General features: G+C 59.8%; 107 protein-coding genes and 1 pseudogene. 55 read left to right on the top strand and 53 right to left on the bottom strand.

The features are described from left to right. From MOV76_RS05245 to glpK, 5 genes are all read right to left on the bottom strand, one after another. Positions 1-568 (bottom strand): LLM class flavin-dependent oxidoreductase (locus MOV76_RS05245; protein ID WP_247263950.1); only part of this gene is annotated, 568 nt, incomplete at its 3' end. A 255-nt stretch (positions 569-823) separates the two neighbouring features. After that, a complete protein-coding gene (locus MOV76_RS05250) occupies positions 824-1,291 on the bottom strand; it encodes an SRPBCC family protein (protein WP_018243126.1) in 468 nt (155 codons plus the stop codon). A gap of 100 nt (positions 1,292-1,391) precedes the next feature. After that, complete coding sequence (locus MOV76_RS05255; protein WP_047618689.1) at positions 1,392-2,651, bottom strand: RNA polymerase sigma factor; 1,260 nt, start codon at positions 2,649-2,651, stop codon at positions 1,392-1,394. Continuing rightward, positions 2,648-3,022: a YciI family protein gene (locus MOV76_RS05260; RefSeq protein ID WP_018446745.1), complete on the bottom strand. Its 375-nt coding sequence runs from the start codon at positions 3,020-3,022 to the stop codon at positions 2,648-2,650. Before MOV76_RS05260 ends, MOV76_RS05255 begins: the two co-directional genes overlap by 4 nt. Positions 3,023-3,194: 172 nt before the next feature. After that, positions 3,195-4,688: a glycerol kinase GlpK gene (glpK, locus tag MOV76_RS05265; protein WP_247263951.1), complete on the bottom strand. Its 1,494-nt coding sequence runs from the start codon at positions 4,686-4,688 to the stop codon at positions 3,195-3,197. A gap of 158 nt (positions 4,689-4,846) precedes the next feature. Between glpK and MOV76_RS05270 the strand changes: the two genes are divergently transcribed. The 4 genes from MOV76_RS05270 (at position 4,847) to xdhC (ending at position 10,440) form a co-directional block, all read left to right on the top strand. After that, positions 4,847-5,623, top strand: a complete 777-nt coding sequence (locus MOV76_RS05270) for a 3-hydroxybutyrate dehydrogenase (RefSeq protein WP_018243130.1) — start codon at positions 4,847-4,849, stop codon at positions 5,621-5,623. Positions 5,624-5,651: 28 nt separating this feature from the next. Beyond that, entirely contained in the window at positions 5,652-7,118 is a 1,467-nt protein-coding gene (gene xdhA, locus MOV76_RS05275; protein ID WP_113542387.1) for a xanthine dehydrogenase small subunit, read from the top strand. A gap of 103 nt (positions 7,119-7,221) precedes the next feature. Then, positions 7,222-9,561 carry a xanthine dehydrogenase molybdopterin binding subunit gene (gene xdhB / locus MOV76_RS05280; protein ID WP_247263952.1) on the top strand — a complete coding sequence of 780 codons (2,340 nt, stop codon included), beginning with the start codon at positions 7,222-7,224 and terminating at the stop codon, positions 9,559-9,561. 63 nt (positions 9,562-9,624) lie between these two features. Continuing rightward, entirely contained in the window at positions 9,625-10,440 is an 816-nt protein-coding gene (xdhC, locus tag MOV76_RS05285) for a xanthine dehydrogenase accessory protein XdhC (protein WP_247263953.1), read from the top strand. Here xdhC and MOV76_RS05290 read toward each other — a convergent pair. Further along, positions 10,416-10,607 (bottom strand): hypothetical protein, encoded by a 192-nt coding sequence (locus tag MOV76_RS05290; RefSeq protein ID WP_047618702.1) that lies wholly within the window; start codon positions 10,605-10,607, stop codon positions 10,416-10,418. The two genes, xdhC and MOV76_RS05290, sit on opposite strands and share 25 nt — an antisense overlap. A gap of 101 nt (positions 10,608-10,708) precedes the next feature. Between MOV76_RS05290 and gcvA the strand changes: the two genes are divergently transcribed. Further along, positions 10,709-11,605 (top strand): transcriptional regulator GcvA, encoded by an 897-nt coding sequence (gene gcvA, locus MOV76_RS05295; protein WP_112904474.1) that lies wholly within the window; start codon positions 10,709-10,711, stop codon positions 11,603-11,605. Positions 11,606-11,693: 88 nt separating this feature from the next. On the opposite strand, the gene MOV76_RS05300 is transcribed toward gcvA, so the two are convergent. Both MOV76_RS05300 and MOV76_RS05305 read right to left on the bottom strand, forming a co-directional pair. Beyond that, on the bottom strand, positions 11,694-12,026 hold the full coding sequence (locus MOV76_RS05300) for a hypothetical protein (RefSeq protein ID WP_018243137.1): 333 nt from the start codon (positions 12,024-12,026) through the stop codon (positions 11,694-11,696). A 164-nt stretch (positions 12,027-12,190) separates the two neighbouring features. Next, a complete protein-coding gene (locus MOV76_RS05305) occupies positions 12,191-12,349 on the bottom strand; it encodes a hypothetical protein (protein ID WP_247263954.1) in 159 nt (52 codons plus the stop codon). Positions 12,350-12,392: 43 nt separating this feature from the next. On the opposite strand from MOV76_RS05305, the gene puuD reads away from it, so the two are divergent. The 4 genes from puuD to MOV76_RS05325 all read left to right on the top strand — a co-directional run bounded on the left by puuD (position 12,393) and on the right by MOV76_RS05325 (position 17,478). Next, entirely contained in the window at positions 12,393-13,631 is a 1,239-nt protein-coding gene (gene puuD / locus MOV76_RS05310) for a urate hydroxylase PuuD (protein ID WP_247263955.1), read from the top strand. Beyond that, entirely contained in the window at positions 13,628-14,938 is a 1,311-nt protein-coding gene (gene guaD, locus MOV76_RS05315) for a guanine deaminase (RefSeq protein ID WP_247263956.1), read from the top strand. Before puuD ends, guaD begins: the two co-directional genes overlap by 4 nt. A 121-nt stretch (positions 14,939-15,059) precedes the next feature. Beyond that, positions 15,060-16,202, top strand: a complete 1,143-nt coding sequence (locus MOV76_RS05320) for an alpha-hydroxy acid oxidase (protein ID WP_247263957.1) — start codon at positions 15,060-15,062, stop codon at positions 16,200-16,202. Positions 16,203-16,614: 412 nt separating this feature from the next. Continuing rightward, positions 16,615-17,478: a hypothetical protein gene (locus MOV76_RS05325; protein ID WP_247263958.1), complete on the top strand. Its 864-nt coding sequence runs from the start codon at positions 16,615-16,617 to the stop codon at positions 17,476-17,478. Here MOV76_RS05325 and MOV76_RS05330 read toward each other — a convergent pair. Continuing rightward, complete coding sequence (locus tag MOV76_RS05330) at positions 17,475-18,899, bottom strand: hypothetical protein (protein WP_247263959.1); 1,425 nt, start codon at positions 18,897-18,899, stop codon at positions 17,475-17,477. The two genes, MOV76_RS05325 and MOV76_RS05330, sit on opposite strands and share 4 nt — an antisense overlap. A 433-nt stretch (positions 18,900-19,332) precedes the next feature. Here MOV76_RS05330 and MOV76_RS05335 point away from each other — a divergent pair, with 433 nt between their 5' ends. Continuing rightward, positions 19,333-20,028, top strand: a complete 696-nt coding sequence (locus MOV76_RS05335) for a hypothetical protein (protein ID WP_247263960.1) — start codon at positions 19,333-19,335, stop codon at positions 20,026-20,028. Between the two features lie 83 nt (positions 20,029-20,111). Here MOV76_RS05335 and MOV76_RS05340 read toward each other — a convergent pair whose 3' ends face one another. The 8 genes from MOV76_RS05340 to MOV76_RS05375 form a co-directional block, all read right to left on the bottom strand. Continuing rightward, positions 20,112-20,633 carry a DUF6998 domain-containing protein gene (locus MOV76_RS05340; protein ID WP_247263961.1) on the bottom strand — a complete coding sequence of 174 codons (522 nt, stop codon included), beginning with the start codon at positions 20,631-20,633 and terminating at the stop codon, positions 20,112-20,114. Next, a complete protein-coding gene (locus MOV76_RS05345) occupies positions 20,633-21,700 on the bottom strand; it encodes a DUF4062 domain-containing protein (RefSeq protein ID WP_247263962.1) in 1,068 nt (355 codons plus the stop codon). The genes MOV76_RS05340 and MOV76_RS05345 overlap by 1 nt, the downstream gene beginning before the upstream one ends. Before the next feature lie 128 nt (positions 21,701-21,828). Continuing rightward, complete coding sequence (locus tag MOV76_RS05350) at positions 21,829-22,098, bottom strand: hypothetical protein (RefSeq protein ID WP_247263963.1); 270 nt, start codon at positions 22,096-22,098, stop codon at positions 21,829-21,831. Positions 22,099-22,209: 111 nt separating this feature from the next. Continuing rightward, on the bottom strand, positions 22,210-23,301 hold the full coding sequence (locus MOV76_RS05355) for a hypothetical protein (RefSeq protein ID WP_247263964.1): 1,092 nt from the start codon (positions 23,299-23,301) through the stop codon (positions 22,210-22,212). A gap of 204 nt (positions 23,302-23,505) precedes the next feature. Then, the gene (locus MOV76_RS05360; protein ID WP_247263965.1) at positions 23,506-25,425 is read right to left on the bottom strand and encodes a hypothetical protein; all 1,920 of its coding nucleotides are present in this window, start codon (positions 25,423-25,425) and stop codon (positions 23,506-23,508) included. A 10-nt stretch (positions 25,426-25,435) separates the two neighbouring features. Next, complete coding sequence (locus MOV76_RS05365) at positions 25,436-26,998, bottom strand: hypothetical protein (RefSeq protein WP_247263966.1); 1,563 nt, start codon at positions 26,996-26,998, stop codon at positions 25,436-25,438. 400 nt (positions 26,999-27,398) lie between these two features. Then, positions 27,399-28,061 carry a hypothetical protein gene (locus MOV76_RS05370; protein WP_247263967.1) on the bottom strand — a complete coding sequence of 221 codons (663 nt, stop codon included), beginning with the start codon at positions 28,059-28,061 and terminating at the stop codon, positions 27,399-27,401. Between the two features lie 312 nt (positions 28,062-28,373). Beyond that, positions 28,374-29,234 carry a lysozyme inhibitor LprI family protein gene (locus MOV76_RS05375; protein WP_247263968.1) on the bottom strand — a complete coding sequence of 287 codons (861 nt, stop codon included), beginning with the start codon at positions 29,232-29,234 and terminating at the stop codon, positions 28,374-28,376. Positions 29,235-29,540: 306 nt separating this feature from the next. Between MOV76_RS05375 and MOV76_RS05380 the strand changes: the two genes are divergently transcribed. Continuing rightward, on the top strand, positions 29,541-30,071 hold the full coding sequence (locus tag MOV76_RS05380) for a hypothetical protein (protein WP_247263969.1): 531 nt from the start codon (positions 29,541-29,543) through the stop codon (positions 30,069-30,071). On the opposite strand, the gene MOV76_RS05385 is transcribed toward MOV76_RS05380, so the two are convergent. Further along, the gene (locus MOV76_RS05385) at positions 30,037-30,399 is read right to left on the bottom strand and encodes a hypothetical protein (protein WP_247263970.1); all 363 of its coding nucleotides are present in this window, start codon (positions 30,397-30,399) and stop codon (positions 30,037-30,039) included. The two genes, MOV76_RS05380 and MOV76_RS05385, sit on opposite strands and share 35 nt — an antisense overlap. A gap of 541 nt (positions 30,400-30,940) precedes the next feature. Between MOV76_RS05385 and MOV76_RS05390 the strand changes: the two genes are divergently transcribed. The 3 genes from MOV76_RS05390 (at position 30,941) to MOV76_RS05400 (ending at position 37,387) form a co-directional block, all read left to right on the top strand. After that, complete coding sequence (locus MOV76_RS05390) at positions 30,941-33,850, top strand: trypsin-like peptidase domain-containing protein (RefSeq protein WP_247263971.1); 2,910 nt, start codon at positions 30,941-30,943, stop codon at positions 33,848-33,850. Between the two features lie 306 nt (positions 33,851-34,156). Continuing rightward, positions 34,157-35,233 (top strand): hypothetical protein, encoded by a 1,077-nt coding sequence (locus tag MOV76_RS05395; protein ID WP_247263972.1) that lies wholly within the window; start codon positions 34,157-34,159, stop codon positions 35,231-35,233. 321 nt (positions 35,234-35,554) lie between these two features. Continuing rightward, entirely contained in the window at positions 35,555-37,387 is a 1,833-nt protein-coding gene (locus MOV76_RS05400) for a DNA cytosine methyltransferase (protein WP_247263973.1), read from the top strand. On the opposite strand, the gene MOV76_RS05405 is transcribed toward MOV76_RS05400, so the two are convergent. From MOV76_RS05405 to MOV76_RS05425, 5 genes are all read right to left on the bottom strand, one after another. Further along, complete coding sequence (locus MOV76_RS05405) at positions 37,313-38,161, bottom strand: adenylate/guanylate cyclase domain-containing protein (RefSeq protein WP_247263974.1); 849 nt, start codon at positions 38,159-38,161, stop codon at positions 37,313-37,315. The genes MOV76_RS05400 and MOV76_RS05405 overlap by 75 nt on opposite strands. A 257-nt stretch (positions 38,162-38,418) precedes the next feature. Further along, positions 38,419-38,901, bottom strand: coding sequence for a DUF302 domain-containing protein (locus MOV76_RS05410; protein WP_130751322.1), 483 nt, complete (start codon positions 38,899-38,901; stop codon positions 38,419-38,421). 99 nt (positions 38,902-39,000) lie between these two features. Further along, positions 39,001-40,215, bottom strand: coding sequence for an MFS transporter (locus tag MOV76_RS05415; protein WP_247263975.1), 1,215 nt, complete (start codon positions 40,213-40,215; stop codon positions 39,001-39,003). Positions 40,216-40,302: 87 nt separating this feature from the next. After that, positions 40,303-40,794 (bottom strand): cupin domain-containing protein, encoded by a 492-nt coding sequence (locus MOV76_RS05420; RefSeq protein WP_247263976.1) that lies wholly within the window; start codon positions 40,792-40,794, stop codon positions 40,303-40,305. A 193-nt stretch (positions 40,795-40,987) separates the two neighbouring features. After that, positions 40,988-41,884 (bottom strand): LysR family transcriptional regulator, encoded by an 897-nt coding sequence (locus MOV76_RS05425; RefSeq protein ID WP_130751478.1) that lies wholly within the window; start codon positions 41,882-41,884, stop codon positions 40,988-40,990. Positions 41,885-42,062: 178 nt separating this feature from the next. On the opposite strand from MOV76_RS05425, the gene MOV76_RS05430 reads away from it, so the two are divergent. From MOV76_RS05430 to MOV76_RS05470, 9 genes are all read left to right on the top strand, one after another. Then, the gene (locus tag MOV76_RS05430; protein WP_020048749.1) at positions 42,063-42,893 is read left to right on the top strand and encodes a 3-hydroxybutyrate dehydrogenase; all 831 of its coding nucleotides are present in this window, start codon (positions 42,063-42,065) and stop codon (positions 42,891-42,893) included. A 35-nt stretch (positions 42,894-42,928) separates the two neighbouring features. After that, positions 42,929-44,008: a patatin-like phospholipase family protein gene (locus MOV76_RS05435; RefSeq protein WP_247263977.1), complete on the top strand. Its 1,080-nt coding sequence runs from the start codon at positions 42,929-42,931 to the stop codon at positions 44,006-44,008. A gap of 242 nt (positions 44,009-44,250) precedes the next feature. Further along, entirely contained in the window at positions 44,251-44,520 is a 270-nt protein-coding gene (locus tag MOV76_RS05440) for a DUF2282 domain-containing protein (RefSeq protein WP_163875367.1), read from the top strand. A gap of 41 nt (positions 44,521-44,561) precedes the next feature. After that, complete coding sequence (locus tag MOV76_RS05445) at positions 44,562-45,587, top strand: DUF692 domain-containing protein (RefSeq protein ID WP_247263978.1); 1,026 nt, start codon at positions 44,562-44,564, stop codon at positions 45,585-45,587. Continuing rightward, complete coding sequence (locus MOV76_RS05450) at positions 45,577-46,362, top strand: putative DNA-binding domain-containing protein (RefSeq protein ID WP_247263979.1); 786 nt, start codon at positions 45,577-45,579, stop codon at positions 46,360-46,362. Before MOV76_RS05445 ends, MOV76_RS05450 begins: the two co-directional genes overlap by 11 nt. A 14-nt stretch (positions 46,363-46,376) precedes the next feature. Beyond that, on the top strand, positions 46,377-46,850 hold the full coding sequence (locus MOV76_RS05455; protein ID WP_247263980.1) for a DoxX family protein: 474 nt from the start codon (positions 46,377-46,379) through the stop codon (positions 46,848-46,850). A 3-nt stretch (positions 46,851-46,853) separates the two neighbouring features. Continuing rightward, the gene (locus MOV76_RS05460) at positions 46,854-48,170 is read left to right on the top strand and encodes an NAD(P)/FAD-dependent oxidoreductase (RefSeq protein WP_247263981.1); all 1,317 of its coding nucleotides are present in this window, start codon (positions 46,854-46,856) and stop codon (positions 48,168-48,170) included. Further along, positions 48,160-50,022 (top strand): adenylate/guanylate cyclase domain-containing protein, encoded by a 1,863-nt coding sequence (locus MOV76_RS05465; protein WP_247263982.1) that lies wholly within the window; start codon positions 48,160-48,162, stop codon positions 50,020-50,022. Before MOV76_RS05460 ends, MOV76_RS05465 begins: the two co-directional genes overlap by 11 nt. A gap of 13 nt (positions 50,023-50,035) precedes the next feature. Next, positions 50,036-50,410 (top strand): DUF3307 domain-containing protein, encoded by a 375-nt coding sequence (locus MOV76_RS05470; RefSeq protein ID WP_130751339.1) that lies wholly within the window; start codon positions 50,036-50,038, stop codon positions 50,408-50,410. A 189-nt stretch (positions 50,411-50,599) separates the two neighbouring features. Here the strand turns inward: MOV76_RS05470 and MOV76_RS05475 are convergent, their stop codons facing one another. Beyond that, positions 50,600-51,883, bottom strand: coding sequence for a trypsin-like peptidase domain-containing protein (locus tag MOV76_RS05475; RefSeq protein WP_247263983.1), 1,284 nt, complete (start codon positions 51,881-51,883; stop codon positions 50,600-50,602). A gap of 470 nt (positions 51,884-52,353) precedes the next feature. Continuing rightward, the gene (locus tag MOV76_RS05480) at positions 52,354-52,572 is read right to left on the bottom strand and encodes a dehydrogenase (RefSeq protein ID WP_247263984.1); all 219 of its coding nucleotides are present in this window, start codon (positions 52,570-52,572) and stop codon (positions 52,354-52,356) included. A 334-nt stretch (positions 52,573-52,906) separates the two neighbouring features. On the opposite strand from MOV76_RS05480, the gene MOV76_RS05485 reads away from it, so the two are divergent. Together MOV76_RS05485 and MOV76_RS05490 are read left to right on the top strand one after the other, a co-directional pair. Further along, positions 52,907-53,530, top strand: coding sequence for a hypothetical protein (locus MOV76_RS05485; protein WP_130751345.1), 624 nt, complete (start codon positions 52,907-52,909; stop codon positions 53,528-53,530). A gap of 410 nt (positions 53,531-53,940) precedes the next feature. Next, positions 53,941-54,939, top strand: coding sequence for a hypothetical protein (locus MOV76_RS05490; RefSeq protein ID WP_247263985.1), 999 nt, complete (start codon positions 53,941-53,943; stop codon positions 54,937-54,939). A gap of 126 nt (positions 54,940-55,065) precedes the next feature. Here MOV76_RS05490 and MOV76_RS05495 read toward each other — a convergent pair whose 3' ends face one another. After that, complete coding sequence (locus tag MOV76_RS05495) at positions 55,066-56,835, bottom strand: vanadium-dependent haloperoxidase (RefSeq protein ID WP_247263986.1); 1,770 nt, start codon at positions 56,833-56,835, stop codon at positions 55,066-55,068. Between the two features lie 662 nt (positions 56,836-57,497). Here MOV76_RS05495 and MOV76_RS05500 point away from each other — a divergent pair. Genes MOV76_RS05500 through MOV76_RS05510 form a run of 3 tightly spaced genes read left to right on the top strand, consistent with a single transcriptional unit; the run spans position 57,498 to position 59,034 of the window. Beyond that, entirely contained in the window at positions 57,498-58,106 is a 609-nt protein-coding gene (locus MOV76_RS05500; protein WP_164590706.1) for a TetR/AcrR family transcriptional regulator, read from the top strand. Positions 58,107-58,118: 12 nt separating this feature from the next. Then, on the top strand, positions 58,119-58,406 hold the full coding sequence (locus tag MOV76_RS05505) for a YciI family protein (protein WP_130751355.1): 288 nt from the start codon (positions 58,119-58,121) through the stop codon (positions 58,404-58,406). Between the two features lie 4 nt (positions 58,407-58,410). Continuing rightward, positions 58,411-59,034, top strand: coding sequence for a DNA-3-methyladenine glycosylase I (locus MOV76_RS05510; RefSeq protein WP_130751357.1), 624 nt, complete (start codon positions 58,411-58,413; stop codon positions 59,032-59,034). Here the strand turns inward: MOV76_RS05510 and MOV76_RS05515 are convergent. After that, positions 59,031-59,567: a peroxiredoxin-like family protein gene (locus tag MOV76_RS05515; protein ID WP_130751359.1), complete on the bottom strand. Its 537-nt coding sequence runs from the start codon at positions 59,565-59,567 to the stop codon at positions 59,031-59,033. The genes MOV76_RS05510 and MOV76_RS05515 overlap by 4 nt on opposite strands. 47 nt (positions 59,568-59,614) lie before the next feature. Here MOV76_RS05515 and MOV76_RS05520 point away from each other — a divergent pair, with 47 nt between their 5' ends. Further along, positions 59,615-60,415: an AraC family transcriptional regulator gene (locus tag MOV76_RS05520; RefSeq protein WP_245494219.1), complete on the top strand. Its 801-nt coding sequence runs from the start codon at positions 59,615-59,617 to the stop codon at positions 60,413-60,415. 207 nt (positions 60,416-60,622) lie between these two features. On the opposite strand, the gene MOV76_RS05525 is transcribed toward MOV76_RS05520, so the two are convergent. Genes MOV76_RS05525 through MOV76_RS05540 form a run of 4 tightly spaced genes read right to left on the bottom strand, consistent with a single transcriptional unit; the run spans position 60,623 to position 63,208 of the window. Then, positions 60,623-61,144, bottom strand: a complete 522-nt coding sequence (locus MOV76_RS05525) for a DoxX family protein (protein WP_247263987.1) — start codon at positions 61,142-61,144, stop codon at positions 60,623-60,625. Beyond that, complete coding sequence (locus tag MOV76_RS05530) at positions 61,144-61,944, bottom strand: DUF2063 domain-containing protein (protein ID WP_247263988.1); 801 nt, start codon at positions 61,942-61,944, stop codon at positions 61,144-61,146. Before MOV76_RS05530 ends, MOV76_RS05525 begins: the two co-directional genes overlap by 1 nt. After that, positions 61,931-62,857 (bottom strand): DUF692 domain-containing protein, encoded by a 927-nt coding sequence (locus MOV76_RS05535; RefSeq protein WP_247263989.1) that lies wholly within the window; start codon positions 62,855-62,857, stop codon positions 61,931-61,933. Before MOV76_RS05535 ends, MOV76_RS05530 begins: the two co-directional genes overlap by 14 nt. Positions 62,858-62,902: 45 nt before the next feature. Then, on the bottom strand, positions 62,903-63,208 hold the full coding sequence (locus MOV76_RS05540) for a DUF2282 domain-containing protein (RefSeq protein WP_132572902.1): 306 nt from the start codon (positions 63,206-63,208) through the stop codon (positions 62,903-62,905). Between the two features lie 503 nt (positions 63,209-63,711). On the opposite strand from MOV76_RS05540, the gene MOV76_RS05545 reads away from it, so the two are divergent. From MOV76_RS05545 to MOV76_RS05555, 3 genes are all read left to right on the top strand, one after another. After that, positions 63,712-65,598 (top strand): potassium transporter Kup, encoded by a 1,887-nt coding sequence (locus MOV76_RS05545; RefSeq protein ID WP_408987982.1) that lies wholly within the window; start codon positions 63,712-63,714, stop codon positions 65,596-65,598. Positions 65,599-65,941: 343 nt separating this feature from the next. After that, a complete protein-coding gene (locus tag MOV76_RS05550; protein ID WP_247263991.1) occupies positions 65,942-67,183 on the top strand; it encodes a glycosyltransferase in 1,242 nt (413 codons plus the stop codon). A gap of 206 nt (positions 67,184-67,389) precedes the next feature. Next, the gene (locus MOV76_RS05555) at positions 67,390-67,923 is read left to right on the top strand and encodes a DUF2062 domain-containing protein (RefSeq protein WP_247263992.1); all 534 of its coding nucleotides are present in this window, start codon (positions 67,390-67,392) and stop codon (positions 67,921-67,923) included. Positions 67,924-68,003: 80 nt separating this feature from the next. Here the strand turns inward: MOV76_RS05555 and nhaA are convergent, their stop codons facing one another. Continuing rightward, a complete protein-coding gene (nhaA, locus tag MOV76_RS05560) occupies positions 68,004-69,194 on the bottom strand; it encodes a Na+/H+ antiporter NhaA (RefSeq protein ID WP_247263993.1) in 1,191 nt (396 codons plus the stop codon). 664 nt (positions 69,195-69,858) lie between these two features. On the opposite strand from nhaA, the gene MOV76_RS05565 reads away from it, so the two are divergent. The 5 genes from MOV76_RS05565 to MOV76_RS05585 all read left to right on the top strand — a co-directional run bounded on the left by MOV76_RS05565 (position 69,859) and on the right by MOV76_RS05585 (position 73,495). After that, on the top strand, positions 69,859-71,202 hold the full coding sequence (locus MOV76_RS05565; protein WP_113546392.1) for a chloride channel protein: 1,344 nt from the start codon (positions 69,859-69,861) through the stop codon (positions 71,200-71,202). Positions 71,203-71,361: 159 nt separating this feature from the next. Further along, positions 71,362-71,739 carry a GFA family protein gene (locus MOV76_RS05570; protein WP_130758670.1) on the top strand — a complete coding sequence of 126 codons (378 nt, stop codon included), beginning with the start codon at positions 71,362-71,364 and terminating at the stop codon, positions 71,737-71,739. A gap of 131 nt (positions 71,740-71,870) precedes the next feature. After that, entirely contained in the window at positions 71,871-72,119 is a 249-nt protein-coding gene (locus MOV76_RS05575) for a hypothetical protein (RefSeq protein ID WP_247263994.1), read from the top strand. A 517-nt stretch (positions 72,120-72,636) separates the two neighbouring features. Further along, entirely contained in the window at positions 72,637-72,990 is a 354-nt protein-coding gene (locus tag MOV76_RS05580) for a MarR family winged helix-turn-helix transcriptional regulator (RefSeq protein ID WP_245372628.1), read from the top strand. Between the two features lie 88 nt (positions 72,991-73,078). Beyond that, positions 73,079-73,495: a hypothetical protein gene (locus MOV76_RS05585; RefSeq protein WP_247263995.1), complete on the top strand. Its 417-nt coding sequence runs from the start codon at positions 73,079-73,081 to the stop codon at positions 73,493-73,495. Positions 73,496-73,567: 72 nt separating this feature from the next. Here MOV76_RS05585 and MOV76_RS05590 read toward each other — a convergent pair whose 3' ends face one another. Then, a complete protein-coding gene (locus MOV76_RS05590; protein WP_247263996.1) occupies positions 73,568-73,879 on the bottom strand; it encodes a hypothetical protein in 312 nt (103 codons plus the stop codon). Between the two features lie 21 nt (positions 73,880-73,900). Beyond that, complete coding sequence (locus tag MOV76_RS05595) at positions 73,901-74,302, bottom strand: response regulator (protein WP_113546431.1); 402 nt, start codon at positions 74,300-74,302, stop codon at positions 73,901-73,903. 91 nt (positions 74,303-74,393) lie between these two features. Here MOV76_RS05595 and MOV76_RS39820 point away from each other — a divergent pair, with 91 nt between their 5' ends. From MOV76_RS39820 to MOV76_RS05605, 3 genes are all read left to right on the top strand, one after another. Continuing rightward, positions 74,394-74,522 (top strand): hypothetical protein, encoded by a 129-nt coding sequence (locus tag MOV76_RS39820; RefSeq protein WP_258719721.1) that lies wholly within the window; start codon positions 74,394-74,396, stop codon positions 74,520-74,522. A 237-nt stretch (positions 74,523-74,759) separates the two neighbouring features. Next, positions 74,760-74,987, top strand: coding sequence for a hypothetical protein (locus MOV76_RS05600; protein WP_247263997.1), 228 nt, complete (start codon positions 74,760-74,762; stop codon positions 74,985-74,987). Positions 74,988-75,005: 18 nt separating this feature from the next. Next, a complete protein-coding gene (locus MOV76_RS05605; protein WP_245494217.1) occupies positions 75,006-75,356 on the top strand; it encodes a hypothetical protein in 351 nt (116 codons plus the stop codon). Between the two features lie 9 nt (positions 75,357-75,365). On the opposite strand, the gene MOV76_RS05610 is transcribed toward MOV76_RS05605, so the two are convergent. Both MOV76_RS05610 and MOV76_RS05615 read right to left on the bottom strand, forming a co-directional pair. Next, on the bottom strand, positions 75,366-75,854 hold the full coding sequence (locus tag MOV76_RS05610) for an invasion associated locus B family protein (RefSeq protein WP_130751381.1): 489 nt from the start codon (positions 75,852-75,854) through the stop codon (positions 75,366-75,368). Positions 75,855-75,899: 45 nt separating this feature from the next. After that, the gene (locus MOV76_RS05615) at positions 75,900-76,163 is read right to left on the bottom strand and encodes a hypothetical protein (RefSeq protein WP_247263998.1); all 264 of its coding nucleotides are present in this window, start codon (positions 76,161-76,163) and stop codon (positions 75,900-75,902) included. An 86-nt stretch (positions 76,164-76,249) separates the two neighbouring features. On the opposite strand from MOV76_RS05615, the pseudogene MOV76_RS05620 reads away from it, so the two are divergent. After that, a pseudogene (locus tag MOV76_RS05620) lies at positions 76,250-76,472 on the top strand (hypothetical protein); the annotation flags it as partial. Positions 76,473-76,490: 18 nt separating this feature from the next. Here MOV76_RS05620 and MOV76_RS05625 read toward each other — a convergent pair. The 4 genes from MOV76_RS05625 to MOV76_RS05640 form a co-directional block, all read right to left on the bottom strand. Further along, positions 76,491-78,359, bottom strand: coding sequence for an AAA family ATPase (locus MOV76_RS05625; protein WP_247263999.1), 1,869 nt, complete (start codon positions 78,357-78,359; stop codon positions 76,491-76,493). Between the two features lie 9 nt (positions 78,360-78,368). Further along, positions 78,369-78,974, bottom strand: a complete 606-nt coding sequence (locus tag MOV76_RS05630; RefSeq protein WP_247264000.1) for a hypothetical protein — start codon at positions 78,972-78,974, stop codon at positions 78,369-78,371. Between the two features lie 296 nt (positions 78,975-79,270). After that, positions 79,271-79,654: a hypothetical protein gene (locus tag MOV76_RS05635; protein WP_247264001.1), complete on the bottom strand. Its 384-nt coding sequence runs from the start codon at positions 79,652-79,654 to the stop codon at positions 79,271-79,273. Positions 79,655-79,966: 312 nt separating this feature from the next. Next, entirely contained in the window at positions 79,967-80,161 is a 195-nt protein-coding gene (locus tag MOV76_RS05640) for a hypothetical protein (RefSeq protein ID WP_130751389.1), read from the bottom strand. Positions 80,162-80,280: 119 nt separating this feature from the next. On the opposite strand from MOV76_RS05640, the gene MOV76_RS05645 reads away from it, so the two are divergent. From MOV76_RS05645 to MOV76_RS05685, 9 genes are all read left to right on the top strand, one after another. Beyond that, positions 80,281-80,820 carry a hypothetical protein gene (locus MOV76_RS05645; protein ID WP_247264002.1) on the top strand — a complete coding sequence of 180 codons (540 nt, stop codon included), beginning with the start codon at positions 80,281-80,283 and terminating at the stop codon, positions 80,818-80,820. A gap of 879 nt (positions 80,821-81,699) precedes the next feature. Further along, positions 81,700-82,089, top strand: coding sequence for a hypothetical protein (locus tag MOV76_RS05650; protein ID WP_130751393.1), 390 nt, complete (start codon positions 81,700-81,702; stop codon positions 82,087-82,089). Positions 82,090-82,121: 32 nt separating this feature from the next. Continuing rightward, complete coding sequence (locus MOV76_RS05655) at positions 82,122-82,448, top strand: hypothetical protein (RefSeq protein ID WP_130751395.1); 327 nt, start codon at positions 82,122-82,124, stop codon at positions 82,446-82,448. A 65-nt stretch (positions 82,449-82,513) separates the two neighbouring features. Further along, positions 82,514-83,194: a hypothetical protein gene (locus MOV76_RS05660; RefSeq protein WP_247264003.1), complete on the top strand. Its 681-nt coding sequence runs from the start codon at positions 82,514-82,516 to the stop codon at positions 83,192-83,194. Positions 83,195-83,361: 167 nt separating this feature from the next. Continuing rightward, positions 83,362-84,126, top strand: a complete 765-nt coding sequence (locus tag MOV76_RS05665; protein WP_130751399.1) for a hypothetical protein — start codon at positions 83,362-83,364, stop codon at positions 84,124-84,126. 17 nt (positions 84,127-84,143) lie between these two features. Then, positions 84,144-86,366 carry a DDE-type integrase/transposase/recombinase gene (locus MOV76_RS05670; RefSeq protein ID WP_130751401.1) on the top strand — a complete coding sequence of 741 codons (2,223 nt, stop codon included), beginning with the start codon at positions 84,144-84,146 and terminating at the stop codon, positions 86,364-86,366. A gap of 69 nt (positions 86,367-86,435) precedes the next feature. After that, on the top strand, positions 86,436-86,630 hold the full coding sequence (locus MOV76_RS05675; protein ID WP_130751403.1) for a hypothetical protein: 195 nt from the start codon (positions 86,436-86,438) through the stop codon (positions 86,628-86,630). 55 nt (positions 86,631-86,685) lie between these two features. Then, entirely contained in the window at positions 86,686-87,867 is a 1,182-nt protein-coding gene (locus MOV76_RS05680) for an ATP-binding protein (protein WP_247264004.1), read from the top strand. A 2-nt stretch (positions 87,868-87,869) separates the two neighbouring features. After that, complete coding sequence (locus MOV76_RS05685; protein ID WP_247264005.1) at positions 87,870-89,717, top strand: TniQ family protein; 1,848 nt, start codon at positions 87,870-87,872, stop codon at positions 89,715-89,717. A 440-nt stretch (positions 89,718-90,157) separates the two neighbouring features. Here the strand turns inward: MOV76_RS05685 and MOV76_RS05690 are convergent, their stop codons facing one another. The 3 genes from MOV76_RS05690 to MOV76_RS05700 are packed head-to-tail and all read right to left on the bottom strand — an operon-like array spanning position 90,158 to position 93,717. Then, positions 90,158-90,598: a hypothetical protein gene (locus tag MOV76_RS05690; RefSeq protein WP_247264006.1), complete on the bottom strand. Its 441-nt coding sequence runs from the start codon at positions 90,596-90,598 to the stop codon at positions 90,158-90,160. After that, positions 90,595-91,923: a phosphatase PAP2/dual specificity phosphatase family protein gene (locus MOV76_RS05695; RefSeq protein ID WP_247264007.1), complete on the bottom strand. Its 1,329-nt coding sequence runs from the start codon at positions 91,921-91,923 to the stop codon at positions 90,595-90,597. Before MOV76_RS05695 ends, MOV76_RS05690 begins: the two co-directional genes overlap by 4 nt. A gap of 9 nt (positions 91,924-91,932) precedes the next feature. Beyond that, complete coding sequence (locus tag MOV76_RS05700; protein ID WP_247264008.1) at positions 91,933-93,717, bottom strand: bifunctional alpha/beta hydrolase/class I SAM-dependent methyltransferase; 1,785 nt, start codon at positions 93,715-93,717, stop codon at positions 91,933-91,935. Between the two features lie 202 nt (positions 93,718-93,919). Between MOV76_RS05700 and MOV76_RS05705 the strand changes: the two genes are divergently transcribed. From MOV76_RS05705 to MOV76_RS05720, 4 genes are all read left to right on the top strand, one after another. Next, a complete protein-coding gene (locus MOV76_RS05705; RefSeq protein ID WP_130717489.1) occupies positions 93,920-94,531 on the top strand; it encodes a CDP-alcohol phosphatidyltransferase family protein in 612 nt (203 codons plus the stop codon). Between the two features lie 235 nt (positions 94,532-94,766). After that, a complete protein-coding gene (locus MOV76_RS05710) occupies positions 94,767-95,924 on the top strand; it encodes a PspA/IM30 family protein (protein WP_193443378.1) in 1,158 nt (385 codons plus the stop codon). 5 nt (positions 95,925-95,929) lie between these two features. Continuing rightward, complete coding sequence (locus tag MOV76_RS05715) at positions 95,930-96,577, top strand: OB-fold-containig protein (RefSeq protein WP_018446761.1); 648 nt, start codon at positions 95,930-95,932, stop codon at positions 96,575-96,577. Continuing rightward, the gene (locus tag MOV76_RS05720) at positions 96,574-98,328 is read left to right on the top strand and encodes a flotillin family protein (RefSeq protein WP_018243149.1); all 1,755 of its coding nucleotides are present in this window, start codon (positions 96,574-96,576) and stop codon (positions 98,326-98,328) included. Before MOV76_RS05715 ends, MOV76_RS05720 begins: the two co-directional genes overlap by 4 nt. A gap of 135 nt (positions 98,329-98,463) precedes the next feature. Here the strand turns inward: MOV76_RS05720 and MOV76_RS05725 are convergent, their stop codons facing one another. The 8 genes from MOV76_RS05725 to MOV76_RS05760 all read right to left on the bottom strand — a co-directional run bounded on the left by MOV76_RS05725 (position 98,464) and on the right by MOV76_RS05760 (position 103,964). Then, complete coding sequence (locus tag MOV76_RS05725; protein ID WP_247264009.1) at positions 98,464-99,204, bottom strand: metallophosphoesterase; 741 nt, start codon at positions 99,202-99,204, stop codon at positions 98,464-98,466. A 3-nt stretch (positions 99,205-99,207) separates the two neighbouring features. Beyond that, positions 99,208-99,564, bottom strand: a complete 357-nt coding sequence (gene uraH / locus MOV76_RS05730; RefSeq protein WP_047618723.1) for a hydroxyisourate hydrolase — start codon at positions 99,562-99,564, stop codon at positions 99,208-99,210. Beyond that, positions 99,561-100,061, bottom strand: coding sequence for an ureidoglycolate lyase (locus tag MOV76_RS05735; RefSeq protein WP_032980743.1), 501 nt, complete (start codon positions 100,059-100,061; stop codon positions 99,561-99,563). Before MOV76_RS05735 ends, uraH begins: the two co-directional genes overlap by 4 nt. A gap of 4 nt (positions 100,062-100,065) precedes the next feature. Further along, positions 100,066-100,428, bottom strand: a complete 363-nt coding sequence (locus MOV76_RS05740) for a DUF86 domain-containing protein (RefSeq protein WP_065276690.1) — start codon at positions 100,426-100,428, stop codon at positions 100,066-100,068. Next, a complete protein-coding gene (uraD, locus tag MOV76_RS05745; RefSeq protein WP_065276689.1) occupies positions 100,425-100,925 on the bottom strand; it encodes a 2-oxo-4-hydroxy-4-carboxy-5-ureidoimidazoline decarboxylase in 501 nt (166 codons plus the stop codon). Before uraD ends, MOV76_RS05740 begins: the two co-directional genes overlap by 4 nt. Further along, entirely contained in the window at positions 100,925-101,848 is a 924-nt protein-coding gene (gene puuE, locus MOV76_RS05750; protein WP_018446766.1) for an allantoinase PuuE, read from the bottom strand. Before puuE ends, uraD begins: the two co-directional genes overlap by 1 nt. 115 nt (positions 101,849-101,963) lie before the next feature. Beyond that, positions 101,964-102,671: a DUF1045 domain-containing protein gene (locus tag MOV76_RS05755; RefSeq protein ID WP_247264010.1), complete on the bottom strand. Its 708-nt coding sequence runs from the start codon at positions 102,669-102,671 to the stop codon at positions 101,964-101,966. A gap of 114 nt (positions 102,672-102,785) precedes the next feature. Then, positions 102,786-103,964 (bottom strand): FAD-binding oxidoreductase, encoded by a 1,179-nt coding sequence (locus MOV76_RS05760; RefSeq protein ID WP_115157190.1) that lies wholly within the window; start codon positions 103,962-103,964, stop codon positions 102,786-102,788. On the opposite strand from MOV76_RS05760, the gene mnmD reads away from it, so the two are divergent. Beyond that, complete coding sequence (mnmD, locus tag MOV76_RS05765) at positions 103,963-104,706, top strand: tRNA (5-methylaminomethyl-2-thiouridine)(34)-methyltransferase MnmD (protein ID WP_247264011.1); 744 nt, start codon at positions 103,963-103,965, stop codon at positions 104,704-104,706. The genes MOV76_RS05760 and mnmD overlap by 2 nt on opposite strands. On the opposite strand, the gene MOV76_RS05770 is transcribed toward mnmD, so the two are convergent. Both MOV76_RS05770 and MOV76_RS05775 read right to left on the bottom strand, forming a co-directional pair. Then, on the bottom strand, positions 104,700-108,083 hold the full coding sequence (locus tag MOV76_RS05770) for a response regulator (protein ID WP_247264012.1): 3,384 nt from the start codon (positions 108,081-108,083) through the stop codon (positions 104,700-104,702). The genes mnmD and MOV76_RS05770 overlap by 7 nt on opposite strands. 109 nt (positions 108,084-108,192) lie before the next feature. Beyond that, the gene (locus MOV76_RS05775) at positions 108,193-108,402 is read right to left on the bottom strand and encodes a hypothetical protein (RefSeq protein WP_183619292.1); all 210 of its coding nucleotides are present in this window, start codon (positions 108,400-108,402) and stop codon (positions 108,193-108,195) included. Between the last annotated feature and the right edge of the window lie 118 nt (positions 108,403-108,520).

Raw genomic sequence — 108,520 nt, forward strand, 5'->3', positions numbered from 1 at the left:
CAGCGCGCGCCACCGACTGCGGCGTGCCGCCGACGGCAACCCAGAGCGGCAACGGATCCTGCAGCGGCCTGGGATAGACGCCGCGCCCGTTGATCGGCGCGCGAAGCTCACCCTTCCATTCCACAACCTCGCTGTCGCGCAGCGCCAGCAGCAGATCAAGCTTCTCCTCGAAAAGCTGGTCGTAGTCTTCGAGATTGTAGCCGAATAGCGGGAAGGACTCGATGAAGGAGCCGCGCCCCGCCATGATCTCGGCCCGGCCGTTGGAAATCAGGTCGAGCGTCGAAAACTGCTGGAAAACGCGCACCGGGTCATCGGAGGAGAGCACGGTGACCGCACTGGTCAGCCGGATGTTCCTCGTTTTGACCGCCGCCGCGGCCAAGACGACTGCTGGAGCGGATGCGGCATAGTCCGGCCGGTGATGTTCGCCGAGCCCGAAGACGTCGAGCCCCACTTGGTCGGCAAGTTCGATTTCCTCGATCAGATGCTTCAGCCGCTCCGCCCCTTCCGCGCCCTTGCTGCGGGAGGGGTTGGGATTGACGTCGGCGAATGTGTAAAGCCCCAGTTCCATCATCGGCATCCTGTTGAATTCTCGGCTGAGATAAGGATGCCGGGGATAGAGCGCAAATACAAATTCTGGAACGGAATGTTCGAGAATTTCGATGGGCGGCGTGATGTCTTCGGCGATCTGGAAGTCCGATCGACGACCAATTCGAATCTGAATTCAACGACTTCGAAGCGCCGGCGGAATCATCTTTCGAACCGTCTCAAACCTTGCTTGAAGCGTCAGGACGACGCGGTCTCGCCGCGCAGCCTCGCCTCCCGCTTACATCTTCGCCAGCAACTCCGCCAACTGGTCCGCTGCCTTGCCCCATCCTTCGTGGAATCCCATCTTCTCGTGCGCTTCCTTGTCCTCGGCGCGCCAGTGCAGCGCCTTGGCCGTATATTTCGTCCGGCCGTTGCCGAGATCTTCGAGCAGGATGACGCCCGTGAAGAAAGGTTTCTCGGACGGCACCCAGGCGCTTGTATAGGCATCGGTGAAGACGATCTTCTCGTTCTCGATGATCTCGAGATAGACGCCGCGGTTTGGGTACTGATTGCCCTCGGGGTCATGCATGACGACCACACTCGAACCGCCGGGGCGGACGTCGAGCGTCGCTTCCGCCACCCCCCAGGGACGCGGCACGAACCACTGCTTCAGCAGATCAGGATTAGTCCATGCCTTGTAGATCTTCTCGCGTGGCGCGTCGAATTCGCGAACGAGGACGAGTTCATGTTGCGTGCTGGCGGTCATATCGACATCTCTCCATTTGAATGAAACCTGTTTCCTATCAGGTTGTTACAAGGACGTGTCGACGTTCGCCGTTCCGACAGCGCGCAGTTCTTTTCGCATTTTATTTTGCGACCGGATGCGTAGCCTCTTCCTGCATCTTGTCGATCTGTCGGCGGATATGGGCTGCCTCAGCCGCCGAATGGGCAAGTGCAATGGCCCGGTCGAAGGCTTCGCGCGCCTGACTGGTCAAGCCAAGCTGCTTCAGCAGCCCGCCCCGTAAGCCGTGATAGTAGAAATAGCCGCCAAGTTTTTCGCCAAGCGGATCGATGAGGTCGAGCGCATCCTGCGCACCCTGGAGCTTGGAGACGACGACGGCCCGGTTGAGCGTTATGACAGGCGACGGCTGGAGACGCTCCAGCGCGCGATAAAGCAGATCGATCTCCACCCAGTCGGTATCCCCAGCGCGTTTTGCGCGGGAGTGAACAGCAGCGATGGCCGCCTGAATCTGATAAGGGGCAGGCTGACGATGGCGCAGCGCCTTGTCGAGCAGCGCTAAGGCCTCATTGATGAAGGGCTGGTTCCACAGCGACCGGTCCTGATCTTCGAGCAGGACGATCTCGTCCCCGGCGTTGAAGCGTGCCGGCCGGCGCGAGATCTGCAGAAGCATGAGCGCAAGCAGCCCCATCAGCTCCGGTTCGGATGGGAAGATATGCAGCATCAATCGCGCCAGCCGGATCGCTTCGTCGCTGAAGGCAGCCGCCTCATGCCTGGGATCGGCCTGGCTGTAGCCCTCGTTGAAGATCAGGTAGATCATCGTGCTGACGATCGAGAGCCGTTCGGCCCTCTCCTGCGGGCTCGGCGTTTCGAAAGGCACGCCGGCCTTGGCGACGCGCGCCTTGGCCCGGGTGATGCGCTGTTCCATGGCGCTCTCGGAAACCAGGAAGGCACGCGCGATCTGCGGCACCGAAAGACCGGATACGATGCGCAACGCCAGCGCGATCTGCTGGGTCGCCGGTAGATCGGGATGGCAGCAGATGAACAACAGCCGCAGAATATCGTCGCGATAATTGGAATCGTCCAGCCGCTCGACGATATCGCTTTCGGCATCCTCGGTATCGGAGATGACGTCCTCATCCGGCAGAGCCTGGATCTTCGCCCGCTTGCGCACCGCATCGATACCGCTGTTTCGACCGACGAAGATGAGCCAGGCTGTGGGATCGCGCGGTGGCCCTTTCTCCGGCCATGTTCGAATCGCCCTCAGACACGCTTCCTGAAACGCCTCTTCCGCGGTATCGAGATTGCGGAAATAGCGCAGCAGCGCGCCGAGCGCCTTCGGGCGGGCCGATGCAAGCGCGAGGTCGATCCAGGCAATGTCTGTCATGATGAAGCATCTCCGGGCCTGAAGACGTAGAAAGGCCGAATTTCGTAAGAGGTGGAACCTGGATTGACGGATGAAAGCTGCTTCGAGAAGGTGATCGCCTCGTCGAGCGTTTCAAAGTCGACGACGTAGAAGCCGAGAAGCGCCTCTTTCGTTTCCGCAAAAGGTCCGTCAATGACCAAGGGCTCGTCCTTGCCCTTGCGCACGGTGGTCGCGGCCGTCGTCGGCATCAGCCGGCCGACGGGGCCGAGTTTGCCGGATGCGGCAAGCGGCTCCTGCACGGCGTAGAGCTTCTCCATGACGGCAGCTTCTTCCTCCTTGGTCCAGGCGAAGACGGTTTCCTCATGGGCGTAACAAAGGATTGCATAAAGCATCGCTCACTCCTCTTTTTGAATGACGAAGGAGTAACCGCTTACCCGACAGGCCGCATCAAAAAATTATTGACCGGAAATTCGTGATCTTCCGGAGCACGGACGGCGTCATAGCTGAAGAAATGGCTGGCATCTCCCGGGACGAGCGGCGCTACATGAGGGCGCTGATCGCGCCTCAGCCCTCGCTCAGCGTCCGCTTGACCGCATTCTTCCAACCCTTGAGCTTCGCCGCCCGCACCTTCTCGTCCATGTCTGGCTCGAACCGCCGATCCCGTTTCCAGGTCGCCGAAAAACCGTCCCTGTCCGGCCACACCCCTGCCAGGCTGCCGGCGAGCCAGGCAGCCCCCAGCGCCGTCGTCTCCAGGATCATCGGGCGATCGACCGGCGCATCGAGCAGATCGGCAAGGCGCTGCATCGTCCAGTCGGAGGCGACCATGCCGCCGTCGACGCGCAACACTGTGTCCTCAGTGCCGTTCTTCCAGTCTTTCTGCATGGCGTCGAGCAGATCGCGGGTCTGATAGCAGACGGCCTCCAGCGCCGCTCGGGAGAGTTCCGCCGGGCCGCTGTTGCGCGTCAGCCCGAAGATCGCGCCCCGCGCCTTGGCATCCCAATGCGGCGCGCCGAGACCGGTGAAGGCGGGCACCAGATAGACCTCTTGCGTCGGATCGGCCCTTTCGGCAAGCGCGTTGGTCTCCGCCGCGCTGCCGATGATGCCGAGCCCGTCCCGCAGCCATTGCACGGCGGCGCCGGCGATGAAGATCGAACCCTCCAGCGCATAGGTCGTCTCGCCGTTCAGGCGATAGGCGATGGTGGTCAGCAGCCGATTTTTGGAGCGCACCATGTCGGCGCCGGTGTTAAGCAGCGCGAAACAGCCAGTGCCATAAGTCGATTTCATCATGCCCGGCGCAAAACACGCCTGGCCGATGGTCGCCGCCTGCTGGTCGCCGGCCACGCCGAGGATGGGGATAGCAGCACCGAAGATATCAGGATCGACGGTGCCGAAATCCGCGGCGCAATCCTTGACCTCCGGCAGCATCGCGGCGGGGACCCTCAGAATATCGAGCAGATCCTCGTCCCACGCGTTTTCGGCAATATTGTACATCAGCGTGCGCGAGGCATTGGTGGCATCGGTGACGAAGCTCTTGCCACCCGTCAGCCGCCAGATCAGGAAGGTGTCGATCGTGCCGAAGCAGAGATCGCCCCTGGCAGCGCGCGCCCGCGCGCCCTTGACGTTTGCAAGCATCCAGGAAAGTTTGGTGCCGGAAAAATAGGGATCGAGGATCAAGCCGGTCTTCTTCGTGAACAGCCGCTCGAGATCCTGCCTTTTCAGATTGTCGCAATAGCTTGCCGTGCGCCGGTCCTGCCAGACGATGGCATTCTGGATCGGCCGACCCGTCTCGCGTTCCCAGACGACCACCGTCTCGCGCTGGTTGGTGATGCCGAGTGCTGCAAGATCCCTAGCCTCGATCCCGGCATCGCGCAGCGCCATGTGGACGGTGGAGACGACCGAATCCCAGATTTCCTCGGGATCGTGCTCGACCCAGCCGGAGCGCGGGTAGATCTGGGTAAATTCCTTCTGGCCCTTGCCGGCGACATGCATGTCGCCATCGAAGACGATCGCCCGCGTCGACGTCGTTCCCTGATCGATCGCCAGAACATATCCGCTCATGAAAACCCTCCCTCAGCATGTCAATTGTCGAAGCAAATCAATAGGACACGGATGGGGGCGAGAAAAGCGAATAAAGCGGAATTGCCAGCCCGCCGGCTTTGGGCATAACCTCGCAGCTAAGCGCTGCACCGCAGCATCGCCATTTCAGGGAGAACAGCATGAGCAGAACAGTCGTCGTCACCGGTTCCACCAGCGGCATCGGTCTTGCGATCGCCACTGCCTTCGCAGAAACGGGCGACAACATCGTCATCAACGGTTTTGGAAAGGCTGATGAAATCAAGGCGATCGTCGAACGGCTTGAATCATTATCCAAAGGCCGGGCGCTCTATCATCCGGCCGACATGACCAAGCCCGCCGAGATCGCCGACCTGATCGAAACGGCGGCCAAGACCTTCGGCGGCGTCGATGTCCTGGTCAACAATGCCGGCATCCAGCATGTCGAGAAGGTCGAGGATTTCCCGATCGAGAAATGGGATCAGATCATCGCGATCAATCTGTCGAGTTCCTTTCATACCATGCGCGCCGCGATCCCGCTGATGAAAGCGAAGAAGTACGGCCGGATCATCAACATCGCCTCGGCCCACGGGCTCGTCGCCTCCCCTTTCAAATCCGCCTATGTCGCGGCAAAACATGGTATATTAGGCCTGACGAAGACGGCAGCGCTGGAGCTCGCCGAATTCGGCGTGACCGTGAACGCCATCTGCCCCGGCTACGTGCTGACGCCGCTCGTGGAGAAGCAGATACCGGATACCGCCAAGGCCCGCGGCATGACCGAGGAACAGGTGAAGAGCGAGGTCATACTCAAGGCGCAGCCGACGCATGAATTCGTCAAGGCCGAAGAAATCGGCGCACTGTCGCTCTATCTCGCCAGCGATGCCGCCCGGCAGGTGACGGGAACGCACATCTCGATTGACGGTGGCTGGACGGCGGCTTAACCATTTGGAAAACAACAACAGGAACATCATGAACGACAGCATCCGCTTCATCCTGAATGGCGAGGACGTTACGCTTACCGATGTCAGGCCAACCGAGACGCTTCTCGATTTTCTGCGGTTGAAGCGACAACTGACGGGCACCAAGGAAGGATGCGCGGAAGGCGATTGCGGCGCCTGCACCGTGCTCGTCGGCCGGCTGGCCGACGGCAAGCTCGCCTATGAATCCGTCAATGCCTGCATTCGTTTCATGGGTTCGCTGCATGCCAGCCATGTGGTGACCGTCGAGCATCTGGCCGGCAAGAACGGCGCGCTGCATCCCGTCCAGCAGGCATTGGTCGATTGTCATGGCTCGCAATGCGGCTTCTGTACCCCGGGCTTCGTCATGTCGCTTTACGGTCTCTGGCTCGCCAAGGAAAAGCCGAGCCGCCAGGAAATCGAAAAGGCGCTACAAGGCAATCTCTGTCGCTGCACGGGCTACGAGCCGATCGTCAAGGCCGCCGAGCAGGTGAGCCTGGTGCGGCCGAGTACGCTCTTCGACCCGCTGGAACGGACGCGCTCGGAAATCGTCGCGCGGCTTTGGGCAATGCAGGCGAGCGGCACGATCAGGATTGGGAATGGCGAAGACCGGCTGATCGTGCCGGCTTCTGTCCAGGCGCTGGCCGAGGTCCTTTCACAGGAGCCCGACGCGATTATCGTCGCCGGCGCGACCGATGTCGGCCTCTGGGTGACGAAGCAGATGCGCAGGCTGAGCCCGGTCGTCTTCATCAATCACCTCAGCGAATTGCAGTCGGTTACGGAAGGCGAGGACGGCGTCACCATCGGCGCCGGCGTCAGCTACACCAGGGCCTTCGAGGCGATCTCCAAGAAAATCCCGGCGCTCGGGCGGCTGATCGATCGCATCGGTGGCGAGCAGGTGCGCAACATGGGCACGATCGGCGGCAACATCGCCAACGGCTCGCCGATTGGCGATAGCCCGCCGCCGCTGATCGCGCTCGGCGCGACGCTGACGTTGCGGTCCCTGCAAGGCCAGCGCAGAATGCCGCTCGAGGATTTCTTCATCGCCTATGGCAAGCAGGACCGGAAGCCCGGCGAATTCGTCGAGAGCGTCTTCGTGCCCTACCCCGCAGCAATGAGCCGCTTTGCCGCCTACAAGATCACCAAGCGCCGCGACGAGGACATCACTGCCGTGCTCGGCGCCTTCCTGCTGACGCTCGACGATGCCGAGATGATCACCGATATTCGCATCGCCTTCGGCGGCATGGCGGCGACGCCGAAACGCGCCCGCACGGTGGAGGCCGAGTTGATTGGCAAACCATGGACGGAAGTGACGATCGAGGCAGCCCGCCCCGCATTCGACGCCGATTACCAGCCGCTGACCGACTGGCGCGCGACGGCGGAATACCGCCAGCTGACGGCGAAGAACCTGTTGACGCGGTTCTATCTTGAGACCGTCGGCGCGCCGGCCGAACTGAAGCGGTTCGAGGAGGTGGCGTGATGGAAAAATCGATCTTCAGCCTGATCTCCAAGACCTGGTGGCAAGCTTCGATGGGAACGGTCGCGGTCGCCTCCCCTCACTCCCTTCGCGGAGGGAGGCGCTAATGGACAAGTCCACCTTCGAAGACCGCAAGGCCATCATCGCAGGCCCGATGCACGGCTCGCAGCGACATGATTCAGCGCATAAACATGTGACCGGAACCGCCGATTATATCGACGATATTCCGGAACCCGCAGGTCTACTGCACGGCGCCCTCGGCCTCTCTGACCGGGCACATGCCGAAATCGCCGCTATCGATCTCTCCGCGGTCGCCGCCTATCCCGGCGTCGTCTGGGTCTTCACCGGCAAAGACGTGCCCGGCGTCAACGACGTCAGCTCCAACGGCAGCCATGACGAGCCGCTCCTGGCCGAAACTTTAGTTCAGTTCCACGGCCAGCCGATCTTTGCCGTCATCGCCGAGACGCGTGATGCCGCCCGCTGCGCCGCGCGGCTGGCAAAGATCGACTATCGCGACCTGCCGCATTGGAGCGATATCGACGGGGCGCTCGCCAATGGCAGCCCGCTCGTCATCACCCCGATGACGCTGCGGCGCGGCGAGCCGGATACGGAAATGACGAATGCCGCCATGCGTGTGAAAGGTCAGATGCGCATCGGCGGACAGGAGCATTTCTACCTCGAAGGCCATATCGCCGTGGCGATCCCCGGCGAGGACGACGAGGTCACCGTCTGGTCCTCGACGCAGCATCCAAGCGAGATCCAGCACATCGTCGGCCATGTGCTCGATATTCCCTCCAACGCCGTGACCGTCAACGTGCGCCGCATGGGCGGCGGCTTCGGCGGCAAGGAGACGCAGGGCAATCAGTTCGCAGCACTTGCGGCGATTGCCGCCAAGAAGCTCGGCCGCGCGATCAAATTCCGCCCGGACCGCGACGAGGATATGAGCGCTACCGGCAAGCGCCACGATTTCCTCGTCGATTACGAGCTCGGCTTCGATGCCGAAGGACGCATCCACGCGGTCGACGCGACCTATGCGGCACGCTGCGGCTTCTCCTCCGACCTCTCAGGGCCGGTAACCGACCGTGCCCTCTTCCATGCCGATTCCAGCTATTTCTACCCGCATGTGCATCTGACGTCGAAGCCGCTGAAGACGCACACCGTCTCCAACACCGCCTTCCGCGGCTTCGGCGGGCCGCAGGGCATGCTCGGGGCCGAACGCTTCATCGAGGAAATCGCCTATGCCGTCGGCAAGGACCCGCTTGATGTCCGCAAGCTGAATTTCTACGGCCAGCCGGGCTCCGGGCGCACGCTCACCCCCTACCATCAGGAGGTCGAGGACAATATCATCCCCCGCATCGTCGAGGAGCTGGAGGAAACGGCCGAATACCAGGCACGGCGCAACGCCATCATCGCCTTCAACCGCGACAGCCGCTATATAAGGAAGGGCATCGCACTAACGCCGGTTAAGTTCGGCATCTCCTTCACCATGACTGCCTTCAACCAGGCCGGCGCCCTTGTCCACATTTACCAGGACGGCTCGATCCACCTGAACCATGGCGGCACCGAAATGGGCCAGGGCCTCTATACCAAGGTGGCGCAGGTGCTCGCTGACAGCTTCCAGGTCGATATCGACAGGGTAAAAATTACCGCGACGACGACGGCCAAGGTGCCGAACACCTCGGCCACTGCCGCCTCCTCCGGCTCGGACTTGAACGGCATGGCCGCCTATGACGCTGCCCGCCAGATCAAGGAACGGCTGGTCGCCTTCGCCGCCGAGAAATGGGATGTTAGGCCCGCCGACGTGGTCTTCCTGCCGAACCGCGTGCGCGTCGGCGAGATCGAGATCCCCTTCCCCGATTTCATCAAGCAGGCCTATTTCGCCCGCGTCCAGCTTTCCGCCGCCGGCTTCTACAAGACGCCGAAGATTCACTGGGACCGCAAGGCCGGCCGCGGCACGCCCTTCTATTATTTCGCCTACGGCGCCTCCTGCACCGAGGTTTCGATCGACACGCTGACGGGCGAATATCTGATTGACCGCACCGACATCCTCCACGATGTCGGCCGCTCGTTGAATCCGGCGATCGACATGGGCCAGGTCGAAGGCGCCTTCGTCCAAGGCCTGGGCTGGCTGACGACGGAAGAACTCTGGTGGGACGACAAGGGCCGGCTGCGCACCCATGCCCCCTCGACCTACAAGATCCCGCTCGCTTCCGACCGTCCGCAGATCTTCAACGTGCGCCTCGCCGAATGGTCCGAGAACACTGAGGCCACCATCGGCCGCTCCAAGGCCGTCGGCGAACCACCCTTGATGCTGGCGATCTCGGTGCTGGAAGCGCTGTCGATGGCGGTAGCAAGTGTCGCGGATTATCGGGTCTGCCCGAGGCTCGACGCGCCGGCGACACCGGAGCGGGTGCTGATGGCGGTCGAGCGGATGAAGCGGGTGTAGGAAAATGCGCGCGCGTCAGGCTCGTTTGCTGGCCTCGGCGGCGAACCCATCGGTCAGCCACCCATGACAGACATCCGCCGCTTCCTCGCCGCCCACCCGGACTGCATCCTCATCGACATCACCGGCACACAAGGCTCCACCCCGCGTGAGGCCGGTACCTTCATGCTGGCATCGCACACCGCGTTATGGGGCACGATCGGCGGCGGGCAGTTCGAGTTCATGGCGATCGCGAATGCGCGGGACATGTTGGCGGGAACCGGCGGGATGGCGGAGATGGATATCCCGCTCGGGCCTGACATCGGCCAGTGCTGTGGCGGACGCACGCAATTGCGGTTTCGCCGGGTGACAAAGGCGGTTGCTGAAGAAATCGAAGCCAGGCTAACCAGTGAGATCGAGTGTCTGCCGGAGGTCTATCTCTTCGGTGCCGGCCATGTCGGCCGGGCGCTGGCTGCGGCCTTGGCGCCGCTGCCGCTGTCGGTGACGGTCGTCGAAACGCGGCAGGAAGAGCTCGCCAACCTGCCGGCAGAGACGAAGACGCGGCTCGTGCCGATGCCCGAAGCACTGGTCAGGGATATTCCGGCCGGCGGCGTGGTCGTCATCCTGACGCACGACCACGCGCTGGATTTCCTCATCGCCCGCGAGGCGCTGGAAAAGACCGACCTCGCCTATACCGGCATGATCGGCTCGGCGACCAAACGCGCCACCTTTGCAAGCTGGCTTTCCCGCGAAGGTGGCGGAGAGCGCGGCTGGATGGAGCGGCTGACGCTGCCGATCGGCGGCTCGGCGGTCAGGGACAAGCGCCCTGAGGTGATCGCCGCCATGACCGCCGCCGAAATCCTGACGGCGCTCGCGGCCTACCGCATGCGCTCGTCCTCGTAATAGGGATCGCGTCCGTCGAGAAAACCGAGATCGCGCTTGACGCGATCCGGCACCGTGTCGAGATCGAGGCTGGGCATGCGCCAGATCCGCGCCAGCCGACCGCCGATGCGCCGGAAAATTCCGATGGTCTGCTGCGGCGGGCTCTGTTCGATAGCATAGCAATCCATGACATCACCTCGATGGCTTGATGGTATGAGTTGCAGTTTGACGGTAAAAATGCTGCAATTCCAATCGAACGACCGTCTGCCTGCATCAAGAGAACTTATCCATGAAACTCTCCAAACAATTCCCGCTGAATGCGCTGCGCGTCTTCGAGGCCGCTGCACGGCTCGGAAGTTTCACCAAGGCGGGCGACGAGCTCGGCATGACGCAGACGGCCGTCAGCTACCAGATCAAGCTGCTGGAGGAGAATGTCGGCGAGCCGCTCTTCCTGCGCCGTCCTCGCCAGATCGCACTGACGGAGACCGGCGAGCGGCTGGCGCCGAAGGTAACCGAAGCCTTTGCCTTGCTGCACGACGCGATGGCGACGGCGCGCGACAGCGTCGAAGGCACGCTCGCCATCAGTTCGACCCATACCTTCGCCTCGAAATGGCTGGCGCCGCGCCTCGGCTCCTTCCACTTGAAACATCCGGCGATCGCGGTGCGCTTTCAGGCGAGCTCTGATATCATCGACTTCGCCCGCGAGCAGATCGATGTCGGCATCCGCTGGGGCGACGGCAACTGGCCGGGGCTGACGCTGCACCGGCTGATGGGCCTGGAGTTCACCCCGATGCTGAGCCCAAAGCTGGCGGAGACGGCAGGCGGCATCAGCGAGCCGCGCGATCTCCTGAAGTTCGATCTCTTTGACGCCGGCGACGTCTGGTGGAAACAATGGTTCGAGGCAGCCGGCGTCACCGAGACGGATCTCGATCGGCGCCCGCGCAACCAGCTTGGCTCCCAGGCGGTGGAAGCCGATGCGGCGATCGCCGGCCATGGCGTCGCCATTCTCCATCCGGCCTTCTATGCGGCCGAGATCGCGCTCGGCCGGCTCTACCAGCCCTTCGAACTGACCCGTAGCGACGGCAAGGCCTACTGGCTCGTCTACCCCGAAAACCGTCGCAACGTGCCCAAGATCAAGGCCTTCCGCAACTGGATCCTTGAGGAGATGAAGGCAGCCGGAAATTGATGCATGCCGCCTGAAACTGTACAGCGGTTTTCGGACCACGACATACCGGACCCGGTTGGTGAGCCGGGTCCGGTGCTGTGGTCCGCCTTCAATATCCCATTTCCGGCGCATAGAAACAGCGCGGCGTATCCTCGTTCGGGAACAGACAGAGATGATAGTCGTTATCGCCGGATTGCATTGCCTTCGTCATTGGCAGCAGGAAGACATGAGCATGCGTCACCAGCCGGTGGTCTCCCGGCATCAGCGTCACACGATATCCGCCTGGCGTCACCGCCACGCTTTTCGAAGGGATCATCTGGCAATCGCCATTATGACTGTCGCCGTTGCAACAATAGGGGTCATAACTCCACCCCGAAGGTGCGTCGTGAGCCGTCGCCAACGACGCATACGCAATCATCACACACGTCAGAATACTGCGCATGGGCATCTTCTCCGTCGATGAATGCGCCGCCGATGATCTAACGGTTCTTATTTTATTCCGGCGGCCTGCAAAAATAACTGTAATCGAGTCGTCGCAGTTCCAGATCTGCTGAATTAGCAGATTCAGTATAAGGCTGAGATAATGCACAGCCTTCTCGGCAGCTTTTAGGCACGCGACAGCAGATCGGCGATCCGACCGCGATCGGCAGCTTCGGCAAAACCGCTGAAGATCTCGACGAACGCGGTGATCATTCCATTGCTCCTTTGGCCGCGCCGGTCGTTGCGCGTGTGCAGTTCTTCAATCTCCTCTTCCCTCCCCGCCAAAATTTCCGCAATGTCACGAGTCGGAGGAAGATAGGGGAACTCGATGTATGAATATGCCATAGCATGGGAATGGCTCGCCTTAGCGGCGCGCTGGTTCCATGTCATTACCGCGATCGCCTGGATCGGATCGTCCTTTTATTTTATCGCGCTCGATCTCGGACTGGTGAAACGCCCGCATCTGCCACCCGGCGCTTATGGCGAGGAATGGCAGGTTCATGGCGGCGGCTTCTACCATATCCAGAAATATCTGGTGGCGCCCGCCCAGATGCCGGAGCATCTGACCTGGTTTAAATACGAAAGCTATTTCACCTGGATTTCCGGCTTCCTGATGCTCTGCATCGTCTATTATGGCGGCGCCGACCTCTTCCTCATCGACCGGCATGTGCTCGATATCAGCCAGCCCGTCGCCATCCTGATCTCGCTGGCGTCGCTTGCCTTCGGCTGGATCGTCTACGACCTGCTCTGCAAATCCCCGCTTGGGCGGAATACCTGGGGACTGATGGCGGTGCTCTATGTCGTGCTCGTCTTCATGGCCTGGGGCTATACGCAGCTTTTCACCGGCCGCGCCGCCTTCCTGCATCTCGGCGCCTTCACCGCCACGATCATGTCGGCCAACGTCTTCATGATCATCATTCCGAACCAGAAGATCGTTGTCGCCGACCTTATCGCCGGGCGCACGCCCGACCCGAAATACGGGCAGGTCGCCAAGCAGCGTTCGCTGCATAACAACTACCTGACGCTGCCCGTCATCTTCTTCATGCTGTCGAACCATTATCCACTGGCCTTCGGAACGCAGTTCAACTGGTTGATCGCCGCCCTGGTCTTCCTGATGGGCGTCACCATCCGTCACTGGTTCAACACCACGCATGCCAGAAAGGGCCGGCCGACCTGGACGTGGATCGTCACCGTCATCCTCTTCATCCTGATCATGTGGCTTTCAACCGCGCCGAAGCTGCTGACGGGCGAGACGGATGCGGCCGCGGTCGCGCCCGCCTTCCAGCAATTCGCCGGCGATCCGCATTTCCCCGCCGTCAAGCAGCTGGTCTCGACGCGCTGTTCCATGTGCCACGCGGCCGAGCCCGTCTATGAGGGCATCGTGCGGCCGCCGAAGGGCGTGCTGCTCGAAAATGACGCGGAAATCGCCGCCCATGCCCGCGAAATCTATATACAGGCGGGCCGCAGCCATGCCATGCCGCCCGGCAACATCACCGACATCACGCCGGATGAACGCAAGCTGCTCGTCGCCTGGTTCGAGAGCGCAGTCGAAGGCAAGACACAATGACGACGACACTCCTGCGCGGCCGCCTGCTTTCCTTCCATCGCGCGCCGCTAAGCCTTACCGACAGCCAAAGCTATCTCTACGAGGAGGATGGCGGCCTGCTGATCGAGAATGGGCTGATCGCAGCAGTCGGCCCCTATGCCGACATCAAGGCAAAAACAGGCGAGGACATGGTCGAGATCGACCACCGCCCGCATCTGATCATGCCCGGCTTCATCGACATGCACCTGCATTTTCCGCAAATGCAGGTGATCGCCTCCTATGCGGCCGACCTGCTCGAGTGGCTGAACACCTACACCTTTCCCGAGGAATGCCGTTTCGTCGAAAGTGCGCATGCTGAAAGGATCGCCACGCATTTCTATGACGAGTTGATCCGCCACGGCACGACGACGGCGGTCGCCTATTGCTCCGTGCACAAGACCTCGGCCGACGCCTTCTTTGCCGAGGCGCTGAGGCGCAATATGCGCATGGTCGGCGGCAAGGTGATGATGGATCGCAATGCCCCGCAGGGCCTGCTCGACACGCCCGAGATGGGCTATGATGAGACCCGCCAGGTGATAGCGGCCTGGCACGGCAAGGGCCGTAACCATGTCGCCATCACTCCACGCTTCGCCATCACCTCCACGCCGGCGCAGATGGAGGCGACATCAGCGCTTGCCCGCGAATTTCCCGACCTGCACATCCAGACGCATCTTTCGGAAAACCACGACGAGATCAAATTCACCTGCGAGCTCTATCCCGACGCGCTCGACTATACTGACATCTACGCCCGCTACGGCCTGCTCGGGCCGAAGAGCCTCTTCGGCCACGCCATCCACCTGTCCGAGCGCGAAGCCGATGCCTTGAGCGAGGCGGGTGCCGTCGCCGTCCACTGCCCGACCTCGAACCTCTTCCTCGGCTCAGGCCTGTTTCCGCTGAAGGCGCTGGCGCGGCGCCAAAAGCCGGTTCGCATCGGCGTGGCGACCGATATCGGCGGCGGCTCCAGCTATTCGATGCTGCGGACGATGGACGAGGCCTACAAGATCCAGCAGTTGCTCGGCGAACGGCTGAACCCGCTGGAAAGCTATTACCTGATGACCCGCGGCAATGCCGAGGCCCTGTCGCTGGCGGACCGGATCGGCACGCTGGAACCCGGCACCGAGGCCGATCTCGTCGTTCTCGATGCCGCGGCGACACCGGCCATGGCGCTGAAGATGGAAGTGGTGAAGACGCTGCCCGAGGAGCTTTTCCTGCTGCAGACGATGGGCGACGACCGGGCGATCGCCGAGACCTATGTGGCCGGCGTTGCGTCGAAGAAGGAGCTTCATTGAGACGCCCTGTTACTCTTGAAATCGGACCGTGAAAGCTGCCTGGCACGGCCAATTTCCCGTAACGCTCCCACGAAATTCATGTTATGGCCGATAGCCGCATTCAGATGTGAAGGTTCAATTCATGGCCGCTCCGCTCACCATCGCTGACCTGAAAAAGCTCGCGCAGCGCCGTGTGCCGAAGATGTTTTTCGACTATGCGGATTCGGGCGCCTGGACGGAATCGACCTACGCGGCAAACGAGAGCGATTTCAGCCAGATCAAGCTGCGCCAGCGGGTGATGGTCGACATGACCGACCGCACGCTGGAAACGACGATGATCGGCCAGAAAGTGTCGATGCCGGTGGCCCTGGCGCCGACCGGACTGACCGGCATGCAGCATGCCGACGGCGAGATGCTGGCGGCACGCGCCGCCGAGGAGTTCGGCGTTCCCTTCACGCTCTCGACGATGAGCATCTGCTCGATCGAGGACGTCGCTTCGGTGACGACGCGCCCCTTCTGGTTCCAGCTCTACGTGATGAGGGACAAGGATTTCGTCCTCAACCTTATCAATCGCGCCAAGGCCGCCGGATGCTCGGCGCTGGTGCTGACCGCCGACCTGCAGATCCTCGGCCAGCGGCATAAAGACCTGCGCAACGGCCTGTCGGCGCCGCCGAAATTCACGCCGAAACATGTCTGGCAGATGGCGACCCGGCCCTTCTGGTGCCTGGATATGCTGCAGACCAAGCGCCGCACCTTCGGCAATATCGTCGGCCACGCGAAGAATGTCTCCAATATTGCCTCGCTCTCCGCATGGACGCACGAGCAGTTCGACCCGCGGCTGTCCTGGGCGGATGTCGCCTGGATCAAGGAACAATGGGGCGGCCCGCTGATCATCAAGGGCATACTCGATCCGGAGGATGCGAAGGCGGCCGCCGACACCGGCGCCGATGCGATCGTCGTCTCCAATCACGGCGGCCGCCAGCTTGACGGCGCCCCCTCCTCGATCAGCATGCTGCCGAAGATCGTCGATGCCGTTGGTGACCGCATCGAGGTCCATCTCGACGGCGGCATCCGCTCCGGCCAGGACGTGCTGAAGGCCGTGGCGCTCGGCGCCAAGGGTACCTATATCGGCCGCCCCTTCCTTTACGGTCTCGGCGCCATGGGCAAGGAAGGCGTATCGCTGGCGCTCGGCATCATCCGCAAGGAGATGGACATCACCATGGCGCTCTGCGGCAGGCGCGACATCAATGACGTAAATTCGTCGATCATCGCAGGGCGGCAATGACCTGCTTGATGAGTAGGCGGTTCAGAAAAGTCACGAATCCCGACTTTGGCGGCATTATTGACTGGTCACATCCGACATGATTCTGAATAGATCCACACTCCAGCGCTTTCCCGCCTACTAGCTTTGGGTCTGAGAAAGGCGACGAATTCGTGCTCTCGGCGCTTCCGCTGAGCCGCTTCCCTGCCGCCGCTGAACCGCAAGAGCGGGCCAACGGTGCGCGACCTTCTTCCTTGCATGCCTCCGATCCAAAATCCTCGAAGACCACGCAATATCCTCCTTGGGTAAATAGTTCGGCGTCGCCCGTGTTCAGTCTCTACCGCGTTGATTTTTGGGGGCTCAGCGGCCGCTCTGCTTAACTTCTCCCTTGCAACAGAACGCCTCACCATAGCTCGAACTATGGAGGAGACGATAAATGACACGAGAATTTCGCATGGAGCCGCCGCCGTTCGAGAAGGCTCGCGGTTGGCTCGATGCCGATGGTCACCTGATCGCTGGCACTGCCGATCGCTTCGCAACGCCTTATGCGATCGACGATTGCGACATAAAAAGCGGCTATGGGCACAGCACGAGAACCGTGGGAGAAAAAGGTCTCCATTACTTGAACCTTGACGACGTAATCGCACTCGGCTTCACGACACGCGAATATCAGGCGATGATGCATTACTGGAATGCTTCGACGGGAGATCACGTGCGAAGCGAACTTGAGCTGACTGCGCTAATGTCGTCTTCCTTCACCGGACACTTGAATGACGATGGACGGTTCACCTCGATGTATGACGTCCGCGACCGCGCCGAACACGCTGTCAGCAGCGAACGTTTCGGAGACAGGACGTACAGGCAGGAAATTCGCGAGGAGGAAATTCAATGGGCCGATCCGAACGGCCGCAATGGACGCTTCCTAACCGCCTACGTTTTCGCCAAGACCGCTCCGACTGCAGCCGTCCACGGCAAGTATCTGGCCGAAACGGGCATCATGGATTGGACCTTTAAGGATGTGTATGACTGGGGCTTCACCACAGAGGAGTACCTTTATATGCTCTTTTTCGAGATCGCATCCGATGGACGGGACCACGTGCGCTCTGAAAAAGAACTCAACATTCTGTTCAAGGAAAGGACCGGGGGGCACCTCGGCGTTAACGGGATCAAGAGGCTGCTGGAGGCCCGGGAGGGGCACGAGTGGGCTGGCCCACGCGATTATAGATACCTCCATCCCGACACGCTCAAGGAACCGTATCTTGACCTGTATCCATTCAATGATTGGCCGAATTCTCTTTAGCCGCTCTTCCGGCGTCGCCTCATCGCCCGTTCAAACCCGCTTACAACTACTGGCTCCCGGATCAACCCCAGATCTTGGAGCCGTCCCGGGATATGCTCGACGACATAAGCCCGGCCGAGGGCTCTGATTTTTGGAAGATAGAAGAATTCCCCGTTGTAAATTTCGGCCACAGCGCCGCAGAACCGCGAATGCGACATCGAGCTTAGAAGATTGATTGCCTTCGGCCCGTCGATCTGTTCGGCCAATCTCGCATCAAAACGCCTCAGGATTTCGGCAACCTCAGCTTCGTCGACGGACTCTGTTGCTTGCTCCATATGGCTGACGATCCGGTCTACCAACCTCGCTCCCAGGCCCCCGTCCAGCAGAGCATCGACAACGTCCGCGTCACTCCAGAACCGGTCAATAATGCAGTCGAGCATCATTGGGAAATCCGTGGCGAGGCCCCTTTCAGTGGGCTCGGATGACATAGCGAGGACGACCTGTGCGGGGTGACGGCTGGCCTCCTTCTCGGGAAGCTTGTCGAGCGCCTGGTAGAACGCTGCGGCAAGCTGGTCGATCCTCATTAGAAACGCCGGTTCCAGCTCTTTCAGGAAGGCTGGCCATACACTGATGAGACTTAGCAAGTAACCGTGGCCTTCCGGATTCAAGGTACGTGATTTCCGCCTCTCAAAGACTGATTTTGCAATCCGGGCTGACCAGATCCTTGTCTCTTCCACATCATTCAGGAGAAGAAGTCCGCATAGGAAGTTCTCCGCGTTCGTGGCAGCGGTGTTCATCGCTTCGACCCCGCCGACCAGTTCGGCGTCCTTCTTGCTCCCAGGCATTTCCACGGCATCGACTAACTGGTCGACAAGACGCTTGTAGCCCGTCGGATCAATTTCCTTTACTTCGCTTTCGACGACAGAACAAACGCCGTCGACGGTGATGTCCGGGAAGTAATCTGGTCTACTCAGATGCTTGATGAGGAGCGGAATAGCAACGCCAGGATGAGGTTTTTGCGGGCCAAGGAAGTGATCTATCGACAGGCGTAGCATAAGCTCTGCTTCGTCCTGTGACGCTTCCCTACCCGATGAGTGCGCGAGATCATTTCTGATCCTCGCGAGGTTGTTTATGAAGCCGTCCTGCTGCGGGCTGAAGTACCCGTTGTCCTTGAAATAGGAGACAACTCTCCCTTCGTAGCCTCCCCTCGATTTTTCGAGAGCAATGACATCCCCTTCGGCTTTCAAACCTCCAGCCATGTCTAGTTTGACGAATTCGGAAAGCTCATGACGCAGCTTTGCCATGACGGCATTGTGGACCATGATTATCGAGGCTCGGTAGGCTTCCGCGTGATAGCAACGGATGGCTTCTGCGAAATATCTGCCAATATCCTCATGTTCGAGCTTGCCGGGGAGATCGTCGATGGCGTCAGGTTCTGTCATGGTGCAACTCAAGGATCCGTCTCCTCCTTGTCGCATCCAATCCTTGTCAGTTGGTTAGCGTTACAGCAATCGCCCGCAGCCTCACCGAATAGTCGATTCCCACGTTCGTGTTCGCGACCGAACCTGTGAGCAACTCAATCCTATGGGCCATGCCGCCTCGCGGTGGCATGCAGAGCGGTGTAGAAGAGTTATCGGTTGGGGCTCTTAGATGAATTTCCACGACGCCAGCAGTGCCATACGTCGATTGGAATTCGATGAAGACGACGACCATCAATCATGACTCAGCCGCTTCTGGTGTTTCATCGTCTTTGATGTCGGAATGAAAGTATTTGAGCGCCGAAACGGCGTAGACGAAGGCCGGGCATGATTTATGCTCGGTGCTTGTCGACCGCTTTGAGACCAACTGATCGTTTCAGCATTTCGCGGGGAGCTCATGGACGTCAAATATTTTGCCGATCTACGCACTAACTTCATCCGCATGTACTATCGGGAGGGTCGCAAACCGTTCATCGAGATCCAGAGAGCAATCGACGAGGAGATGCCGCCTTTCGACGAGCCGCCGAGCGGGTACGACATCGAAAGCGGCGAGCCGCCGTATCTTGTGGAATGGCTCGAGGCCGAGATGGCGCTCAACGTGCTGGGCTACTCATGTCTCTCGATGCTGTCGAACTCGCTTAAGATCGCCTTCATGAACTTCGAGCGCGAGTTCAGATTCAAGCCGAGCGCCGAGGCGAAGAAGACACTCTTCAAGCAGGGCTTCGTCACGGGCTACAAGGGCGTCCTCTCCGAGATTCTCGACACCGATTGGAGCGACTGCCTCGCAGATCTTGCGATCATCGAACAGGTGGTTCTGGCTCGCAACATCACCCAACACATGGACGACTACTCGGGATTCGACGCCTACTACGATGAGAGTACGATTCGGAAGCACCCACGCCTCTTCTTCGTAGGCGGAGACAAGGAAGAGCTTGACCCGGAGGATCCTTCCTCATGGTTCGGCCGCCGTGTCGAAGTCACCGAAGCCGATCTTTTCCGAGCCATCGAGGAGGTAGAGAAGCTCGTCGAGTACATCGTCGGCCGCGAAGACAGGGCTTTCGAATGGCGAATGGGTAGGCGCAATGAATCCTAGTCTTGGCGTGAAACGTGCAACCAGATGTGACAGAACCCACGCCCAGACAAGAGGTTTCCGACTCCTCCGTTGGCCACGAACCTCTATTGCGGGGGTGGCCCAGATGCGAGTTCAGGCTGCGGGATGTCCCCTGTCGGCGTTCGCTCGATGATTGGCAACCGGTCGCAGTCCGAGACTGTTTCGTTTAATAGGCGGATCTTCCGAGGCGAGACAGGGCGCTGGTTGACCCAGGCGTCCGGCATATCCTGTAGCGCGATGTGCTCCGGACCGTTGAAGACGATCTCGCCCGCCAGTTTCTTGAAGTCGAACTCGATGAAGATCAGGTGGTCGGCGCGAGCGTCTACCTTTCTGAAGACAGGACCGCGGCCAGTTCCCGTTGCCTTGACCTGAACGGATCGTCCATCCGGCGCATGACCGTCGATGCCAGTCCCACCGCCGGGCTTGAGGGTCAGACCGAAAAGCTCGGCCGCCACCGCTTCGCCGATGTCGCCGACGAGCTTCCCGTCAAGGGTGAAGGAGAGTCCCGGCACGGCGTAGTGTCGCCGGACGCGGTCGCGCGCGGTTACCAGTTCGGTGATGACGGGTGGCAGTATAAATTTTGTCATTAGGTGCTCAACGACTCTTCCCATTCCGCTCCCATGACCCACGAGAGCGCCGACATGCGCCCGCTCAGGAGTCCCCAGTCGAAATCGTCCCATCCAAGATTCTTCTTCCCGTACTTCCGTTCGATGCGGCGGGCGGCCTTTTTTGCCGTCTCGAAGATCTTTTCCTGTTCCGGCCTCAGCGGCTCCTCGCCACTTACAATCTTTTCGACCCAAACCATGTGGCGATTCCACCAGACCTTATCCCAGAACTCGTTGTAGGCCGCTAGGATGGTGGCGTCGTTCCGGCGAAGGACGATGGGCCAGAATTCTCCTTCGACCTCCTCGGAGGGAATCCACTCCACCTTGTCGCCCTCCGGCGTATAGCCGATCGAGTGACCGTTCGGCCCTTTCTCGCCCGCCGGCGCCGGGTCGTGGGTCTGTGCCTTCGTCCGGGACATCCCCGCTATGGTCTGCCGAAACTGGGCGGCTTCAGCGGGATCAATCCCGGCCGTCTTGAGGGCGATGATCATGTCGGTCATCTCGCGCACCTTCGACGGTCTCAGAGACGTCCGGGCTGGCCGAGCCATTGTCCGAACAAGGCTGGTGAGGTGTTTGAAGAGCTGATGAGTCAGCTCGGCGGGTGTCGAAAACGATCCTGTCAGGGACCCCTTGTAGGTGATCGCCTGGAAGTCCTTCAAGCTTCCGAGTTGAGCCACGTCGATAGCTGAAGGACTGACCGCCCGCTCCGAGAAATAGATCATCGCCGGCTTCTTCGCGGCCACGAACCTATCGATTTCTTCGACGGTTCCGGAAATGGCCACGCCCGTATTGGTGCCGAGCCGGGTCCAGAAGAGACCTATTAAAACGTCAGCCTGATCAACGATCTGCTGGTTAATTGCCGACTGGGGACGCTGGTTCGCGACGGGAAACACGCTCGTCTCCCAGCGCAGCGGCAGAAGCACTATTCCTTCATCTTCTGCGTGGACGGTATTCCATTCGGCGATAGCGGCTTCCGCCGCGTCTCGCTCCTCCTTCAGGTCTGACGGAGAGGCTATAAGGACTCTGAATGTCGTGGAAGCGAATGCCATTCTGGATTCCTGAATAGTCAACGAATCCATTGCAGATGACAGAACTGCGTGCCAGAGGCGAAAGTATTCGCGATAGTCTGTTGGCAGACTTTTCAACCAGTTTGTGACATCAGGATCGGGTCACGACGCTAGACTGACGCATTCCCCGGATTGACCCGCTCGATGAAGAAGTCGTCTCCCACATCACGTTCAATTCCTAGGAGGATGCTTTCTTCGTATTTCGCCTTGTCGAAATGTATGATGCAGCCCCCGATCTCGATCTTCACGAAGTAGTCGACGTGCTGATCATCCTCGGGATTGAAGCAGAAGGCACGCTCCGGTATTCGGGCGTCATTTGCATCGAGGATCTGATAGGTCGTAAGAGCTGCCTGTAGTCTGCGGAGCGAGGTTGAGGACACAGGTCGGACCGATCATATACGCAAGCGTGGACCTTTGCTCGTCCGCGAGTGAGGCTTGTCGCGGAGCTTCCTGCCCGGCCATCGAATCAAAGTTCAACTGATCCGGGCATCCTACTCGTCATCAACTGGTTGCGGTTTGACCGCTACCAGGAGGCATTCCTCGCAGTCGACCCTGTACCTCGTCGCCTGAAGGTGCCGCTGATATTCGTCACGTGCCTTCTCACCGGAGAGGGCTTGTTCCCACGTCACCTCGTCCGGATCTGGCAGCATGGTTGAGAGGGCCATCCGGAAGATGGCGGCGGGGTACGACAGGATCCACGTGCCATTGTCCAGGCGAAACTTCTCCGGCTCGACTGGATTGCCATGGAGGAAATCGTTCCTCAGGTCATTCATCTTGACATAGAGTGCATTGGCAAGCCGGACGTTGCGGATGTTTCCACCGCCAAAATCGGCCTGATGCGTCTCCTCCCTCGCCATGCTACTCTGCCATGGAATGGTCTTGAGCAGGTCGAGGACTTTTTGACGCGTGGCTTTGCCTGTTGGCCCTGGATGGACGAGGATCTCGAAGGCACTCACCCACAGGGAGAGAATACGGCCGTAGTCATAGAAGGACTCGGTCGAACCTGTCGGAGAGGACAACCGAAGGGCAGACGTCGCCATCTTCAATGATCGGAGAATGGCTCGCGAGGTCCAGTCGTCCTGCCCGTCAATAAATCGAGACTTCCAGATCGCAAGCAGTTGCTTGAAGAAGCGAGGGTGCACCGGCTCCTGCCCGATTTCCTGAACGGGGACGGCGGCCGAGGCAGTGCCTCGAAACCTGCCGAGTTCGTGCACGGCCCAGAGGGCGGCATTCTGCGCAACGAGCCTTCTTCCGTCGGGGGCTATCATCCACGGGTAGATCTCGAAGGAGTCGGCGTAGAACGGCCCGACGTTCCTGCGCCACGTCACCGTGCGCACCCTTACGTCGAGCACGACGCAGGCGATGACGATGTCCATGAAGCTCGAGATGGCTTCCGAGTTCGGACGATCGGGAAAGGCGTCGGACCGGATCAGCAGGCTCGGCATGAGTCGCTCACCATGACTGCCTTCGAACTTCGAAAGGAAGTTGTCCAAGTTGGGGCCATTGGCGATCGCTTCCCGATATCGTCCGTCGTGAGCCCCCACCACGGCCATGTAGTCGCCTGCGAAATAGCCCGGCTTCATGTCGATGCTCGGTAGGGCACCTAGCGCACTCCATTTCAGGGCCATCGCACTCCCTCAAGTTAGAATCTTACTCCCGCAGATCGTAGAAGATCAGCACGGCGCCGGGTCAACGGTTCAACAGGACCGCCCACAAGAATGCGACATGCCTTTTATCGTTGGGACGGCTTTAACGGTTTGGCCGGCGCGAGATGTGAGCGCGGAAGATCATTTCAGCTCGTTGGGTGCCTTAAGCATCCCCTGGATCCGTACTACCACGACCGAGTATCTGGTCTTGCCTGCAGGCGGAATAACCTCCTGCACTGAGACGCGCTCACGAATATGCGCCGCGGTGCCCCGCCTATCGACGAGGTCAAGCACCATCAGCACGCAGAAGGTGTAGCTCGATCGCTGGTACGCGGTAGTCTGCAGGCCGTATGTCTTTGCCAGCCCTTCGAGATCATGATCGGCGTCCGTCTTCTTCAATTCCGCAACCACGTTCATGCCATTCAGGACGAAGTCGATGTCCGCCCGGCCTCCCCCTCGATCACTTCTTTCTCGCACAGCGATCTGGCGAAGGGCCGTTGATTGAATGAAGCTGAAGTAATCTTTCTGGAGATCCTTTTCGAGAGGCGGAGATGTCCTGTCACGATTGAACAGGTAGTCAACGCCCACGATGGCTCCGGCTGTGAGGTTTGTCCTTGAGAAGGCGAATGACAGTGTCGTGAACAGGATGGTATCGAAGAAGCTGCTTGCCCCGGCATTCGTCCGGTAGTCGTCGTTCCGATTCAGCTCTCGGGCTAGCTTCGACCATAAGTCAATGAGTACGGGATCGGTCACCCCGAGGTCGAAATCGACAAGAGAGGCTCGCAGGGCCGCCCCCGCACGTGCGCCAATTTCAGGACTGAGGTGACCTAGTGCTGCGGCGACGGCGTCTTGCGAGGCCGCCGCCTTGATAGGGTGGTGGCGAAGGCTGCCCTCCATCGCCTCCGAGATCATTCCGCGTACGGCGGCGACAGAAGCTTCCTCGCCCGAAAGATCGTTTTCATCGAGCCATTGCTCGAGCAGAGCCAGCCTAGCCCGGTCACGCTGCAGTTCATCCGAAATCCTTGGACGAATGATCTTCTCGATGCCGCCACCCTTAGCGTGACACAGCAGCGATCGACTTGCCCCATATAGTTTAACGAGTTCGTCTTCGATTATACGAACAGCATGAAGCCAGGCACGGCTTTCGAAGCTCCTTTCGACCTGGCCGATCCTCATAGCGAGCTCGTACCATCTCATGCCTTCAAATTGAGGAAGGCCCATCCACTGGCATGACCATGATCGGTCGTCGCTCGGAAACGAAGTCGCGGAATAGGTGAAGGCGGCCTGACGTATTTGGTCGATTAGCGCGCCGAGTTCGTCCTTCCGCTGGTCTCGTCCGAAATCGAGAAGGACAGTGAGGCAGAGGGAGTAGAGTTCGGCGTCCGGGCGCGTCTCTGCAGCCGCAATTGCCTGTCCCATCAAGTTGAGGCTTCTCTCGAACGCGGCGATGGCTTCGGTCTGATCACTCGCCCCCAACCCATCAGCCATCGCCAGCATTCCCAGAGACGTCGCTGCCTCGCTCTTTACGCCATCAAGCTCGAGGAAACTGTCGAGCACGTCCCGCAGTTCATCATCTTCGATATGGGCCAGTATGAAGCCGATGATCCTGGCGGCGTGCTGCAGATAGTCAGGGTGGTCATCGATAGCGAGATCGAGAAGGTGGGCTTGCAGACGCCTCATATCCGGTGGTCGCGTCATCGCCACGATGTAGGCGGCCTTCAGCGCCTGAGCCCGAGCGATCGGGTGTCGCTCCTGACGGGAAGCGAGTGTCAGCAGAGACGACGAATAGCGCTCGGGGAGATGTGCTCGAGGCTCGACAACCGTGATGTTCGCGATCTCCGCAAGTAACCCAGGATCTTCGGCTGTCTCGATATTGTAGGCGATCGCAGCGTCGCAGTCGGGAGATCCGGCGACCCACATGGCTTGGAAGAGCCCGGCAGCCATCGCTTCATCCTTCAACTCGTCGACAGCCGACAACAGATCCCGCAAAGCTTCCCCGGAAAGGTCCACGTTCGGATCATCGGAACCGCGACTGAATATCTTTTCGACGACTGGGTTCATTGGTACCGTCTCAGAAAAGCTTGTCCTCGTTGAAAGCCTGCTTGCGATTCTCGAGCGCGAGAACACCGTCCAACTCCGGTCTATGAACGGCTCCGATGATGATCTGAAGCTCGGGCTCTTCCTTGAGAACGTCGCCCAGACTTCCCATCAGGGAGGCGAACTCCGCTGCCATTTCCTGCGATCCTGGCGAATCCAGCACCAATAGTCCCGGATGACGACCGATACCGCTTCCCCTTGCCACCGAAACCACCGAAATTGCGAGTGCCACTCGGACACGCAGGTTTTCCCCAGGCGACAGCTTGGAGAAGGTCGTGGCTGCGCCGCCTTGATTGATTTCGAGCCGGCTCGAATGCAGCGTCATGCTCTCCAGATTCTGGACGCCCAGACGGACACTATAATCGAGAAGCATGTCGCCCACTTTCTTCAAGGTGTCTGCCTGCGTCCGCTCCATTAGATCCTTGGTGATCTTCTCGGCAGCCTTGAGGATCGCATGCACGTCGGTTTGAGGTTCCACATCGACGGCAACCTCCGCGACCTCTTCGTCCTCCTCCCCTATCAGCTCCTTTATCAGGGCTTCAGTGATTTCGACCTTGCGGAAAAGGTCATCCGCCTTGTCCGGAACCGAAAGCTCGCTCTGGAGATCCTTCATCTCAGAGGCGAGCACGTCCATCGCATTCACCGCATTCTTGAATGTGTCAGCGGCCTTGTTGGCTTTCGCTTCGCACTCGCCCGCGTTCGTGGCCGCGTCAGCGACCGAATCTTTCAGAAATGAGAGATCGTCACTTGCCTGTCCGTCCGGCGCACCGACATCCGTCGTTCCGCAGAGGCCACAGGTAGGAACTTCTTCAGCTTTCAGCCGCGTTCCCAAGTCCGCTTCGCATGCGGGGCAGCAGCGGGGTTTCAGGCGGCGGAAAACATACCCGGCTTCCGTATTATCCTTCGCCTGCTGATATGCGTGACGCGTTTCATTCCATGAATCCTTGGCGACCTGAAGCGCGGCGGCAGCCTGATCCCTAGCGATCCTACAGGTAGTGATGTCGGCCTGCGCGCTCGCGATCAGCCTGTCGAGTTCGATCAGGCGTCTTCTGAGACGCTGTCGATCGGGAAGCTTTGCCAGGTCGTGCTTGGCCCGCTCCAGATCCCGGCGCAAGGTGTCCACACGCGACCTTGTCCGGGCGGCCATAGCATCGCGCGTCGCAGACTGTCGCCGCTTGGCTTCGGAGTATTGCTTCTCGGCCGCAGCGGCGGCCGTATAGGTTGAAATCCATGGGAGGCCGATGAACCACTGCACTAATCGCGTCGGGAGCCCGTCAACGACCTGCTCGCCGAACAGCGCAGCCCCAGGCCCACGCACGAAAAGTGCTGATGACATCGCAGGCCAGCCGTGCTCGACTATGGCGTCGTTGCCCTTATGGAAAGCATGGATCCGGTCGAACCCCAGCTCATCGGTGAATAGATCGCTCATTGACTGCTCGAATGCCTTGCCCGCAGTCCCTTCGTAGATCACCGTAGACGGATCCCTCCCACGCTCAAGCCGCGCTGTCGCGTCCTCTGCGTTTTCGATGCCGGACAATTTGGAGACCCGAACCGCGTAGAGGACCTCATCGATGCTGAAATGCACGTCGACGCTGTCGAGCCACTTCCAGATATCGGCCTTCAGATCGCCTGGAAACCTTCCCTGGAGAGCGCATCGAAGGATATTTATGATCGATGACTTTCCCTTGGAATTCCCACCGGAAATGACACCCCAGAGACCTTTATCGAGTCCTTCCCATGCAAACTCGAATCTTTGCGTCCCCCCGTGCTTGATCCCGCCGAAGCTGACGGAACGTATTCGCAGTCTTCTGGTTCGGGGAAACACGGACTGCGCCCGGACTTCATGGGCGGCGAGTACGGCCTCCACTTCCTCGATCGTTGCACCCGACTTCGTCGCAATTGCCCGCGTCCAATCGGCGGACGATGTCACGGATTTCTCAGCCATCTTCTTTCTCCTCCAGCTTCTGGAGCCGGACGCGCACGCGGTCTCTAATTGAGGGAATGACAGATCCGAAGGGCGTCGAACCGTATTCCGGATCGCGATAATGTATTTCTTTCAGAGCTGAACCGCTCTGATGTCCCGCGATGGACAATGCGAGATGCGTCTGCTTTTCGTACCAGCGAAGCGCAGGAAAATCGTCGAGCACGGAATCAAGAAAGTCTCGCGCAGCAGCCCCTGACAGGTACTCGTGCTGACGAATTCCGTTTTGCAGGCCTCTGTCCATCGACCGGACGAGTCCGCGGTATGACAAAACGCCCAGCGACGTCTGCAGATCTTCGTATGCTCCCCGTCGCCACCGGATCATCTGTACTTGGCGGACATCCGGTTCTTCGTCGGCGAATATCTCCTTCGCAGCGGAGAGTGCCTGCTGGTCGCCATCCTTTTCGAACCGGTCCAGAAGTTCGTCCGCGAGATAGTCTGGATACCTCACCCAGAAGTCGATCGCGAGCGCGCGCTTCTCGCCAATGAAAACGCTGTCCCACTCATCATCGATAGATGATTCAACGGGTTGACTACCCCTGACGAGAATGAACAGGAGGCGCAACGCATCGCGATAGGTGTAACCCGATGGTCTTGATGGGCCTGAAGATATCGCCATGGTTTGCCACTAAGGATGATGCACATTTATACTCGCATAACGTTCCTTATAACTGGTTTCTCAAACTTGGAAATTGTGTTTGCGAGAAAGATTTCGGCGCTGCGTTGGCGTTTCAAGCGTCTACTTCCGATAACTGTCTGCGTTCGGCGCCTCGGTCGACGCGGCTTCGCCCCTCAACAAGATGCCGCGGAACTCCGAGGTACTGATTCCCTCAGGACTGATTCTGCAGGCAGGCAGATCTGACGCGTCGCGCGGCTCGAAATCGAAGCGAGGCCGACAAGCAGAATACCCGTGATCGGCGCACCTAACGTGTCAGAGGCTCTCGCGAGTTTCGATGAATTCTTCCAGGCTCTCCGCTCGTTCCTCGGCAAGAGCCTGTCGCCATTCCACCATCAGCATGGGATGAAGCGTTCCACCTTCGGCGAAGGAGGCAAAGAACGCTGCGTCGCGCCTGCAGAATTCTTCCCAGGCAGCCTGGCTCTCTTCCAATAGTTGGAGTTTGATTCCCGGGATTGCACGGATATTTGCCAGGAGGGAGGCGACCTCCTCTTCGGCAGCTTCAAGGGCCTGGACGGCATCGATCGTCATCTGGGTCTGCGTGAACGGGAGTGTGCCTTCGATGTGCTTCACGGTCACCCAATCGCAGGCTTCGATGAACGCGGCAGTCGCGCGGCAGAATTCCGCGACATCGTCGTCCTTGTATGGCCGCTGCCCTGATAGTTCGTGCACCAGGATGTGCCTGGCGGTGAAGATCTCGCTCATCAGCCGCAAGGTTGTATCGATGTCTGCGATTATTGGCTCGAGCGGGAACTGATCCTCTTCCTCCGTCCAGCGCCTATGAGACATCCGCAGTTCCTCCTTCGCGTCTGGAAGCAAAGTGGTGAGAACCTTTATGATGGCGTCAACACTGCTCAAACTGATCGCATGCGCAACGATGTCGCCAGGACTGAATTTCTGCTTCTCGATGCTATCCGCGAAGATGAAATCGAGTTTGAGGTCCTTCACCAGCAGCCTCGCTCTCTCGGCGAAGACCTCTTCGCTTGAGTCGACCATTTGTCCAACCATGGATCGCACGAACACCTCAAGGGTAGTCGCAAGTCTGACTACCACATGGTCGCCGATGAAGGTCTCGCCCTGTGGCCTGATCTCCCAGGCCTTTGCCAGCTCGGACACCTGGAAAACAAGTTCCGATCCCCGCCTGGGTTTCCCGTGGCGCTCCTTCCACTCAATGATTTGCTGCGGATCGAGATATTTCATTCCGAATAGGTATCAAATCTGACGACGCGGGCAATGCCGCGATGTTCCCCGGCTGAATCCTGCGCGAGTTGATGTGCCATCGTCCTTACTTCATCCGGTTAATGGGACCCGCAATGAACCGAATGATGATCGACCGCATTTGATCGAATCCCTTCCCGGACGGTTAAGAGCCTCTCGCTAATAGAGGCATTGAACTGGGATGCATGCCGAAAAGAGGATAAGATGCAACGACTTGGCCTGAAGCACGAGGTTGAGTTCCGACCTGGCTTGGCGGAACCAATCTACAAAACAACCTACATGGTCAAGCTGTCTTGGGGAAGGTTGGTCACGGGGGATGACTATGAAGGTCTCATGAAGGCCTTGATGGCCATTCAGCATGACATCGAGTGTTGCTTACTGAACGAGTTGGCAAAAGAACGCGAAGAAGTCCTGCGAAAGCAGCACAATGAAATCGAAGCTCTAAAAAACGGCCACCTTGCCAAGGTCAAGAGCAAGGCCGAGATAACCATAGCTCAGCAGAACGGAATAATAGCGGCAATGCGGCAAGCGTCCAGCGACGTTGAACGACGGGTGCTGGATCCAGGGAAGGGAGGCCAACTGAAATTCATTACCGTCTATGGACACTCCGATGAAATGTCAGTCGAGCTCTTCAGGGACGGAACGTCGATTGCTGAGGATTCAAATTCGTTCGACCTCCAGGTCCGGATCGACGGCATCTTCACGCTACCCGCTCATACAGAACCGAAACCGTAGCGACCGATGCCCGATACCGCTCGGCGTTCTCGAAATGCTCGGGGTCTCGCCGAAGCGCATGGCACGCTTCCTTGCGCATACGCTCGATCAGCGGATGACCGAGATTGTACACGGAACCCGGCCCATACTGTCGCTCAACCACCTCCCAAAGCTTCGATCGTTCCCGAAAACTCGACCATGGAAAATGGTCCATTGCCATGCCGAGGCGCGCGGCCCGATCTAATGCGTCCCTTAGCGATACCAAGCTGCCGCATTCGACGGAGCGTATCGCAAGCTCGAGAGCGGCGGCTTCTTCTGGATTGCATTGCATCTCGGTATCGCGGTTCATTCGGCATTCTCCACAACCCCAAGGTCAGGCTTCATAGCCGCCGGCGCAAGGGGTGAAATCTCGATAAGCCCTGCGGGAAATCCATCAGACCGGGGTGGCTAGAAGGTCGCCATGCCGAACAGGCAGGACGCCCGACACGTCGAGCATCTCCGTAGCGGTCGGCACAGCTTCAGCGAAACTCGTCTTCGTCGACGGCCGCAGGGCCCAACATCATCCAGCGGCAAATCCTGCGCCGACGTGGCGTAGAAGATGCGCTTGAGTACTTCGGGGTGCTTATCGACGGTCGTCTCGTCGAGGCTCACATAAGGCTCCTTCCGCGAAGACTGAGGATGCGTTCATCCGGAGTTGCCAGTTGTCCGACACAGCCTCAATCACGTCTTCCCTTCTGGAAGAGAACCTCACCTTGACGCGGCGAACGACGTCGATAAGATCAACCCAAAATTGTCGCACGCCTGTCCCAATTCATTGCGCTAATGGGACGCGGCGACCCAAGATCGCAGTTGAATATCCATAACGAAATGAATTCGTCCGGGGGGACGGCATGCTGCTTGATCGATCGATCGTCGATGAAATTACAGCTCGATGGAAGGGCTACAGCGGGCATCAGAAGGGTACCCGCGACCTGACGTCGACCGGAACCACGGCGGTGAAGCCGTCCGCCGCTATCGACGAGTTCTGGAAAAAGCGCGCGCTTGCACCTTCTCCGGACGGAACGGAATTCAGATCCATCCTGCCGGTCGGTCCCGCTCCGATCGGCGGAGCGGATCTTTCACCAGACCGCCGTGCGGAACGAGTGCTGGGAACGAGCGATCTCCTCGAGGTCGTCTTCCTGCAAGCCGCTCTCACTGTCGCTAAAACAGTAGCCCGTGTCCGCGTCGGCGCGCCAAGCGGCTCTCTGATAGGGTACGGCACGGGCTTCCTGGTTTCACCTCGCGTCCTGCTGACCAACTGGCACGTCTTGAAGACCGCCGACATCGCTCGAAGCTCATCTGCGGAGTTCGGGTACGAGACGCAGCTCGGAGACGGCGCCGCGCGCAGCGGAGCGATATTCAAGCTCCGACCGGACAAGTTCTATTTGTCGGATCAGCAGCTCGACTATGCATTGGTGGCGCTGGAGCAGGCTGGCGAGGGAGGCGAGGACATTGCTAGCTTTGGCTTCAACGCTCTCATCGACGACGACCAGACGCTGATTACGAAGGGTCAGTTCGCCAACATCATCCAACATCCCTCCGGCCAGCCGAAACAGCTTGCCTTCCGTCAGAACGAAGTCACGGAAAAGCCTGAGAGCTTTCTTCACTATCGGACCGACACGGCTCCGGGCTCTTCCGGAGCACCCGTCTATAACGACCAGTGGCAGGTTGTGGCACTTCACCGCGCCGGCGTGTGGGCAACAAACGACGCCGGTCAAATCCTTGCGGTCGACAACACGGTCTGGCGCGAGACAATGGGCGAAGATCGTATCAAGTGGATCGCGAATGAGGGGATACGCATTCCTTCGCTGCTCGCAAACTGGCGATCCCGCGCCTCTTCCGCCGCAACAGGCCGCGGCTATCTCGACGAGGTCTTCGCTCCAGGCAGCCCGCCGGTCACTGAGCAGATGAGAACTGAGCCGGCCTCCCGCTCGACGACAGACATCGCTCAGGTCCGCCAACGGCTTCCCGACGCCCGACCAGACCGAGCGATCTCCGCGGAGACCGCGGACGGCGTCGTGACCTGGACTATTCCCTTGACGGTTTCCGTGGCACTTGGAAATCTTCCTCCGCGAAGCGCCTCGGCTTCGAACGTCCCAGAGCCGGCAGCACCTACGCCCACGCCTACCCCTGCCCCGGCAAGCGATACCAGTATCGTCACCCCCTCTCCCGATCTCGATACGACCCTTCGACGCGCCCGTGAGGTTCTCACCAGGGGTCGGGATGACATACTTCGAATCCGGGCCGGCTGGGTCTTCGACGACAAGGGGGTGACGGACAGGCGAGCTCTCGTCGTGGTCGTCAGGAAAAAGCGATCGCCGGCCGAGCTTGCGAGAGCTGGAGTAACGGAGCTTCCCACCACTTTCGAAGGATATCCAGTCGAGGTCATGGGACCGTCGGTCGAAGACCTGCTGCGTCTTTCGGTCGGCGCCAACCGAACAGAGCTGCTACTTCCCGCGAAACTCTCCGCAGAGGAGATCAAATACGCTCCTCCCGCGGGGCTTTCGCTGGCTCAGGTGAGCGACACCATGCGCGTGCTCGCACACGTCAGCCCTGACGCAGGATGGCCGACCCTCAGAACCTTTATTGGTAGCGCTCGTGAAAAGCTCGTCGGCGCCATGTACGAGTTCACCGCTCCGCATATCAGAGACGCGCTCGTCGACGTCGCCAGCAGGCCGGGTTTCAAGAAGCTGACCCTCGTCCTCGACTCCGCGAAAGGCAGCACAAGGAACCCCGTCTCCACGCCCGACAGCGAGGCCATGGTAAGAGATATGCGCCCTCTCCTTTCCCGCAAGCTCGACGTGGCCTGGGTAAAGTTGGGATCGGTAAACGGATGGGTCAATCACGACTATCATATCAAGGTTCTCGTGCGGGATGACGACGCTATCTGGCTGTCGAGCGGGAACTGGAAGCAGAGCGGCCAGCCCGATGCAGATCCCGCAGGCGACATCGATCTGCTCAAGAAGCTCCTGAAGGAAGAGAACAGGGAGTGGCACGCCGTCATCGAGCATGCCGGTCTCGCCAAAGCTTACCGAACTGCCATCATGGGTGACTTCAAGGCGAACGAGAATACCAGGCCACAAGACCTTGCTCTGCCCGAGTTGTTCTTCGTCGGCCCGACTGCCCCTCCGGCGTTGGAAGCCGCTCCCGCTATCCGCTACTTCGCGCCTTTCGACGATACGCGGCGGTTCGTGGTGCAACCCATCCTGACGCCCGACAACTACCTCGACGTCGTTATCGAAGCCGTCAAAGGATGCAGCGGAAGCCTGCTCATCCAGAATCAGAGTCTGTCGGTGCCGCCGGAACAGGCTGACGGCAGATACAGGACGCTCTGGGAGACGATCCTCACAAAGCAGAAGAAAGGCTACGACGTACGAATGATCTTCCGGGTACAGGATCGCGACCCGACAAAGGGGCGCGAGATGTTCGAGGCACTGAAGGATTTCGGCTTCGACCCGACCCACATCAAGCGACAAAAGGGCTGCCACACCAAGGGAATGATCATCGACGGCCGTCACCTCCTCTTGGGCAGCCACAACCTCACGAACATGGGCGCGACGACGAATCGCGACGCGAGCCTGTTGTTCGACGACGTGCCTCTTGCGGACTACTTCACGAGCATCTTCGAACACGACTGGCTGAACGTCTCCGAAACGGTCACTGCGCGGGCATGGCGTGGAAGCGAGCTTATGCTCGCAGACGGCACGTCTCCGGAGGGCTATGAGAGCTTCGACTGGAAGGCATGGCTTGAGAGTCAGTGAAAAAAGACTATGAGAATGCGGCATAGTCGGGATCGTCTATGAGTCTGGGGTCGGGCTTCGCCGAGGACAGGGAACGAAGTACAACCCACGGCGAGCCAGCCTTAATCTCTACTTCCTTCGGCGGTGTCGTCAGCATGTCGCGGAGCCGGCCGTGATATCGAACGCGTACGGCCAGGGCGCCGAGGTCGCCACCTGCCGCCGTCCGCGCCCAACTGGGTTGCGAAGACGCCTCTGAGACAGCGGGCCGGAATTCCGATAGAAGCGAAGGCGCCGTCCGAAGACCGGCGTCTTTAACATGGAGTGACCATGCTGGCAGGAGACCCATCGCGTTTCTCGCGCCCCGGACTGGGGGGATTCGACACTCATGAAGGATTCATCAAACTCCGTCTCGGTCATTCGCTGCGCGGCTCGGTACTCGTCCCCGACCTGCTCTTCGGACGTTTCGGACCCTGGCGATTTTTTCAGCCCTCCTTCTTCGGACCGTGCCAGATTGGGTTCGACGTCGAACCCGGTGCCGACGTCGCAACGCTGTCGATGGACGTCGCCCCGCCCAGGTCGAAGAACCCGACGCGCATTTTGGTGCGGATCCGATCAGGTTCCCGCGTGAGGTCCTATCTGGATGGATCGCAGCTTCATCAATGCGAGTTCGTCGGCCCTCGTCACATGGCGCCGTATGCGGCGGGAACGGCGCACAAGAGTTCCGCTGACGATTTTCAGATCGAGCTTTTTCATCACACAACGCCAAACGCATATGCCAGCATAGTGACCTCCGGCAGGTTGCGGTCGTCGCGGTGGAATTTGCAGGGAACGAGGAAGCTAAGAAACGTCGCCTATGTATACCTCACCAGTCTGAAAAATATCCGGAGCGACGAGGACCTACAGCGGATCGCCATGGCTTCGAATGGTGAAATTAAATTTCAAACGACCTCTTCACGTCGGCTAGAGGAGGTTCAGACGCTCGTGGTTTATCGCGAGAACACCTCCGGCAGAACCAGCGCGGTACGCTGCTTCGTTCCTGTGGAGCTACTGTCTTCGCCGCACCTCTACTTTCATCCGTCCGTGCGCTTCGAGCCGGCCTGGTACGAAATCGTCTCTCCCGAGATCTTCAAGGTCGGCGTTCTGCCCGGTGCAGAGCTGTCGCTCCTACGCCATGTCGCGGGCTGCGCTGAGGAAGACAGGGTCTCTTTCGACTACGTCGTGCTCGGCGACGCAAGCGAGCTCGTGGGCCTAGCAGCGCCCTATGACGAGGAGGAAACCAAGTGCGTCATGCACACTGAGCACCTCCTCGACAGAGTCGACTTTTTCCAGTTCTGGAGGGAAAGGCCGAACAGCGACCAGACCACCGGGCGTCGACCGGTCACACGGAACCTTGATCCAGCGTAAACCCGCAATCGAACTTTTGCCGATGGTATCGACTGAGTGAGGAAGTGGGACGCCGAACGACGGAAGCCTCCGTCCGCCCGGTCACCGACCTGCCGTCGCAGAGTTAATCACGGCGAACCAACGCGGAGAGAAAAGCTTCGTGCACCAATCGCTCGCATTTGAACGAATCCTGTTCCGGGACAGAAAGACTTCAGCCGGTATGCATCCGTCGTGATTGCATAATCGTGGGGTCAAGGAATGAATTCGAAGGCGGAAGCCCTAGCCAACGCGAAGACGCGGATCATCGCTCTACAGAGCCAGATGTCGTCGCGGATTCTCCAGATGGCTAAAGAAGTCGAGAAGCTCCTCGAAACAGTCTCGGAACAGGAAGCCCGAGAATTCCTCCGGGCCACCTGCAACGTGCCGTCCACGGAACTCTCCACCTACGTTCGCTGCAGCAGCAGGCTGCGCGGCCGCGAGGAGCTTCTCCAGAAACACCGGATTTCGTTCCCAGTCCTGAAGGCGCTGGTCGGAGTAGACGAGGAAACCAGTTCGGAAATCCTCGAGAGGATGGATATCGGCGAAAGGATCGATCTCAAGGCCATATCGATCATTCGGAAGCGTCTGCGCGAGTCGAAGCTGACCCCTGAGGAAGTGATGGCCGAGCGGGGCAGCAAGGTCACGGCAGCGGCAGCGCGCAAGCGAATACAGGCATCCTCCGCCGCTTTCCTCGATCGGCTCCGTTCGTTCGTATCCGGCATCATCGACATCCGAGATGCTGCCGAACTCGGGGCCGACAATGTCCGGCACGAGGCTGGCGAACTGCGGGCAGGGTTCGAAGATCTGTTCGGCTCGGATCATCGCGCTCCTGAGGAACTTAAACCGCGTTCGGCCGCATACGAGCTATCGGTGGCGTATCGCGCCCTGATGCATCTCGAGGACGGCACCCTGCCCCTTGCCGGCGGCGTCGGCGAGACTGATCCCGGCCGGGCGCATCCGTGGCTGCAGTCGCTCAATGCTCTGACCGGGCGAGCGTTACCTGGGCGCAAAGAGGATAAGGCGAACCTTCGAGAACTGCCTCCCGCTGAAAAGCGCCCGACGGTCGTCGAGATCTGCGCAGGAGCCGGGGGAATGTCGATAGGCCTCGAGCGGGCTGGCTTCGAACACATCGCGCTCATCGAGTACGACAAGCATGCTGCTGCCACGCTCCGCCGGAACCGCCCTGACTGGACAGTCATCAAGGAGGATCTCCGGAAGATGGATTTCAAGTTATACCGCCAGCTTGATATCGACTTGGTGAGCGGGGGCCCTCCTTGCCAGCCCTATTCATCCGATGGCTACGGCCTCGGCAAGGACGACACGCGGGACTTGCTTCCGGAATGCGTTCGCATTGTCGATGAAATTAGACCGAAGGTGTTTTTGTTCGAGAACGTCGATGGCTTGCTTCAGGCACGTCACTCGGATCACGTCGCCGACATCCTCTGCGGATTCAGGCGCGCTGGTTACGAGGTCGACATTCATCGCATCCATGCTGAAGACTATGGGCTGGCTCAGGAACGAAGCCGCGTCCTGATCATCGGAATTCGCAAGGATCTCGCACGCTCCTTCCGGATGCCGCCGACATTCCCGCAGCGACGCACCAATCTCGGGGACGTTCTCGTCGACCTGATGGCGGCGAACGGCTGGGAAGGCGCGCGCGAATGGGCACGAGAGCGTCGGGAGAGCAACGCCATCGCATCCACCATCGTGACGCGCCGCGGGAAGCCGCGCGCCAAAGAGGCAGCTCGCTGGGGCTCCAAGGGCGTCGATATCGCAGGCCTGCCGGAAACGGCCCCCACCAGGGAGCAGGCAGCGAGACCGGGCTTCATGCCCGCACTGACGGCGAGGATGCGTGCCCGGCTTCAGGACTTCCCGGACGAGTGGGAATTCGTCGGGGGCAAGCAAGCGACGGCTGACCAGATTGGCAACGCGGTGCCGCCGCGCATGGCACAGGCCGTTGGCCTTGCTATCCACGGGACACTTAAGGGCGCAAGTTGGGATTGGGAGGCGATGCTCTGGCCGGAGAATAACGATAGGAGATTGGTATCCGCGCCGGCGCTGCTATCGGACTATATCGCGGCTGAAAAAGGCCTCACCGGAGACCTCGCGGCGAGCGCGGTTGAGACGCCCACGTAGAGGTACCCATGGCAAGCGAATGCGACGCAATTTGCCGATCACCGCTCGGCCCTTGTAGGTGAACGTCGTGTTCCGGGCGACGACATGGAGATCCGAGATCTTCGCCAGGTCGGTGATGATGTCCTCGGTGATGCCGTCGGAAAAGTACTCCTGCTCGGGATCGCCGCTCATGTTGCTGAAGGGCAGGACAGCGATCCATAGTTTCTTCTGCGCGGAATTGCGCTTGTGAGGCGGCGTCTCAATGCGGTCTGGCGATCCCCCATCGAAGTTCACGCGATAGCAAGCGATCGGTTCTGCGATGTTCTTAACCATCTGGTCGCCCATTGGCTCGAACGCAAATGCGAGCTTGCCTGCGACCTCCTTCGATACCTTTCCTGAAACGCAGATGCCGCCGGGCGAGGCGAGCGCCTGCAGACGGGCGGCTATGTTCACACCCTCGCCGTAGCGATCGTCACCATCGACGATCACTTCGCCGAGGTTGATGCCGATGCGTATCTCCAAAGGCGCGGTTTCGGGGGTTTCAGCATTGTGCTGGGCCATCCCCCGTTGAAGTGCTGCAGCGCATTCTACCGCATTGACGACGCTGCCGAATTCAGCGAGCAACCCGTCGCCCATCAGCTTGAAAATACGCCCATTGTGCTTCTTGATTTCGGGCTCGAGCAGTTCGCTGTGGCCAGCTCTCAGTCGTTTGAACGTGCCGCCTTCGTCCATCTCCATCAGGGACGAGTAGCCGGCAATATCGGCGGCAAGAATTGCTGCGAGATTGCGTTCCATGCCGATCCCCTCGGTGAGCACGCGTTCCGCCGCAGATGATAGCATGGGGCCGAAGTTCGACACAAACTACCTCAAGGCAAAACGCGGTCCATTCCGGCGCGAAGCCGTGAGCCCCTCGCTATTGAATGACCATGGCTTTGGTCTTTAAGAATTCGCATACTCGGCGAGAAGCTGACCATCGCAAGGAACTTTAGGTCGCTACTCTCTTCAGCTTTAAATTGGAGCTTGGGCGAGTGTCTCACCCAAGCCAGAAGTACTCATTTGCGAACCGATGAGGTTACCGACTCAATCACCTCGGTCGCCATCTTGAGCTCTTTCTTGCGGTTGCCGATGCCGTGGCGACGGGCAATCCAGCCGAAATCGTTATAGGCGACGTTCACCGAACCGTCCTTCATTTGATAGACGAGAACACGGACCGGCCAATCCAGACCGGAGGTCGGGCTCGCTGTGATGAAAGTCGTTCCCAACGCGGGATTCCCGAACAGGATCAGGCGGGACGGTCGGACCTTGTTGCCGGCGGCATTTCCGAGCTTTGCCTGGTCGATGTCGTCGAATAGTATGATTCCCTTCTCGGCGACGTCGGCCTTGATCCTCTTTACGGTCTCGCTGACCGAGTAGCGACTCTCGAGCGTGACGACGCCATCACGCTTACCGGCCTGTGCGACGCTGGCGGAGGTCACGCCGAGAGCGGCGGAGGTCAGCATGGTGAAGGCGAATAGTTGACTGATAAACCTGGGCATTTCTTCATTCCTTTGTTGGGTTGGACGATACGCCTGGATTGTCGCTGGTGATGTCCGGGATGGATAATGCCGTTCGATGTGCGTTTCGATGACCTTGGATTATAACCGAGACGTACCGGGCGTTGAGCCGATGGGAAGAGCGATCACAATGGCTGCAAGCAGCGCTGCGACGAGCACGCCGACACAGGTCGGCCAGCCCATCTCATCATAGATCTGGCCGAGTACTAGGCTGCCTGCGAGACCCCCGGTGTAATAGGACGCGAGGTAAATTCCGCTAGCGCCTGCCTTGTCCGTGACTGCGCGTCGGCCAACCAATCCGGTGGCGATCGCTTGGGCGAGAAATGTCCCTATTGCCACAAGCGCCAGTCCGGCCAACACCAGAGGCAAGCTGACACTCAGAAGTGCCGCGAGGCCGACAACAGCGAGCCCAAGCGTCGAGATGATCCCTAGTTTCGCTCCGATCCTCGCCGCGAGCTTGCCTGCCATCGGCGTGGTCAACATCGACGGCAGGAATACCAGATAAACGAGGCCGAGCGTCATCGGCGACAGGCCGAGAGCCACGAGTTGGAAATTCACATAGGTGAAGGTTCCGATGAAGACGAAAAGGATAAGGAAGCCGATCGCGAAGACGCGGCGCAGCTCACCATCGGCGAAATGATAGGTCCAGCGGCGCATGTTGAATGATCCGTCCTCGCTAGTCTGCATCATGGCCGAGGTCTTTTTGAGGGTGAGCCGCACAAGCAGCGCGCCCGCGATGTTGAGGGCCGCGAAGGTGAGGAAGTTGATTTCAAGCCCACCGAACCCGGCCACGACTGCGGAGAGGATGCGACCGAAGAAGTTGCTCGCGACATTGCCGGTCACATAGGCCGCCAACGCGCCTGTCGCTTGCGTTGGCGAGAAGTGTTCCGACAGATAGGCAATGGTCAGTGTGAAGGCTGCCGACATGCAGAGGCCCTGGACGATACGGAGGGAGGCAAAAACTTTCAGATCGTGGGTAAAGGCGAGAGCTGTCGTGGGAAGGGAAAGCAGCGCAAGGCTGATCCAGATACCGCTGCGATGATCGATCCTGCGACCGAAGAAGGCAATGCCAAGGCCGGCGACGGCCATGCCGAAAGTGCTTGCATTGACGGCAAAGCCCATGGCGGCGCGACTGACCTGGAATTTCTCGACAAGTGTGGGCAGGATTGCCTGGGCCGCGAAGAGATCGACCAGCGTCAGGAAGGCGATCAGCGCGATGACGGCAAAGCGCCAACGATCGGTGTCGGCTCCGAGATTTGCGCGCGGCGGATTGAGGACGTGCTCGATGCCGGTCATGGCGATCGCTCCAACAGTTGGATGAAGTGGTGCGGCATCTCCGATCTGGCGGGACCGGAGACGCCTTTCAGCGAGCCTGGGAGCAGCTCACATGGATTCGTGCTTTTGCGCTTCCGAGGTGAGGATGTCGGCGGAGTAGAGGATAGCCGGCTCGCTGCCATTGTTCTTCCACCAATGCGACAGCATGCCGAATTCGGCAGTCACGTCGCCGGCCTTGTGCTCGATCGGCACTTTGCAAGTGCTGCGGTATTCGGTGATCGCACCCGAAACGATCAGGATATTGGCCGGGCGAACCTCATGCGAATGCCACGGCACGACGCCACCGGGCTGCACGACGAGCTTGCGCATGCGTAGGGCACTGTTCTTCCAGGCATCGCCCTTGGAGCCGAGATCGATCGAGGAAATGACTTCGTCGGTCACGTTCTTCGGCATCATTTCGCCGGGCTGCATGCCGTTTTCGGCGACCTGATCAACCGGGCATTCGCCGGCATGGGCATAGCCGGTCGGGATGGCGGTGAAGGATGCGAGAGTGAGGACGGTGGCGAGTGTCATGCGCTTGGCATTGAGGTCGAATTTCATCAGAGTTCTCCTTGTTGAGCCCGGATGAAGCGTTCGCGCCGGGCATGACAAGGAGCATGGAGAGCTCGATGGCGAATGAGAAATGCCGCCTTATTCTCAATTCCATAGCCTGAAGCTATCGTGAAACGCAGGACGTGCGGACGCCTCCGCATCGCCAGGACACGGAGCACAAATCATTGCATTCGTTATGCTTTCAGTGCGACCGGCTTGGCAGCGTGGCCCAACCGTAAGATTTGACCGCGCTGACGAAAGTCGAGACGGCGGGGGAGAAGCGGCGGCCAGTTACGGTTACAAGGCAGACTTCGCGGGTCACCTCCGGTTCGGCGACGGGCCGGACTTGCAGGCCAGGCACGACCGCGCTGTATTCCGGAATGAAACAGATACCGAGCCCTCCGGCGACAAGATTCTGAATCCAATCCTCCCGTTCGCTCGAATAGGAGACGATAGTGCTCACGCCTTGGGCGTCGCAGAGATCTGTCAGATAGTCCCAGTACTCGCAATTGACACGGCGAAGATAGATCTCGCCATCAATCGCGGCGATCGGAATGGCATCGTATTGACTGAGCCGGTGCCCCGACGGAAAGGCCAGCATGAACCGTTCCCGAAACAGCGGCGTCACATCGAAGCGTTCCGGAAAATTGTCGGCGCTCGACATGATCGCGATATCGAGCTCGCCCTGTTCCAGCAAGCCCGACAACTTGGCCGGAATGCCCTCGACGAGTTGGAGCTGGATGCCCTTGTGGCGCATGTTGAAGTCGGTGAGCAGGCCGGTAAAGCGCCGCGGTCCGATCGTGCACATGATGCCGACCTTGAGGTGCGCATCGTTGAGGCAGAGAAATTTCGACGCCTCGGTTTTGACGCCTAAAAGTTCGTCCTGCACTTGCTGGAAACGCGGACGCAATAGGTTGCCGAGATCGGTGATGTGGGTGAGGTTCCGTTCGCGACGGAAAAGCAGGCCGCCCACCTCGTCCTCGAGCTGCTGAATGGCGCGGCTCAGCGCGGGCTGGGTGACATTGCAGTTCTGCGCCGCGCGCGTGAAGTTGCGTGTTTCGCAAACGGCCAGAAAATACCGGATGTGATGAATATCCATATCCGCTCTCCAATAACCCAAATGTATGCCAGTGCATCTATTCTGGTCCCGAGCGCTATCTTCCGCCAATGCCACTGAATTATCAATTCCATTAGCGAGCGGCATTTCTCTTATGACTGCAGCCGCGCCATTTTGAACGGGAAGCTACACGTCGTGGCGCCTAAAAATGGAGAATGCGATGCTCAATCTGCTTGCTACAGAAACCGAATCCCTGGCTGGCCGGAAGATGCTCGAGGGTCGTACGGCGATCGTGACGGGCTCGACCAGCGGCATCGGCCTTGGCATTGCCCATGCGCTGGCAAGGGCAGGCGCCTCGATCATGCTCAACGGTTTCGGCGATCCGGCCGAGATCGAAACGTTGCGAGCCGAGATGGCCGAAGGCAACGATGTCGATGTCGCCTATGACAGCGCCGATATGTCGAAGCGCGACGCTATCTTGATGATGGTGGAGCGCGCACAGGCCCGGTTCGGCCAGGTCGATATCATCGTCAACAATGCCGGCATCCAGCATGTCTCTCCCATAGGCGAATTTCCGCCCGAGAAGTGGGATGCGATTATGGCGATCAACTTGTCGGCCGCCTTTCATCTTGTCCAGGCCACTTTCGACGGCATGTGCGAGCGCGGTTATGGCCGCATCATCAATGTCGCCTCAGCTCACGGCCTTGTCGCCTCGCCCTTCAAGTCGGCTTATGTCGCAGCAAAGCACGGCATGGTGGGGTTCACCAAGTCGATTGCACTGGAAGGCGCCGAGTTCGGCGTGACGTCGAATGCAATCTGCCCCGGCTATGTCTGGACGCCGCTTGTCGAGCAGCAGATCGACGCGCAGGCGAAGTCGCATAACATCGCACGCGACGCAGTGATCCGCGACGTTTTTCTCAAGAACCAGCCGACCAAGCGTTTCGCAACCGTCGAGGAAATGGGCGCGCTCAGCGTCTTTCTCTGCTGCGATCTGGCAAGCTCCATCACCGGCACGGCCATTCCGGTCGATGGCGGGTGGACTGCGCATTGAACATGTCAACCAGTGCAAATCAGGGAGTGACGAGCATGAACAAGCACGCAGACGTGAAGAAAATGAGCGCCGACGGTGCAGGTGTCGCCTCCCCTAAGCGAGGGCCGCGGACGCTCAATCTGGCGCTCCAGGGCGGAGGCGCGCATGGCGCCTTCACCTGGGGTGTGCTCGACCGGCTGCTCGACGAGCCGAACCTGTCCTTCGAAGGTGTTGTCGCAACCAGCGCCGGCGCGATGAATGCCGCGGTGCTGGCCTATGGCCTGGCCGAAGGCGGGCGGAGTGGGGCGCAGACTGCGCTCGCCAATTTCTGGCGGCGCGTCAGCCATGCATCGGCATCCGGGCCTCTGCAGCCAACGATCTTCGACAGGGTGACCGGATCTCGGGCGCTGGAATTCTCGCCGGCCTTCATGATGTTCGACATGGTGACGCGGCTGATGTCGCCCTACCAATTCAACCCTTTCAATTTCAATCCGCTCCGGCAGATCTTGGACCAATCGGTCGACATGGATGCGATCCGGATGGCGCGCTGCCCGGTGAAGCTCAGCATCTGCGCCACCAATGTCCGGACCGGCAAGGTCAAGGTGTTCGGCAATGACGAGCTCTCGATCGATGCCATCATGGCTTCGGCCTGTCTGCCTTTCCTGTTTCAGGCTGTCGAAATCGACGGCGAGTCCTACTGGGATGGCGGCTATATGGGCAATCCGGCGATCTTTCCGCTGATCTATGGCTGCGACACGCCGGATGTGCTGGTCGTCCATATCAATCCGATCGAGCGTGCCGAGGTGCCACACACCGCCTCCGAGATACTCAATCGCATCAACGAGATCAGTTTCAATTCGTCGCTGCTGCGGGAAATGCGGGCGGTGGCTTTCGTCACCGATTTGATTGATGCATCTCCGGAAAGTACCGGCAATCTCAAGCGCATCTTCGTGCACGGCATCTCCGATGACGAGACGATGAAGAGCCTTTCCGTGTCGAGCAAGCTCAATGCCGATTGGGGGGCGTTGGTCGATCTGCGCGACCGCGGCCGGGAATGCGCCGACATGTGGCTGCTGGCCAACTACCAGGACATCGGCAAGCGCTCGACAGTCGACATTCGCGAACGATATCTCTGATTTTCCAAGGAGTTCCTTCCGCGTCGCCGGTTCGGTCCGCTCGGTCCTTCGCTGCATGCCACTTCCTCCCCCCGGTCGCCCCGGGGGGATATTTTTTGCCTTCTCGCCAGGCGCCGCCGCGCATAGCGCCGGTCTATGAAAACCATGCCGCAACAGCATTTCAAACATCACCGGCAATGCGGGAAAGTAATTCAGTCAAGCCGGAAACCGGTTTGATCCAAACTCAACCAGGAGACATTTCCATGAACTCGACCTGCATCCTCATCGGCTCCGCTCTTGCTGCCATCACCTCCATGGCTGCCTCCAGCGCCTTTGCCGGCCCTGCTGCACAGCCCGAATTCTCGTTCGAGAAGTGCTACGGCGTCGTCAAGGCCGGCCTTAACGATTGCCAGACGGCCACCCATTCCTGCGCCGGCACCTCGACAGCCGACAACCAGGGTGATGCCTGGGTCTATGTGCCGGCCGGCACCTGCGCCAAGATTTCCGGCGGCGCGATCGAACCCAAGGCCTGAGGCCCCCCCAGCTTCATTCAACCCATATGAAGGAGTGACCGATGTCCAAGATATTTCCCAATCTTCCAGTGCCGGATGCCGCGGGCATTGGTCTGCGCTCCCCGCATATTTCCGATATGATCTCCCGCCGGCCTTCGGCGGGATGGCTGGAGGTCCATGCTGAAAACTACATGGGTGATTCCGCCGCCGTCGATGCTTTGGAAAAATTGCGCGAGACCTATCCGCTGTCGGTGCATGGCGTCGGTCTCTCGCTGGGCAGCGCTTCGGGCCTTGATCGGGACCATCTGGAACGGTTGCGGAGCGTGTGCATCCGGTTTCAGCCAGCATTGGTCTCGGAACATCTAGCCTGGAGCGTTGCCGACGGCGCCTATCTCAACGATCTCCTGCCGCTCCGCTACGACGAAGATGCGCTCCATATCGTTGCGGCCAATGTCGACCAGTTGCAGGACAGGCTGCAGCGCCGCGTCTTCATCGAGAACCTGTCGGCCTATATCGCCTTCGCCAATTCCACGATGACCGAGGCGCAATTCCTCGCCGAACTCGTCAAGCGTACCGGTTGCGGCCTCCTGCTCGACGTCAACAATGTCTATGTCTCGGCCTGCAATCTCGATTTCGACGCCAAGGCCTTCATCGACGACCTGCCCGCCGATGCCATCGGCGAAATCCATCTCGCCGGCCATGCAGTCAACGAGGTCGAGGGCGACATCGTGCTGATCGACGATCACGGCTCCCGCGTGCCGCCGGCCGTCTGGTCGCTCTATGCGCATGTGCTGCGCAAGATCGGCCCACGCCCGACGCTGATTGAATGGGACACCGAGGTTCCCGCGCTCGATGTGCTGCTCGGCGAAGCAATGTGGGCCGATATGATGGCCGCCTCGATCGGTTTCGAGAAGCGTGGTGCGCCGCAGATCGCCCAGCAGCGGGACCGCAAGTTCCGCGGCATCGAGCTGCCCTCCACGAGCAATCTCGCACGCGGCGCCATGCCTGCGATCTCGGCGTTGACGACGATCACCCCATCGGTTTTCGCAAGCAACTCCGTCACGCGGAGGGCGCGTCATGCTGTCTGAACTCGAACTGCAGCGCGCCGTCGCGCATGCTATTCTTAACCGTCGAGGGCCGGATCTCGGCCCCTCGTTCGATAAGGGCGGCCGCTTCGATCCGATGCGCCGCTTCAATATCTACCGCAACAACACATTCGCATCGCTGAGTGCCACGCTCGTGTCCGTCTTTCCTGTCGCCGTCAGCCTGATTGGAGAGCGGTATTTCCGCCATATTGCCGCAAGCTTCATTCGTGTGAGCCCGCCGTCCGAAGCGCGGCTGGTACGCTATGGCAGCGACTTCGCCGATTTCCTCGGCCGGCTCGAAGACCTCAAGCCTATGCCCTTCATCGCCGATACGGCGCGGCTTGAATGGCTGATCGCCGAGGCGCTCGATGCGCCGGCGCTGCCGCCTGCGAATATGGCGGAACTCTCCCGGGGTGGCAAAGACACCATGCCCGACCTGATCCTCCAACGGTCTTTGCGACTGCTCTATTGCCGCTGGCCGGCGCTCGACATCTGGTCGGCACACCAGGCAAGCGGCGATCTGGATCAGCTTAGCGACATCAGAAGGCAACCGCAGCGGATCGCGCTGTGGCGGAACCAAGACAGCGTTCGCTTTCTCCGCCTCAACGGCGCCCATTACGCCTTTCTGCAGGCGCTGAAGAGTGGCCGCGGACTTGAACATGCCGTCAAAAAAGCCGCCGCGCGCGATCCGAATTTCGACCTCGTCGCCTCGCTCGGCGGTCTGTTCGCCGACGGACTTGTCACGCGCGTCCGTCACCAACCTCCAAACATCAACTGACAAGGAATGGATCGATGACCATGATAACCCCGACATCCGTGCCCGAACGAGGCGGCTTTGCCGGCCTTTATTCGCAGGCACTCCGGCTGGCCTCATCCGTGCCGCTTTCGGCGGTGCAGCTCGTCTCGCGGCTTACTGTTGCGAACGTGTTCTGGCAATCGTCGCAGAGCAAGCTCGCCTCCTGGCCCGTCACGGTCCAGCTCTTCGCCTTCGAATACCGCCTGCCGGTGCTCGATCCCGGTGTTGCAGCCCTGCTTGCCACGGCCGCCGAACTGTCGGGTGCAATCCTGATCTTCTTGGGCCTCTTCTCGCGTCTCGCGGCGCTTATGCTGCTTGGGGTCGTGGCGACGATCCAGATCTTCGTCTATCCCACGCATTGGGGCGAACATCTGACCTGGGCGGCTCCGCTGCTGCTGATTTTCGCGCGAGGCGCGGGCGCCATCTCGCTCGACCATCTCGCCGGCCGCTTTTTCTCGCGGGAGCGCTGATCCATGCGGATCGAAGCCGAGGGCGCGATGACGGGCGGTGCGCCGAACATGATCCGCCCAATGCCCGGGAATGGCCGCCCGCGCGTGGTCATTCTCGGTGCCGGCTTCGGCGGTCTTGCCGCAGCCATGGCGCTCAAGAATATCCAGGTCGATATCACCGTCGTCGACCGTCGCAATTATCACCTCTTCCAGCCGCTGCTCTACCAGGTGGCGACTGCAGGCCTATCCCCCGCGCAAGTCGCGATGCCGATCCGCCGCATCCTGTCGCGCCAGAAGAATGTGACGGTATTGATGCAAAGGGTCGAGCGGATCGAGACAGCCATGCAGCTTGTTCACACCGCCGAGCGCTCTATCCCCTACGACTATCTTGTTGTCGCGACCGGCGCCCGTCATGCCTATTTTGGCCATGAGGAGTGGGCCGAAAGCGCGCCGGGCCTCAAGACGATAGGCGATGCGACTGAGATCCGCGCCCGGATTCTCTCCGCTTTCGAACACGCCGAAGTCACCCAGGATGATCAGCGGCGCGCGGCGTTACTGACCTTCGTTGTGGTCGGCGGCGGCCCGACAGGCGTCGAAATGGCCGGCGCGATTGCCGAACTTGCCCGCAAGGTCGTGGTTCGCGACTTCCGTCACATCAATGCCGCTTCGGCGCGTGTCGTACTGGTCGAAGCCGGCAGCCGTATCCTGCCCACCATGCCGGCCTGCCTGTCGGCAAAGGCGCAGCGTCAGCTCGAAAGCCTGGGCGTCGAAGTGTTGCCCACCGCTGCCGTCACCCATTGCGATGGCGAAGGCGTCATGCTCGCCGACGGCCGCCACATCCGTTCGGCATGCGTGCTTTGGGCCGCAGGTGTCATGGCATCCAAAGCGGCCAAATGGCTCGGCGCAGGGGCGGACCGCGCCGGCCGCACGGTGGTCGACGAACGGCTGAATGTCCAAGGCCACGACAACATCTTCGTCATCGGCGATACCGCCGCGGCGAAGAACGAGGATGGCCATCCCGTGCCAGGCACAGCGCCAGCCGCCAAGCAGATGGGCGAGCATGCCGCGCATGCCATCCGGGCGCTCATCGCGGGCAATCCGGTCGCGCCATTCCGCTACCGGCATTTCGGCAATCTCGCCACGATCGGCCGCAAGGCGGCGGTCGCCGATTTCGGACGGATCAGGTTGTCCGGGTTTTCGGCCTGGCTGATCTGGAACCTCGCCCATCTCTGGTTCCTCGTCGGTTTCCGCAATCGCCTGGTGGTTTTCATGGATTGGGGCCTGGCCTATCTTCGCTATGAGCGGAGCGCCCGCCTCATCACCGACCGCCATGAGCGCTGATTCCCTTCCACGCGTGAAGATGGGCCGCGCAGTCACTATGCTGCTGCTGCTTGCCGTCATCTCGACCGCGGTCCTCGTACATCTGATCTGGCAACGTACCGCGAGTGCCAATGTCGACAATGTCGTGGCGGCCCTGGATGCGCAGAGCACTGGGGCCGTCCGCAACGAACTCGCCTCGCAACTCGCACTCGTATCGAGCACGGCGGAAATAATCCGCTCCGTCTTCTTCCAGGGCGCCATCAAGCCCGATGACGAGGTCAAGCGCGAGTTCTTATTTCTCTCGCTGCTGCGTGAGCAGCCGGCGATCGCCTGGATTGGGTTCGGTTTCACCGATGGGCGCTTCTTCGGCTCACATGCCGCCCCCGATGGCCGGATCGAGATGGTCGAAATCGGTATAGCCGCGCCCGGCGAACCTCGCACGCTGCGCCGTGACCGATACAAGCCGATCCCCGGCGACATATTCTTCGAAGAGCGCGTCAAGACCGAGAGCGCTTATGTGACGGAGGGGGCGTCCTGGTATCGCAAGGGCAAAGACAGCAGGAATCCGGCCTGGACTGTTGTCGATATCCTGCCCAGCGGCTTCGAGCCGTCGATCGTTCTTTCCAAGCGTGTCGAGGCCTTCGGTCGGCTCGAAGGCGTCGTCATGGTGGCGGTCAGCCTGCGGAAATTGTCACTGACGCTGCAGGATCTCAACCTCCCCTCAGAGAGCAAAGTCTATGTGCTCGCTAAGGACGATGTCGTTCTCGCGACATCAGAGCCGTCAGACGGCGTCATGGCCGCCCATCTCGCTGATTTTCCAAAGGCCGATGCGCTTTCCGCCGCCGTCGCGTCCGCGCGCAAGGCCAATCCTCGTAGTGCCTTCCGCACGCTTCAGCAGAGCGACGCGATTGGCCCGGTCTTCATTTCATCCAACACGTTGCCGTTCGAGGATTGGCGATTGCTGACGGCAATCCCACGCTCTACGTTTGCAGGCGATATCGACGAGAACACCAAGCGCGTGCTCTTCATCATTGCGGGAATCGCGCTGCTCGCCGCCGTCACGGCTATTGTTTTCGCTCGCCTGCTCTTCGCCCGGCCGCTTGCCCGGCTTGCCCAGCAATTACATGCGGTCGAACGTTTTGAACTCGGTGCAGTCAGCCACACGCCTACGATGCTGGCTGAACTCAACGACTTTTCGGTGGCGCTGAAACGGATGTCGTCAGGCCTATCGGCCTTCGCCCGCTTCATGCCGCTGGATGTGGTTCGGCCACTGGTCGATGGCGGCATAGAGCCCAAGCCCGGCGGCAAGCTCACCGACATCACTGTCCTCTTCGCCGACCTTCCTGGCTTCACCGAGATGACAGAGGAACTCGGCGCCGGTGTCGAGCCGCACCTCACCCGCTTCCTCACGCTTTCCATCGCCGCGATCCACGCCGAGGGCGGCACGGTCGACAAATTCATCGGCGACGCTGTGATGGCGATCTGGAATGCCCCGAACGACGAGCCCGATCATGCACTACGCGCCTGCCGTGCCGCCGCCGCCATCCGTAATGCGATGCATGCCATGCCGCCGCTGGCACCCCACCACGACACGGTGAGGGTCAGGATCGGCATTAACAGCGGCACGGCGCTCGTCGGCAATATCGGCTCGGCCGAACGCTTGAGCTATACCGCGATCGGCGATGCCGTGAATCTCGCGAGCCGTCTCGTCGGCGTCGCGAAAGACAATGGCGTAGAAATCGTGCTGAGTGGCGAGACGTTGGAGCGAACCTGCAATCAGGTCGATGCGCGCTCGCTGGGCGAAGCGATGGTGCGCGGCAAGTCGCAACCGGTGCCAATTTTCACCTTGGAGAGGAAATCGGCCCCGACATGAGGGAGGAGGCAGCATGGAGAGTGCATTTTCCCTTATTGGCCTACTCGCCTGGCTGCAGGTCAAGCATTTCGCCGCCGACTATCTCTTGCAGCCGGCCTGGATTCTGCAGGGCAAGGGCGACATCCGCCATCCGGGCGGCTATGCCCATGCAGCGATCCACGCGGCCGGCACCATTCCGGGGCTCTTGCTATTCGGATTGGATGCCAAGACGGTCACGCTCCTGGCGGTGGCAGAATTTCTGATCCACTACCTGATTGACCACGTGAAGGCGGTACATTCGCACCTCTACCCGGTTGCCATGACGACCCGAGCCTACTGGGCCTCACACGGAGCGGATCAACTGCTGCATCACCTTACCTACACTGGAATTCTGGTTATGGCGACCTGAGAGGTCATCCGGTGACGCAACCGCCTGTCCGCGCTTCGTCCGAAGTGGACGCAGGCTTGGCTCCGCCGGGAGAAATGAGCCATTCGACTGACCAAAGGCGATGAGGCAGCCCGATCTTGAGCGCCAACGACGACTGCACAAGCAACGCCGAGATGTCGAAACGAAGAATTCATGGCAGTCCTCTCGATTTCAGTCGCAGCAGACCTTGCGGACGTAGGTATTTCCGTAGGTCACCATGGCATCCTTCGCGATGAGACCGTGCGTCTTGAGCGCGTGTGACAGGTCCTTCGCTTCCTGCTCGCCATAGACGTCATGCAGTGTCACGGCGATCCAGCCGTTCGAAGCCAGATGTGCCGCGAGCGGAACCGACGAGGCTTTGATGAACGAGCGGGCCTCTTCGAGTGTCCGGAAGGATTTGACCTGCACGAAACGTCCGTCGCCAGCAGGTTCCTCGAATTCGTTCACCCGCACCCAGGAATAGTGCATGTAGCCGCTGGATGCGCCGACGGCGACGCGATACCAGTCGCCTAGTAGTTCAGTGACCTCCACTGGACTTCCGTTTGGCGCCTGTCCGATCGTCTTCGCATCGCCGTTGGCGTCAGATTTGATCGGGGCTATTCCCTTGGGATGAAGCACGAAGCCGCTCCGGGCTCGGGGAACTTCGAGCGACGCTTCATTGGTGGCCCCGTTGTCCGCCGGAACGTTGACGGAGTTTGCGGGAGGTTGGGTTTGGCTAGAACGCGGTGCCTCACCGATGGCGGCGCGCGCGTCTGCCTTGGGATAGCATAGGATCTGGAAGACGGATGGTGTGACGCGATCTGCAAGATCGGCCGTCGACAAGGCTGTCGGATTTTCAGTTGCGTCAGCGGCTTGAGCAACGAGGCTCTGAGACTGCAGGAATAGCTCGGCCACCGACGCGCGGATAGCGAAGTTCACGTTCTGAGCAGTGATACCGATCTCGTCTGCAGTCCTCTTAGATAGAGTGGCGCTCGTGATGCCGAGAAGGAGTCCATTCCGGTCAACGACGGGACCTCCCGAGTTCCCGGGCTGGATTGGTGTCGAGATCTGTATATATCTCGTGTCGTTGCGGATCCCCGCGAGAGCGTTCACGTTGCCCGTGGTGATCTTGACTGAATCTGCGAGTAGCGTGGCCAGAGGATATCCCACCGCAACAATATCCTCGCCGAGCCTTGTTGCAGACTTTCTGAATACCAGCGGCTTTAGTGGCTCGCCGGCCGTGATCTTCACGACTGCCAGATCATTGATCTCATCGATGCGGGGATCTGCGGCATCGCCCCTCCCCTTCACCTCGATGCGTCCGCATTCCTGCACCACATGGGCGTTGGTCACGATCCATCCGTCCGCTGTGACCGCAAACCCCGTTCCCGAGGACGTGGGTTCGTCGGCAAATGATTTTGAAGCGATGGCCATCGATAGGCCAGCGACGATGATTACGCGGCAGGTGACAGACATGCGAGCTCCCCAGATGTCGAAAAGTAGAGCATCTGAGGTGTCGATTTCAACCTAATCTTGCAACTTTGCATAATGATCGGCGGCTCTCTTGTGGACTGTCTCCGAATTGTGCGCCTTGCCCGACCATCGCGACGTATCCGCCTAGTCCCTAAAGATCGTGGTGATCTCGACGCCGCTGTCGAGGACAACCCACAGGGCCCGGACAAGATCGGCAGCCTCGAGGAGCGCTACCGACATCCACTCGCTCGATTGTCGCTATATGTCGTTTGCAACGGCATTGAGGCTGACTGTCGCGTCGTGGCCGGTTTCGCTCCCAGGGATTCCGACCTGCTCCCGGAGATCGCTCATGGTCGTTATCGCAGGGAACAGCAGTTTCCGAACCTCCGAAGGCGTCACCCGTTCGATTTCGTTCGCGGCTTTTGCAAGTTCGGCGACGAATGATGGGATACTGCTGTCTTGCGTTTGAACCATCACTGCTCGAATTCGGCGCCGGGCATCCATCCTCGGGTATAGCCTTTTCCCATGCAGGCCTTCGCGATGGCGAGTTGCTCCTGAAGCCAGATGCGATCCCGAAGAAGGGCTTCGATGGTGGCTCGTGGGTCACCGCCGTGCCATGCCATCGCTGCATCCACGGGATTCTGATCGGCCTTGTTATTTTGTTCAGTGAGCATCATCAGTTCCTCGTACATTCCGGAGAAACATGCTCCATGGAAGGTCGCTGAGCGCGAGGGCAGCTCATTGCAACGACGCACGATGGCGGGAGCGTCTCCACGGTAGCGACCTGACCGAGTCGCAGCAAGCACCGGTGCCCCGGGATTCCGCCGGCCTCATTCCTCACGAAGGATTTTCGATCCTTCAGGTCTCGCCTTGTAGCCGAGCTACCCAAGCTATCGCCAAGTCAGAGACCTGGACAAGTCTGGCGACCGGACCATCCCTCGAACCACGATAGTGGGCGTTAGTGGAACACGTGCTTAATCAACAGCGTGTATGCCAATGCTTTGGCAGTTCCCCAAGGGGTTAGTAGTGCGGACAGTTACGTCGAAATTCGCTCATCAGGTGTGCAAATCCTTCCCCGAGCTGACGTTCGATTTCATCGACAAAAGCCCGACCAGCAAGGATCGGATAGATTTTCATGGACCCGCGAACGCCAAAGTTAAACTTAATTTTTCAAGCAATGCTGTGGAGATCGATGACGTCTTCGTATTGGGATCGCTGAGAGGACGCGGCAATACCAGACGCCTGACGCAAGCTCTCTACATGGCTGCTGAGAACCTACAATTCGACAAACTGAAATTGGTTGCTGCGCAAGAAGGCCGGTTCGCCTGGTTGGTGCTAGGCTTCACACCTACGCAGGATTGGTGGTATCAGAACCTGTCCGGCATTAAGTCGCGGCTAGCTGACATTGAAGGACAATACCCCTCAGATTTAATACGCTTATTCGAGCCGTTTTTGACCAGCGGTAGCCCACAACTATTGCCCGCGTTGGCGAACATTCCAGGTGGTCGCCCTAGCGCCTTGCGGCCGAGAGATCTCGCATTCAAACTTCTTGAAGCTTTCAGCACATGGAGCGGTGAATTGGAGATTAATGATGAACTCAATCGAAGATATTTGTTCAACGAACGAATTCCATCTGGTTCCGGCTCATGAGGACATTCTGTGCGAAATTGAAACCGGATTGATACGCATTGATACGGTAGGCGTTCGGGAAATCTTACACTCGCGCGGGTACTCTCCCGATTTAGTTGAACTTTATCTAGCTGTTGTCACCGGCGAAATTCACTTCAACGCGGCTTCTGTTCGGAGTACGGGGGCCTAGTCGATGAATTCTTCGAACCCCACCTTCGACCTAGTCGGGCGAAGCAGAATATTTTCAGCCAGGAGGGTGCCGGCATACTTCCCCCAAGCGTTGCACTTCTCTGGCGACTATCCGGGATGGACGTTGAACCCACGGGCGATATCGCGGACGGTCGTTCCGGCGCTGCCGCCCATCTCGATCCTTCTTGTTGATGCCTGTCCAATTGGCTACACAATCTCAGGGTTTAATGGCGGGGACGGGTATGCGGTCTGCAACCGCAGCAGTAGCCCTGTTGGCATTCATGCCGACAGTAGTGGTAGCTCAAGCATTCGATTGGTCAGCTCAACTTGGTAAATCGACATCTGCCCTGCAGGCCGCACTGGGACAGGCCAGCCGCTGCGCTTCAGGGGGTTTTACTGTTCCTGTAAGGTGGATCAACAAGGACACCACCCTATCCGACAACCTCTTCGATCCTGTCGATACGCCGGGTCCCGGCTTCATTTCCATCGGCGGGAAACCAGACCCGGCGAGGGACTACGATGAAGAGCGGGCATTACACTCGCGCAAGCTGACTTCGATCCGGTGCACGATCGGCCGAGAGGCGACCGTCGAGGCGTATGCCTACGAGGATCGCCTCGTAAGGATCAAGCTCAGATTCGACCGATGCGACAGCCGCGAACTGCGCGAGGACAAGCTCTTTGGCAACATCATGGGGAGCGATAAGCCATTAATGGTCGAGAGATGCGATGGCGTCGATCTGAAGGAGAAGGATTTCGATACGGCTCTGTATCAGTCCATCAAAGCTCGCAACAAATACGGCTACGACAGGGAAGGATCCCCCGGCATGCTCGACTTCCAATGGTCGGGAGATATGTACGGTGAGTACGGCCAGGCCGAGCGCAGAGTCCTGTGGGATGTCCTGTGCTACCGCCACTCACGGGACGAGCTCAGCAGAATGGTCCCGCCGGACGACATGACATACCGATGCCTCATCGACGTCGAAAACGCAGATCCGTCGCGATGGTCGGCGACCGCAATGTACGAGATCCTTCGCCCAGGAACGATTTTCGACAGTGTAGCTATACGACTGACCTCAATGCGTCTGTTTGTCGACATGCCTGCCGAGCACGCCGCGGCCCTCGCCATCAGGCCGGAACTTCAAGCAATGGTCGACGGGATCAAGTCAAACATCGCAGCGCGGGTGAAAGACGGCGACGAAAAGGAGGGTGCTGTTTCCAATATTCTTGGCGCTGGGAACTGAATCATGAGCGTTCAGGAGACACTTAGAATCAGGGGAAGCAACTTCATGAGATCACTGCTTGCCTGTTTGTTTGGCCTCTTCGCTTACAGCGCTCTGGCCGCAGACCATCCCACCACTGGCATGAGATCACCGGATGTTTGTATTTGTTGACTTCAACTGCTCGACGCGGCGCGAAATCGCGGCGGGGTCATTGAACGTCAAAGCTGATGTCGCACTACCCGCACGCCGCATGTTGTTCCCCCAGATGTCGTTTGCGATGCCGAGTCCAAGCGGAACGCCGCCGATCGGCAACGGGTCACCCGATCCGCGGGCCGCGACCCAGACATTGCTGTAGGTTATCTTATCCGGTGTCTTATACTCGCCCTTCACCTTGCCCTTCACGTCCTGGAAGTCGAACGCGTCGAAACGCCAGTGAACGCCAAGGTAGATGCGGCTGATTGCATTCTGGAAAATCGCGCTCCAGAGCGATGGGAAGGAACGGACGATCCGCGTCCGGATAGCGCCAGGCTGATCGACGATCGGTTGATCGGGCACGAAGGGCTGGTGAAGGTCACGGCTCACCCCGTTCAATTCTTCCGAAACAAAGCTGAACCCGATGGTGTCGGGCGCAGCCGGATCCTGGTTCTGGCCTTTGACATGTGCGAGATAAAGACGGGCGATCTGGAAACAAGCCGCTCCAAAAGTGGCATGCCCAGAAGGATATGCGGGAAATGGCGGCTTGAAGGAAATCTTGTTGGAGTTCGTCTCGGGTGCTCCCAAAGCGAGCCAAAACGGATCCGCTTCGACATCTATTTTGGCTGATCCATTGACAGCAGCGGGACCGCTAGAGGGATCGTGCTCCCGTATGCCGGATAAGGGACGCCACAGCTCGAACTTATATTTTTCCTTCCAGGAAAACTTGCCCGCGTCCGCCATTGCAACATTGACCAGAGCGAGGAGGCGGACGAAGTTCCCGAGGTTTCCCGCGGGATTTGCTCCCCATTCTTGCCAGGCGATTTTCCTGATGATCTGGTTATACAGCCGGGGCGGTGTACCGATCAGATTAGCGCCATCGTATGCCCAATACAGCGCAGTGACAGTGTCATCCGGCTTTCGCGTGGTGCAATTCAGTGACGGTGCACCACCGAGCTTCCTTACCTCGATCAGAGCGGGAACGTAGTCGGCGTGCGGCCAGTGAGCGAGTTGGTGCCCATTCGGGTCAGTAACTGCGAAGGAGGCCACTTCGGAGCCGTAATAGGGGCCGTGGTAAATACGCTGAGGCTTGGTCCCGCGTTCCGGATGATCAGGGTCGATGTCGGGCCTGCGCACCGGATTCACCGGTTCATCTCTGAACTTTTTTGGCTCGTTGCTCGGCCTGTAACGGCCCGCGTCTGCGCCATGCTGATTATCCGAGACAGCCAACAGTGCCAGTATCCGCTCGGCCACTTTCCTGCCATAGCCATAAGGTCCGCCAAGAACTGAGATGCTGCCGGTGAATGAAGAGATGTATGCGTTTAACGATGAGACTAGGGTATTGTTGGCGAGGATGGAGATGCCCGCTCCGCCTTTCCTGTACAACGCATCCAAAACCGTAATGGCGGCGGCTGAGAGCGCTTCTTCGGCTTCAGTAGATCCCCAAGCGGCGTCGCGTTCCGGTAAGGTGGAAAGGTCGTTTGAGTTGTGATCCCCCAGATATGGCGGTGGATTGGATGCAGCGGTGTTGCCGATAGCGCCGAAGTAGGCATCGTGCATGGCCAACTGAAGCAGGCCGAGCGCTCTGGAACTCATTGTCGGGCCGGTATGGGGTCCGCCAAGCGAATGGGTAATGCGATTCATCTCGAGGCCGACGTGGTTCCAATACAGGACCGACAACGACTTGAGAGCAACAGGCTCGTCAACCTCTGGCAATAACAACATAGTGTCCCTCCTCTAGTTGACACGCGCCTTGACGGCACTCACTTCCTGCGTGCATTAATCTGGACCACACAACCACGTGCGGTCAATGCTGGCGAACTCGTCATAAAGTTGTAAGGCCTGCTATCAGAATGAAGTAGTGTCAGCGTATCTTTCGGATTGACACAGCCATTCAGTGTCGAGGCTGACCGCAGACCATCAGGCAGTTTGCGCCAGGAGGACGCAAAGTGCGGTTATTGAGCTTGATGCTGATCCACTGACGATACTCACGCGACGTCGGGAATGGGCCGACAGTCGCCTTGGCCGTGTCGCGCCAGAAGCGGGCATCGCGGCAGCGCGGGCGTTGTCGAACAGATCCATGGCAGTAACGATGGACTAGACGGATGTCGCGGTTTTGTAACCAGTCGGCAATCGCTCGACGGCATGACGCGCTCCAACGGCGTAGCCTGGCTGCTTACTCTCCGTCCATCGACCTTGGTCGAGGATTCGCCCCCAAAGCGTCGCTTCTCTCGCAAGTCGAGCGTCTGCATTGGGGGGATAGCAGTCATTTACTGAATCCCGTCACCTTTCACGCCCACCCTTGACGTTCTTAGGTCGATTGTCCTAAAGAGCGCTGTAAGGCAACTGCCCTACGCGATGAGCGATGGCGATGGAGAACCGGGCACTTGGGGGCGGCGACCACACGACTGCAGATTGTTGAGGCTGCAGACAGGCTCTTTTATGAGCGGGGATTCGAGGCGACGTCCTTCGCCGACATTGCGGCAGTCGTCGGACTTTCGCGAGGCAACTTCTACTATCACTTCAAGACGAAAGACGAGATTCTCCATGCAGTGATCGCCCATCGTCTTTCAAAGACCAAGGCGATGCTAGACGCGTGGGAGGCTGGGGCTGAAGTTCCCAGTGAACGGATCCGCAGCTTCATCCACATGCTCATCATGAACCAGACAAAGGTCATGGCCTTTGGCTGCCCAGTCGGTACGCTTTGCAACGAACTCGCCAAACTCGACCACGCTGCCAAGGACGAGGCGACCAAGCTTTTCACTCTGTTTCGCAATTGGCTTTCGCGCCAGTTTGCCGCACTTGGCCGTGAGACCGATGCCGACGCGCTTGCCATGCACATCCTGATGCGAAGCCAGGGCGTCGCGACACTCGCGACCGCCTTCCGCGACGAAGCCTTCGTCCGCCGTGAAGTCGACGATATGTGCCAATGGTTGGCAGTGCAGCGACCCAATCTATCCCATCATCCCGAATCCGTTTCTATCCAGAATTCTTGAAGGAGGCCCCGTATGTTCGTCGTTACACTTAAATTCTCCGCCAACAAGGCCCGAGCGTCCGCCCTTATGGAAGGGCATATTGCCTGGATCAAACAGGGCTTTGCCGATGGTATCTTCCTCCTTACCGGAAGCCTTCAGCAAAGTACGGGCGGAGCGGTTATCGCCCACAACACATCCCGCGCCGATCTCGAAATGCGCCTCCAGCAAGATCCTTTCGTTGTGGGTGGTGTCGTGAGCGCCGACATTCTTGAAATTGCACCGGGCCGCACCGATGACCGCTTGGCCTTTCTTAGGGCGTGAGAAAATGAGCGCGACGACCTTCGGCCCGGATGGGCAGCCGCGTTGCCGCTGGTGCGCAGCCGCTCCCGAGTTCATGCCCTATCACGACACCGAGTGGGGCTTTCCGGTAGATGATGATCACTGTTTATTTGAAAAGCTTTGCCTCGAAGGCTTCCAGTCAGGTTTGAGCTGGCGCACTATCCTGTCAAAGCGCGAGAATTTTCGGGCTGCCTTTCTCGGTTTCGACTTTGACCGCATCGCGCAATTCACGGAGGCCGACATTATGCGCCTGCTCCGGAACGATGGCATCGTGCGCCATCGCGGTAAGATCGCGGCGGTCATAAACAACGCGCAGTGTGCCCAGGAACTGGTGAAGCAGGAGGGATCGCTCGCCGCCTATGTCTGGCGCTTCGAACCGAAGGCGACAGAGCTTGCCGCTCCGCAGACTGCATCCACCTCAGCCGCCTCCATCGCCATGTCGAAAGACCTGAAGAAGCGCGGCTGGTCATTTGTCGGCCCCACCACAGTCTATGCTTTCATGCAGGCGATCGGACTGATCAATGATCACGCCGAAGGCTGCGTATTCCGAGACAGGGCCGAGGCGGCTAGAGCTGCGTTCCAGCGTTCCAGGGGCGCCAACCAGACTTAAACCTCGCCGGTATATTCACCTCGTGCCGGGTAGTCGTTTTTGATGACGAAATCCAAAGCTTGCACCATCTCGACGAAATTCGGTCGTGCGAATGGCATGGATTGCACCGAGAGCCAATAGACCGTTTGATCCGGCTTTATCAGGAAGACCCCCGGCTCGGAAAACAGTTCGGGCTCCTCGATACCGATTGAGGTCTTTCCGCGCGAGAATGAAATGTAGAGACCCCATTGCCGGGCCACGCTCAAAGGCAGACCGAAGCCGATACGCAGGTGCTCAGCACCAACCTTATCGGCCATTTGCCGGGCGCGGTCTTCCCCATCAGAGCTTATGGCGATTGTACTGACTCCGCGCTCGTCGAAGGATGGCGTCATCCGCTCCAGCTCCTTCAGATAGGTTCCGCAGACTGGGCAGTGGAGACCACGGTAAAAGCACACGAGCGTCATAAGCGACGGCTTTTCGCGGGTGAGATCGAACTCTCCGTGCTGGAGGGTTTTGACGGTCAAATGAGGGGCCAGTGTTCTCGGGACTAACATCGATCAACTCCGCTTGTGTGATGCTTCCGACGCCCAAGTTGACGTTGGTGCTTAAAGATTTCATAGTCAGAGCCGTCAATGGTCCAGAAAACATGATCGAGAATCCGAAAATCCTTCCGAAAGTGGATCGCCTCTCAGCCTTCTTCGACACGTTCGAGCTGGAAGCCTCGCTGGAACCGCCGCGGACGAGCGATAGTCGGGCCCGGCTGTTTATGGTCGGTGAACCAGGTTGCCCAGTCGAAAGAATCATCCTGCGCGCACGAGGCGACGTGGCTCGCGAGCCAACGGTTTTGATGACAGCGGCGGTCGATTTCGAGGGGGAGCATAACCCGCTCATGAACGCCTTGCCGGACCATATGGTCGTCAACGTCAACGACATTCCAACCCTTCGTGACACCACCGCCGCCTTCGTGGCAGAGGCACTGGAATCTCGCTGCGGACGCAGCGCCGCCCTCAATCGGCTCTGCGAAGTCATCGTTCTGCTTATCCTGAGGTCGGCGATTGACCGTGGGACGACCGAACCAGGCTTGCTGGCAGGCCTGTCCCATCCCTTGTTACATCGGGCGTTGGTGGCAATGCACGATCAGCCATCGCGTGCCTGGAACAGCGATCACCTCGCTGCGACGGCGGGGATGTCACGGAGCCATTTCATGGCCCTGTTTCGCGACGTGGTCGGCACAACGCCGCAGGCCTACTTGACCGGATGGCGATTGATTCTTGCTCGGCGAAAGCTCGCGAAAGGGGCTAAGGTGAAGGCAGTGGCGCGCCAGGTCGGGTTTGGCAGTGCTGCCGCATTCTCCCGAGCATTCTTCCGGAAATTCGGAGACTGGCCATCGGTCCGATCGTAGCACTGAGCATCTAAATCATATTCTGCGGACGTTCGCTTTCGGATTGTTGCATATGTCGAGGCTGGTCACTCGCGGCGCCCAGTTCCGGGTTATCGAGACCTTTGTGGTCAAGCTGAACCACGCGTGGCATCACTACGACCGGGCCTTTACAAAGCGTTAGCAAAACCTGCACTCGATCTTGCTAGCAGTTTGACCGGAGGAACCGGATCAGGCAGCCCGGCGGCTGCCAAACCAGTGTGCAAGCCAATGGTCGATCGACAGCTTTCCAGGTCCCCATGCCATCAGTGACAGCGCCATCGCAGCCCAAGTAATGTGGATCGGCCATCCGTCCGGCACAGTGAGCTCGACGATCAACGTCATGAACAGCAGGCCGGTCGCCGCAAACCGGGTAGCGAAACCCAGAACCAGCAAGATCGGAAAGGTGATCTCGGCAGCGCCGGACAGGAAAGCCATGGTGACCGGCGCCGGATACGCATAAGGACCGCCCGGCAGATGAAGCACGAATTCGTCGGTGAACAATGTGATCGCCGTATCGTTCAATTGCAGGAATCCATCCCACTTCAGAATGCCCGACTTCCAAAAGGGTACGGCCAGAGCGAGGCGCATAACCGCCTGAACGACGCTCGGCTGCGCAAAGGCCCGAACCAGCCTCTGTGCCGTCTCTACAAGTGTCACGATCGGCTGAAACCTGCCTTTGATCGAAGTTTGTTGCGTGGTGGTCGATATCATCATGCGTCTCCGAGAGTGATGCCGCAAAATACCCCCGCTTCGATCATGCCGGCCACGCTGGCCGCGATGTCGAACGACGGACAAGCGTCGATGGCCTTGGCTGCGGCGACACCAAGCGGTTCGCCGGAAATGAGGGAAATCAGGAACTCTGCGCTGCCCAAAGGAAGATGACGCACCGCCACCTCCATATCCGGCCGCGTTATAAGCGCATCTTCCGGGTCGACCACTTCGATCGGGCTTATGGAGCCGTCACCGCGATTGGCGGCAAAGATCGTCAGCGCCGGATAGTCCGACCGAACGATCCTTGTTGCCGGATGCGGTGCAAAGACCAATTCACCGAGACGTTCCGGCGGAACGGAAGCAAGAGCATCAGCGGCAAGCGGCTCGACATCCGTTGCGTGGTAGGCGTCCAGCCAAGCCCGTTCGATCCGGGCGACGTCGGGAAGCCAGGGCAAGGATCGGGCATATTCGTACTGTTCGATGAAAGCGGGAAAATCCCGACCATATTCGAAGAGAAGCGGCGATGCCGGCGGCGTGGCGCGCACATGAAAGCGCGCCATGGCGCGGAAAAAATCCGTTCCCGTCAGGCGTTGCACCGCCGGGAAAATCCCAGCGAGGGCATCGATCAGACTGACGGTGACGTTGTTGCGGTAGACGTTGTAGCGTTTGATCGCACCCTTGCCGTTTGGCCCGACAACGCCGTCGGGCGTCCCAGCGTCCGGGTTGGTGAGCGCCGGCGTAAAATCCGCCGCATAAGTGAGGGGTTTCATGCGGCGAGATGGAGGATCAAGCCGCAGCATGGCTTTGCTCCGGCAACGCGATGGAACCATGGTGATCCATGATCGACTGCGCTGCGAGGGCCTCAGCATGCAATATCGGCCAGTCGGGTATGTTGCTGTCCCACTCGATGAGCGTTGGAATAGGGCCACCACGGCCAATGACGATCTCGTAAAGCTTCCAGACGGCATCGGCGACCGGACCGTCATGGCTATCGATCAGCAGCAGCTCGTCCTCGTCGTCAGTCTGCTCGGCATGGCCTGCGAGATGGATCTCACCAACCGCAGCAATGGGAAAATCGGACAGGTAGTCGAGCGCTGAAAACCCGTGATTAGTGGCGGAGACGAATACGTTATTGACGTCGAGCAGAAGGCCGCAGCCGGTGCGCCGGACGATCGCGCGGATGAAGTCGGTCTCGCTCATCGTCGATTGGCGGAACGTCACATAGGTGGATGGATTCTCCAGAAGGATCGGGCGTCTGATGGTCTCCTGCACTTCCTCGATATGCTCGCAAACCCGCGCCAGACTTTCTCGTGTGTAGGGAAGAGGAAGGAGGTCGTTGAGGAAGGTCGTCCGATGCGTCGACCAGGCCAGGTGTTCAGACACCAGAGCTGGTTCGTAGCGTTCGACGAGCGAGCGGAAACGTTCAAGATGTGCCCGGTCGAGCGGCTGAGGTCCGCCGATCGACATGCACACGCCGTGGAGCGACACCGGATTGTCACGGCGGATCTGTTCGAGAATACGATGCGGCGGCCCGCCGGCCCCCATGTAATTCTCGGCATGGACTTCGAAGAACCCGCGATGGGGCCGCTCCGCGGCTATAGCGGCAAAATGCTCGTGCTTGAAGCTCGTCCCCGCGAGCCCCTCGATCGGATGGCGGGGAAAGCGGAGAGTAGTTGCCGCAGACGCGGTTGTCGAAATTTGATCGGTGGTCATGGCGCCTCTCCGCCTCCTCGTTGTCTTCGCTGTCGGGTGTATAAATTACATCGCCTTCAGCGAGCCGTGCTTGCCGTTCGGCAGGACGATCGAGGTGCAGGTACCGCCCCGTACGAACTTCCAGGAATCGCCCTGGAAGTCGACCGTCGAGGTCCCCTGGCAGGACGTGCCGGCACCGGCTGCACAATCATTCTGGCCCTTCAGGGCGACGCCGAAGCATTTTTCCTTGTGAGCGGCGATTGCAGCGGCGCCCTCAGCTTTGGTGAGCGGTGCGGCGCCGGCGATCGAAGCAAGGGCGGTGGTGACAGCGCCGGCGAGGACGACTGAGTTGATGGTGGATTTGATGGACATTGCGTTCTCCGATGATGGATGGACGCTCTCGTTGAGCGCATATTCAGGTTCGCTATCTCCCCGACATTTGTTACACGCGTCGCTATCACTAGTTCGTGATAGCTCGCCATGTCACCGGAAACCTACACGAGCGCGACGAGGCCGGGCCGGTAACCAGGGTTGGGGGCCGCCTTATTTGCCGAAGCCAACGCGGACGCATGCCACAACCGCAATGACGGTCATTCTGGTCGAGAAATACCGGACTCGAAAACTATCTTCTGCGGTTGTCCGCCTCGCCTGGCGATTAAGGGGGTAACAGCTCAGCGAAGGGTATGGAAATAATCGCAGCCGCCGCCGTTCTGTTTTCACGCTGTTCGTTGACCTGCAATGGTAGCTTCGATGATCGCTTGCCCACCTCGAAAGGCGTGTTACGTTTAGGTTTTGCAATGACGGCATGCAGATGGCACCGTCGCCCTCATTCGCTCGATCTGCGAATCAGGAACCAGACATTGACCTCTCCGCAGATGAGATCGAAAGATCCAGAACTTGAACACCAAACCGGAAGCAGGCTTTCGTCGCTCGTGCTCGCGGCCCTGGGTGTCGTCTATGGCGACATCGGGACTAGTCCGCTTTATGCATTCAGAGAGGCTCTCCGCGCCACCGGCGGATCGGGAGCGCACCACGCGAACGTGCTCGGCATCCTTTCACTGATCGTCTGGGCACTCACGATCGTCGTCACGTTGAAGTATGTGACGTTCGTGCTGAAGGCGGACAACCGGGGCGAAGGCGGCACGCTGTCGCTCATGACTCTCGCCCGCGAAGGTCTGACGGGGCGCCCCAAGTGGGTGCTTGTCCTGGGCGTGATCGGAGCCTCGCTTTTTCTTGGCGACGCGATCATTACGCCGGCGATCTCAGTCCTATCTGCGGTCGAGGGCATAGAGGTGGTGGCACCGGCCCTGTCCAACTGGGTCGTGCCTATAACGCTGACGATCATTGCCGTCCTATTTTTCGTCCAGCGGTTCGGCACGAGCGGCGTGGCGTCGGTGTTCGGTCCCGTAACGGCTCTGTGGTTTATCGTCCTTGGCGTTAGCGGGGCGATCCACATCTTTGACGATCCGTCGGTGTTGGGCGCAGTCAATCCGGTACACGCACTTCGATATATCGCAAACAACATCGGTTCGGCCATCGCGGTGCTTGGGGCCGTCTTCCTGGCCGTGACCGGCGCCGAGGCCCTCTATGTCGACCTTGGACATTTCGGACGCCGCCCGATCGTCACGGCGTGGTTTTCGCTCGTCTTCCCTAGTCTGCTTCTGAATTACTTCGGACAGGGAGCGTTCGTGCTCGCAAACCCGGAGATGGCTGAGCATCCCTTTTTCAGCATGCATCCGGAGTGGGCGCGGATTCCTATGGTCTGTCTCGCCACCGCGGCAACGGTCATCGCCAGCCAGGCCGTGATCTCCGGCGCTTATTCCCTCGTCCGTCAGGCGATGCACCTCAACCTGCTTCCGCGCCTGCGAATCCTTCACACCTCCGAAACACAATCCGGACAGATCTTCATGCCGCAGGTGAACAACCTGCTGTTCATCTTCGTGGCTGCTCTGGTACTCTTCTTCCAAAACTCGAGCGGCCTTTCCGCCGCTTACGGTATCGCCGTGACAGGCGAGATGTTCATCACTTCGATCCTCCTGTTCATCGTGATGCGCCGTATCTGGAGCTGGAAGCTGGCGGCGGCTCTTGCAGTCATCGTGCCGATTACGCTGATCGACGCCGGGTTTCTAGCCGCCAACATCGCGAAGTTCGCAGAAGGGGGATGGGTTCCCGTTGCGGTGGCGTCGATGATGGCGCTCATCATGCAGACATGGACGGCGGGGCGTCGGCTGCTTGCTGCCCGCACCAAGGCTGACGAAATCCCACTTTCGGCGATCATCGACAACCTGGCTCGGAAGAAGCCGCCCACGGTGCCTGGCACGGCAATGTTCCTGACGAGCGACATCGAAGGCGCGCCGACCGCACTTCTCCATAGCCTGAAGCACTACAAGGTGCTCCATGAGCAGAACGTCATTCTCAGCGTCGTGACCTCGACCACGCCTTTCGTCCCGGACGATGAGAAAATTTTTCTCGAAAGTTTCAATCGCCACTTCAGTCGCCTGGTGATCACGTTCGGCTACATGGAGACGCCAAACATCCCTCGTGCGCTCGTTCTCGCCCGCAAGCTTGGTCTGAAGTTCGACATCATGTCGACCTCGTTCTTCCTTTCCCGCCGAACGATCCTCCCGTCGAAGAAGGGCGGCCTGCCGTTCTGGCAGGACCGGCTGTTCATCTCGCTCGCGGAGAATGCCAGCAATGCGACAGACTATTTCGGGCTGCCGTCGGGGCGAGTGGTCGAACTCGGGCTGCAGACGACCATCTAGCGGCGCACCACAGCTACCTATGCCGTCGTCATCTGTACGATCGTCGTTCAGGAACTGACTCTGGGGAAAGTCGCCAGCCGCTCGTTGCGGGCGTCCGGCCATTCACTGTAGACAACAGCGGTAGCTTGAGTGGACGCTGGAATGAATATTAGGAAGAAGTGGATTCCCTTCGTAATCATAGTCCTGGCCCTCCTCGCGGTAGCGCAAATTGCGCTCGTGGGCGCGGGGGCGGCGGGATGGTTCGGCTCTTAGCAGACGGCTTTTCGGAAGACCCGCCACCGAGCCGCAAGGTGACATTGGGAACAACGGCTATTGAACCAGGCGGAAGCGAGGTGACGGCGCAGTGAGGGTAGCCATTCATACGCTCGGCACGCGCGGAGACGTTCAGCCCTATATCGCTCTGGCACTGGGATTGATCGAGCGAGGACACCGAGTACAGCTCGCTGCTCCGGTTCAGTTCGAGAGCATGGTGCAAGACCACGGCATCGCATTCGCCCCCCTGCCCGGAGAGTTTCTCGCTCTTCTCGATACTCCTGAAGGAAAGGCGGCGATCGCGGGCGGCAAGGGCTTCAGTACCGGTTTCAAGCTGCTCAAGTATGCACGTCCGATGATGCGAACCCTGTTCGACGCGGAATGGAAAGCAGCCCGGGCCTTCACCCCCGATATCTTCGTGCATCATCCGAAGGCGATCGCGGTCCCACATATAGCGGAGGCGCTTCAGTGCCCATTTATTCTGGCCTCGCCTCTGCCTGGCTTTACGCCGACCGCCGCTTTTCCCAGCCCGATGTTGCCTTTCAAAGATCTGGGCTGGTTCAATCGGATCAGCCATATAGCGGCGATCAGGGGCGCTGAACTTCTGTTCGGCACGTTGCTCTCGACCTGGAGGGTGGAACAGCTTGGTCTGGCGCGACGCAGGACGCCAGCTATCGCTTCGAATGGCACGCTCTACGCCTATAGTCGCCACGTCGTGCGGGTCCCTCCGGACTGGGGCAGTGACGTGCTGGTGAGTGGCTACTGGTTTCTCGACAGCAAGAACTGGCGACCTCCAGACGATCTGGCAGCCTTCCTCGCCGAAGGAGAGCCGCCAGTCTACGTCGGCTTCGGAAGCATGCCGGGCGTCGATCCGGGCCGGATGACAGCCATTGTTGTCGAGGCGCTCGGGAGGCAGGGCAAGCGGGGTATCTTGGCTGTTGGAGGCGGAGCCCTAACCGCAGAACATAAATCCAGGCACGTTCACGTCGTCCGCGACGCCCCCCACGACAGGTTGCTTCGCGAGGTGAGCGCGGTCATCCACCACGGCGGCGCCGGAACGACCGCGGCCGCTCTTCGGGCCGGCAAGCCGATGATCATCTGCCCATTTTTCGGCGATCAGCCGTTCTGGGCAAGACGGATAACGGATCTCGGCGTCGGATTGTCACTCGATCGCAGAGCATTGACCGTCGAGAGCCTGACAGACGCAATCGCGGCCATGGACGATCCACTTATGCGACGCCAGGCAGACGCGGTTGGCGCACGGATCAGGGACGAGAATGGCGTGGCCACCGCAGTCGGCTTCATCGAGGCTGCTGCGAACAAACTGCATTGAGGCCCATGAATTCGCCCTACCCAGTCGAGAGGCCATTCGTGCCAAGCGGGCAAGATCGGGAGAAGGCGATAAACTACAGCGATGCCGCAATGTGCGTACGCGAAGATATGCTCGCCTGCAAAGATCGATGGCTTGCATTTCATGCGCGGTTCTCCCGATATATCTATCGATTGAGATCCAGCGCTCACGCAGCGGAAGGTCAATGAATGCTGTTTAGGAGACGGAAGCCGCTCTCACTGGCTCAGCGGATCCGTGCCGTCCTTTGGCCATCCAAGGGGCTATTGCGGTCCATCCGGTACATTGCCATTCGAGTGCTTCGATTGAAGGCTACTCCTCATGCCGTTGCGGCTGGCGTTGCAGCAGGAGTGGCCGTGTCCTGTACACCCTTCCTGGGCTTTCACTTCGTCATGGCTTTTTGTCTGGCCTTCATCCTCAGAGGCAATATGATCGCGGCTGCGCTCGGGACGGCGTTTGGAAACCCTCTTACCTTTCCGCTGATCTTTGCTGCCGCCTACCGGATCGGAATCTTTCTTTTGGGTCGCGCGCCCGAGAGGGTGGGTGAAGCCAATCTGTTCACCCTGCTCCGGCACCTCGATTTTGCACCGCTTTGGCATCCCATTCTAAAGCCGATACTTGTCGGCGGCCTTCCGCTCGCCGCGCTATCCGGTGCAGTCTTTTATGTATTGACATGGCAAGGCGTTCGCCTGTTCCAGCAACGAGGAAAGCGGCGGAAATCGTAAGATCCAAAAGAGGCGGCGGCGCGAAGACCCTCCGAAGAACTTGATGTCTAGGAGAGGCGTCGCTGCGAACTCGTAAACGACTAAGACCGGCTGCTTTTCCTCCGGCTCGCCATCAGAACCGCGGATCCGGCCACGCCAGAGATCGCCGAACCGAGCAGAATGCCGATCTTGACCTTGTCCTGTACCGCTGGGTCGTCGAAAGCGAGAAGACCGATGAAAAGGCTCATTGTAAAGCCGATGCCGCATAGGAGCGCGACACCGGTCATCTGCGTCCAGTTTGCCATTGCCGGAAGCTGCGCAACGCCCAACTTCACCAGGAGACCGACGACAGAGAGAACCCCCAGCAACTTGCCAGCAAACAGTCCGGCGGCGACGCCAATCGTATGAGGGTCTCCTAAACTCGAGATGGACGTGCCGAGAAGGGAAACGCCGGCGTTGGCGAAGCCAAAGAGTGGAACAATGACGAATGCCACCGGTCGATGAAGGAGGCGTTCGAGCCGGTGCAACAAGGATTCTTCGTCGCTAGCCTCCGGAGCGCCGGGAGAAAGTTTAATCGGTATCGTCAAGGCCAGCAGCACGCCCGCAAGCGTCGCGTGGATCCCCGAGATGAACATGAGCACCCACAAGGCGACGCCAAGGGCGAGATAGAGCGTCAGCGTCTTCACGCCAGCTCGGTTGATCAAAAACAGGAGGGCCAGAACCGCGGCAGCTCCAGCAAGAGCCGCGAGATTGAGACCGCTTGTATAGAAGAGTGCGATGACGAGTACTGCGCCGAGGTCGTCGATAATGGCAAGCGCCGCCAGAAAGACTTTCAGCGACGCAGGAACTCGGTTCCCAAAGAGCGATAGCACTCCGAGCGCGAATGCAATGTCGGTAGCCGTCGGGATCGCCCAACCGCGGAGGCTTGCTGGCGCACCGGAATTGAAAGCCAGATAGATGAGGGCTGGGGCGAGCATTCCTCCCGCCGCGGCGGCACCCGGAAGGATTCGCCTGCTCCAGGTCGAGAGCTGGCCGTCGAGCATCTCCCGCTTGATCTCCAGACCGACAAGCAGGAAGAACACGGCCATGAGGGCGTCATTAATCCAGTGCTGCAAGCTCAGTGGACCGATATAGAAGTGAAGGGCATGGAAATAGGCTTCCGCCAGCGGGGAATTTGCAACGGCAAGCGCCATCGCCGCGGCAGCCATAAGAACGAGGCCACCAGACGCCTCGCTATCAAGAAATCCGCGCAGAGTAGATTGAATGCGACCGGTCGCGATCGGCAAGGACATGGTTTCGCGCTCCCTTGTGGAAGGTTGATCTTTGTCTCCGTCGATTTCGGGAAGCCCGCGGCGCACGCAGCACACGCCATCTTGCAAGGGGTACACAAAAGCAGCACGGATTTCCAGAGCATACCCACGTCTCGCAACACTCGACAGCAGATGGGCATCCTGCCTCGATCAGCGCTTCTCGAAATAGCAAGATGAAATTCGACTACCCGCGAGTTATCACCCTGGCGGACCTACAATTCGCCAGGAGGCAGACCACAGAAAAAAAGCCCGCTCCAGCGGGGGAGCCAGGAGCGAGCCAGATGCCTTTGACGTTCGACCGCCTAAGGAAGCGCTTCAGGTTAAACTCTCGCTCGTGCGATGTAAATTATCGGCAGCTCCTATGGGTCCGAAAGCACCCTCGAGAGCTGATCCTCGATTGGCGCGGTCGTCGTTGAATCCCCTGACGGAAATGTGGGGCTGGGCTGCATGCCCTCATCCAACGCATCAAAGCGACGATGTCCGGCCCGAGGGACGGCAAGCCTAAATCGAATGCATTGAACGTGAGCCTCCGTGCTTCGACACGCCCGCGGTCTTGCCCACGTTCGACACGTTGCAATTGGGGGTGATCTTGGGGCGCGATGGCGCTAGTAAAGGACAACCCCGCCCCGTATCGCCGAGCCCCGACATGCCACCATCCTATCGATATTCGAAGCTCTTTCGCCGCTCCCGCGTCTTATGGGGCTCTTTCTCGCTTTGGCAGCCCAGGCTGGTGTTTTGGTGCGGGGCATTGGCAATCGGGGTGATCAGCGTCGGCTTTGCGAAGCTTGCGGATCTAGCGCAGAAGGGCTTCGGGTCTCTCACCTCGTCCGGTGAATGGGCCTTCCTGCTGCCGCTTGCGCTGACCCCGCTCGGCTTCATGCTGTCGGCCTATCTGGCGGCGACTCTGTTTCCGAACTCGCAGGGCAGCGGCATTCCACAAGCAATCGCGGCGCGGCATCTGCGGGACGAGGAGGATCGAACGCGGCTGCTGTCACTGAAGATCGCTTTCGGCAAGATCGTGCTGACCGTGCTCGGGCTGTTCTCTGGCGCCTCGATCGGCCGCGAGGGACCGACCGTGCAGGTCGGTGCGTCGATCATGCTCGCCGTCGCCCGGTTCAGTGGCATGGCGCAGGCCCGCGGGCTGATCCTGGCGGGCTCGGCTGCGGGCATCGCGGCCGCGTTCAACACGCCGCTTGCGGGTATCGTCTTCGCGATCGAGGAAATGAGCCGGACCTATGAGTCTCGGGCGAACGGGCTGGTGCTCACGGCAGTCATCCTCTCCGGTCTCGCGGCACTCGGGCTTTCGGGAAGCTACAATTATTTCGGCATGGCATCGGCTGCCCCCACCGAGCTTCGCGACTGGGGGCTGGTTCTGATCTGCGGCATCGGCGGTGGTGCGCTTGGAGCGGCCTTCAGCGGTTTCGCGTTGCACTTCGGCCAGAAGATCCGCCGCTGGGCGCAACCACAGCCGCTGAAGCGCATGCTGGCGCTTGCGGGCATCTGCGGACTGGTGATCGCAGTCATCGGCGTGGCCTCGGGAGGCACGACTTTCGGCACCGGCTACGAGCAGGCGCGAGCTGCGGTCGAAGGCAATGCCCTGCCTCTGCTCTTCTTCGTTGAAAAGCTCGCCGCCAGCTTCCTGTCGATGCTCTCGGGCATACCGGGCGGCATCTTTGCGCCGTCGCTTGCGGTCGGCGCCGGTTTCGGCAGCACCGTCGGCTCCCTGCTCGGCACCAGCATCGCACTGGCGGCTATCCTCGGCATGGCCGGCTATTTCGCGGGCGTCGTGCAGGCGCCGATGACGGCCTTCGTCATCATCCTGGAAATGACCGGCGACCACCAGGCAGTCATCCCAATCATGGCGGTGTCGATGATCGGCTACGTGACGTCGCGGATCCTATCGCGCGAACCCCTCTACCACGGTCTTTCACGGGTCTTTATTGCGGCGGCGATCCGGGCGCGGCGTGTTGTCGAAAGGGAATCGGAGTAGCGTGCCTACACGGACGAGCGACAAACCTGCGCGGCATGCTCCCGGCGTCGAAACGCTTCTCGGGCTGTGCTCGATCCGTCCACCGGCATCGCGGGGTCGACGAAGGGAGGCGTGAATAGTCGGTTGGCATCGCGAACATCAATTAGGGAGGAGCACGGAATGAGACGAGCGGCCAGTTGTTCATGCGGCCAGCTTTCGATAATCGCCGATGGAGAACCCGTCAAAATCTCCGTCTGCCATTGCCGGGCCTGCCAGCGTCGCACCGGCAGCGCGTTCGGAGTGGCCGTCTTCTTCCAAGCGAATCAAATGGAGACTTCCGGAGCATCGAACAGCTACGTCCGGTCGGGCGACAGCGGGAGATCGATCGATTTCAGGTTCTGCCCAGCGTGCGGGTCGACCGTTTTCTGGATGCCGGAGTTCAGGAAAGGGCTCGTCGCCGTCGCGTTGGGATGCTTCGCCGACCCCTCTTCGCTAGCGCCGACGCAAAGCGTCTACGGGGAAAGTCGCCTGGGGTGGGTATCGCTCGATTTCGGTTAGGCAAAGGCGCGTCGGCAGTGGGGCCTCTTTCTCCAAGCGATTTCCGAGGGCCGCCCTCTAGTTTGTGATTTCCTCGCGAGCAAGAAAACCATTAATATCCCGGCATGATATTTTCAGCGTCCGCGATAGGTTTGAAGCTGTTCGGGCTCGTGAGCCTTGCCTTCCACCGACGTCCTGAAGCGACATCGACGGAAGCCAGCGAAGATGTTGTGGTAAGTCTCCTGCTCGACGAATGGTGCAGGCATTCGGCAACGAACCGAAACGATCCGAAATCCTACGCCACCATCCGGAGGATCGTCGCGCTTCGTGCGGTGGGTAAGACCGTGGACGAAGTCCGGTCCGAGATTTTCACGGAAGCCGCAGCCGAAGAGGCAGACTAGGGAGGAATATTCACAGGTTCAATCTCGCGGATCATCAGGCCGCCTCGATCGATTCGGACACGTCATCATAATCACGGGCCACAGCGCTCGAAGCCACATTTTACCAGCTCCTCCGCGTCGACAGTGCGAAGCTCTGCACTACGCCGCCAGCAGGTGAAGATGCCGGCCATTCCCTTCAATGCTCACGTTCAAATGATCTGTCTCATGGGACAGCGCTCTGGATTCGCATCTTTGACGCACGACAGAATTTTCTTGTGAAGTCACGAAATTGGCACAGTTTTTTTAGCAACATCGGGAGAATATGGCTCGCGAGCTATCAGTCGACGCCGTTGCGACCCAACACCTATCGCATCGACTCAACTTGCGAACCACTCTCCTAGCGTGCTCCGCTGTTCATGTCACATCATGACATTTAAGAAGGACTATTCGCATGCCTCGATCGGGACGCCGGACTTCTGGCCTGACTGACGACGTCTATGAAGGCCTGGCGGGATTCCGGCTAGCCATGAGGCGGTTTTTGTCGTTCAGCGAGGCGGCCCTTGCCGAGGCTGGTGTCACATCCCAGCAGTATCAGGCTCTCCTGGTCGTGCGCACGGCGCCGGGCTGGCAGATCAGGCTTCGCGACCTCGCCGAACAGATGCTCATGCACCACAACAGCGCCGTCCAGCTTGTGGATCGGATGTGCTCGGCAGGCCTGGCGGAGCGGATACCCGCAGAAGATGACAAGCGCAGCGTGCTGATCGGCCTGACGACGAAGGGCGAGCTGACCCTTGAATCCCTGGCGAAGGTTCATGTTGAAGCAATGCTTGCGCACGAGCCGCTGCTGGCTGAATCCCTGTCTCGGCTTCGTCAGGTGACGGAACTGGCCTGACCGTCACTCACCATTTCTTGATCGCGACGTTCTTGACCTCCGAACGCATTATTGTATCATGGCGTGATATAAAAGGAGGAGAACAGCTATGCAAAGCGGCGAAGGTGGCTGGTCGAACTACCGACCGTCCAAGACCCTATGGGCCTGGTCCGTCGTCGGCGCCTCGGCATTGACGATGGCTCTTGGCTTCACTTGGGGAGGATGGACGACGTCGGGAAGGGCCAGGGTGATGACCGACATCGCCGTCCGAAACGCGAAGGCGGACCTGGTCGCGGGCATCTGCGTCCATAACTTTGTGACGGCGAAGGACGCACAGGAGAACCTCAAGGCCCTGCAGGCGAAGTCGTCATGGCAGCGTGACGACTTCATCACCGATGGCGGCTGGACCAACATCGCGGGGATCGACGGTGCTATCACGAACGCGGCCGACGCCTGCGCCGACCAGCTCGTGAAGATGAAGGAACTGCCGCAATCGGGAGGAGATGCCGCAGTCACCGACAGCTAGAGTTCAGGCCGGAAGTGATGAGTTATCTGGCCCTCGCGAGGCCCGTCCGAAATGATTTCGGGCGGGCCATTTTCATGATCTGAAATCGCCAACATCCTCCGAATCTTGCAATGCCTGCAGAACCTCTCTGGTCATGAGGTGTGCGGCCATCAGGACCGCGGGCGACAAAGGTCTGCCGTCGCGCGCTTCCCGGCATATTTTCAGAAGGCCCACCAGCTCGATCGGGTTCTCGATGAATCCGTCCAGCGCGTCTTCAAGATCCTTGGGAAACTGCAATCCGACCTGGATCGCGAGCTCGCCGTCCTTCGATAGCACTCCCCGACGGATCAGAATCGTTTCAAGCCTCCCTATCCAATGACCGAGTTCGGCGCGTCTATCGATCATGTCGTCCGCTCCCTAGTCTGTTCAAACGAAGAGCCGCATTCCTCCTGGCGGGACGCCTCGTTCGCCTTCGCGGATTGTCCTCAGATATTCGAGAACGTCTCGGATCAAGTTTGGATGGGCGGGTTTCGATATCAGGCCGATAACCTTTGAAAGGTCGGTTTCAATCAGTTCGGGGCTCCCCGTGACCATGACGACCGCGACGCCGAAATCGCTCGCGAGATACTGCCCGATCCGCGGACCGGTCGCTCCGTCCCTCAGGTTGACATCCACCAAGGCAATCGTGCTGAAGGCGGCGAACTGCTGCACGGTCTCAAAGCTGTCGGCTATCCCGGAGATCTCATAGCCAAGTGTCATCAGAATATCCTCAAGATCAGACGCGATCAGCATGTCGTCTTCGACAATCAGTATTTTCTCCCCAGCCACCAATTTCCCTCCTTCGTTCATGCTGCATTCATGATTGACAATATGGGCGAACTGTCAAAGAATGTCACCACATGATATAAGGAGCGAGCCCATGACCAAGAAAGCCTTCCTATCCGCTGTATTTGCCTGCTATGTCGCGGTCATGTTCGCCATCGCTTCCATCCCGAGCGAGACATCTTCCGAGGTCTCGCAGGCTCAACAGCTACAGGCGGTGAATTGATCTCCGGCGCAGGGTGGCGAAAATCAACTATGGACCGCGGCGTCGGAGCGTAACGATGTCACCGGATAGCAGGGTTTTTTTGGTCGCCGTCGTGCTGTTCGTCGCGGCGATATGGGGCGGAGCGATCTACGCCTTCCTGCAGCTCTGACCCTCACATACATCATCACGTGACATTTTCTGCTGGAAACGGAACCGTTGCGCGCGCCGCTCATTACTCCTGCGAAGGAGATATTCGACATGCAACGCTCGCTGATCCAGCCAGACCACGCCTATGTGTTGCGCGATCCCGGACGACCGCGTTACGTGTCCCGGATCGAAAACGGCATCATCGCTTATCGCCAGTACCTGTTCGGCATCCCCTTCTCCAGGACAGCGACTTTGGACGATTTTGCCAAGTGGGCGCATGAGGACGTCGAACTGAGAGAGCGACGCGACGTATTCCAGCCGCCCCGGCAAACCGCTTGATAACAGGAGAGCGGTTCAATGTTGATGGCGACCCAGAGTAAGAAAGCCGTTCTCTACCGAGAAACTGAATTGAAGTGCGCCTGCGTTGCCGGTGGCGATGGCATTGTGGATGATCACGAAAACCTTAGCGCTGTGACAACGATGGAAGGGGCTGAAATGCACGCCGAACAAGACGAGTCCTTTTACAACGTCCGCAGCCTACGTCTGCGCTATGGCCTTGGTCGGCACGAGGCGGAACGAGTTCTTCAGCGGTTTGGCACCTCTAAAAAGGAACTGGATCTGCTCCTTTCGGCCCGTGGCAGGACTCCCCGGCATCGCCCGAAGGAACTTGCGACACCCGAGCAGAGAGCCCCGTTTGGAATAGGCTGAACACGCCCCTCACTTGCAGTGGGCAACGCGCTCTAGCGCCGCTGTCACCCCTCTCAGTGAATAGGTATAGGTCGTACGAGTGCCTCGTGCCGACGTCGCATGCAGCGTCATTTGGCTGCCGGACCGAAGTGCATCGACGAGTTCCGGTTCGAGAGCGGCGTCCGAAACCCAGGCGGCTTTGTCCTTGACGAACATTTTGAACGTCTTGTCCCCAATCGAAACCTGCACTGTCGAGTCGGTTTTCAATCCGTATCCGAGGATCGCTTCCGGTTCATTGCCGCCCCCCTTCTCCGCCGGCGCGATCAGGAAGTAGTTTTTTCCATGGTCCACATTGGCGGGAGCAGATTCCTTCGGCACCGAGAGCGCATAGCAGACCCGAGATCCGTTTCTCATAAAGGAATACACGCCCCAGTCGTCGCTTTGAGACACCATCCTAGCCGCAGCATGGGCGGCCAATGGCATCGATGCGGCGACAGCAAGGCTGGCAAGCTTCTTCATTTATTCCTCTTCCTGAAGTGTCGAAATTAACGCTCGGGGCCGGACTTAGCGGGGGTTGGTTGCGCGTTTCTCGCGCAAGAACCGGACCTCTTCGAAGGTGATGCACCCGTTCACGACGTGGCCCTCCCAGACTCGGTTTCCAAGCTGGCAGGTGACCATGAGGCCTTCGCTCTCACCGACGGCAGCGGTTGAGGAAACCGTGACGAGATTCTGGGTGCGATATCGTTGGAACTCTCTCGTCGTGAGGCCCAGACGGTCGGCAAGCACTTCGTCTGAAGGTAAGGATTTGGGGTTCGGGACGTCGGACATGTTGAAGGTCGAGCTCGGGTCGCATCAATATCATGACGTGATATAATTCATTCCGGACTGGTGGTTCAACCCCTTGGCTTAAGGAAATGGTTATATGCAAACAGGTCGCAATGACCGCAATTGGGGTGGATGCCTTCTACGCATCGGTCGAGCTGCGTGACAATCGGGAGCTGCGTGACAATCGGGAGCTGCGTGGCATGCCTGTTGCCGTCGGCAGTCCTGCTGCCCGAGGGGTGGTTGCGGCCGCCAGCTACGAAGCCAGAAAGTTCGGCGTTCATTCCGCCATGCCTTCGGTGACTGCGCAGCGGAATGGCCGGCCAGTGCCCTTCATTCGGAACAAGGTCTCAACAACTGCCGCATCTCCAAGCCGGATAGAAGCTCCCTCTCCATAACTGCCTTGGCGAGCCGCTCGACATCGGCACGCCTATCTCGCACTATTTCCTTCGCGCGTTCGAGTTCGGCGTTCAGAAGCTTCTCCACGCGTTTGCGCAGGACAGGATCGGAGCGACGCAGCTTCTCGAGATCCTCTGAAGTTCTCACGTAGCTGTAGGAAAGCCCGTACCCCATGCCCAACGTGGCCTCCATAACCGTTGCGATATCAGCAGCGCGATGGAGATCTGAGCCGTTCATCCCCCCCGAACCGTCTGTCAGAAATCCTAGGATGACCTCTTCGGCTGCCCTGCCCCCGAGAATCATGGCGATCTCATTCGCGTAGGACTCCCGTGATCTCTGGAGCGTTTCGGCAAGCCGCCAGGCAACATGCCCTGCGCTGTCGTCGCAGGGCGACAACTCACGCACCACCGTGATCACCGCGATTTCGCCGTATGCCAGCTCTGTCCCGACAACGGCGTGCCCGGCCTCGTGCACGCACGCCGCACGTCGCGTTGATGGATCGAGAGGCCTCAACGAAGGCGTGACGGCCCGGACGTCGTCGGCGGTAACCGATCGCCGTGCGCGTCTGGCCTGCTTCCGCGCATCCCGGGCGAGCTGGGCAAGAGCCGCGCCGGAGTATCCCCTTGTGGCGCGTGCGGAACGGGCGAGAACATCGGCAGAAATTTCGGTTCCCAGGTGCAGTGTCAAGATGTCCTTCCGTGCGTCGTGGTCGGGAAGCTCGACCTTGATGTGCCTGTCGAGGCGACCAGGCCTCCGCAGTGCGGGATCGATCGCATCCGGGTAGTTGGTCGCAGCGATGACGACGACGCCGTCGCGGCGGGGCGACCCGTCGAGGGCCTCGAGAATACCGTTGACGACCTGAACGCAGTAATTTGCATTGTCGCCGCTGAATTTCGCTCGATCCCCGACCGCATCGAATTCGTCCAAGAAGAGGATGCACGGCGCTTTCGCTGCCGCTTCGCTGAATGTCTTTTTCATAGCGGCCAAGAAATCTCCGAGGTGCCCTTTGGCCTGCCACGTCGCACAGGAGGCACTTACGAACGCGGCGCCGCAGGTCTTTGCAACCGCCTGCGCGAACATCGTCTTGCCGGTGCCTGGCGGTCCGCTTAGCAGGAGGCCGCAATCAATATCGCTCCAAGCCAGCGATCCGTGCGCCCAATCGCGAAGATCCTCGGCGAGGCCCAAAGCCCATTCCTTCGCCTGCCCAAAACCCGGGAGTTCTTCGACGCCGAAGCTCATAGCGGCTAGCGGCGGCCTCTCGGCCTTTGCTTCAGCCGCTTCCGAGAGTCGCGCGAGAGCGTGCTGAACGCTTCTGCCCGGTCGAAGTGCCTGGAACATCAAGTCCATGGGATACGACAGCAACATCCTGGCTTCCTCAGCAGTGGTCGGTTCTCCGCGCGAGGACTTGATGGCGGCCACTAGATGGACTGTACGGATCGGCTCGACTTGAATGACTTCATCCAGAGAGACCCTTATTTCGGGAGGAATGGTGATGCCATGAGGTATGAGTAGCACGACGCCAGGCTTCGCCTTTAGGATGTCGGCGGCCTCAAGCCAGTTGGCATTACCACGGTGGGAGACTTCAACGGTGCACTGCGTGTAAACCTCGGCACGCTTGGTGGACCGCAGGACGCTCCTGAGCGCATCGGCATATTTCGTAACGTCTCTGTCCCGGGGGATGATGAGTCCGACGGATGCCTCCTTCCGCATAAGGGCACCCGCCTTGCGCAGGGCTTTGAGAACGGAATAGGAGCATGCGGTCACCTCGAGAGTCGCCGCGCGTTCGGAAAAATTCATATTCATGGCAGCTTCCTAGCGCTCGCCGCGTCGGACGACGGTGTCGGGATTGATCAGTTCTTCATCGAGATCGACCGTTAGAATTCGTTGGAGGACAAGCGAGGCCAGGCCTGCCATCGGCGAGATCTCACGAAAGAGGCCAAGCCCTTCGGCCACCGAGAATGAACCAACTTCATCGAGCGCAGCTATCACGCGGATGCGGTCGCCCAGCGGGCAACGATAGTTACCATAGCGCAGGAGATCTCGGGCGTTACGGAGCCGCCAGCCGCCCTCTCTCTCTTCCCGTGTGATGAAGCGGTGCGAACACCCCATGGAAGCCGCAGCGTCACTGATCGCGAAGTCGCCGCCTGTCTCGCATGCGTCGAGCAGGCACCTTCGTGTTGTCGAGTAAGTCACGAGGAAATCAGGGATGTGGATTCGATCCAGCACCTTCAACTCAAAAGGCTGGCACGCCCAGGACTCGACCTCCGGATCGACATCAAGGAGACAGCCCAGGTCCCGCGCAGCGTGCGATCGGAACAGGCGATCGCCGACGCATTTGATGGTTGCCTTTGGAGGAAAGAAGATACGCTCTACGTGCGCACTGTCGCGGCCGCAGGTATGGAAACTCTCGGAACTCATGACGATACCCAGAAACGATTGAAGGAATGCCGCCCGGCGGCGGTTCGATCAGCGTTGGTATTGTCGTTGTTGCAGCTTCATGATCGGAACATATAGAGAACGCTTGAAACGACGTCAATCGGAATCTTGGGTCGGCCTCTGAGCAGAACGACTTCACCAAACTGACAAGAAGCGGCTGGGACGCGGGCGACCGAGATGACGCTAGCGTGCACTTCGGCCGCGCCGACCGATCTCACCGGCGGCACATCTCCGGCTGAACGCAAATTAGGTCCATGAGGCCCGGTCGATACATGCAGTCAGCCCGTCGGAGGCGGAACAGCGTCGCCGCGGTGCTTAAGCGTCTCGCGGTTCCGGCCCGCGCCGATCACGATGCGCGCGCCGCGGTAGGGCGTGAAGCCAACGTTGTCGAGCGCCTCGCCAAACGTCTGCTCCTTGGCCGCGTCGAGTAGCGTCGCGAGATCCTTAACGGAGATGATTACGGCGGCGTCTTCGGTGCTGCCAATTATCTGAGGCACTCCCTCTCGCGCGCGCCTGAGGACACCGCTGAGGCCGTCCTTGGCCTTCCGAACGGTCAGGGCGCCGCCGGCAACCTCGACCAGCGTGCGACCGAGGCCCTCGACGAAGTCGTTCTTCGAAGCGGTGCGCATCTCTCTGACTTGCTTGAGAACGCGTACGTCCATCGTCGTAGCTCCGTTTCTGAGCCAGACAATAGTGTGGCCACGCAAGTGGTTCAAGCTCCTATGGCCACGCATTCAACTTCGAACATCAACATAGAGTTTTGCGGTGGCGAGCGCCCTACTCTGCCTCCGTAGTTTCCCGACCTGAATACCGATCCTGGTCGCCTGCATTCGAACCATGCGCCACCCCGCCATAGAATCCACTGTTGCGGGGTACTGGTGGCAGTTTGCCACCTCCGGAGTTTTGCTGACAGTGATAAACCTCAGTAACACCGCGACGGACTGCTGGAAGCACAAGCCCGCAGCCAATGGCGTTCATTCATCGACGCCGCGTTCAACGAGGAATTTGATGAAGCTGGGTTTCGGTTCAGGATTCGAGTGGGAGACGATGAAGAACCCGTTCATTGGGTCAACAATCCTCTGAGGTCCATTTGTCCTGACGGCTTCAAGAAGCTTGAGCACATTGAGTTCGGCTTCTTCTATGGTCCATTCGTTGGCTTTGCGCGGCATCACTTACGAATCCTCTCTCGGCTTGAGGATAGATCATCTCCTCTTGTGCCGCTAGGCGGTTAATCCTTCGTAAACCATCTTCCGGAACGATCGCATGAAACGCTCCCGGGGGAAAGGACATGCATATCCTGCTTGATACAAGTGTCCTGAGTGAGGCCAGGGGGCCGAAACCTGTCGAGGAAGTGAAACGATTTCTGGCATCCCTCCCGGACAGGATCGTAGCAGTTCCGGCGCCGGCCGTTTTCGAGCTGGAACGCGGGGGCCAGATGCTGAGCAAGGTCAATCCGGAACGGGCGAGCCTCCTTCTTGCCTGGTTGGATCGAATGTTGGAGACGAACGTCTACGTTCCCCAGATGGACTCCGCTGTTTCCCGGCTGATCGCACGGATGGCGACCGTTCCCCGTTTTAGGAGATTCTGGGCAAGCAGCGATCCGGACGACGATCTGCGGTTTGGATGTGATCCCGCGATAGCGGCAATCGCCATCCGCTACGGGATGCCGATAGTGACCCGAGACATTCCTGATTTCATGTTCATCAATGAGGAATTTCCGCTTCCAGGCCTGTACGAACCCGTCAAGCGCAAGTGGTTCGTGGAACCTGCGGATCAATGGGACTTCGAACCCAGGGACGGAGCGACGAACTGTTTGGTGTTTCGATGATTGGACTTCGTTACCAGACTTGACGCCGTCGCCCGGCAGAAGTGCGATCGCGGTCCTTTGCTGTCAGCTCAGTAAGAATTGCGTCGATGGCAGAATGTCGATCAGAAGCAGATCAGACGTGGCTCAATCGGCGAAAAGTGGGGGACGAGAAAAAAAGTTGCCGTTCCTCTCACTTTTTTCGACCTGCGGAATTCGTGTCAAACAGGGACCGGAAATTTACAAATCATGGCCAGGCAAAACGGAATGCCCGGGACCATGTTGGTAAATATAGTGAAAACGCACATGACATTAACTATAATTGTAACTATTTCTTCGGATTTTATTTACGTTTTATTAAGGAAAATCAGGGCCTCGAGCCCCGAAAGACTGGAACCGCACCATTTACAAGTTTGAAGGCCTGTGTATTTTCAGTCCCGTCGATCCAATTCGGGTCACCCATCAAGGAACTGCAAGACATGCAACAAGTCACATCGACATATCCGGCTCGGAAGGGCCAACAAGCCGCCTAAGGCATCGATGCGACTTCGGTGACCTCCTGGAGGCCACCCTTCCCTCAGCAAGACCAGTTAGTTTTGGAAAATGAGGAACAGCATGTCCAAGTCCAAAAAAGTCCCCCTCCAGCACATCCACCACGCGCGACAATGATGTCGCTGCGTCGTCGCCGCCGGTGACGACACCAAGTTCTGTCGAAGTCTGCTTCGCCGGAACTTTCCGGTTTCTCCGGAAGACATCCGAACCAAAGGCCTCGCATTGAGGCTTGAGGATTGGCACTCGGATTGGGCGTCTACACGCCCGCTTCGATTTGCATGTCTCACCGCCCAACGGGCGCGAAGGACCGCTGCTGGCCTCTTCACAGAATCGAAAGAAAGGAACTCTGCGATGACGCAGAACGATGACGCACGCCTTCTGATTGGCGACCGCATTCCGGAACGCTTCCTACCCGAACTCCGCCTATGGGCCCGCAGGAAGCGCGGCTACTACTTCACGAGGAACGAAATCGACCTATTCCGGATCGCAGCGGTTGCCTACGCAGATGCCGCTCGGCCGAGCGTCGGCCAGATCTACCGTCTGTTGTGCGCACTTGTCGACGAAGACGCCGAACGGAACAGCTTGCCGGTCCGCAAGCCGTCGCTGACCACCTTTCGCCGCATCGTGAAGTCCATGCCGGACGAGTTCGTCCGGTACATGCGCTTCGGTCGGCTACGGCGGGTCCACACCTTCGAGCTCGTGTCCGCTGCCACGCAGGCCCTCGAGATCAACTTCAATTGACCTAACCGAACCCAGAAGAAAGGAAAAACGCCATGAAACCGCCTGTCCTCAGCACTCCCAAGATCAACCCGCTCATCGAGAGCACCTTCCAGCAGATCGCTGATCACTGGGACGAGCAGCGCCGCATCCGCGAAGAAATGGGGCATTCCGAGGTTGAACGTGAAGTTCTCGAGGAGGCTCTTCAGGCAGCCCGAGACATCCCCGGAGCTGAGCGTGAAGTCTGGGGTTGGATGTCCAGCGCCATTAAGGAAGTGAATCTGAGCTTGGCCTCCATGCATGCTCCGCCGCTGCGGTGCGTTTCCTACGAGACCTTCCTCGCGTTTCTGCCGGTCGAGGCGAGCGACCCCAATATCCACTGACCGACCTCTACGCGCCGCACCTCGGCGGCGCGTGCTCCCCTACAGCTATGAAACAGGAGAAGACCATGAAGTACCACAATGCGATCGAGCTTATCCAGGATGCGATCGACGTCCTCGGAGACACGCTGCAGTATCCCGATGTCCAGCGTAAGCTCGACTTTGAGGAACTGCGACAGCATGCTCTCGACGACTTACTTTATCTCGCCGCGAAGTGCCCGGGTCAGGAACACGCGCTCTGGGATGGTGCGATGTCCGCTTTCGGCGACCTGAACCTGCAGCTCTCCGAACTGAAGGTGGCTCCGCTCGGGATTCCAACTTACGAGGACTTCCTGGAAATGCTGGATGGCTGGCGTGTCAATAACACCATCGCTTCGCCTGAGGACGTCGACTTGGATGATGGCAAGCCGGGAAGCGACTTCTTCCAGACTCTCCTGGATTCCGACCTCAACCAGATCGAGCAGGCCAACCGCGTCATCGCGCGCATCACCGAGCAGAAGCATCGTGAGCGTCTGGCGCGCCAGCCGGCACCCACCGCAGTTGAGGTCAAACCCGAGGACAAGGGTCTCATCGAGAATTCGGTGCGCCTCGCCTGCCGCGTAAAGGGTTTCGAACACCTCGTTTTCGAACTGCTGCTCGTCGAGCTTGGCGAAAAGAACTCGTGGCGCTTCGAGGGGGCGGCAGAGGAAGCGTGGCGCTTGTTCTTCACTGACGAGATCGCCAAGGCGCTCATCGAGGAGGCCGCGTGATGACGAACGCAGGTGTCGGCGCTCTGCGCCGAGCACATTTACAAACTTAGAGCTTCCCGCATAGCGGGCTGCCCATTTCCGAAAATCAAAGTTGCCGAACGCGGTGTTATCGCCACCGCGGCCGGACCTGCCATGCCGATTTTTCACGACAGCCAAAGGAGTATCTCGTGCGTCGCGAACATCTCATCAAGCACCACCTGGTCCGCGTCCGCCTCGGCGACAAGATCGACTACACCATCCCGGCATCGGCCACCTACGGGAAGCCGACGGAAGCCATCGAGTATCCGGAACCGCTGCCTGCCAATGGTGACCGTACACCCGCTCCCAAGTCGCCGATCAATTATCGCGGCACCCTGGTGGCGAACAGCAATGCTCCCCGTGTGCTCACCTTTGAAAGCTCGGTGGAACGCAATGCCGCGCTCATTCTTCAGACCAACCGCGACATCGTGGAACTGCTGACCCAGCAGCCGACGTGCCACTTCACAGACGTCTACGGGATCCGCCACGCGCACACCTTTGACTTCTGTGCGCGCCTCAGGAACGGCAAGCGTCTCGGGATCGCTGCGAAGCCGATCATGAAACTGATCGAGACCAACCTTGTCGGCACTCTGTTGCGCATCAAACAGCAGGGTATGAACGGCCTCTTGGACGACGTGAACTTCGTCACCGAGACGTTCGCCTCCGACGACGCCGCGCACAATGCACGCGAGATCCTTCTCTCGCGCCGCCTCCGCAACGAGGAAGAATATCAGGCGGCGCTCGAGGTGGTGAAGGGGGTCCGTGGTCCGGTCACGTTCCGTGCCCTTTTCGTAGGCGCCGAAGTCCCCGCTCATCGCCGCACTGCCCTCTGGTGCCTCATCGACGAAGGTCTCCTGCGCCCTGCCGCACCCGGCCGCATCGAAGACACCACCCTCATGATCGTCACGCTCTAACAAAGGAGAACAGAGCAATGAACATGTACAATCCCTACGCACTCGCCACCCGTAACGCAGCGCCCATGTTCTGGTTGGGTGACGCCAAGTCCGTCAAGATCGACAACGTCGACTATACGGTTGTCCGCCAGACGGCGGACTACAGCGAACTCCGCAACAAGGACGGCTTCGTCCAGCAGTTCTCGCATGCCACCATGTACATCCTCCACCTCGACAACAAGGTCGAGGTGGATCGCCAGGGACTCGAACTCTCGCCGCTCAAGCTCGGGCGCGACATCGTCGATGTCCCTGAGGACCAGGCCCGCCGCGCCCTCGTCTACGCCGACGCCTTCGACTTCGTCATCACACTCATCGGTAAGAAGGATCAGCGTCTCGCTGAGATGGGTTGGAGGCGCAAGGTTACGCTGGGTCACGACTGCCTGGATAAGTACGTCCTGCCGCTCGCCCGTCAGCACGTGCTCTTGAAATGGACCTCCAAGAAGGCAGGCAAGAAGAACACGATCGTAGCGCTTCCGAATGCTCGCCACTTCCGCCGTCTCTACAATCTCTACATTGAGGGCGGCTGCGATCCGGCCGTGCTGGTGAGCCGTCGCAAGGGGCCCGGCTCTTACTCGAAGGCCCATCCGGCCGACCTCCGCCTCTGGACCGAGTTCTCCCAGAAGTACGCCACCGACAAGCGTCCCTCGATGCGCTTCTGCTTCGGCTTGCTCCAGGCTGAGATCAAGAAGCGCAACGAGGCCTGCCCCAAGGGCGGCCACCTTTACAAGATGCCTTCCCGCAATTCGTTCGAGGCCTTGATCAAGGGCATGGGCGAGTACTTCCTTCACGCGGCCCGCTTCGGCGAGGACGCAGCGAAGAAGAAGTTCGCTCCCGTTCGCGACGGCCTGCAGGTCTTCGCACCCGGCGAGCGCGTCGAGATGGACGAGTGGAAGGTAGACCTTCACGCCTGGTTCATCCTCACTCCGGTCTGGTTGACGTTGACGGAGAAGCAGCGCGAGGCACTGACGAAGGTGCGCGTCTGGGTCACCGTCGCTATCGACGTTGCAACCCGCTGCATCGTTGCTCTCCGGTTCAGCACCCGCGCGAACTCCTCACATTCGTCGATCGCGGCGCTCGAAATGATCGTCACCGAGAAGGAGCACATCGCGGAAGTAGCGGGCGCAGAGAGCCGTTGGATCCATTCATTCGTTCCCCGTGAGCTTGTCACCGACGCTGGAGCGGGATTCATCGACACCGGCTTCCGTCAGGCCGTGGCAGCGCTCCACTGCGTGCACACGATCCCGCCGGCAGGCATGGCGTCGGCACGTGGCACCATTGAATCTGTCTTCCGTTCGTTCGGACAGAAGTTCCTCGCCTACTTCGATGGCCGCACGTTCTCCAGCGTCTACGCCAAGGGTGACTACGATGGCGAAGGAAACGCCGTTCTCAACGTGGACGAAGTCTGCCGCTTCCTGACCCGTGCGATCGTCGACATCTATCACCACCAGCCGCATTCGGGTCTTGGTGGAGAGACGCCGGCTAATGCTTGGATGCGCTTGTCGCGCGAATACGCCATGCTCCCTCCGCTGAGCCAGCGCCAGCGCCGTGTCATGTTCGGAACCGTCATCAAGCGAAAGGTTTCCGCCCGCGGAATTGTCTTCCTTGGTATCCACTATCAGTCACGCGAGCTCGAACGCCTCTGGGCGGAACGCGCGGCCTTGCCGAATTCCCCGAGCGTAGAGGTGAAGGTCCGCATCGACCGCTTCAGTCTGCGGACGATCTCCTTCCACGACGGCTTCAAGTGGCGTGACCTCACCGCGGAGCATCTGCCGGAAGGCGTCAGCGTGTGGGAGTGGACGGAGGCGATGACCGAGCTTTCGAAGACCCACGCGAAGAACGTTGAGATCAATCTCTCCACGATGCTCAAGGCGATCAATGATCTACGCGAAGCCGGCATCGCCGCAGCAGCCCGTGCCGAACTCGGAACCGACATCCCTAGCGAAGCCGCCTATCGCAAGGTCGAACACGAGCGCTTTGCTCGCGAGATCACGATGGACGTTCTGAGCGGCAAGGAGCTTGCGCCGCTGGCGATCGCCCATGACCCGCTGACAACCTCCATCGAGGAGTTTCGCTTCCTTGCACGCAACAAGAAGGAGGTCGACGCCTACCTCGATGATACGAAAGCCGCCCCGGAACTGGAAGAGTCCGGCCTCGGATATGGCGGTGAGCAGAGCGGGTTCTCGTTCTCGATCGAGGGCTGACGTTTCGCAGAAAACGGCCCGCGCCCCTTGATGCGCGGGTCAGACCACTATCAACCCAGGAGAAAAATCATGGCCCTTGCGCCCGTAGTATTCCGCCGTCTTCCCGCCACCGCGTTCGCGACAGCTCTCAGTAAAGAGTACCGCGACCCCACGCCTCGCACCTTCATCGAGGCACCAGCGCCGTTAGCGCTGGCAAGCTTCGTCGAGGTTGCGAAGACCTCCCTCGACAATTCCGGCTGCCGCGCCTCTCGCGCCGCTTCCTGACGAGCCACCTCTACTGAAGCAAATCCAATCCTACCAACTCCACAGGAGCACCACCATGACTACGCAGTCCTCTAACAATACCGCACTTGCCTCTGTCTCCAACGACGGCCCGCTCGTCTCGCCCGCCATCGAGACCGGGACGCCCGTCATCGACGACGGCATGCCGCAGTTCCACGAGGCAGCCCTCGCCCTTCTCGCGACCCTGAGCCCCGAGAGACGGATGCGTGCCGAGCGCCGTGGCAAAAAGCAGGCACGGTACGTGACGATGCCCAAGGACGCATTGATCGCAAATGGCATTGATGAGCTTTGCGAAAATGCCGCGGCCGCAGCGTTCGGGGAGTCCGGCAAGCGGCGAGCGCTGTTCCTGATCGGCGAGTCCGACAGCGGAAAGACCCGCGCAATGGAATTCCACATTCCCAAGCGCAAGGAATTCTTGCCCTACCGACGTCCTTCGGGAGAACTGGTAACGCCCTTCGTCTCGTTCGAATGCCCACGCCCCATCACGTTGAAAGGGTTCGCTCGAAAGGCACTGGAGGCATGCGGCTACCCGAACGTCTCCCACAAGCTCACTGAGCAGGAATTGTTCGACCTTCTGAAGGCGACCATTCGGAATAACCGCATTCTTTTCATGCACATCGACGAGATGCAGCATGTGATGAAGGGGACGACGACGAACGAGATCCAGAACGTGTCGGACATCATCAAGAGTCTCCTGCAGATCCCCGGATGGCCCTTGCACATGATCCTTTCCGGCGTGCCGTCGCTCGGTCTTTTCCTTTCGCCCGAGGATGGCGACGCCCAGCTCCGGAATCGCAGCTTCGTAGTGGAACTCAAGCAGATGACCCGCCCGGATGCCGAGGCACTGCTTGCCCTCCAGCAGCACATGGTGAGGGACGAGGGCGTCTTGCTCGGCGAGACGGACTCGATCGACTTCGCGCACAGGCTGATCCACGCCTACCAGGGTGCGTGCGGAACCATCATCCAGGCCATCCAGGGAGCTACCGAGCGCGCTCAGACCGAGCATGAAAACGAGCCTGCCGGGACCGCATCGCGCCCCGCGGTGAAGATCAAGCACTATGCCGCCGACTATGCCTTTAAGTTCGGCTGCCGACCCTCCGCCAACGTGTTCTTGGTCAACGACTGGGAGAGGGTCGATCCTCGCCAGTCCCTGGCCCACGTTATCGCGAAGGCACCGCGCGAGACCAAGCCCTCAAGATCCAGGAAGAAGGAGGCCTGAACATGGCTCGTCTCGCACATGTGCCCATCCTTGCGAATACGGAACCTCTCCAGATGTTCGTATCCAGGCTTGTGGCGGCTAATGCCGCCCCAAGCATCCGCGACTTCCTTCGGCATATGAACTTCCGCCAGGATCACCATCTACTGCACCCCCGGACGCTCGACGGGCTTTCCGTTCTCACCGGCATCGACACGGAAACGCTCGCCTCGCGCAATCTTCACGTACGAGGCACCATCGTTGAATACGGCGACCGTGAGTTCAACGGGTGGCATCTGAACCTTAGCAACCCGCGTTTCTGCCCGCGCTGCATCGAGAGCGAGATCCGTAGCGGATACGGACGCTGGGAAGCTCGCCCACACGTTCGCTGGGATTGGCTTCTGAGCTTCAACGAGATCTGCGTGAAACACGGCACTCCGATCTTCACGTCCTCTTTCCGATACCCCAAGAGCGACCGTTTCGACTTCGCGATGTACCTCCGCAAGAATAGGGCGGAGGTGGAGCGTGCCATTGCGACGTGCTCGGAGGCTCCGCTTCATGCATACGACCTGTATTTCGCGGAGAGCTTGGCTACCGGATCGGCCCCGTCCATGGAGTTCCTGCATGGGCTGCCGTACCCCATGGCGCAGAAGCTCTGCATCCTCGCTGGACGCACCGAACGATTGGCCAACGATCCCGACCTTAGGTTCACTGGCCGGGTCTCAGTGTCGCGCGACCTCCGTCTGAGCGGGTTTGAGCTGTTGGCGGACAGGCGCAAGCTCCGCGGATGTCTTTCGAAAGTGAACAAGGACTTCATCAGGCGCAACAAATTTTCGAAGGGGTACGCACTTTACGGAGAACTGCAGGGCTTTCTTACAAAGCACGTTGAAGTGCCTGCGCTGCGCCTACTGATCGATTTCGTGCGAGACTGCGCGATGTCGGAGGTACCGATCGGCCCCGAGGATCCGTTCATCGGCGGCGGCGGCACCCGCACGTGGCATACCGCGCACACGGCAATGCGTGAAACAGGTATCGACAGCCGGACACTTCGTCGAATTCTCGAGCAGCATGGTGTTCTGAGCACGGCCGATCGTCGAAAATCGGACAACTATGTCATGTGCCGCGTCTCGCACGTCGAGGCAGCCGTAGCCGAGTACCAGGATGACATCGATATCGAAGCGATTACAAGACGGCTGGGCCTGACACTTCCGACAGTACAGAAGATGGTCAAGGCAGGCTTGCTGACACAGAAGCCGAAGCCCTTGAAGAAGCAGAAACCGAAGTTCTCTCGGAACGCTGTCGACGAGCTTATGGAAAAGCTGACCGGAGGTCTCGAAGTGCGTGACGAGTCGCCTGACCTGGTGCCGTTGGGAGTGGCTGCCCACAAGGCAGTCTGCTCAATAGTCGATATTTTGGGAGCGATCCTGCAGGACAAGGTGTCGAAAAGATACCTCTCCAAGGACCCCTCGCGTGCTGGCGTCGATCGGCTGCTGGTGGATGTGAAGGAGACAAGAGCCGCCTTCGCGCCGCCATCGCTCGGCGTGAAGTGCCACGAATTCCTGCGTGAACTCGGGCTGACATATGCGGTTGGCAAGCCGCTTTTCTATTCGGGTCTGTTCGAACTGAAGAAAGTCACCCAGAGCTTGAACGGCGTTCCCTACTACGTGGTTGAGCACGAAGCCTACGCTGCGTTTCGCCGTGAATACATCACCCTCTCGGAAGCGTCGGCTGGATGGATGCCACATCGGAACTTGAAGGTCGCGCTGGAAAATGCAGGCGTTCACCCAGTGCGCGCGATCGGTCAGCGCAGAAACGGAACCCTCTATCGCCGCTCTGAAATCGAGAGCTACAAAGCGGAAACTCGCAAGTCATAATCAGGCAGAATTCTAGTCCAAACCAGGCCCCGGCATCTCAAGCCGGGGTTTTTTTGTGCCTATTCTCCGGAAATTTTCGGAATTCGTGTCGTATCTGACAGGACAGGAATGACATTTTATCGGGTGTGATTTGAAAATTATCTAATGTTTTCAATGGTCTATTTTAAAACCCTGCCTTTTGTGAGCCGCCTGCTCACTTGAGAAGCCAGCTTAGGAGAGTCACCAATCCCGGAATCGCCGTCGCGGTTGCTGAGTTTGAGCACACGATTCTGAGAGCATGCTGTCCGGGCGTCCGTTTCTGGTATTCCACCTCGAACGCCAGATAACAGCAAAGAGGCTCAAGGAGAGAAATCGGCACTGGCTGAACGTCCCTGATGGCGTGGGCAAGACCTGCCAGACGCATGCCGGAGAGCACCCGCATCTATCGCCTGCCGTCGTATTCAGCAGAGCGGCTGCCCATCGGTCGCATCGAGCAGAAGGATCGCGAAAATCACGAGAGAGATGGCGAGCGCAAAACGCTGCCGCCAGGCGATGCGGCGCGATCCGGCAATCCGCCTCTCGAGGTCAGGCGGTATCCGGTCAGGCTTGCGAAGCCGCATTCGGGACAACAGGTCGTCGATGGCGGCAAGACCGGCCGTCTCGGTCTCGTAGCTCGCCGCGAGGCGAAACAACAGCGCATCGAAGAGGAGATGGATCGCCAGCGCAAGAACAATCACGCAGAAAACGAGCATCAAAAGCCAGCCGAGCGGTGGAGCGAGGCCTCGATATCCCACGGTGACCGGGCCGACAATCAGTGGCAACAGCGCTGTCAGCCCGCAGAAGATTGAATTGCGGCCGAGATTTCGCGCAGCCGCCGAGGCCGTGGTATTCCACTGCGTCATTGCACGCCCTCCGCTATGGCATGGATACTTTCCGCCGGCAGATGAACGCGCCACCCCGCCCGTTCGATCAGCCGCAGTGCTTCGGCTGGATTTTCGCAACGTCGGCTGATGAGCAGCCAGCCCACGATAACGCAGGCGCTCCGCTGGAAACCTAGCGCACAGCAGACGAGGACCGGTCCCTGCTGGCGCGCATCCTCGACGAGGTTCGCTGCGGCGAGCGTCTGGATCTTGTCGAGGGCTGTAAGATCAAGGGTGGGAAAGCTGCACCAGCGCGCGCGCGTCCCGCCGGGGCGCAGAAGTTCGCCGGTAATGTCGATCACCGTGGCAAAACGGTCGGCCTCGTGGCGACGCGGAAAACGACCGAGATGAACGCCGTCAGCGATCACCACAGAAGCCGGCATTCTCCGGGTCCAGAGCCGAATGTTGATGAGAGCGCCGAGACGGTAGGGTGCCAATAGCCAGCGGCTGGCAAGCGTGGCCCGGCCATCGATGCGTTTCTGGAATATCTGCGGGCCGGCGCCGAAATATCCGACTGCGACGATCGCCAGCGCAACAGCCGGCCAGAGCAACAGAAGCGCTGCGGCCGATAGAGGCGTGCAGAGCGCTCCAAGGCCGAGAAATGCGACGGCACCGCACAGATAATAGACGCCGAGACGGCGCGACTTTGGATCGCCGCTCATCGCAAAGTTCGCGAGAGGCGACCCGGCATCGCGCGGAAAAAGCCAGACGGCAGACAGACCGAGCAGCATGCCGGTCGGTATGTCGATGACGTGATGCTGCCACGTGGTCAGCACGGAGACACCGATCAGGAGGCACCAAAGGTGCCAAAGAAGCCGTGCCTTCCGCGGCAACCGGCCGCGCAGATGATCCCAGATCACCACCAGGAGTGCGATATGCAGCGACGGCGCCTGATTGAACGGCTTATCGAAGCCACCGAGGACGGCGAACATGAAACCGGGCAGGCCGCTCGTTGCCGGCCGCACGAAAGTCGCTTCGAGCGGAAACGCGACGAAGCAGGCGACGGCTACTATCTGGATCGTCAGATAACGTCGCGCGAGCATATCCACGTCGCGCGGCGTCGTGTTGATGAACAGGCAGAGTGCATAGAACAGATTGATCGACCAATATGGAATAATAGTCCATCCAAGGAACGGAATGGCGCTTTCCCATGCGAAGGCGACGTTCGGCACATGAGCGTGTTGCGATGCCAGCCAATTGGCGCCGCCATAGCTCAGATAGAAGAAAGGTGCCAGGAAGACGAGCCAGAGCGCCGCCCGCTTCGGGACCGGTGCTGCCGCGGAAAAAGTAGAACGTGCCCTCTCCACGCTTTGCCCTCAGACTCTCTCGGCCAGCGAGACAGTGAAAATGCCCCACTGATCGATGCGCTGTTCAATCTTGCGGAAACCGGCTGCGGCGACCAGTTGGTCCATTTCCTCTTGCGTCCGCCGCCGCATCACCCACGCCTCGCCGCCGCGGTGGGAGGTCAGTGCGCGGGCGATCATCTCCAGTTGTGGATGCCATGGCTGGTTGGTGTAGACAAGCAGACCACCGGGCAGCATCGCGCGGGCGATCCCGTTGAGCGACGCGACGATCATCGCATTGTCGGAAAACAGCTCGTAAAGGCCGGAGACGATCGCGAGATCCGGAGCCGGCGTGATTGCAGCCAGCCCCTCGCAGTCAAAGGCATCCTGCTGGCGGAAGCTGACGAAATCACTCAGTCCACGCGCCGCAATGCTCTTGCGGCCGGCATCGACGTTGATGGAGGAATAGTCCTGCAACCGCGCACTATCGGGACGCACGGCAGCCGTCTCGATCGCATCAAGGACATAACGGCCGTGCCCGGCCGCTATGTCGAGCATGTGGGTATTGCGGCCGACTGCTTTCAGGCGCTGCAGCGCGCGGTCGATCAGTTCCTGCAAGTGTAGCTTGCGCTGCCTGATGCCGCGCCAGCCGATCGCATCGAGGAACACCTTGTCGATCAATCGCCCGCCGGGACCGAGCCCGCGCGGCTTGTTCTCGTAGACGTAATCGAGGGTCGAGCCGGAATCAAAACCGGTCTTGACCCCTGTCTTTATGCCTTCAGACACCAAGGCACCGATCTTGATGTTGAGGCGGCTGAGCGCCCAGTAGATGCCACGTGGGGATGTGGCGTCCAGCGGGCTCGCGAGCCGGTCGGCCTCGTCCTTTGTATAGCCCTGGATATGGGCGGTGCAAAGGTTGGCAGGCGCCCGGGGCTCGGCGAAACGCGCGTCTATAAAACGGCGGACTTCGGCCAGGGCAATCGCGCGCTCCTTTTCGCCAAGCGTGTCATGGTAGAAGCCGGCAAGCACATGCCGTTCCTTGATCCGGCTGCCGAGATTTTCGTAAAACCGGTGCTGCGGCGCGTGTCGCACCACCCAGTCGCTGCCAGAGATCAGCAATTGGGTCGGGACGGTGATGGCGCGGGCGTCGCCGACAACGCGGGCTGCCGCCTCATAGAGCTGCAACAGGATGTTGGAGGCAATTGGCCTAGATATCAATGGGTCGGATTCGTACGAGGCGATGCGCTCGGGGTCATGCGTCAGGAACCTCGCCTTGACATAGGAATTGACGAAGAATGTCCCCTTAACCTTTTCCCAGAGTGCAATGCCTTCTTTGGCGAAAGGCACGTAGAGCTTGACGCTGAAGGCCGGTGAGGCAAGCACGAGCGCACGGATCGGCGGCGCATAGTCATGCACCCAAGTGGCGGCGAGGACCGCGCCGACGCTCTGCGCAATGACGGCGATGTCTTCGACAGCAGTACCGCTTGTCTCGCTGACATGGCGGACGAAACAATCGAGATCATGCGCCGAGGCAGCAAAGGATGGCGAATAGCCGCGCTCTCCCGGCGAGCGTCCATGGCCGCGTGCGTCCCAGGCGTAGAAGGAAAAATCATCGAGGCCGAGCTCGGTGGCAAGGTGGGTGACGCGGCCGCTATGCTCGTGGCCGCGATGGAGAAGAATGATTACACCCTTCGGTGCAGCGCCCGTCGAAGGCCACGCCCGATAAAAGAGTCGAGTGCCATCATGCGATGCGAATTCGGATTCATGCATTGGTCTGGCCGTCGAGGACGGTTGCCCACTATCGGCAGTTTGCAGCACGGTCTTCTCCAATTCTGATTGGTGGGTGGGTTACAACCATTGGCGGGAACAGTGATTTGCTTGCATTGCAAAAGTCTAGTTGCAAATGTAAGTCCTTTACGAGAACCGATATGAAGTGTGGCTTTCCTCATAAGTACGATGATCTGCACCCGCGAGAGGCGGGGATAGACTATTTCGATGCACGAAATTCCAATGAGGTAGCATGTCTGTCTATCAATTGAAGTCCCGATTTCAGAATATTCTTCGCCCTCTGGTGCGTTCCCTGGCGGCGCGAGGCGTCACCGCCAATCAGGTGACTTCAGTTGCCGCCGCCGTCTCGGTTGCATTGGGCTTTTTTCTGAGCGTCGCCCCGCTTCCGCATTGGTTCCTGCTGGTGCCTGTATGGTTTCTCCTGCGCATGGGTCTCAACGCCATCGACGGCATGCTCGCGCGCGAACATGGGCAGAAGAGCATTTTAGGCGCGTATCTGAACGAGATCGGTGATGTCGTGTCGGATGTCGCCCTGTATTTGCCGTTTGCGCTCATCGATCCGAACGGCTTTGTGCCGGCGATGGCGGTCATATTCCTCTCGGCGCTGACGGAATTTACCGGCGTTCTCGGTCAAACGGTCGGGGCAAGCCGGCGTTACGACGGGCCGCTGGGCAAGAGCGACCGCGCGGTCCTTTTCGGCGCGCTCGGCATCTTTGTCGCGGTTGGTGGTACATTTGCAGCATGGACTTCGTGGCTCTGGGCGGTGGTGGCTCTACTTCTCATATGGACCACCATCAACCGTATCAGCGCCGGTATTCGCGAGGCGCATACGGTCGCCCGATAGGGAACGGAGCCGATCTGCTGCCGGTTCTTTTATCGGCACATGTGATCCGGAATTGTGTCGAGGCTTTTGCTGCCGGTCACGCGTTGGGCTTCAAGAGTCCGTGACTCTTTTCACAAGGCTGCTCACTGCCGCCAGCTCGCGACATCTCTCGATAATGGACACTGCCTCAGTCCTTCTAACCGCACGTTAAGCCTAGGTTGTATTTTCATCGCCACCCCTTGAAAGCACAAAAGCGGTGCTTTATGTTTTACCTATGGTTATCACAGGTAAGACACCACATCCATCGCTGCTGCGCTACACGCTGGCGCCTGACGACAGTGCCCGGCAGGCGCTGGACGATACCATTGCCGCCTATCTCAGGATGATCGAAATCCTGACTGGCCTCGTCTCCGACAGGACGGGCGCCAATCTCGTCGTGCTGCATGACCTTGCCTATGAAACCGTCCGCGAGCAGACGGGCTTGCCGGCAAGGCTGGTCACGCTCGGCCTTCGCGATTTTGCCGCCAATCGCGGCGTCACCGCCGATCCGCCGCATCTGCCGCTCGATGACAAGCTCTTCGCCATCAAAGGCCCCTCGGACCTGACGATCGCCACGGTGCACGGACGTGTTGCCGTGCCCTTCGATGTCGCGGGTTATTCCAGGGGATGGGAGAGTATTTTTCCGGCCTACCTCGTTGCAGGCCAGAATCGCTACGAGATTCACATCGGCGTTACGCCGAATTCCGCTCGGATGGAGGAAAACATGACGAACGAAGGCATTCTCTCACGCATGGGCCGTCTGATCGCGGGCATCGCGAATGCGGCGATCGACAAGGCCGAAGGCGTAAACAAGATCGCCGTCATCGAACAGGCGATCCGCGAGATCGATGCAGCGGCGGATGAGGCCCGCACCGATCTCGGCAAGGCGCGCGCGGAGGAATACCGCATCCAGAGCCGCAAGGACGAAATCGTCGACGACCTGAACGCGCTCGACCAAAAGATCCGCATCGCCGTCTCGTCAGAGCGGGATGACCTGGCAAAGGCCGGCGTTGCTCGCCAGATCGATCTCGAATCCCAGATCGCAGCGCTCGACAAGGCGCTGGCCGATGCCAGGGAACAGGTGGACGAAGGCCAGAAAGCCTTGCAGGCCGTCCTCGCCACGCGCCGCGAGGCGGACGCCCGCCTTGCCGATTTCAAGCGCAGCATCGCCCGGCATCCAGAACACGCCGCGACCGGCCACAGCCAGCCCGCACCGGGTGCAGATGCTGCCCGCGCTGCCGCGGCAGTCTCTCGGCTGACCGGGGTTCCTACTGGCGAGCATGCCCATAGTTCCGAATTGGACGAACTCGACCGGTTGCATCGCGAACAGGCGATCGAGGCACGCCTCGCACGCTTCAAGGCGGATAACCGGTAACGCCGATGGCCCTTCTCTTCGCTCCCGAATGCGCTCCCTTTGCCATTGCCGCCGCCGTGCTTGCAGGTCTGACCGCGATCGAGATGCTTGCGATGGTCATGGGTTTTTCGATGACGGAATTTCTGGGAAAGCCGGAGGCTCATGGCCATGACGGCATCCTGGCATACCTGTCCTGGCTCAATCTCGGCGGTGTTCCCCTGCTGATTCTTCTGATGATGACACTCGGATTCTTCGCGATGACTGGGTTTGCCTTGCAGGCCGTCGCCAGCGCCCTCTGGGCGCCGCTGCCGAGCTTCATCGCCGTCATACCTGCCGCGCTCGCAACCATCCCTATGGTCAGGGCATCGAGCAGAACTGTGGCGCGGCTCGTACCGCACGACGAAACCTATGCCGTCGATCTCGACGCCTTCCTCGGCCGGACCGCCGAGGTGTCAATCGGCCCGCTCGATCAGGGACTGCCGGGCCGCGTCCGTGTCAAAGATCAGCACGGAAACTGGCATGTGCTTCGAGCCCGAGCCGCCAAGGGCGAGGGTCCGCTTGGGATCGGCGCTTCGGTTCTTCTCGTCGATCACAAGGCCAATGTGTTTATCGCCATTCCCGCGCCGGTCGACCCCACCGATGCGAACAATCAATCTTTCAGGGAGCAGCAATGATGTACGACGTTATTCTACCAGCCGGCATTGGGATTGTTCTGATCTTCGGCATCGGTTTTGTCCTCGCCTCTCTTTACACGCGCTCCAGCCGCGATGAGGCCTATGTGCGCACCGGTCTCGGCGGCCAGAAGGTCGTGCTCGACGGCGGTTCGGTCGTCCTTCCGATCTTCCATTCGACCGCGCGGGTCAACCTGAAGACGCTGCGGCTCGAGGTTCGCCGCGGCGAAGGCGATGCACTGATCACCAAAGACCGCATGCGCGTCGATATCGGCGCCGAGTTCTATGTGCGCGTCAAACCCGATGCCTCCTCGATTGCGCTTGCAGCTCAGACACTCGGCAATCGCACCAATGACGCCGAGGCCCTCCGCATCCTGATCGAGGCGAAATTCGTCGACGGTCTTCGCTCGGTGGCCGCGACGATGAATCTCGACGCGCTGCAGGAACAGCGCATGGATTTCGTCAAGGCCGTGCAGGAAGCTGTCGGCGCCGATCTCCAGTCGAACGGCCTCGAACTCGAATCCGTGTCGCTGACACGCCTCGACCAGACCGATATCAAGCATTTCAACGCCAACAACTTCTTCGACGCGCAGGGCCTGGCGGCATTGACCCGCATCACCGAGGGACGCAAGAAGGAGCGGAACGAGATCGTTCGCGACACCGAAGTCGCCATCGCCCAGAAGGATCTCGAGGCCCGCCAGCAATCGCTGACCATCGAGCGGACGAAGCGAGAGGCCGAACTCAGCCAGGAAAGAGACATCGCCAACAAATCCGCGGCGACACGCGCCGAAACCGCGCAGCAGGAGCAGGCCGCAAAACGCGCCGAGGAGGAAGCCCGCATCGCCTCCGAACAGGCGATCGCCGAACGCGAGGCATCCGCCAAGCAGGCTCGCGAAAGCGCCAACATCGACGCCGCCCGAGCCGTCCAGCAACGCGAAACCGAAGCCAAGCGTGACCTCCAGATCGTGGCGCAGGAAAGCGCGATCGCCGTTGCCAACAAAAGCCGTGAAGAATCCGAAGCGAAGGCGGCTGCGGAAACGGCCCGCGCCCTGGCGATCGCGGCAGAGGAAAAAGTCGGCACAGCCAAGGCGATCGAGATTGCCGAACGCGAAAAGCAGATTGCCGTGATTGATGCGCGCAAGAAAGCCGAGACGGAAGCAACCGCCGTCACCGTCGGCGCGGAGGCCGAAAAGCAGGCAGCAAGCGACCAGGCCGAGGCCATCAAGACGCTCGCAACCGCCGAGGCGGATGCGGCGATCATCAAGGCCAAGGGCATTCTCGAAACCGGCAAGGCTGCGGCCGAGAGCGAAGCATTGCTCAACGACGCTCGCAACAAGCTGAGCTCTGCTATCATCGAGTTCGAGATCACCCGCGAACGTATCCGCATCATTCCGCAGGCGCTCGCCGAGGCGGTCAAGCCGATCGAGAAGATCTCCGATATCAGGATATTCGATACCGGCGGCATGCTCGGCCGCGGAAACGGAGCGGCCGGCGGAAACGGCATCGGGCTCGGCGAAGGGCTGGCCAGCCAGCTCCTCTCCTATCAGGCGAATAAACCGATCCTCGACAAATTGCTAAAGGAAGCCGGCTTCGACGGCGACGATGCCATCTCATCACTTCTTGGAAATCTCGATGGCGCAAAACCGGCAAGACCGGCAACCGCCGCAGCCCCGGCAAAGCCGGCAACACCGGCCCCAGCCCCGACACAAACGATCATCCCTCCGGCCCCGAAGCCGGCACCAAAGAAGGACTGATCACCGCGCAAGCGGGTCTGGACTAGAACAGGATGATTTTAGGCCGGTTCGGCCTAAAATCTGAATCTTGTTCTAAATTAAATAGTTAGAGCATGATGTTGCCCGAAAACTGCACATACTTTTCGGCATCATGCTTTATCTCACCCAACCCGTTGCCAGCGCGCCTGCCCAGTCGGCACGGCCCCTTTCGGCGGCCAGTGCCGACATCGCCATATGGTCATAGGCGACGGTTCGGAACTGCCATATCCATCTGGCCGCCGTCTTTTCCAGAATGGCGTAGCTCGCCAGCGGGTGGCCGACTTCCACCTTGTGGTAATAGGGCAGCTCGTCGTCATAGGCCGCGCAGCCGACGCTGCCGGGGTTGACGATGAGACGGCCGTCGGAAAGCCTGATAGCGCGGGGGATGTGGCTATGGCCGCAAAGGATCAGCGGCAGGTCGATGCCGTCGGCCAGCGCCTCGATTGCCTCGATCGGCTTCAGGAAGACGAAACCCTCCGACGAAACGGATTCCAGCCAGTAGAGATTGTCGTCCTTCGGCGTCGCATGGCAGAGATAGACCTCATCGCGATAGACGGTATCGAATGGAAGACTACGGATCCAATCGAGATGGGCTGGCGACAATTGGTGATAAGCGGCGGCATCCGAAACATGCAGCGCCGCCGGATCCTGTTCGATCAGGTAGCGGTCGTGATTGCCGCGGATCGAGGTCAGGCCGAGCGGCATCAGCAAGTCCGCCGTCTTGCCGGCTTCGAGCGGGCCGCTAAAGAAATCACCGAGATTGACGATCTCATCGATCCCCTGCGCACGAATATCCGCAAGCACTGCCTCGAGCGCCAGATGGTTTCCGTGGATATCGGCAATTGCCGCAAACCGCATTATTTAGCTCCCTCGATAGGTAGAATAGCCATAGGGCGAAATCAGCAGCGGCACATGGTAGTGCGCCGTGACGTCGGCAATGCCGAAGCGGATCGGCACGAGATCGAGGAAGGCCGGATGCGGCAGAGGCGTGCCGTTCGCCCTCAGATAATCGCCGGCGTGGAAGACCAGCTCATAGGTACCGGCTCGAAAATTTTCGCCAATGAGGATAGGGCCGCCATCAACCCGGCCGTCGGCATTGGTCTCGACCGTCTTCAGATGCCTGCGAATCTCGCCGTCGAGCTGAAAAAGATCGATCCTCAGGCCCTCGGCCGGCTTGCCGAGGGCGGTGTCGAGAACATGCGTGGTCAGTCCGGTCATGGGGCTGGCTCTTTGATGATAAAAGGGGCTTCGAAGAAGAATTCTTCCAGATTGTTGCCTGGCCCGTCGCGGTCGACGACCAGGAAGTCTGAGGCTTGGTCGAGCGCCATCAGCGGATGATGCCAGACATTGCGGCGGTAGTTTACGCCCTGGTCGCCGCGCGCCAGAAACACCTGCGGCCTGCCCGGGCGGCCGTTCTCGTCCTCGGAGACGACGACGAGAAAAGGACGGCCCGAGACCGGCGAGAAACTCTGGCTGCCGAGGGGGTGGCGCTCCATCATCCCGACGTCATAGGGGAAGCTGCGCGGCTGTCCGCGAAAGAGGTTGATGATGACGCCTGCGCCCTCGCCCGTCGCATCAGCGGTGGCCAGCGCATGAAAACGCTCCGTCGTGCCGCCATTGATGAACCGCATCGAGGCCGGATCGGCCTCAATCACCTCGCCGAAGGGAGCGAAGGCGGATTTGGTGAGCGGGCGGATCTCGAGAAATTCGGACATGGCTTCATTCGCCTTGGGCATGCCAGTAACGGACAGCATCGATCGCGGAAAGAAGCTCCGGCAGCGTGCGATAGGTCGCCTCCCATATGCTCGACGGACTGAGATCGAAGACTTCCTCGAGGATACGGTTACCCATGCCACAGATTCTCGTCCATGGCAGATCGGGATGCTCAGTCGCAAATTCCGGATGGTTGACGAGCAGTCGGGACGCCGCCGCACCGATGGTGAAGTGGCAGAAGGCAACAGCCTTGAAGGTGAGCTTGTCCCCGGCGAACGCCGCCTCATCCATTCCGCCGACGAAAGACAGCGCTTCGGATGCCGCCTCATACATTTCATTGAGATAGTCGATGGCGCGCCGCTCTTTCATTCAGCCTCCGGCAGCATCGATGTCAGCCGCAGCAGCGCGATCCGTTCGACCTGCGCCGTCGCGGTCACAAATTCCTCATGCCGATCATTGCCGATCCGTGTTTCGAACGCCGACAGGATATCGTCCTTGCCAAGCCCCTTGACGGCGATGATGAAGGGAAAGCCGAATTTTTCGACATAGATCGAATTGAGTTCGGTGAATCGGGTATACTCGGCTGGGCTCAAGCGATCGAGACCGGCGCCGGCCTGCTCCTTCCGGCTGTCCTCGGTGAGTTCGCCCGATATCGCGAGGCGCCCGGCAAGGTCAGGATGGGCGTTGAGCACGCCGAGACGCTCCTGCGGGCTTGCCGCGCGGAAGATGGCGGTCAGCGACGCATGCACGCCGGCCGCCGTCAGCGGCTCTATCACGGGGCCGGCGTCATAGGCGCGCTCGGCGATGAAAGGCGAATGTTCAAAGACGCCGCCGAAGCGGGAGACGAAATCCTCGCGCGACACCATCAAAGCGCTTCCGGCTGATGGTGCTTGTGCCAGTGTTCGGCGATCTCGATGCGGCGTGGAATCCAGACATTGTCGTGCTTCAGCACATATTCGATGAAGCGTTTCAGCGCCGCTGCCCGGCCCGGACGTCCGACGAGGCGGCAATGCAGGCCGACTGACATCATCTTCGGGCTGCCCGCCTTGCCTTCCTCATAAAGCGTATCGAAGGCATCCTTCAGATAGGTGAAGAACTGATCGCCGGCATTGAAGCCCTGCGGCGTCGCAAATCGCATATCATTGGTTTCAAGCGTATACGGAATGATCAGGAAGGGTTTCCCGTCGACGCCCTTCACCCAGTAAGGCAGGTCGTCGGCGTAGGAATCGGAGGAATAAAGGAAACCGCCCTCCTCCTGCACCAGCCGAAGCGTATTGTCGGAAGGCTTGCCCTGATACATGCCGTAGGGCCGCTCGCCGGTGAGTTCGGTGTGCAGTCGCACGGCTTCGAGGATATGCTTGCGCTCCAGATCTTCGGGAAAATCCTTATATTCCAGCCAGCGGTAGCCGTGGCTGGCGATCTCCCAGCCTGCCTCCTTCATCGCAGCGACGGCCTCGGGGTTGCGGGCCATCGCCAGCGTCACGCCGTAAACGGTCGCCTGCACCTTGAGATCGGTGAACATGCGCCAGAGCCGCCAGAAGCCGGCACGCGAACCATATTCATAGATCGATTCCATGTTGAGGTTGCGCTGCCCTGGCCAGGCGGCCGCGCCGACGATCTCCGACAGCAGGTTTTCCGAAGCCGGATCGCCGTCGAGGATCGAGCTTTCGCCGCCCTCCTCGTAGTTGATGACGAACTGCACGGCGACGCGTGCCTCGTCCGGCCACTTCGGATCAGGCGTCAGACGCCCGTAACCAACGAGATTGCGCGGATAAGTCTCGGATACCATCAAATCACCTTCTGAAAAGACGGGGAACGGTAGCATCCGCAGCCGGAATGTCGAGACGGAAACTGCTCGGCCGGATTTTGCCTTTACGGCACAAGCCTTTAGCTCATCAGCAGGTTCAAGCGATTTTGCGCGCGCTGACCTTGCCCATCGGATGCAGCGAATGAACGCGGAAAGGACCGCCCGTGCCCTCCTCTACCATCAGCGCCACGTTCGAAACCGTGACAGGCTCGGTGAGGACAGGCTCGAAGATTGTCCGCAACACCGGCTCGATGCGCGGCATGTCGATCGCGTTGACGGGACCCGTCACCGGCATATGAAAGCGGAATTCCTCCATCACGTAGGGATTGCCCCAGCGATGCAGATTGGCAAATTGCGTCGCCGATAGCCCGTCCGGATCGCTGCGTTCGATCTCAGCCTCGCTGAGCGGCGCGCGGAAACGATCGAATTCCTGCACGATCGCCGAAGCGAGATACTGGATCTGCTCGCAGGGAGTGCTCGGCAGCAGGCTGTAGAAATTGCCGAGCCGGGCGACTTCGATTCGCGGAATCTGGAAGGGAACAAAGGTCCCGGAAAAACGCATCAGATCGCGCAGGAGTTGCGATTCGGGCATGTCGCGGGACAAGTGGAACGGCGCCTTCAAAACGCCGTGAAATCCGTAGCGCCGCGGCACGGCGGTATGGAAGGCGATCTCGTGAATGCCGAGGCCACGGACTGCAGGAGGCTCCATCATATCGCCCGAAAACACGTTTCGGCCAAGCCAGTTGGCGGCCACGAGCGACAGCGGGTCGCTCGCCGGAGGCGTGAAGCAAATGGCATAGCGCATGCAATTTCCTCCATCAAGGAAGTAAGCGCCGGTGAGATCCGGCGCTGTCGATGCGCAAGCAGATAGGTGATTTCCATGACAGAATAACGAAACGCAGCGCCGCCTAATTCACGTTTAACGTGAAGCCGCGGCGATGTGGCTTGAAATTGCGAAGCTTTCCGGCAGCAAAAATCCGCAGTCTGTATCGCCTGCGATACATATCGCCGCCTCCGCCAGCCGGTGGGCGAGGCCGAAGCTGACCTTGAAGCCGCCGGTCAGCGCGATCAGGCGCCGGTGATCGGGATGGCGGCCGATCATTGGATCCCGGTCGATCGCCTTCGGACGAAGCCCGGCCCAGCGCTCGACAACGGGAGCGTCGCGAAGCGTCGGCACGATGCCGCGCGCCGCCTCGATCAGCACGTCGAGCTGGGCGTCGGTCGAGCTGGGATCGTCAAAACGGTTCTCGCTGGTGCTACCGATTGCCGCGTGCCCGCCCTCATGCGCGATGACATAGAGCCCATCGAGAAAGATCGTCGGCAGCGCCGGGTCAATATCGGCTTTCAATAGTGCTGCCTGCCCCTTGACCGGCTGGCCGAGCGGTTGTTTCAGCCCCGGCGTCAGTTCTTGCAGCAATGGAAAGGAGCGATGGCCGGCGGCCACGATGCAGTGACTGAAAGCGATCGTTTCACCGTTGATTTCGGTCGTGCCGCGATCAGGGTCAAGGCCGGCAACCGTCGCATGCTCCAGGATACGAACATGCTTTGCTCGCCGCAGGAAGGCGATAAGCGCTGCGATCAGCAAGCGGGGCGCAACGCGCGCGGCGAGTGTGTCGTGCACGAAGCCGCTCTCGCCGGCGGACGCCTCGATCCAGCCGTTGACCGGTGGCCCGTCGAGCACATGCCAGTGGAAGCGGCGGTCGCCCGCCCGCCAATGGCGTTCGGCGTCCTCGAAATGGCCGCGCGCTATTTTTTTGAGATGCGGCTTCGGCAGCGGGATCAGCCGTCCGGACCTGTTATACCCGGCGGAAAGCCCGGTCTCGGCTTCGAGCGCTGTGATTTCGGCTTCGAGCGAGACCAGCGCATCGAATTGGAACTGCTTCTTCTCCGACCACCGGTCCGGCATATGCGGCATCAGCGCGCCGAGCAGGCCGCCGCTTGCACCTTGGCCCAATCTGCCGGCGTCAGCAACAAGAGTCCGGATGCCCCGGCGCTCGGCATGGACGGCTGCCCAGAGACCCATGATGCCGCCACCGACGATCAGCAACTCTGAGGACGATTGACCTGAGACCGGCTGAGGACTATCGGCTTTTTCCATGACAGACGTGAACCCCGATCAGATTGGCGCGGGCGCGCCGCAGCCGCTCGAATGGCGCGACGGCGATATGCCCTATTCCACCGCCTTTGGCGATCATTTTTATTGCCAGACCGATGGGCGGCTGGAATGCGGCCACGTTTTTCTCGCCGGTAACGGCCTGCCGGAACGCTGGAACGGGCGGCAGAGATTCCGGATCGGAGAACTCGGCTTCGGCACCGGCCTGAACTTCGCCGAAACGTGGCGACAATGGAAGCTCCACCGTGCAGACGGCCAACACCTGCATTTCACCTCCTTCGAACTCCACCCGATGCGCGGCGAAGAAATCGGCCGGGCGCTGTCGCACTGGCCGGAGATCGATGCCGAACGTCAGGTGCTGACGGTGGCCTGGCCGGAAATACCGGCCGGTATCGTGCGACTCGATCTCGACGCCCAGACGACGCTCAGCGTCGTATGCGGCTATGCCTTGGACGGCGTCGCGGCAGCCGAAGACGACTTCGACGCCTGGTATCTCGACGGCTTCGCCCCGTCGCGCAACAGCGATATGTGGTCGGAGGAACTGATGCGGATCGTCTGTGAGAAAAGCGGAGCCGGCGGCACTTTCGCCACCTATGCGGCGGCCGGCTTCGTGCGCCGCAATCTCATCGCCGCGGGTTTTGCCGTCGAGCGCCGCCAGGGCTTCGCCGGCAAGCGCGAAATGCTCTGTGGCATCAAGGCATCCCCCAGCCAGCGCGCAGATCAGTAGCTGGTGCGCTCCGGCTGCTGCTCGCTCGTTCCGAGCCACTGGCGGATTTTTTCCTCGAGCAGCTCGGGACTGATCGGCTTCGACATGTAGTCGTCCATGCCGGCATCGAGGCAGAGCTCGCGGTCGCTTTCGAGCGCATGGGCGGTGACGCCGATGATCGGCACCCGGTGCCCCTGCCCGTTTTCGCGCGCGCGGATCGTCTGGGTCGCCTGATGGCCGTTCATGACGGGCATTGAGACATCCATCATGATAATGCGCGGCGTATACCGCTCCCAGGCGGCGACCGCCTCCTCGCCATTGTCGACGACGAGGAAGGAAAGACCCGTGCCTTGCAGGATCTGTGTGAAGACGATCTGGTTGACCTCGTTGTCCTCGGCGACGAGCACGTCGACGAATTCAGCGGTTCGCTTCTGCGGCGCAGGCGCGGGCGCCTGCACCGCCACTTCCGTCTGCAGCCGGGCAATCTCGGCCTCGGATGCCTGCTTGACGCGGCTGGCGCGCACCACCTCGACGACCGTGTTGCGCAGCACGTTGGCGCGCGCCGGCTTCATCAGATGCGCGTGGCCGTTCAGCGCCGCGAATTCCTTTTCCGTGCCGGAAATATCCATCGACGTCAGGAAGATGATCGGCAGTTCGACGAAGCGGGGATCGGCGCGTAGCCTGCGCGCGACATCGGCGCCGTTCATATCGGGCATGTGATAATCGAGCACGACGGCATCGACGGTGACGCCGAGATTGGCCGCCGCCTCCAGAATCGCAAGACCGGTACCGCCGCCTTCGGCGGCCACGCCGTCGAAGCCCCAAAGGGACAGCTGTTCGGTCAGGATTCGCCGGTTCACTTCATTGTCGTCGACGACGAGGATGCGCGCACCCTGCACGTTGATCGGCAACGGCTTCGGCTCAAGGCGGGCGGCCGCAACCGCAAACGGCAGGTTGACGGTGAAGACCGAACCCTTGCCCCATTCGCTCTCGACACTGAGATAACCGCCGAAGAGGTCGACGAGCCCGGCGGTGATCGCAAGACCGAGGCCTGTACCCTCATGCCGCCGGGTCGATGAGGCATCCACCTGCGAGAACTTGTCGAAGACCGATTCGAGCTTCTCCGGCGGAATGCCGATACCAGTATCCTCGATGCGGATGCTCGCCATGATCTCGCCGCCGGCGGCCGGCTGGAAGCCGACATCGACAAAGACATGGCCGCGCTCGGTGAACTTGACAGCGTTGCCGACGAGATTGGTGACGATCTGGCGGAAGCGCCCGGCGTCGCCAATGACCGCAGCGGGCAAATCGGGCGCGGCTCGCACCAGGAGCTCGATGTTCTTCTCGGCCGCGTGCGAGGACAAGAGTGTCGCTACGTCCTCCACCGCTTCGGTGATATCGAAGGCGGCTTTGCGCAGTTTCATCTGCCCGGCATCGATCTTCGAGAAGTCGAGGATATCGTTGATGATCGTCAGCAGCGCATTGCCCGACTTGACGATGATATCGACGAAGGTCTTCTGGCGCGTATCGAGATTGGTCTTGGCAAGCAGTTCCGCCATCCCAAGCACGCCGTTCATCGGTGTGCGAATCTCGTGGCTCATATTGGCGAGGAATTCGGATTTGGCGCGGTCGGCGGCTTCGGCGCGCGACAGCAGCTGGCGCAGTTCCTCTTCGCGGCTTTTGAGTTCGGTGACATCGGTAAAAAGCGCCACCCAATGCTGTCCCCGGCTGACCGTTGCATCCATGTTCACCCAGCGCTCGCCGCCGACATGGAAGGCCGTGGAGATCGGCAACCTCGCCGCGATATTGTCGCGCCAACCCTGCAGAATCTCGGCCGCGTCCTCGTGGAAGTCGCCGCGCGCAGCGCAGAACTCGAACATGCCGAGCCAACCCTGCCCGGTCTCGATATAGGTGGCGGGAATCTCCAGGATATGAGCCAGCGCCTCATTAGACATCCTGATAATGCCGTCCTGGACGATAGCGAGGCCCTGTGGCATGGCGTGTGTCGCGTCGCGCATCAATTCGCCGAGATGCTCCAGCGCGGCGCGGGCCTCGTGGACTTCGTTTTCCCGCTCACGCACGGCCGTGATGTCGGCATAGGTCAGCAGTATCCGGTCGTTTGAGATACGGCGGCTGTCGAAAATGACGGATTTGCCACCCGCCCAGCCGAGCTCGATCGGCTCGGGCTCCTCGGTTTCGAACAGGTGCTTGCGGAAAGCGTAGATCTCCTCGGGCGTCTGTGTGCCGTCGTAGCGACCGAGCTCATAATTGCGGCGGATGACATCGATGAAGGGGCGGCCGTCGAAGGGATCGTCGAGCGGCAACTCCCAGATGCTGTAGAACTCGTCGTTGACCGAGAGGATCCGGTGGTCGTTATCGAGGATCAGCACGCCGATCGGAAGCGAGCGTAGGATATTCTCGATATCCCGGTGCAGCACCTCTTCCTGCTTCTGCGCCTCGATCAGCGCCTTCTCTCGTTCCTTGAGTGGCGAGATGTCTGAAAAGGAGCCGACGACATAGGGCCGACCATCCGCTGTCACAACGCGGTTGACGCGCGAGAGGACGGAATAGATATGGCCGTCCTTGCTCGGCAGCAGGCTTTCGATCTCCTTCGACTTGCCTCCCTCCAACGCCAGCAGGTTTTCCTGGTAGATCGCCTCGCCGCCGTCCGGACCGAACATTTCGTGTTCGGTCATCCCAAGGACCCGAGAACGGCTATGGCCGCTGAAGGTTTCGTAATATTGATTGGCATAGACGAGGCGATGCTTCTCGTCGCGCACGAAGGCCGCGACGGGGAGGTCCTCCAGGATGGTCCGCAGCAGGTCGAGCTCGTTGACGCTCTCATGCCAGGCCGTGTCGCTGACAGCCGCAGGCTTTGCGTCGTTGCGATAGGCGGCGTTGACGACCAGCGGCCGGCCATCTTCGGCAAAGATGCCGATCGGATGGTCGAGCTGTTCCAGCGCCTCGCGTACGCGAGCGAAATCGGCGGCGCTAGTCATCCGAGGGTCGCCAGCGACCCCAGCGTCGCCAATCGCCCGACGCGGCGGCTCGCGCACTTCGAAGATGCCGAGCACATAGGCCCGCTCCGGCGACGGTGAGAAGCTTTCGATCTGGATGCGCTCATGGCCGACACCCGCCGCATCGAAGCTGATTGCGTTTTCCTCAGTGCCGAATACGAGCGCGCGGCGCTCCTTGTCCTCACGATCCTCTTCCTCGGGACGGTCGAGAAGCTCGCGGCTGCGCCTGCCGATGAAATCGGAGATTTCGCGACCCAGAAAACGGGCATAGGCCTCGTTGACGGCGACATAGCGTAACTCGCTGTTCTTGACATAGGCCGGGGTATCCAGATCAGCGATCCGGCGACAAGCCAACTCCAAAAGTTCCCCGGCTGATTTCAAAAAATATCGCTCCCGCAATGAATGAAATATCGACTACAAAAACTATAACGCCAAGGCTTTTAACAAGGTTTTAACCATAAATTTCGACAGCGGAATTTTACGAGCCGGCTCACCAAGCTGAAGATAATTCGAGATTACCAGCCCCGGCTTGCACGAGACTGAAAGGACGCTCGCAATAATTCTTTCGACGTCGGGATCCCTTGAAATCATGACGAAAATTTAATGCCGAAACCGCTTGCGCGGCCATTGCGCCGCCGCGATCCGGGCCGAGTCTCGGCATGGCTTTATCGAAGCCATGCCCATGAAAGGAAAATACCATGTCCGTTCTTCATAAGACCATGGCGACGGGCCTGATCGCCCTGACCTTCGCCGGCGCCTCGCTCGCCACCGCCACCACCGCCGATGCCCGTCCACGCGATGCCTTCTGGGGCGGCCTT

This window comes from Rhizobium sp. PRIMUS64 (assembly GCF_023006465.1).
Lineage (GTDB): Bacteria > Pseudomonadota > Alphaproteobacteria > Rhizobiales > Rhizobiaceae > Rhizobium > Rhizobium leguminosarum.

Coding starts and splice junctions, on each gene's coding strand:
- MOV76_RS05250 (WP_018243126.1), bottom strand. CDS start 1,291: ATGACCGCCAGCACGCAACATGAACTCGTCCTCGTTCGCGAATTCGAC.
- MOV76_RS05255 (WP_047618689.1), bottom strand. CDS start 2,651: ATGACAGACATTGCCTGGATCGACCTCGCGCTTGCATCGGCCCGCCCG.
- MOV76_RS05260 (WP_018446745.1), bottom strand. CDS start 3,022: ATGCTTTATGCAATCCTTTGTTACGCCCATGAGGAAACCGTCTTCGCC.
- glpK (WP_247263951.1), bottom strand. CDS start 4,688: ATGAGCGGATATGTTCTGGCGATCGATCAGGGAACGACGTCGACGCGG.
- MOV76_RS05270 (WP_018243130.1), top strand. CDS start 4,847: ATGAGCAGAACAGTCGTCGTCACCGGTTCCACCAGCGGCATCGGTCTT.
- xdhA (WP_113542387.1), top strand. CDS start 5,652: ATGAACGACAGCATCCGCTTCATCCTGAATGGCGAGGACGTTACGCTT.
- xdhB (WP_247263952.1), top strand. CDS start 7,222: ATGGACAAGTCCACCTTCGAAGACCGCAAGGCCATCATCGCAGGCCCG.
- xdhC (WP_247263953.1), top strand. CDS start 9,625: ATGACAGACATCCGCCGCTTCCTCGCCGCCCACCCGGACTGCATCCTC.
- MOV76_RS05290 (WP_047618702.1), bottom strand. CDS start 10,607: ATGGATTGCTATGCTATCGAACAGAGCCCGCCGCAGCAGACCATCGGA.
- gcvA (WP_112904474.1), top strand. CDS start 10,709: ATGAAACTCTCCAAACAATTCCCGCTGAATGCGCTGCGCGTCTTCGAG.
- MOV76_RS05300 (WP_018243137.1), bottom strand. CDS start 12,026: ATGCGCAGTATTCTGACGTGTGTGATGATTGCGTATGCGTCGTTGGCG.
- puuD (WP_247263955.1), top strand. CDS start 12,393: ATGTATGAATATGCCATAGCATGGGAATGGCTCGCCTTAGCGGCGCGC.
- guaD (WP_247263956.1), top strand. CDS start 13,628: ATGACGACGACACTCCTGCGCGGCCGCCTGCTTTCCTTCCATCGCGCG.
- MOV76_RS05320 (WP_247263957.1), top strand. CDS start 15,060: ATGGCCGCTCCGCTCACCATCGCTGACCTGAAAAAGCTCGCGCAGCGC.
- MOV76_RS05325 (WP_247263958.1), top strand. CDS start 16,615: ATGACACGAGAATTTCGCATGGAGCCGCCGCCGTTCGAGAAGGCTCGC.
- MOV76_RS05330 (WP_247263959.1), bottom strand. CDS start 18,899: ATGACAGAACCTGACGCCATCGACGATCTCCCCGGCAAGCTCGAACAT.
- MOV76_RS05335 (WP_247263960.1), top strand. CDS start 19,333: ATGGACGTCAAATATTTTGCCGATCTACGCACTAACTTCATCCGCATG.
- MOV76_RS05340 (WP_247263961.1), bottom strand. CDS start 20,633: ATGACAAAATTTATACTGCCACCCGTCATCACCGAACTGGTAACCGCG.
- MOV76_RS05345 (WP_247263962.1), bottom strand. CDS start 21,700: ATGGCATTCGCTTCCACGACATTCAGAGTCCTTATAGCCTCTCCGTCA.
- MOV76_RS05355 (WP_247263964.1), bottom strand. CDS start 23,301: ATGAAGCCGGGCTATTTCGCAGGCGACTACATGGCCGTGGTGGGGGCT.
- MOV76_RS05360 (WP_247263965.1), bottom strand. CDS start 25,425: ATGAACCCAGTCGTCGAAAAGATATTCAGTCGCGGTTCCGATGATCCG.
- MOV76_RS05370 (WP_247263967.1), bottom strand. CDS start 28,061: ATGGCGATATCTTCAGGCCCATCAAGACCATCGGGTTACACCTATCGC.
- MOV76_RS05380 (WP_247263969.1), top strand. CDS start 29,541: ATGCAACGACTTGGCCTGAAGCACGAGGTTGAGTTCCGACCTGGCTTG.
- MOV76_RS05385 (WP_247263970.1), bottom strand. CDS start 30,399: ATGAACCGCGATACCGAGATGCAATGCAATCCAGAAGAAGCCGCCGCT.
- MOV76_RS05390 (WP_247263971.1), top strand. CDS start 30,941: ATGCTGCTTGATCGATCGATCGTCGATGAAATTACAGCTCGATGGAAG.
- MOV76_RS05395 (WP_247263972.1), top strand. CDS start 34,157: ATGCTGGCAGGAGACCCATCGCGTTTCTCGCGCCCCGGACTGGGGGGA.
- MOV76_RS05400 (WP_247263973.1), top strand. CDS start 35,555: ATGGCTAAAGAAGTCGAGAAGCTCCTCGAAACAGTCTCGGAACAGGAA.
- MOV76_RS05405 (WP_247263974.1), bottom strand. CDS start 38,161: ATGGAACGCAATCTCGCAGCAATTCTTGCCGCCGATATTGCCGGCTAC.
- MOV76_RS05410 (WP_130751322.1), bottom strand. CDS start 38,901: ATGCCCAGGTTTATCAGTCAACTATTCGCCTTCACCATGCTGACCTCC.
- MOV76_RS05415 (WP_247263975.1), bottom strand. CDS start 40,215: ATGACCGGCATCGAGCACGTCCTCAATCCGCCGCGCGCAAATCTCGGA.
- MOV76_RS05420 (WP_247263976.1), bottom strand. CDS start 40,794: ATGAAATTCGACCTCAATGCCAAGCGCATGACACTCGCCACCGTCCTC.
- MOV76_RS05425 (WP_130751478.1), bottom strand. CDS start 41,884: ATGGATATTCATCACATCCGGTATTTTCTGGCCGTTTGCGAAACACGC.
- MOV76_RS05430 (WP_020048749.1), top strand. CDS start 42,063: ATGCTCAATCTGCTTGCTACAGAAACCGAATCCCTGGCTGGCCGGAAG.
- MOV76_RS05435 (WP_247263977.1), top strand. CDS start 42,929: ATGAACAAGCACGCAGACGTGAAGAAAATGAGCGCCGACGGTGCAGGT.
- MOV76_RS05440 (WP_163875367.1), top strand. CDS start 44,251: ATGAACTCGACCTGCATCCTCATCGGCTCCGCTCTTGCTGCCATCACC.
- MOV76_RS05445 (WP_247263978.1), top strand. CDS start 44,562: ATGTCCAAGATATTTCCCAATCTTCCAGTGCCGGATGCCGCGGGCATT.
- MOV76_RS05450 (WP_247263979.1), top strand. CDS start 45,577: ATGCTGTCTGAACTCGAACTGCAGCGCGCCGTCGCGCATGCTATTCTT.
- MOV76_RS05455 (WP_247263980.1), top strand. CDS start 46,377: ATGACCATGATAACCCCGACATCCGTGCCCGAACGAGGCGGCTTTGCC.
- MOV76_RS05460 (WP_247263981.1), top strand. CDS start 46,854: ATGCGGATCGAAGCCGAGGGCGCGATGACGGGCGGTGCGCCGAACATG.
- MOV76_RS05465 (WP_247263982.1), top strand. CDS start 48,160: ATGAGCGCTGATTCCCTTCCACGCGTGAAGATGGGCCGCGCAGTCACT.
- MOV76_RS05470 (WP_130751339.1), top strand. CDS start 50,036: ATGGAGAGTGCATTTTCCCTTATTGGCCTACTCGCCTGGCTGCAGGTC.
- MOV76_RS05475 (WP_247263983.1), bottom strand. CDS start 51,883: ATGTCTGTCACCTGCCGCGTAATCATCGTCGCTGGCCTATCGATGGCC.
- MOV76_RS05480 (WP_247263984.1), bottom strand. CDS start 52,572: ATGTACGAGGAACTGATGATGCTCACTGAACAAAATAACAAGGCCGAT.
- MOV76_RS05490 (WP_247263985.1), top strand. CDS start 53,941: ATGCGGTCTGCAACCGCAGCAGTAGCCCTGTTGGCATTCATGCCGACA.
- MOV76_RS05495 (WP_247263986.1), bottom strand. CDS start 56,835: ATGTTGTTATTGCCAGAGGTTGACGAGCCTGTTGCTCTCAAGTCGTTG.
- MOV76_RS05505 (WP_130751355.1), top strand. CDS start 58,119: ATGTTCGTCGTTACACTTAAATTCTCCGCCAACAAGGCCCGAGCGTCC.
- MOV76_RS05510 (WP_130751357.1), top strand. CDS start 58,411: ATGAGCGCGACGACCTTCGGCCCGGATGGGCAGCCGCGTTGCCGCTGG.
- MOV76_RS05515 (WP_130751359.1), bottom strand. CDS start 59,567: ATGTTAGTCCCGAGAACACTGGCCCCTCATTTGACCGTCAAAACCCTC.
- MOV76_RS05525 (WP_247263987.1), bottom strand. CDS start 61,144: ATGATATCGACCACCACGCAACAAACTTCGATCAAAGGCAGGTTTCAG.
- MOV76_RS05530 (WP_247263988.1), bottom strand. CDS start 61,944: ATGCTGCGGCTTGATCCTCCATCTCGCCGCATGAAACCCCTCACTTAT.
- MOV76_RS05535 (WP_247263989.1), bottom strand. CDS start 62,857: ATGACCACCGATCAAATTTCGACAACCGCGTCTGCGGCAACTACTCTC.
- MOV76_RS05540 (WP_132572902.1), bottom strand. CDS start 63,208: ATGTCCATCAAATCCACCATCAACTCAGTCGTCCTCGCCGGCGCTGTC.
- MOV76_RS05545 (WP_408987982.1), top strand. CDS start 63,712: ATGAGATCGAAAGATCCAGAACTTGAACACCAAACCGGAAGCAGGCTT.
- MOV76_RS05555 (WP_247263992.1), top strand. CDS start 67,390: ATGCTGTTTAGGAGACGGAAGCCGCTCTCACTGGCTCAGCGGATCCGT.
- nhaA (WP_247263993.1), bottom strand. CDS start 69,194: ATGTCCTTGCCGATCGCGACCGGTCGCATTCAATCTACTCTGCGCGGA.
- MOV76_RS05565 (WP_113546392.1), top strand. CDS start 69,859: ATGCCACCATCCTATCGATATTCGAAGCTCTTTCGCCGCTCCCGCGTC.
- MOV76_RS05570 (WP_130758670.1), top strand. CDS start 71,362: ATGAGACGAGCGGCCAGTTGTTCATGCGGCCAGCTTTCGATAATCGCC.
- MOV76_RS05585 (WP_247263995.1), top strand. CDS start 73,079: ATGCAAAGCGGCGAAGGTGGCTGGTCGAACTACCGACCGTCCAAGACC.
- MOV76_RS05590 (WP_247263996.1), bottom strand. CDS start 73,879: ATGATCGATAGACGCGCCGAACTCGGTCATTGGATAGGGAGGCTTGAA.
- MOV76_RS39820 (WP_258719721.1), top strand. CDS start 74,394: ATGACCAAGAAAGCCTTCCTATCCGCTGTATTTGCCTGCTATGTCGCG.
- MOV76_RS05600 (WP_247263997.1), top strand. CDS start 74,760: ATGCAACGCTCGCTGATCCAGCCAGACCACGCCTATGTGTTGCGCGAT.
- MOV76_RS05605 (WP_245494217.1), top strand. CDS start 75,006: ATGTTGATGGCGACCCAGAGTAAGAAAGCCGTTCTCTACCGAGAAACT.
- MOV76_RS05610 (WP_130751381.1), bottom strand. CDS start 75,854: ATGAAGAAGCTTGCCAGCCTTGCTGTCGCCGCATCGATGCCATTGGCC.
- MOV76_RS05615 (WP_247263998.1), bottom strand. CDS start 76,163: ATGTCCGACGTCCCGAACCCCAAATCCTTACCTTCAGACGAAGTGCTT.
- MOV76_RS05625 (WP_247263999.1), bottom strand. CDS start 78,359: ATGAATATGAATTTTTCCGAACGCGCGGCGACTCTCGAGGTGACCGCA.
- MOV76_RS05630 (WP_247264000.1), bottom strand. CDS start 78,974: ATGAGTTCCGAGAGTTTCCATACCTGCGGCCGCGACAGTGCGCACGTA.
- MOV76_RS05635 (WP_247264001.1), bottom strand. CDS start 79,654: ATGGACGTACGCGTTCTCAAGCAAGTCAGAGAGATGCGCACCGCTTCG.
- MOV76_RS05640 (WP_130751389.1), bottom strand. CDS start 80,161: ATGCCGCGCAAAGCCAACGAATGGACCATAGAAGAAGCCGAACTCAAT.
- MOV76_RS05645 (WP_247264002.1), top strand. CDS start 80,281: ATGCATATCCTGCTTGATACAAGTGTCCTGAGTGAGGCCAGGGGGCCG.
- MOV76_RS05650 (WP_130751393.1), top strand. CDS start 81,700: ATGACGCAGAACGATGACGCACGCCTTCTGATTGGCGACCGCATTCCG.
- MOV76_RS05655 (WP_130751395.1), top strand. CDS start 82,122: ATGAAACCGCCTGTCCTCAGCACTCCCAAGATCAACCCGCTCATCGAG.
- MOV76_RS05660 (WP_247264003.1), top strand. CDS start 82,514: ATGAAGTACCACAATGCGATCGAGCTTATCCAGGATGCGATCGACGTC.
- MOV76_RS05670 (WP_130751401.1), top strand. CDS start 84,144: ATGAACATGTACAATCCCTACGCACTCGCCACCCGTAACGCAGCGCCC.
- MOV76_RS05675 (WP_130751403.1), top strand. CDS start 86,436: ATGGCCCTTGCGCCCGTAGTATTCCGCCGTCTTCCCGCCACCGCGTTC.
- MOV76_RS05680 (WP_247264004.1), top strand. CDS start 86,686: ATGACTACGCAGTCCTCTAACAATACCGCACTTGCCTCTGTCTCCAAC.
- MOV76_RS05685 (WP_247264005.1), top strand. CDS start 87,870: ATGGCTCGTCTCGCACATGTGCCCATCCTTGCGAATACGGAACCTCTC.
- MOV76_RS05690 (WP_247264006.1), bottom strand. CDS start 90,598: ATGACGCAGTGGAATACCACGGCCTCGGCGGCTGCGCGAAATCTCGGC.
- MOV76_RS05705 (WP_130717489.1), top strand. CDS start 93,920: ATGTCTGTCTATCAATTGAAGTCCCGATTTCAGAATATTCTTCGCCCT.
- MOV76_RS05715 (WP_018446761.1), top strand. CDS start 95,930: ATGGCCCTTCTCTTCGCTCCCGAATGCGCTCCCTTTGCCATTGCCGCC.
- MOV76_RS05720 (WP_018243149.1), top strand. CDS start 96,574: ATGATGTACGACGTTATTCTACCAGCCGGCATTGGGATTGTTCTGATC.
- MOV76_RS05725 (WP_247264009.1), bottom strand. CDS start 99,204: ATGCGGTTTGCGGCAATTGCCGATATCCACGGAAACCATCTGGCGCTC.
- uraH (WP_047618723.1), bottom strand. CDS start 99,564: ATGACCGGACTGACCACGCATGTTCTCGACACCGCCCTCGGCAAGCCG.
- MOV76_RS05735 (WP_032980743.1), bottom strand. CDS start 100,061: ATGTCCGAATTTCTCGAGATCCGCCCGCTCACCAAATCCGCCTTCGCT.
- MOV76_RS05740 (WP_065276690.1), bottom strand. CDS start 100,428: ATGAAAGAGCGGCGCGCCATCGACTATCTCAATGAAATGTATGAGGCG.
- uraD (WP_065276689.1), bottom strand. CDS start 100,925: ATGGTGTCGCGCGAGGATTTCGTCTCCCGCTTCGGCGGCGTCTTTGAA.
- puuE (WP_018446766.1), bottom strand. CDS start 101,848: ATGGTATCCGAGACTTATCCGCGCAATCTCGTTGGTTACGGGCGTCTG.
- MOV76_RS05755 (WP_247264010.1), bottom strand. CDS start 102,671: ATGCGCTATGCCATTTGCTTCACGCCTCCGGCGAGCGACCCGCTGTCG.
- mnmD (WP_247264011.1), top strand. CDS start 103,963: ATGACAGACGTGAACCCCGATCAGATTGGCGCGGGCGCGCCGCAGCCG.
- MOV76_RS05760 (WP_115157190.1), bottom strand. CDS start 103,964: ATGGAAAAAGCCGATAGTCCTCAGCCGGTCTCAGGTCAATCGTCCTCA.
- MOV76_RS05775 (WP_183619292.1), bottom strand. CDS start 108,402: ATGGTATTTTCCTTTCATGGGCATGGCTTCGATAAAGCCATGCCGAGA.